The organism is Pseudomonas sp. CIP-10 (genome assembly GCF_020911845.1).
Classification (GTDB): Bacteria; Pseudomonadota; Gammaproteobacteria; order Pseudomonadales; family Pseudomonadaceae; genus Aquipseudomonas; species Aquipseudomonas alloputida.
Genome location: NZ_CP087160.1, coordinates 113558 through 195000 on the forward strand (window position 1 = coordinate 113558; position 81443 = coordinate 195000).

Annotated in this window: 71 protein-coding genes and 3 rRNA genes (2 of these 74 running past the window's edge); 39 read left to right on the top strand and 35 right to left on the bottom strand. The window is 60.7% G+C overall.

Annotated features, from left to right (window positions below; all coding sequences use genetic code 11):
- Nucleotides 1-703 carry the 3' portion of an aminopeptidase gene (locus LMH93_RS00555; RefSeq protein ID WP_230064763.1) on the top strand. It extends 371 nt beyond the left edge of the window, so the window shows 703 of its 1074 coding nt (coding positions 372-1074); its start codon lies off the left edge, out of view; the stop codon is at nucleotides 701-703.
- A gap of 104 nt (nucleotides 704-807) precedes the next feature.
- Here LMH93_RS00555 and LMH93_RS00560 read toward each other — a convergent pair whose 3' ends face one another.
- Nucleotides 808-1458, bottom strand: coding sequence for an HAD family hydrolase (locus LMH93_RS00560; RefSeq protein ID WP_004575264.1), 651 nt, complete (start codon nucleotides 1456-1458; stop codon nucleotides 808-810).
- Between the two features lie 59 nt (nucleotides 1459-1517).
- The gene (locus tag LMH93_RS00565; RefSeq protein WP_004575263.1) at nucleotides 1518-2066 is read right to left on the bottom strand and encodes a gamma carbonic anhydrase family protein; all 549 of its coding nucleotides are present in this window, start codon (nucleotides 2064-2066) and stop codon (nucleotides 1518-1520) included.
- Nucleotides 2067-2132: 66 nt separating this feature from the next.
- Between LMH93_RS00565 and prlC the strand changes: the two genes are divergently transcribed.
- From prlC to LMH93_RS00595, 6 genes are all read left to right on the top strand, one after another.
- Nucleotides 2133-4220 (top strand): oligopeptidase A, encoded by a 2088-nt coding sequence (gene prlC, locus LMH93_RS00570; protein ID WP_185279855.1) that lies wholly within the window; start codon nucleotides 2133-2135, stop codon nucleotides 4218-4220.
- Entirely contained in the window at nucleotides 4217-4498 is a 282-nt protein-coding gene (locus LMH93_RS00575; RefSeq protein ID WP_003253053.1) for a YheV family putative zinc ribbon protein, read from the top strand. Before prlC ends, LMH93_RS00575 begins: the two co-directional genes overlap by 4 nt.
- Before the next feature lie 124 nt (nucleotides 4499-4622).
- Nucleotides 4623-6617, top strand: coding sequence for a M3 family metallopeptidase (locus LMH93_RS00580; protein WP_185279856.1), 1995 nt, complete (start codon nucleotides 4623-4625; stop codon nucleotides 6615-6617).
- A gap of 70 nt (nucleotides 6618-6687) precedes the next feature.
- A complete protein-coding gene (locus tag LMH93_RS00585) occupies nucleotides 6688-7746 on the top strand; it encodes a PA0069 family radical SAM protein (protein ID WP_185279857.1) in 1059 nt (352 codons plus the stop codon).
- A gap of 303 nt (nucleotides 7747-8049) precedes the next feature.
- Nucleotides 8050-8769, top strand: coding sequence for a carbonic anhydrase (locus tag LMH93_RS00590; protein WP_003253046.1), 720 nt, complete (start codon nucleotides 8050-8052; stop codon nucleotides 8767-8769).
- Nucleotides 8770-8961: 192 nt separating this feature from the next.
- The gene (locus LMH93_RS00595; RefSeq protein ID WP_004575261.1) at nucleotides 8962-10494 is read left to right on the top strand and encodes a SulP family inorganic anion transporter; all 1533 of its coding nucleotides are present in this window, start codon (nucleotides 8962-8964) and stop codon (nucleotides 10492-10494) included.
- 415 nt (nucleotides 10495-10909) lie between these two features.
- Here LMH93_RS00595 and LMH93_RS00600 read toward each other — a convergent pair whose 3' ends face one another.
- Entirely contained in the window at nucleotides 10910-11551 is a 642-nt protein-coding gene (locus LMH93_RS00600; RefSeq protein ID WP_064615135.1) for a hypothetical protein, read from the bottom strand.
- Nucleotides 11552-11920: 369 nt separating this feature from the next.
- On the opposite strand from LMH93_RS00600, the gene coxB reads away from it, so the two are divergent.
- The 4 genes from coxB to LMH93_RS00620 are packed head-to-tail and all read left to right on the top strand — an operon-like array spanning nucleotide 11921 to nucleotide 16161.
- On the top strand, nucleotides 11921-13048 hold the full coding sequence (coxB, locus tag LMH93_RS00605; protein WP_003253039.1) for a cytochrome c oxidase subunit II: 1128 nt from the start codon (nucleotides 11921-11923) through the stop codon (nucleotides 13046-13048).
- Nucleotides 13049-13091: 43 nt separating this feature from the next.
- Nucleotides 13092-14681 carry a cytochrome c oxidase subunit I gene (gene ctaD / locus LMH93_RS00610; protein ID WP_003253037.1) on the top strand — a complete coding sequence of 530 codons (1590 nt, stop codon included), beginning with the start codon at nucleotides 13092-13094 and terminating at the stop codon, nucleotides 14679-14681.
- Nucleotides 14682-14690: 9 nt separating this feature from the next.
- On the top strand, nucleotides 14691-15257 hold the full coding sequence (locus LMH93_RS00615) for a cytochrome c oxidase assembly protein (protein WP_003253035.1): 567 nt from the start codon (nucleotides 14691-14693) through the stop codon (nucleotides 15255-15257).
- 16 nt (nucleotides 15258-15273) lie between these two features.
- Entirely contained in the window at nucleotides 15274-16161 is an 888-nt protein-coding gene (locus LMH93_RS00620) for a cytochrome c oxidase subunit 3 (protein ID WP_003253033.1), read from the top strand.
- A gap of 32 nt (nucleotides 16162-16193) precedes the next feature.
- On the opposite strand, the gene LMH93_RS00625 is transcribed toward LMH93_RS00620, so the two are convergent.
- On the bottom strand, nucleotides 16194-16397 hold the full coding sequence (locus LMH93_RS00625) for a twin transmembrane helix small protein (RefSeq protein WP_003253030.1): 204 nt from the start codon (nucleotides 16395-16397) through the stop codon (nucleotides 16194-16196).
- 51 nt (nucleotides 16398-16448) lie between these two features.
- Here LMH93_RS00625 and LMH93_RS00630 point away from each other — a divergent pair, with 51 nt between their 5' ends.
- The 5 genes from LMH93_RS00630 to LMH93_RS00650 are packed head-to-tail and all read left to right on the top strand — an operon-like array spanning nucleotide 16449 to nucleotide 20332.
- Nucleotides 16449-17186, top strand: coding sequence for an SURF1 family protein (locus tag LMH93_RS00630; protein ID WP_098089579.1), 738 nt, complete (start codon nucleotides 16449-16451; stop codon nucleotides 17184-17186).
- Nucleotides 17155-17736: a hypothetical protein gene (locus LMH93_RS00635; protein ID WP_003253026.1), complete on the top strand. Its 582-nt coding sequence runs from the start codon at nucleotides 17155-17157 to the stop codon at nucleotides 17734-17736. Before LMH93_RS00630 ends, LMH93_RS00635 begins: the two co-directional genes overlap by 32 nt.
- Nucleotides 17737-17745: 9 nt before the next feature.
- Nucleotides 17746-18825 carry a COX15/CtaA family protein gene (locus LMH93_RS00640; protein ID WP_004575260.1) on the top strand — a complete coding sequence of 360 codons (1080 nt, stop codon included), beginning with the start codon at nucleotides 17746-17748 and terminating at the stop codon, nucleotides 18823-18825.
- Nucleotides 18810-19703: a heme o synthase gene (gene cyoE, locus LMH93_RS00645; protein WP_004575259.1), complete on the top strand. Its 894-nt coding sequence runs from the start codon at nucleotides 18810-18812 to the stop codon at nucleotides 19701-19703. The genes LMH93_RS00640 and cyoE overlap by 16 nt, the downstream gene beginning before the upstream one ends.
- Complete coding sequence (locus tag LMH93_RS00650; RefSeq protein ID WP_004575258.1) at nucleotides 19700-20332, top strand: SCO family protein; 633 nt, start codon at nucleotides 19700-19702, stop codon at nucleotides 20330-20332. Before cyoE ends, LMH93_RS00650 begins: the two co-directional genes overlap by 4 nt.
- A 121-nt stretch (nucleotides 20333-20453) precedes the next feature.
- Here the strand turns inward: LMH93_RS00650 and LMH93_RS00655 are convergent, their stop codons facing one another.
- The 3 genes from LMH93_RS00655 to LMH93_RS00665 all read right to left on the bottom strand — a co-directional run bounded on the left by LMH93_RS00655 (nucleotide 20454) and on the right by LMH93_RS00665 (nucleotide 22967).
- Nucleotides 20454-21224 (bottom strand): MetQ/NlpA family ABC transporter substrate-binding protein, encoded by a 771-nt coding sequence (locus tag LMH93_RS00655; protein WP_003253017.1) that lies wholly within the window; start codon nucleotides 21222-21224, stop codon nucleotides 20454-20456.
- 64 nt (nucleotides 21225-21288) lie between these two features.
- Nucleotides 21289-21960 (bottom strand): methionine ABC transporter permease, encoded by a 672-nt coding sequence (locus LMH93_RS00660; RefSeq protein ID WP_003253016.1) that lies wholly within the window; start codon nucleotides 21958-21960, stop codon nucleotides 21289-21291.
- Complete coding sequence (locus tag LMH93_RS00665) at nucleotides 21960-22967, bottom strand: methionine ABC transporter ATP-binding protein (protein WP_003253013.1); 1008 nt, start codon at nucleotides 22965-22967, stop codon at nucleotides 21960-21962. Before LMH93_RS00665 ends, LMH93_RS00660 begins: the two co-directional genes overlap by 1 nt.
- Nucleotides 22968-23194: 227 nt before the next feature.
- Here LMH93_RS00665 and katE point away from each other — a divergent pair, with 227 nt between their 5' ends.
- On the top strand, nucleotides 23195-25330 hold the full coding sequence (gene katE / locus LMH93_RS00670; RefSeq protein WP_003253011.1) for a catalase HPII: 2136 nt from the start codon (nucleotides 23195-23197) through the stop codon (nucleotides 25328-25330).
- A gap of 60 nt (nucleotides 25331-25390) precedes the next feature.
- On the opposite strand, the gene LMH93_RS00675 is transcribed toward katE, so the two are convergent.
- The 4 genes from LMH93_RS00675 to zur form a co-directional block, all read right to left on the bottom strand.
- Nucleotides 25391-26098, bottom strand: a complete 708-nt coding sequence (locus tag LMH93_RS00675) for a PA5502 family lipoprotein (protein WP_011953148.1) — start codon at nucleotides 26096-26098, stop codon at nucleotides 25391-25393.
- Nucleotides 26099-26224: 126 nt separating this feature from the next.
- Nucleotides 26225-27007 carry a zinc ABC transporter permease subunit ZnuB gene (znuB, locus tag LMH93_RS00680; protein WP_004575255.1) on the bottom strand — a complete coding sequence of 261 codons (783 nt, stop codon included), beginning with the start codon at nucleotides 27005-27007 and terminating at the stop codon, nucleotides 26225-26227.
- Nucleotides 27000-27773: a zinc ABC transporter ATP-binding protein ZnuC gene (gene znuC, locus LMH93_RS00685; RefSeq protein WP_003253004.1), complete on the bottom strand. Its 774-nt coding sequence runs from the start codon at nucleotides 27771-27773 to the stop codon at nucleotides 27000-27002. Before znuC ends, znuB begins: the two co-directional genes overlap by 8 nt.
- The gene (zur, locus tag LMH93_RS00690) at nucleotides 27770-28255 is read right to left on the bottom strand and encodes a zinc uptake transcriptional repressor Zur (protein ID WP_004575253.1); all 486 of its coding nucleotides are present in this window, start codon (nucleotides 28253-28255) and stop codon (nucleotides 27770-27772) included. The genes znuC and zur overlap by 4 nt, the downstream gene beginning before the upstream one ends.
- Nucleotides 28256-28321: 66 nt before the next feature.
- Between zur and LMH93_RS00695 the strand changes: the two genes are divergently transcribed.
- Nucleotides 28322-29230, top strand: a complete 909-nt coding sequence (locus LMH93_RS00695) for a zinc ABC transporter substrate-binding protein (protein WP_003253000.1) — start codon at nucleotides 28322-28324, stop codon at nucleotides 29228-29230.
- A gap of 111 nt (nucleotides 29231-29341) precedes the next feature.
- On the opposite strand, the gene LMH93_RS00700 is transcribed toward LMH93_RS00695, so the two are convergent.
- Nucleotides 29342-30292, bottom strand: coding sequence for a homoserine kinase (locus LMH93_RS00700; protein ID WP_003252998.1), 951 nt, complete (start codon nucleotides 30290-30292; stop codon nucleotides 29342-29344).
- Nucleotides 30293-30361: 69 nt separating this feature from the next.
- On the bottom strand, nucleotides 30362-30649 hold the full coding sequence (locus LMH93_RS00705; RefSeq protein ID WP_003252997.1) for a DUF2782 domain-containing protein: 288 nt from the start codon (nucleotides 30647-30649) through the stop codon (nucleotides 30362-30364).
- Between the two features lie 75 nt (nucleotides 30650-30724).
- Between LMH93_RS00705 and polA the strand changes: the two genes are divergently transcribed.
- Nucleotides 30725-33472 carry a DNA polymerase I gene (gene polA / locus LMH93_RS00710; RefSeq protein ID WP_070095341.1) on the top strand — a complete coding sequence of 916 codons (2748 nt, stop codon included), beginning with the start codon at nucleotides 30725-30727 and terminating at the stop codon, nucleotides 33470-33472.
- Between the two features lie 545 nt (nucleotides 33473-34017).
- Here the strand turns inward: polA and yihA are convergent.
- Nucleotides 34018-34650, bottom strand: coding sequence for a ribosome biogenesis GTP-binding protein YihA/YsxC (yihA, locus tag LMH93_RS00715; RefSeq protein ID WP_003252993.1), 633 nt, complete (start codon nucleotides 34648-34650; stop codon nucleotides 34018-34020).
- A 201-nt stretch (nucleotides 34651-34851) separates the two neighbouring features.
- Here yihA and LMH93_RS00720 point away from each other — a divergent pair, with 201 nt between their 5' ends.
- From LMH93_RS00720 to LMH93_RS00750, 7 genes are all read left to right on the top strand, one after another.
- Nucleotides 34852-35154: a c-type cytochrome gene (locus LMH93_RS00720; RefSeq protein ID WP_003252992.1), complete on the top strand. Its 303-nt coding sequence runs from the start codon at nucleotides 34852-34854 to the stop codon at nucleotides 35152-35154.
- Nucleotides 35155-35185: 31 nt separating this feature from the next.
- Nucleotides 35186-35803: a c-type cytochrome gene (locus LMH93_RS00725; RefSeq protein ID WP_003252989.1), complete on the top strand. Its 618-nt coding sequence runs from the start codon at nucleotides 35186-35188 to the stop codon at nucleotides 35801-35803.
- A gap of 151 nt (nucleotides 35804-35954) precedes the next feature.
- Complete coding sequence (gene dsbA / locus LMH93_RS00730; RefSeq protein ID WP_003252987.1) at nucleotides 35955-36587, top strand: thiol:disulfide interchange protein DsbA; 633 nt, start codon at nucleotides 35955-35957, stop codon at nucleotides 36585-36587.
- A gap of 12 nt (nucleotides 36588-36599) precedes the next feature.
- Nucleotides 36600-37454 (top strand): endonuclease/exonuclease/phosphatase family protein, encoded by an 855-nt coding sequence (locus LMH93_RS00735; protein WP_003252985.1) that lies wholly within the window; start codon nucleotides 36600-36602, stop codon nucleotides 37452-37454.
- Between the two features lie 27 nt (nucleotides 37455-37481).
- The gene (locus LMH93_RS00740; RefSeq protein WP_230064764.1) at nucleotides 37482-39419 is read left to right on the top strand and encodes a GGDEF domain-containing protein; all 1938 of its coding nucleotides are present in this window, start codon (nucleotides 37482-37484) and stop codon (nucleotides 39417-39419) included.
- A gap of 77 nt (nucleotides 39420-39496) precedes the next feature.
- Nucleotides 39497-40285, top strand: a complete 789-nt coding sequence (locus tag LMH93_RS00745; protein WP_230064765.1) for an N-acetylmuramoyl-L-alanine amidase — start codon at nucleotides 39497-39499, stop codon at nucleotides 40283-40285.
- A gap of 199 nt (nucleotides 40286-40484) precedes the next feature.
- Nucleotides 40485-42083, top strand: a complete 1599-nt coding sequence (locus LMH93_RS00750; RefSeq protein ID WP_014861522.1) for an EAL domain-containing protein — start codon at nucleotides 40485-40487, stop codon at nucleotides 42081-42083.
- 14 nt (nucleotides 42084-42097) lie between these two features.
- Here LMH93_RS00750 and LMH93_RS00755 read toward each other — a convergent pair whose 3' ends face one another.
- Together LMH93_RS00755 and algB are read right to left on the bottom strand one after the other, a co-directional pair.
- Complete coding sequence (locus tag LMH93_RS00755; protein WP_003252975.1) at nucleotides 42098-43879, bottom strand: KinB sensor domain-containing domain; 1782 nt, start codon at nucleotides 43877-43879, stop codon at nucleotides 42098-42100.
- Nucleotides 43876-45222, bottom strand: coding sequence for a sigma-54-dependent response regulator transcription factor AlgB (algB, locus tag LMH93_RS00760; protein ID WP_003252973.1), 1347 nt, complete (start codon nucleotides 45220-45222; stop codon nucleotides 43876-43878). The genes LMH93_RS00755 and algB overlap by 4 nt, the downstream gene beginning before the upstream one ends.
- A 210-nt stretch (nucleotides 45223-45432) precedes the next feature.
- Between algB and LMH93_RS00765 the strand changes: the two genes are divergently transcribed.
- The 6 genes from LMH93_RS00765 to LMH93_RS00790 all read left to right on the top strand — a co-directional run bounded on the left by LMH93_RS00765 (nucleotide 45433) and on the right by LMH93_RS00790 (nucleotide 50844).
- The gene (locus tag LMH93_RS00765) at nucleotides 45433-46254 is read left to right on the top strand and encodes a BON domain-containing protein (RefSeq protein ID WP_070095338.1); all 822 of its coding nucleotides are present in this window, start codon (nucleotides 45433-45435) and stop codon (nucleotides 46252-46254) included.
- A 172-nt stretch (nucleotides 46255-46426) separates the two neighbouring features.
- Complete coding sequence (locus tag LMH93_RS00770; protein WP_003252968.1) at nucleotides 46427-46717, top strand: hypothetical protein; 291 nt, start codon at nucleotides 46427-46429, stop codon at nucleotides 46715-46717.
- Nucleotides 46718-46760: 43 nt separating this feature from the next.
- Nucleotides 46761-46922, top strand: coding sequence for a DUF1328 domain-containing protein (locus LMH93_RS00775; protein ID WP_003252966.1), 162 nt, complete (start codon nucleotides 46761-46763; stop codon nucleotides 46920-46922).
- A gap of 2 nt (nucleotides 46923-46924) precedes the next feature.
- Nucleotides 46925-47395: an inhibitor of vertebrate lysozyme family protein gene (locus LMH93_RS00780; protein WP_004575249.1), complete on the top strand. Its 471-nt coding sequence runs from the start codon at nucleotides 46925-46927 to the stop codon at nucleotides 47393-47395.
- A 743-nt stretch (nucleotides 47396-48138) separates the two neighbouring features.
- Nucleotides 48139-49467, top strand: coding sequence for a glutamate/aspartate:proton symporter GltP (gltP, locus tag LMH93_RS00785; protein ID WP_011953158.1), 1329 nt, complete (start codon nucleotides 48139-48141; stop codon nucleotides 49465-49467).
- 147 nt (nucleotides 49468-49614) lie between these two features.
- A complete protein-coding gene (locus LMH93_RS00790) occupies nucleotides 49615-50844 on the top strand; it encodes a nucleoside recognition domain-containing protein (protein WP_003252955.1) in 1230 nt (409 codons plus the stop codon).
- On the opposite strand, the gene LMH93_RS00795 is transcribed toward LMH93_RS00790, so the two are convergent.
- From LMH93_RS00795 to LMH93_RS00835, 9 genes are all read right to left on the bottom strand, one after another.
- On the bottom strand, nucleotides 50826-51461 hold the full coding sequence (locus LMH93_RS00795; RefSeq protein ID WP_003252953.1) for an ABC-type transport auxiliary lipoprotein family protein: 636 nt from the start codon (nucleotides 51459-51461) through the stop codon (nucleotides 50826-50828). The two genes, LMH93_RS00790 and LMH93_RS00795, sit on opposite strands and share 19 nt — an antisense overlap.
- Nucleotides 51458-52396 (bottom strand): MlaD family protein, encoded by a 939-nt coding sequence (locus LMH93_RS00800; protein WP_003252951.1) that lies wholly within the window; start codon nucleotides 52394-52396, stop codon nucleotides 51458-51460. The genes LMH93_RS00795 and LMH93_RS00800 overlap by 4 nt, the downstream gene beginning before the upstream one ends.
- A gap of 3 nt (nucleotides 52397-52399) precedes the next feature.
- Nucleotides 52400-53191, bottom strand: coding sequence for an ABC transporter ATP-binding protein (locus tag LMH93_RS00805; RefSeq protein ID WP_003252949.1), 792 nt, complete (start codon nucleotides 53189-53191; stop codon nucleotides 52400-52402).
- The gene (locus LMH93_RS00810; RefSeq protein ID WP_070095336.1) at nucleotides 53188-54321 is read right to left on the bottom strand and encodes an ABC transporter permease; all 1134 of its coding nucleotides are present in this window, start codon (nucleotides 54319-54321) and stop codon (nucleotides 53188-53190) included. The genes LMH93_RS00805 and LMH93_RS00810 overlap by 4 nt, the downstream gene beginning before the upstream one ends.
- A 201-nt stretch (nucleotides 54322-54522) precedes the next feature.
- The gene (locus LMH93_RS00815) at nucleotides 54523-55548 is read right to left on the bottom strand and encodes a DUF5924 family protein (protein ID WP_003252945.1); all 1026 of its coding nucleotides are present in this window, start codon (nucleotides 55546-55548) and stop codon (nucleotides 54523-54525) included.
- A 93-nt stretch (nucleotides 55549-55641) separates the two neighbouring features.
- Nucleotides 55642-57048, bottom strand: a complete 1407-nt coding sequence (locus LMH93_RS00820; RefSeq protein ID WP_003252943.1) for a M16 family metallopeptidase — start codon at nucleotides 57046-57048, stop codon at nucleotides 55642-55644.
- 30 nt (nucleotides 57049-57078) lie between these two features.
- A complete protein-coding gene (locus LMH93_RS00825) occupies nucleotides 57079-58737 on the bottom strand; it encodes a Na/Pi cotransporter family protein (RefSeq protein WP_029380487.1) in 1659 nt (552 codons plus the stop codon).
- 283 nt (nucleotides 58738-59020) lie between these two features.
- Nucleotides 59021-59791: a TerC family protein gene (locus LMH93_RS00830; RefSeq protein ID WP_003252940.1), complete on the bottom strand. Its 771-nt coding sequence runs from the start codon at nucleotides 59789-59791 to the stop codon at nucleotides 59021-59023.
- Nucleotides 59792-59860: 69 nt separating this feature from the next.
- Nucleotides 59861-61168, bottom strand: a complete 1308-nt coding sequence (locus LMH93_RS00835) for a CitMHS family transporter (RefSeq protein ID WP_003252938.1) — start codon at nucleotides 61166-61168, stop codon at nucleotides 59861-59863.
- Between the two features lie 267 nt (nucleotides 61169-61435).
- On the opposite strand from LMH93_RS00835, the gene LMH93_RS00840 reads away from it, so the two are divergent.
- The gene (locus tag LMH93_RS00840; RefSeq protein ID WP_004575247.1) at nucleotides 61436-61837 is read left to right on the top strand and encodes a GFA family protein; all 402 of its coding nucleotides are present in this window, start codon (nucleotides 61436-61438) and stop codon (nucleotides 61835-61837) included.
- A gap of 43 nt (nucleotides 61838-61880) precedes the next feature.
- Here LMH93_RS00840 and LMH93_RS00845 read toward each other — a convergent pair whose 3' ends face one another.
- The 5 genes from LMH93_RS00845 to LMH93_RS00865 form a co-directional block, all read right to left on the bottom strand.
- Nucleotides 61881-63836, bottom strand: a complete 1956-nt coding sequence (locus tag LMH93_RS00845; protein WP_185279864.1) for a DUF7844 domain-containing protein — start codon at nucleotides 63834-63836, stop codon at nucleotides 61881-61883.
- On the bottom strand, nucleotides 63833-64153 hold the full coding sequence (locus tag LMH93_RS00850) for a DUF2388 domain-containing protein (RefSeq protein ID WP_003252932.1): 321 nt from the start codon (nucleotides 64151-64153) through the stop codon (nucleotides 63833-63835). Before LMH93_RS00850 ends, LMH93_RS00845 begins: the two co-directional genes overlap by 4 nt.
- A 36-nt stretch (nucleotides 64154-64189) precedes the next feature.
- Nucleotides 64190-64483: a DUF2388 domain-containing protein gene (locus tag LMH93_RS00855; protein ID WP_003252930.1), complete on the bottom strand. Its 294-nt coding sequence runs from the start codon at nucleotides 64481-64483 to the stop codon at nucleotides 64190-64192.
- 89 nt (nucleotides 64484-64572) lie between these two features.
- Complete coding sequence (locus tag LMH93_RS00860; protein ID WP_185279865.1) at nucleotides 64573-64890, bottom strand: DUF2388 domain-containing protein; 318 nt, start codon at nucleotides 64888-64890, stop codon at nucleotides 64573-64575.
- 312 nt (nucleotides 64891-65202) lie between these two features.
- The gene (locus LMH93_RS00865) at nucleotides 65203-65418 is read right to left on the bottom strand and encodes a DUF1127 domain-containing protein (protein ID WP_003252924.1); all 216 of its coding nucleotides are present in this window, start codon (nucleotides 65416-65418) and stop codon (nucleotides 65203-65205) included.
- A gap of 699 nt (nucleotides 65419-66117) precedes the next feature.
- Here LMH93_RS00865 and LMH93_RS00870 point away from each other — a divergent pair.
- Complete coding sequence (locus LMH93_RS00870) at nucleotides 66118-67446, top strand: IS110-like element ISPpu9 family transposase (protein WP_230064507.1); 1329 nt, start codon at nucleotides 66118-66120, stop codon at nucleotides 67444-67446.
- 104 nt (nucleotides 67447-67550) lie between these two features.
- On the opposite strand, the gene LMH93_RS00875 is transcribed toward LMH93_RS00870, so the two are convergent.
- The 5 genes from LMH93_RS00875 to LMH93_RS00895 all read right to left on the bottom strand — a co-directional run bounded on the left by LMH93_RS00875 (nucleotide 67551) and on the right by LMH93_RS00895 (nucleotide 73454).
- Entirely contained in the window at nucleotides 67551-69044 is a 1494-nt protein-coding gene (locus LMH93_RS00875) for an acetyl-CoA hydrolase/transferase family protein (RefSeq protein WP_003252922.1), read from the bottom strand.
- A 186-nt stretch (nucleotides 69045-69230) separates the two neighbouring features.
- On the bottom strand, nucleotides 69231-70667 hold the full coding sequence (locus tag LMH93_RS00880) for an NAD(P)(+) transhydrogenase (Re/Si-specific) subunit beta (protein ID WP_003252919.1): 1437 nt from the start codon (nucleotides 70665-70667) through the stop codon (nucleotides 69231-69233).
- Between the two features lie 2 nt (nucleotides 70668-70669).
- Nucleotides 70670-70984: an NAD(P) transhydrogenase subunit alpha gene (locus tag LMH93_RS00885; protein ID WP_003252914.1), complete on the bottom strand. Its 315-nt coding sequence runs from the start codon at nucleotides 70982-70984 to the stop codon at nucleotides 70670-70672.
- 11 nt (nucleotides 70985-70995) lie between these two features.
- Nucleotides 70996-72117 carry a Re/Si-specific NAD(P)(+) transhydrogenase subunit alpha gene (locus LMH93_RS00890; RefSeq protein WP_003252911.1) on the bottom strand — a complete coding sequence of 374 codons (1122 nt, stop codon included), beginning with the start codon at nucleotides 72115-72117 and terminating at the stop codon, nucleotides 70996-70998.
- A gap of 419 nt (nucleotides 72118-72536) precedes the next feature.
- Nucleotides 72537-73454, bottom strand: coding sequence for a LysR family transcriptional regulator (locus LMH93_RS00895; protein WP_004575245.1), 918 nt, complete (start codon nucleotides 73452-73454; stop codon nucleotides 72537-72539).
- Nucleotides 73455-73614: 160 nt separating this feature from the next.
- On the opposite strand from LMH93_RS00895, the gene LMH93_RS00900 reads away from it, so the two are divergent.
- The 5 genes from LMH93_RS00900 to rrf all read left to right on the top strand — a co-directional run.
- A complete protein-coding gene (locus LMH93_RS00900) occupies nucleotides 73615-74796 on the top strand; it encodes an acyl-CoA dehydrogenase (protein ID WP_003252907.1) in 1182 nt (393 codons plus the stop codon).
- A gap of 13 nt (nucleotides 74797-74809) precedes the next feature.
- Nucleotides 74810-76030, top strand: coding sequence for a CaiB/BaiF CoA transferase family protein (locus LMH93_RS00905; RefSeq protein WP_003252904.1), 1221 nt, complete (start codon nucleotides 74810-74812; stop codon nucleotides 76028-76030).
- A 554-nt stretch (nucleotides 76031-76584) separates the two neighbouring features.
- Nucleotides 76585-78121 (top strand): 16S ribosomal RNA (locus tag LMH93_RS00910).
- A 292-nt stretch (nucleotides 78122-78413) separates the two neighbouring features.
- Nucleotides 78414-81306 (top strand): 23S ribosomal RNA (locus tag LMH93_RS00915).
- Between the two features lie 131 nt (nucleotides 81307-81437).
- Nucleotides 81438-81443, top strand: a 5S ribosomal RNA gene (gene rrf / locus LMH93_RS00920); it runs 110 nt beyond the window's last position.
- Together the 16S, 23S and 5S rRNA genes form the textbook arrangement of a ribosomal RNA operon.

Sequence of the window (81443 nt, forward strand, 5' to 3'; positions counted from 1 at the left end):
GTGCGTGGCGTACCGCGGCTACTACCAGCAAGGCGCGGCGCGAGGCGCGGCGGCGTTGATGCGTCAGGATGGCCTGGATGTGTACGTGGGCGGCGTGGAAGCTTATTCGACCCTGGGTTGGTTCGATGACCCGATTTTGTCGTCGATGGTGGGCTGGGGCGATGAGCGCCTGGCTACGTTGATCTTTCATGAATTGGCCCACCAGCGCTTCTATGTGCAGGACGATACCGAGTTCAATGAGTCGTTTGCCTCGTTCGTCGAGCAGGAAGGCACGCGGCAATGGCGTGCGGCGCGTGGGCTGGCGGCGGTTGGCGGGGATCAGGGAAAGCAGCGCGACCAGTTTATCCGCCTGGTGTTGGCCAGCCGTGAGCGATTGCAGGCGATTTATGCGGGGCCGTTGGATGATGCACACAAGCGCCGGGCCAAGCAGGCCGAGTTTGAGCGTTTGAGGCGTGAATACCGGCAGGTGCGTGATGGCCAGTGGGGCGGTGACAAGCGCTATGACGCCTGGATGTATGGGCCGATGAGTAATGCCAAGTTGTTGCCGTTCGGGCTATATGACCAGTGGGTGCCGGCGTTTGCGGCGTTGTTTCGTGAGGTGGGTGGAAATTGGGTTCGGTTCTACGCGCGGGTCGAGCATTTGGGGCGGTTGCCGATTGAAGCAAGGAAAGCGGCGCTGCAGCGTCTGATGGTTAGCCGTTGAGATTTTGGGGCCGCTTTTGCGGCCCCTCGCGCCACTAGGCCCACAAAGGCCCTGCGGACGCCGATCGATGTGGAGGGCCGGCTGCAAAGCAGCCCTGCTGGCCCTCAAGCCTTGCTAAAAGCCTGGTGCAAATCGGCTACCGTGGCGAAGTGGAAAGCGGGTTCTTCTGCCATCAGCTCTTCCCGGCTGCCAAACCCGTACCCCACCGCGACGGCCTGCAGCCCGTTGCTGCGCGCGCCGATCAGGTCATGCTTGCGGTCCCCGATCATCAGGGTGTGCGCCGGGTCCAGCCCTTCTTCATCCAGCAAATGGCGAATCAGCTCGACCTTGTTGGTGCGCGTGCCGTCCAGCTCACTGCCGTAGATCACCTTGAAGTGATGATCGAAAGCAAAGTGCCGAGCGATTTCGCGGGCGAACTCCCACGGTTTGGAGGTGGCAATGTACAGCGTGCGGCCCTGCCCGTTCAGGGCCTCAAGCAACTCCGGCACACCTTCGAACACGAGGTTTTCGTAAAGACCGGTCACGCGGAAGCGCTCGCGGTAGAAGTTCACCGCATCCCAGGCCTTGGCTTCATCGAAGCTGTAGAACTGCATGAAAGCCTGCAGCAGGGGTGGGCCGATGAAGTGTTCGAGGCGGGCCAGGTCCGGTTCGTCGATGCCCAGCTTGGCCAGGGCGTACTGGATCGAGCGAGTGATGCCCAGGCGTGGGTCGGTCAGGGTGCCGTCGAGGTCGAAGAGGATGTTTTGCTGGTGCATGTACAGGGTTCCACTTGAGTGCTGCGTGGCCTTCTTCGCGGGCATGCCCGCGAATGCGGTCATTCAGGTTGATCGTAGCCTTCGGCCAGGTGCTGGTCCTTGAGCTTCACGTAGTTGCCGGCGCTGTAGGAGAAAAATGCGCGCTCCTTGTCGTTCAGCAGCCGGGCCTGTTTTACCGGGCTGCCCATGTACAGGTAGCCACTGACCAGGCGTTTGCCCGGCGGCACCAGGCTGCCGGCGCCAATGATCACTTCGTCCTCGACGATGGCACCATCCATGATGGTGCTGCCCATACCCACCAGGATACGGTTGCCCAGGGTGCAGCCATGCAGCATCACTTTGTGCCCGATGGTCACTTCGTCGCCGATGATCAGCGGGAAACCGTCCGGGTTGAAAGGCCCGGCGTGGGTAATGTGCAGCACGCTGCCGTCCTGCACGCTGGTGCGCGCGCCAATGCGGATGCGGTGCATGTCGCCGCGCACCACGGTCAACGGCCAGACCGAACTGTCTTCACCGATCTCCACGTCGCCCAGCACCACCGCCGAACGGTCGACGAAGGCCCTGGGCCCAACTTTCGGAGTGTGTTGCTGGAAGCTGCGAATGGCCATGATAGCGTCTCTCATCTGTGCCGATAGGCAGGCTGCCTGCTGCGGTCGGCGTCGATTGTAATTAAGATGGGGCAGTGTTTCTTCTGCCAAGGTATCCAAACCGTGACTGCGAACAACCCGCTTCTGCAATCCCACGATCTGCCGCCCTTCTCGCAAATTCGTGCCGAACACGTGTTGCCGGCGATCGAAGCGATCCTGGCCGACAACCGTAAAGCCATTGCCGAGATCCTCGAAAAGCAGGGCAAGAACCCTACATGGGCCGGCCTGGTGCTGGCCATGGACGAACTGAACGACCGCCTGGGCGCCGCCTGGAGCCCGGTCAGCCACCTCAATGCGGTGTGCAACAGCGCCGAGCTGCGCGAGGCTTACGAGTCTTGCCTGCCAGCCCTGAGCGCCTACTCTACCGAACTGGGCCAGAACCGCGCGCTGTTCGAAGCCTACCAGGCGCTGATCAACAGCCCTGAGGCTGCCGGCTTCGACGTGGCGCAAAAGACTATCCTCGAGCACGCCTTGCGTGACTTCCGCTTGTCGGGTATCGACCTGCCGGCGGACAAGCAGCAGCGTTACGCCGAAGTGCAGAGCAAGCTCAGCGAGCTGGGCAGCCGTTTCTCCAATCAGCTGCTCGACGCCACCCAGGCCTGGACCAAGCATGTTACCGACGAAGCTGCGCTGGCCGGCCTGACCGAATCGGCCAAGGCGCAGATGGCCGCTGCAGCCCAGGCCAAGGGCCTGGACGGCTGGCTGATCACCCTCGAGTTCCCCAGCTACTATGCGGTGATGACCTACGCCAGCGACCGCGCCCTGCGCGAAGAGCTATACGCCGCCTACTGCACCCGCGCCTCCGACCAGGGCCCGAATGCCGGCCAGTTCGACAATGGCCCGGTGATGCGCGAAATCCTCGACCTGCGCCAGGAGCTGGCCGAACTGCTGGGCTACAAGAACTACGCCGAGCTGAGCCTGGCCACCAAGATGGCCGAGTCCAGCGACCAGGTGCTGAGCTTCCTGCGTGACTTGGCCAAGCGTTCCAAGCCGTTCGCCGCCCAGGACCTGCAACAGCTCAAGGCCTACGCTGCCGAACAAGGCTGCCCCGAGCTGGCCAGCTGGGATGCCGGCTACTTTGGCGAGAAGCTGCGCGAGCAGCGCTACAGTGTGTCGCAGGAAGCCCTGCGCGCCTACTTCCCGATCGACAAGGTGCTGGGCGGCCTGTTCAGCATCGTGCAGCGCCTGTACGGCATCGAAATCGCCGAGCTCAAGGGCTTCGACAGCTGGCACCCGGACGTACGCCTGTTCGAGATCAAGGAAAATGGTCAGCACGTTGGCCGTTTCTTCTTCGACCTGTACGCCCGCGCCAACAAGCGTGGCGGCGCCTGGATGGACGGCGCCCGTGACCGTCGCCGCACTGCCGGTGACCAGCTGCAGAGCCCGGTGGCCAACCTGGTGTGCAACTTCACCCCGGCCGCGCCCGGCAAACCCGCCTTGCTGACCCATGATGAAGTCACCACCCTGTTCCACGAATTCGGTCACGGCCTGCACCACATGCTGACCCGCATCGAGCATGCCGGCGTGTCCGGCATCAACGGCGTGGCCTGGGATGCGGTCGAGCTGCCAAGCCAGTTCATGGAAAACTGGTGCTGGGAGCCGGAAGGCCTGGCACTGATTTCTGGTCACTACGAAACCGGCGCCGCCCTGCCCCAGGACCTGCTGGACAAGATGCTGGCCGCGAAAAACTTCCAGTCGGGCATGATGATGGTGCGCCAGCTGGAGTTCTCGCTGTTCGATTTCGAGCTGCACGCCAGCCATGGCGACGGCCGCAGCGTATTGCAGGTGCTCGAAGGTGTGCGTGACGAGGTGTCGGTCATGCGCCCGCCGGCTTACAACCGCTTCCCCAACAGCTTTGCGCACATTTTCGCGGGCGGTTACGCGGCGGGCTACTACAGCTACAAGTGGGCCGAAGTGCTGTCCGCTGACGCCTTCTCGCGCTTCGAGGAGGAAGGCGTGCTGAACGCCGAGACCGGCCGCGCCTTCCGCGAGGCGATCCTGGCCCGTGGTGGTTCGCGCGAGCCGATGGAGCTGTTCGTCGACTTCCGTGGCCGTGAGCCTTCCATCGATGCATTGCTGCGCCACAGTGGTCTCACCGAGGACGCTGCAGCATGAGTGAGGTAGCTGTGAACAAGACCAAGAAGCGCTTCATTGCCGGTGCCGTGTGCCCGGCGTGCAGCGAGCCCGACAAGCTGATGATGTGGAACGACGACGGCGTACCGCACCGCGAGTGCGTGGCTTGCGGCTTTACCGACACCCTCAACGAGCAGGGCTTGTCGGTGCCGAAGGAACTCGGCACCCGGGTCAACCACCTGGCGCCGAAAGCGGCGCCGGCCAAGGTGCAGACCGTGCAGTTCTTCCCAAATCCGAAGCTGAAAAAGCCGGCTGAGTGATCCTGTCGTGCCGCCCGGGTGCAATGCCCGGGCAGGCATGGACAGGTGTTAGATAGTCAGGCCACCTGGCGCACGCGGGCCATGCAAGCTCTCTTGCTCATATCTATCAGCAAGGTGATGCACCATGGCCAACCCTCTTCTGCAAGATAGCCATATCCCCGTCGATTACTCTTCCATCACCCTCGAAAACATGCAGGCGGCGTTCGCTGCCGTGCTGTTGGCGCACGAGCAAGGTGTCGAACGCATCATCCTGGACCAGCGGGCCATGCCCACCTGGGATGACATGGTGCTGGCGTTGGATGGGCTGGATAGCCGGCTGCTGGCAGTGTTGTATGCCGCCTCACCACTGGTCGGCCGGGATACGGCGTGGGCCAACGCCATCATTGATTTCTACGGGAAAGTGACGGCGCGCTTCGAGCAAAAATTCGCCAACACGGTTTTGCATGATCTGTATGCACGCTTGGCCGGCAGTGACATCGGCAAGCAACTGGATGTCGGGAAGCGTGCCACTTTGCGTTGGCACCTGGACAAGTTCGTCGCTAGCGGGGCGTTACTCGACACCGCAGGCAAAGCGCATCTGGCAGACCTTCAAACGCAGATTGGCACTGCACGCGAGGCGTTCCGCAGCAACATCGACCGGCCTGGGTTGAACATCACCGATGAAGCGGAGCTGAGCGGCATCCCGCAGCGGGTACGTGACGAACTGGCTGCAAGCGCACAGCAAGCAGGTAAGCAGGGGTGGTTGATTGCGTGTGACACGGTGACTACGCGTGAGGTGCTCAAACATGCTGCCAACCGCCAGCTCCGTGAGCGTGTGTACCGGGCTTTTCACGCCCGTGGCGTCAGCCATGATCGGCAACAGGACAACCGCATGTATCTGCAGCAACAGGCGCAATTGCTTGAGGAGAAGGCCCTCCTGCTCGGTTATTCCGGCCATCTGGAGCAGAGCCTGCAGGTGAAGAGTGCGGGTTCGGTAGCCCAGGTGCGCGGCTTTCTCCACGATCTGGCCGATCATGTGCGACCTGCCATGTTGCGGTGGCGTTCGCAGGTGGAGTGTTGGGCTGCCGAGCAGGGCCTGGGCAAACCCCAACCCTGGGATTTCGAGTACCTGCAGTGTGCTTCGCGCAGCGAGTTTCCTGCCGAAGCGCTGCGCGATTATTTCCCGCTGAATACCGTTGTCAGTGCGTTGCAGCAATTGGCGCAGACGTTGTTTGGTGCAGTGCTGCAGCCCAAAGCGCTGCCTGTCTGGGATGACAGCGTGCAGCCGTTCGAGGTGTGGCAGGACAGCGCTTTCATTGGCTTTCTGTATCTGGATGCCGTGCAACACGCAGGCAAGCAGCCAGACGCGGTGTTCACCACCTATGTAAGGAATCGCCGGGTCGATGCAGAGGGTATCTGCCAGGCAGCCTCGGTGGTGGTGTTCAGTGATGTGCCGCAAGCGCTGTCAGGTTCGCAGCCGTTGCTCGATCATTTGTCACTGCGCAAGCTGTTCCATGAATTCGGCCATGCCCTGCACCACCTGCTGGTACGTACGACGAACCACGTCATGTCCAATGTGACCGAGCTGGGCACCGATGGTGTGGAGTTGTTCGGCAAGCTGTTCGAACGTTGGGTCTGGGACGCGGACTACCTGGTGGCGATCTCGGCGCGCACGCACGACGGCCACCAACTATCCCGCGAGCAAGCCGATGAGTGCCTGCGGCAGCTACGGCAGCAGGGCGTGGAGGAGATCGCGGGTGATCTGTGCCTGGCGCTGTTCGACATGGACCTGCATGGCACACCAAACGATGGCAGGACCTTTGAACAGCGACTGGGTGATGCCCGCGCGCGTTGCGGTTACTGGCCACTCGCTGACTTTGAACATCCGGCGCATGCCTTCGACCACCTTGTGAACGGCTACGATGCGGGTTACTACGCCTATCTGTGGTCGGATGTGCATGCCTTCGATGTATTCACCCGCTTCGAAGCCGAGGGCCTGTTGAACGGAGCCACGGGGCGGGCACTGCAGGAAGCACTGTTCGCCCCAGGGGCATCGCGCCCATTGCGTGAAGGCATCGAGGCGTTTCTCGGGCGGCAATCGAGCCAGGCAGCGTATCTCAGCTGGCATGGCCTGAAGTAGTCAGACCAGAGGTGCTGGAAAGATCCCGGCATGCGCGATACTGTATATGAATACAGTATTCAGGTGAGCCATGATTCCTCCAGCACCGCAAAAGGGCCGTGGCACGGCGCACAACCCACACAACCGCTTTGCCCCTGGTCATTCGGTGGCGGAAGATGATGGCTGGTACCAGGAAGTGCCGCAAACCCAGGGTACCGAGGTGCGGATCGAGACAGCCAAGTCGGTGATCAGCCGCAACACTTCACCCGACCTCCCTTTCGATCGCTCCATCAACCCCTACCGTGGCTGCGAACATGGATGTATCTACTGCTATGCCCGCCCCTCACACGCCTACTGGGACCTTTCTCCCGGCCTGGATTTCGAGACCAAACTGATTGCCAAGACCAACGCCGCAGAGGTGCTGGCACAGCAATTGAGCAAACCGGGCTACGTGTGCGCGCCAATCAATCTGGGCTCCAACACCGACCCGTACCAGCCGATTGAGCGGGAACAGTTACTGACCCGGCGCTTGCTCGAAGTGTTACTGCGTTTTCGGCACCCGGTGACCATTGTCACCAAGGGTTCACTGGTGCTGCGCGACCTCGACCTGCTGGCCCAGATGGCCCGCCAGCGCCTGGCACGAGTGATGATCAGCCTGACCACGCTGGACGACGGCCTCAAGCGCGTGCTCGAACCCCGAGCGGCCTCACCCGGTGCGAGGTTGAGGGCCATCCGGGTATTGCGTGAAGCGGGCGTACCGGTGGGTGTTTTGTGTTCGCCGATGATTCCGATGATCAACGACAGTGAGCTGGAACGCCTGTTGGAGGCGGCGAAGGAGGCCGGTGCGCAAAGTGCGGCGTACATGATGCTGCGCCTGCCGCTGGAGGTGGCGCCGTTGTTTGAGCAGTGGTTGCAGGATCATTACCCGCAGCGGGCAGCGCATGTGTTGAGCCTGATCCGCCAGAGCCGTGGTGGCGAGCTGTATGACAGCCGGTTCGGTGTGCGCATGCGTGGTGAAGGGGTGTTTGCCGAGTTGCTGGCGCAGCGCTTTGCCAAGGCAATGAAACGGCTGGACTTCGAAGGGCGCGAGGCGCAGGCGCTGGATTGCTCGGCGTTCTGCCCGCCGGGTGGGCAGATGGCGCTGTTCTGACATGAACCCGCCCCACCAAGGGCTGCGCATTGCTCACAACGCAACTAATAACAACCAATAATTGCGCTAATACATATTGGCAGCTGATGTTTTTTTGCTATTATCCAGTTCCCGCCTTTTTCATCTGGAACGCCCGTTCTAGAGCCTTCGAATTAAGTTTCAGTTAAGTTTTCCCCGCTAGCGTAGGTAATAAGTCCACAGCGACTGTGATCTATGGCCCGTGCGTGTCATCTAAAACCCTGCATAGCCTGAATCTTTCACCGGTAAAATGGATTTACCTACACACCGTCAAGAGGATGAATCATGCCCGTCAAGGACCCATCCAAGGTCGTACCGCAGGTCCCCGCGGAAAGCGCCGATGCTGCCCTTAAGCACATCGTCGACGGCTTCCTGCGCTTTCACCATGATGTTTTCCCAGATCAGCAAGAGCTGTTCAAGAAGCTCGCCACCGCGCAAACACCACGCGCCATGTTCATCACCTGTGCCGATTCGCGCATTGTTCCCGAGCTGATCACCCAGAGCTCGCCAGGCGACCTGTTCGTGACCCGTAACGTGGGTAACGTGGTACCGCCTTATGGCCAGATGAACGGCGGCGTTTCCAGCGCCATCGAGTACGCCGTAATGGCGCTTAAAGTTCACCACATCATCATCTGTGGCCACTCTGACTGTGGCGCCATGCGTGCGGTACTCAACCCGCAGTCGCTGACCAAGATGCCTACCGTTGGCGCCTGGTTGCGCCACGCTGAAGTGGCCCGCACCGTGGTCGAGAACAACTGCTCCTGCGGCAGCGAACACGAGACGATGCAAGTGCTGACCAAAGAGAACGTCATCGCCCAGCTGCATCACTTGCGCACCCATCCTTCGGTAGCTTCGCGCCTGGCAGCCGGTGAGCTGTTCATTCATGGTTGGGTGTACGACATCGAGACCAGCAAGATCGAAGCCTACGACGCCGCCAGCGACAGCTTCCTGCCCTTGGCCGCGGGTGAACCCGTTCCCTGCGCCACTCCGAGAGGCCGCTACTAAGCGACCCGTCCGCCGCTAGAACCTTGATAGCCGGCTGCACCCTGCAGGGGTGTGGCACGGCATTCGGCTGCCTTGAATTCCCTGACTGCCCTGCCGGCGTGCTCGCTGGCGGCCCGCGCCTGCGCGCTTGTCAGGGGCAAACGTGCCCACGGCCAGGGGAATGGCCGTGCGACTAGAGAAAGGAGAAACACGGTGAACATTACACAGTTGAAAGCGGCCCTGCCGCGTGAGTTGCTGGCGTCGGTGGTGGTCTTCCTGGTGGCCCTGCCGTTGTGCATGGGCATTGCGATCGCTTCTGGCATGCCGCCGGCAAAAGGCCTGATTACTGGGATTATCGGCGGCATTGTCGTCGGTTTCCTTGCTGGGTCGCCGCTACAGGTCAGCGGCCCCGCTGCCGGTCTGGCGGTACTGGTGTTCGAGCTGGTACGCCAGCACGGCATGGCCATGCTCGGGCCAATCCTGTTGCTGGCCGGCCTGTTGCAGTTGCTGGCCGGTCGCTTGCGCCTGGGCTGCTGGTTCCGCGTGACCGCGCCGGCGGTGGTTTACGGCATGCTCGCCGGGATTGGCGTGTTGATCGTGCTTTCGCAGGTGCATGTGATGTTCGACACCGCGCCGCAACCGTCGGGCCTGCAGAACCTGCTGGCGTTCCCGGCAACGTTGTCGGCAGCCCTGCCACAGGAGAGCACCGGCGCCGGCTGGATGGCCGGTGCGCTGGGCCTGGGGACCATCGCCATCATGTGGGGCTGGGAGCGCTTGCGGCCGCAGCGGCTGCGTTTCGTGCCGGGTGCATTACTCGGCGTGGCCAGCATGACCGCTATCAGCCTGTGGCTGGCCTTGCCGGTGAACCGCGTGCAAGTCCCGGCCGACCTGTCCGAGGCCATCGACTGGCTTCGTCCGGCGGACCTGATGCAGCTGGCCGACCCTGCTCTGTTGGTCGCCGCTTTTGCCCTGGCGTTCATTGCCAGCGCCGAAACCTTGCTGTCGGCCGCAGCAGTGGACCGCATGCACAGCGGCCAGCGTTCGGACTTCGACCGCGAACTGTCGGCTCAGGGCATCGGCAACATGCTGTGCGGGGTGCTGGGTGCCCTGCCGATGACCGGGGTAATCGTGCGCAGCTCGGCCAACGTCCAGGCCGGGGCGCAAACCCGGGCCTCGGCAATCTTCCATGGCTTGTGGTTGCTGGCCTTCGTGGTGGCGCTGAGCAGCGTGCTGCAGCAGATCCCGGTGGCGAGCTTGGCGGGGGTGTTGGTGTTTACCGGGGTCAAACTGGTCGACTTCAAGGCGTTTCGCGGGCTGGGCCGTTATGGGCGCATGCCGATGTTCACCTACGCGGCGACTGCGCTGGCGATCATCTTTACCGACCTGCTGACCGGTGTGCTGCTGGGCTTTGCCCTGACCTTGCTGAAGCTGGCGTTCAAGGCGGCGCGGCTGAAGATCAACCTGGTGAGCCTGGCCAAGGATGGGCACATGGAACTGCGCCTCAGTGGCGCGGCGACCTTCCTGAAGGTGCCGGCGCTGACCCAGGTGCTGGATACCGTACCGGCGGGCACCACGCTGCATGTGCCGCTGGGGAACCTGAGCTATATCGACCACTCGTGCCTTGAGTTGCTGGAGGACTGGAGCCGCAGCAATTCTGCCAATGGGTCACGGTTGCTGATAGAGCAGCGGCGCCTGAAGCGTCGGATCGAGGGGCGGTTGCGGACTACGGCGGGGGTTGGGGCGTAGGAGCGGGTTTACCCGCGAATACGGTAGCGGCGGCAACGGTGATCCGCGGATGGAGATTGGCCAGCAGGGCCGGCCCTTTCGCGGGTGAACCCGCTCCTACGACGGCCTGTGGCGAACCACCGATGCATGTTTAGGGGCGGGTTTAGCCGCGAATACGGTAGCGGCGGCAACGGTGATCGGCGGGTGGAGATAGGCCAGCAGGGCCGGCCCTTTCGCGGGTGAACCCGCTCCTACGACGGCCTGTGGCGAACCACCGATGCATGTTTAGGGGCGGGTTTAGCCGCGAATACGGTAACGGCGGCAACGGTGATCGGCGGGTGGAGATAGGCCAGCAGGGCCGGCCCTTTCGCGGGTGAACCCGCTCCTACGACGGCCTGCGCCGAACCACCGATGCACCTAGGCCGTTACAGGTCTATCAGGCCGGCTGACCCAGCTCGACACCCAGTTGGCGCGACAGGCACGGCCAGCGCTTCCACGCCTCGCCAGTTGCCGGGCTGCTCAGCTTCTCTCGATAAGCCTCCACCGATTCAACCGCAAAGCTCTCGTCATTGAGCATTTCGTCGACCGAGTGGTGCACCACTTCATCCAGCTGGTTGGCAAAGCTTTCGCCAATCAACTGGTGGGCAATCAGGTTGGCGACCGTGGTGTCGACCGGAATCAACGGCTGCTGGAAGTAGCGAATGTACAAGTCATTCACCTCTTCCACCAGGCGGTGCGCCAGGTAGGCTTCATCCAGCAGGCAGTCCAGGCCTACATGCCCTTGCATCACGCTGGGCGGCTGCAGGAAGTAGGCTTCGGCAATTTTCAGTACAGGTTTGATCTGCGATTCGATCCCGGCTTCGCGGGCGACCTCGTGGGCGGCCTCCAGCAGTTCCGGAACCTGATCGATGTAGGCGCTGACGAAGCGCGCCAAAGTACCCTGGGCGTCCTGCTCAGGCAGTTGGATCGAGGGGTGCAGATGGGGCAGTTGCAGCTCGAGACGCTGTTTCAATTGGCCGGTCTGGCCTTCATGTTGATGGGCTTGGCTTACCTGCTCGCGTACAGCAGCGATGTTCATGACAACTCCAGGGACATTACGTTTCAAACGGAAGACACTAAATTAGCTCGGTATACAGAATACCTAAGACGTATTTGTTATAAACCGCGCAAACGTGTGCTATGTCTGGCATAACCAGATGCCATTATTTAGCCATGACCTCTCAAGCGCGCGGTTTTCAGGCTATCTGGCTATTTCGTGAAGTTCATTTCACAGGCTTCATTGCGTGCCATTGGTCGCTGTCTATACTCCCGGTGAACGTGATTCGTTGATGAGGCCCGACTGCTTTTAGCAGGGGCTCGGTCGTCGAAGCCATGCAGTCTTGACCGCCGTTCCCTCTTGCCGCAGGCCACGCCTCCGGGACAACAAGAATTAGAAGGGGAACCCGCAATGATGCGACATCCACATGTCTGGATGGGCCTCCTGTTGTGGTCGGTTTTTGGCCAGGCAAACGCCGCCTGGACCGTGAACATGCACCCAGGGGCGACGGAAGTCTCCAACGCCGTCTTCGACCTGCACATGACCATCTTCTGGATCTGCGTGATCATTGGCATCGTGGTGTTTGGCGCGATGTTCTGGTCAATGGTCATCCACCGCCGCTCCACCGGCCAGCAGGCTGCGCATTTCCACGAGCACACCTGGGTGGAAATCCTCTGGACGGTAGTTCCCTTCCTGATCCTGGTGGCCATGGCCATCCCGGCCACCAAGACGCTGATCGACATCTACGATGCCAGCGATTCGGACATCGACATCCAGGTCACGGGGTACCAGTGGAAATGGCACTACAAGTACCTGGGCCAGGACGTGGAGTTCTTCAGCAATCTGGCCACCCCCACCGACCAGATCCACAACAAGGCGCCCAAGGATGAGCATTACCTGCTGGAAGTCGACCAGCCGCTGGTGCTGCCGGTGGGCGCGAAAGTGCGCTTTCTGGTCACTGCTGCCGACGTGATCCACTCCTGGTGGGTGCCAGCCTTCGCGGTCAAGCGCGACGCCATCCCAGGCTTTGTCAACGAAGCCTGGACCCGGATCGAAAAGCCAGGCATCTACCGCGGCCAGTGTACCGAGCTGTGCGGCAAAGACCACGGCTTCATGCCGGTGGTGGTCGAGGTCAAGTCCAAGGCCGATTACGACACCTGGCTTGGCGAGCGCAAGGCTGAAGCCGCCAAGCTCAAGGAGCTGACCAGCAAGGAATGGACCCTGGAAGAGCTGGTGGCGCGAGGCGACAAGGTCTACCACACCACCTGCGTGGCCTGTCACCAGGCCGAAGGCCAGGGCCTGCCGCCAATGTTCCCGGCGCTCAAAGGCTCGAAGATTGCCACCGGGCCGAAGGAAGGCCACCTGAGCATTGTCTTCCATGGCAAGCCCGGCACGGCCATGGCCGCTTTCGGCAAGCAGCTGTCGGAAGTCGACATCGCTGCTGTGGTCACCTACGAGCGCAATGCCTGGGGCAACAACAAAGGCGACATGGTGACGCCGAAGGACGTGCTGGCGCTGAAGCAGGCAGAAGCCAAGTGAACCGGGTTACTCGCGGCAATCAATGGATTGCAGGAGACAGGACATGAGTGCAGTGATCGACGACCACGCCCACGGCCACGACCATGCGCACGGCCCGGCCAAGGGCCTGATGCGCTGGGTGCTGACCACCAACCATAAAGACATCGGCACGATGTACCTGTGGTTCAGTTTCATCATGTTCCTGCTGGGTGGCTCGTTCGCCATGGTGATCCGCGCTGAGCTGTTCCAGCCGGGTTTGCAGATCGTGGAACCGGCGTTCTTCAACCAGATGACCACCATGCATGGCCTGATCATGGTGTTTGGCGCGGTGATGCCGGCCTTCGTCGGCCTGGCCAACTGGATGATTCCGCTGATGATCGGCGCGCCCGACATGGCACTGCCACGGATGAACAACTTCAGCTTCTGGCTGCTGCCGGCGGCCTTCCTGCTGCTGGTCTCGACGCTGTTCAGCCCGGGCGGAGGGCCGAACTTTGGCTGGACGTTCTACGCACCGCTTTCCACCACCTATGCGCCAGCCAGTGTCACCTTCTTCATCTTCGCCATCCACCTGATGGGTATCAGCTCGATCATGGGGGCGATCAACGTGATTGCCACCATCCTCAACCTGCGTGCCCCCGGCATGACGCTGATGAAAATGCCGCTGTTCGTCTGGACCTGGCTGATTACCGCGTTCCTGCTGATTGCGGTGATGCCAGTACTGGCCGGCGTGGTAACCATGATGCTGATGGATATCCACTTCGGTACCAGCTTTTTCAGTGCCGCAGGTGGCGGTGACCCGGTGCTGTTCCAGCATGTGTTCTGGTTCTTCGGTCACCCTGAGGTGTACATCATGATCCTGCCCGCCTTCGGTGCGGTCAGCTCGATCATTCCGGCGTTCTCGCGCAAGCCGCTGTTCGGTTATACCTCGATGGTGTATGCCACCGGCGCCATTGCCTTCCTGTCATTCATCGTCTGGGCCCACCATATGTTCGTGGTCGGCATCCCGGTGGTCGGTGAGTTGTTCTTCATGTACGCCACCATGTTGATTGCCGTGCCCACCGGGGTGAAGGTATTCAACTGGGTCAGCACCATGTGGGAAGGTTCGCTCACCTTCGAAACGCCGATGCTGTTCGCCATCGCCTTTGTCATCCTGTTCACCATCGGTGGTTTCTCCGGGTTGATGCTGGCGATCGCCCCGGCGGACTTCCAGTACCACGACACTTACTTCGTGGTGGCGCATTTCCATTACGTACTGGTGCCTGGTGCAATTTTCGGCATCTTTGCCTCGGCCTACTACTGGCTGCCGAAATGGACCGGCCACATGTACGACGAAACCCTCGGCAAACTGCACTTCTGGCTGTCGTTCATCGGCATGAACATGGCCTTCTTCCCCATGCACTTCGTAGGCTTGGCCGGCATGCCACGGCGCATCCCCGACTACAACCTGCAGTTCGCCGATTTCAACATGGTGTCGTCGATCGGCGCGTTCATGTTCGGCGCCACGCAGATCTTCTTCCTGTTCATTGTCATCAAGTGCATCCGCGGTGGCGCGCCGGCACCGGCCAAACCCTGGGATGGCGCCGAGGGCCTTGAGTGGTCGATACCCTCGCCTGCGCCCTACCACACCTTCCAGACACCCCCGGAAGTGAAATAGGAACCCGCCATGAACGGCCTGTCGGTGAAACGCCTGGTAACGCGCCTGTTGATGCTGACGGTGGTGATGTTCGCCTTCGGCTTCGCGCTGGTGCCGATCTACGACGTCATGTGCAAAGCGTTCGGTATCAACGGCAAGACCGGCGGCCAATACGAAGGTAGCCAGGTCAGTGACCCGACGCGTGCTGTGCGGGTGCAGTTCATGTCGACCAATGCCAGCGACATGGTCTGGGACTTCTACTCCACTGCCGACCAGCTGGAGGTCAACCCGGGGGCGGTGAACCAGATGATCTTCATTGCCCACAACCCGACCGACCGGCCGATGAGTGCGCAGGCAATACCCAGCATTACCCCGGCCGAGGCCGCGGCCTACTTCCACAAGACCGAGTGCTTCTGCTTTACCCAGCAGGTGCTGCAGCCCGGCGAACGCATCGAGATGCCGGTGCGCTTCATCGTCGACCGCGACCTGCCGGCCAGCGTGAAGCACCTGACACTGGCCTACACCTTGTTCGACATCACCGCTCGCCACCCGCCGGTCGCGCACGTTGCGGCGCAGGACGTCCAGGGCGCCCGTTAAGGGAAGGAGAACAGCAATGGCAAGTCATGAGCACTACTACGTTCCGGCGCAGAGCAAATGGCCGATCATCGCCACCATCGGCATGTTCATCACGGTATTCGGCCTGGGCACCTGGTTCAACGACATGAAGGCGGGCCACCCGGATTCGCACGGGCCGCTGATCTTCTTCGTGGGTGCGTTGTTTCTGGCCTACATGCTGTTCGGCTGGTTTGGGTCAGTGGTCAAGGAGAGCCGCGCCGGGTTGTACAGCCCGCAGCTGGATCGCTCGTTCCGCTGGGGCATGAGCTGGTTCATCTTCTCTGAAGTGATGTTCTTCCTGGCGTTCTTCGGCGCGCTGTTCTATGTCCGCGTACTGGCGGGGCCGTGGCTGGGAGGCGAAGGGGCCAAAGGTGTTGCGCACATGCTGTGGCCAACGTTCGAATTCACCTGGCCGCTACTGCACACCCCCGACCCCAAGCTGTTCCCGCCGCCCAAGGAAGTGATCGACCCGTGGCATCTGCCGCTGATCAACACCATCCTGCTGGTCAGTTCCAGTGTGACAATCACCATTGCCCACCACGCCTTGCGCCGTGACCACCGCGGGCCGCTGAAATTCTGGATGGCGCTGACCATTGTTCTGGGCATCAGCTTTATCGCGCTGCAGGCCTTCGAGTACCACGAGGCCTATACCAAGCTGGGGCTGACACTGGGCTCAGGGATCTACGGTGCGACGTTCTTCATGCTTACCGGGTTTCACGGTGCCCACGTGACATTGGGCACGATCATTCTGATTGTGATGTTCGTGCGTATTCTGCGCGGGCATTTCAACCCAGAAAAACACTTCGGCTTCGAGGCAGCCAGTTGGTACTGGCACTTCGTCGATGTGGTGTGGGTGGGGTTATTCATCTTTGTCTATGTGTTGTGAATACGAAAACCCTGTAGGGGTGGGTGAGCGCTTCAGAAAGGGGCGTGGGAGACCAGTTGACCGCTGATCAAGCCCCAGGCGACCAGGCCTATGGTCAAGGCTGCCAGGGTGACCCGTACGGTCAGGGCCTTGAGCAGGCGGGTCGAGTTTTCATCATCCTTGACCAGAAACACCAGGCCACTGAACAGACTGGCAATCGTGGCCAACAGCATCAGGACAATCGCGGCCTTGAGCATGGCGTTACTCCGGGGGGATGCGGTGATGTGGATAAGTATAGCGAGGCGCCCGTGAGGCCGTTTCGCCCAGGCTGGGTACCGACGCTGGTGGTGCTTGCACTGCTGCCAGGGTTGATTGCGCTTGGTTGCTGGCAACTCGGCCGCGCCGAGGAAAAGCGCGTGCTGCTGGCCACCTATGCGGAACGGCGGGTTGAAGCGCCGATCGCCACCGCCCAGCTCCTCTCGAAAGAAGACAACGCCTTCCGCCGTGTGCACCTGTATGGCCGCTTCGACGCCGAGCACAGCGTGCTGCTGGACAACCGCATGCGCGACGGAAAAGCCGGTGTCGAGCTGCTGCAGCCCTTCCACGACCAAGCCAGCGGCCTGTGGTTGCTGATCAATCGTGGCTGGCTGCCATGGCTGGACCGCCGGGTGCCGGTGCACTTCGAAACCCCTGCCCAGGCCTTGGCGCTGGATGCCTCTGTGTATGTCGCGCCCGGTAGCACCTTCCAGCTGCATCCGGACCCCATCGGTGGGCAATGGCCGCATCTGTTGACCGCTATCGATGCTGCGCTGCTATGGCAACAGCTTGATCGCGAAGGCTTCGCCCAGGAATTGCGCCTGGAGCCGGGCCCTGCGAGCTATCGCCTGGACTGGCCGGTTGTGGCCATGAGCCCCGAAAAACACGTGGGCTACGCCGTGCAGTGGTTTGCCCTGGCTACCGCTCTGGTTCTGCTCTACCTCTACTTCGGCTGGCACCAAAACAAGGAGAAACGCCATGGCCACCGCCACTCCACTGGACGTGCCTGAACGTAGCAAGCCCAGAGCCCGTGGGCGTTTGCAGCTGTTACTGATCCTGCTGGTGGTGCTTGGGCCGATGGTTCTGGCCACCAGTATGTACAAGCTCAAATTCTGGGTGCCGGAAGGCCGCAGCTACCATGGCGCCATGATTGGCAATGGGGAAAGCCGTGCCGATCTCGGCGTGGCGGGCCAGGACGAGCGCTGGCAGTTGCTGGTCAGCGCGCCCCAGGCCTGCACCGAAGACTGTCAGCGCCTGGTGTACCTGGCTCGGCAGATTCAGGTCGGGCTGGGGCGTGATGCCAGCCGCGCCAGCCATGCGCTGGCCGCCGCCCAGCCGCTGAGCGCCGACTATCAGGCACTGCTTGGCCGCGAGTACCCGCAGTTGCAGCGCTACCCGCTGGATGCGCAACGTTATCAGCAGAAGGTTGTCGAGCCCGGCCCGCAGCTGTGGATCGTCGACCCGCACGGCAACCTGGTGCTGCGCTACGACGGCAAGGTCAACGGCAAGCATGTGCTGGATGACCTGCGCCACCTGCTCAAGCTGTCCAACATCGGCTAGGAGCCTGCCATGGCCAGACCTGGATTTCGCCTTGCTGTGTTCGCCACCCTGCTGGCACTGCTGGTCGTCCTGCTTGGTGCCTATACCCGCCTGACCCACGCAGGCCTCGGTTGCCCCGACTGGCCGGGGTGCTATGGCTTTATCAGCGTGCCCAAGACTGACGCGCAGTTGGCCCATGCCGAGCTGCACTTTCCGGAGCACCCGGTGGAAGCTGCCAAGGGCTGGGCGGAGATGGTCCACCGGTACTTTGCCGGTAGCCTGGCCGTGGTGATCGCCCTGCTTGCGTTCGAGGCAATGCGCCGGCATGCCCGCGATGGGCAGCCTTATCGCCTGCCGATGCTGCTACTGGGTGTGGTGCTGGCCCAGGCAGCCTTCGGTATGTGGACGGTCACCCTGAAGCTATGGCCGCAGGTGGTCACGGCGCACTTGCTGGGTGGCTTTACCACGTTGAGCTTGCTGTTCCTGTTGTCTCTGCGTCTGTCCCGGGCCTTTGCGCCCTTGCCGAAACTGCCGCTGAGCCTGCGCCGGATCGCTGCGCTGGCGCTGCTGGTGGTAATCGGCCAGATCGCCCTGGGCGGTTGGGTCAGCGCCAACTACGCAGCCGTGGCCTGCATCGACCTGCCGACCTGCCATGGCCAGTGGTGGCCAGCGGCGGACTTCAGCAACGGCTTCCACCTGACCCAGCACGTCGGCCCCAATTACCTTGGCGGGCAGTTGGACAGTGATGCGCGCACGGCCATCCACATCAGCCACAGGTTGGGCGCGCTACTGGTGACCTGTGTGCTGTTGATGCTCAGCTGGAAGCTGCACCGCTGTGGTCTCCCCGGCCTGGCGCGGCTGGTGCTGCTGGCGCTGGCCTTGCAAGTGGGCCTGGGCATCAGCAACGTGGTGTTCCACCTGCCGCTGGCGGTGGCTGTTGCGCACAATGCCGGCGGGGCGATGCTGCTGCTGAGCATGGTGCTGGTGAACTACCGCATTCGAGTGGTCGACAAGGTTCGTATGGGTGTCGGCCATGGTTGGCGTCTGCGGCCGGTGGTCGGGGTGGGCATTTCCCATCACATGAGGAACGACTCGTGGCGACGCTTCTAAGCGTACGACGGGCCCGCTGGCGCGATTACCTTGAGCTGACCAAGCCCAAGGTGGTGGTGCTGATGCTGATCACTTCGCTGGCGGGCATGTTCCTGGCCACCCGGGCGGGCGTCAGCTGGAGCGTGCTGTTGTTCGGCAACCTGGGCATCGGCCTGTGCGCGGGTGGTGCAGCGGTGGTCAATCATGTGGTGGATCGGCGCATCGATGCGCTGATGGCACGCACCCACAAACGGCCTTTGGCCCAAGGCCGAGTCGAGCCCCTGCCGGCGCTGTTGTTCGCTTTGGCCCTGGCGCTGCTGGGCATGGTCCTGCTGCTGGTGTTCACCAACGCCCTCACCGCCTGGCTGACCCTGGCCTCATTACTCGGTTATGCGGTGCTCTACACCGGCTTTCTCAAGCGCGCCACGCCACAGAACATCGTCATCGGTGGCCTGGCCGGTGCCGCTCCGCCGTTGCTCGGCTGGGTGGCGGTAAGCGGCCATGTCAGCGCCGAACCCTTGCTGCTTGTGCTGATCATTTTCGCCTGGACCCCGCCGCATTTCTGGGCGCTGGCCATCCACCGCAAGGAGGAATACGCCAAGGCCGATATCCCGATGTTGCCGGTGACCCACGGCGAGCGCTACACCAAACTGCATATCCTGCTGTACACCCTGATCCTGCTGGCGGTGAGCCTGCTCCCGTATGCCATCCACATGAGTGGCCCGCTGTACCTGGCCTGTGCCCTGGGCTTGGGCCTGCGCTTCCTGCATTGGGCCTGGGTGTTGTACCGTAGCAGCCGGCCGCACGCGGCGATCGGCACCTTCAAGTACTCTATCGGCTACCTGTTCGCGCTGTTCATCGCGTTGCTCCTTGACCACTACCTGTTGCTGAGCCTATGACCCGAACCCAGAAAACCGTCTTCATCCTCGTTGCCCTGGTCGCGTTGATCCTGGGCCTGACCGTCAACAAGGTGCTTAATGGTCGTGACCAGCCCAACCCTGCCGAGCTGATTGATGCGGGCATCATCCTGCTGCCGCAGAGCCGTGCCGTGGCTGATGTCACCATGACCAATCAGGACGGCCAGCCGGTGCAGATGGATGACCTCAAGGGCAAATGGTCGCTGCTGTTCTTTGGCTACACCTACTGCCCGGACATCTGCCCGACCACCCTGGCCCAGTTGCGCCAGGTGAAGAGCGAGCTGCCCAAGGATGCCGTCGACCGGCTGCAGGTGGTGTTGGTGAGCGTGGACCCTCACCGCGACACGCCGAACCAGCTGAAGCAGTATCTGGGCTATTTCGACAAGGACTTTGTCGGCGTGGCGGGGTCGATCGAGGATACCCAGAAGCTGGCCAATGCCTTGAGCATTCCGTTCATTCCGGCGGATACCAGCAAGCCGGGGTATACCGTGGATCACAGCGGTAACCTGGCGATTGTCGGGCCGGATGGGCGACAGCGTGGGTTCATTCGGGCGCCGTTCAACAACCAGAAGCTGGGGGCGCAGTTGCCGGGGCTGGTCAAGCGGGATTGAGAGTGCTGGGCCTGCTGCGCAGGCCTTTCGCGACACAAGGCCACGGATCGGCGTACGCCTTACTTTGTGGGAGCGGCCTTGCGTCGCGAAAGGGCCGCAAAGCGGCCCCGGGGATGTTGGCTCAGAACGCCGGAACCACAGCGCCTTTGTACTTCTCGATGATGAACTGCTTCACCTCAGGCGAGTGCAGTGCAGCCGCCAGTTTCTTCATGTCGTCCGAGTCCTTGTTGTCCGGGCGGGCAACCAGGATGTTCACGTAAGGCGAGTCGCTGCCCTCGATGGCCAGCGCGTCTTTTTCCGGGTTCAGCTTGGCTTCCAGCGCGTAGTTGGTGTTGATCAGGGCGGCATCTACCTGGGTCAGCACACGCGGGATGGTGGCGGCTTCCAGCTCACGGAACTTCACGTTTTTCGGGTTCTCGGCAACATCCTTCACGGTCGACAGGATGTTCTTGTTGTCCTTGAGCTTGATTACGCCAGCCTTGTCCAGCAGCAGCAAGGCGCGGCCGCCGTTGGTGGCGTCGTTGGGGATGACCACGGTGGCGCCGGAGGACAGCTCGTCCAGCTTCTTGATCTTGGACGAATACACGCCCAGTGGCTCGATGTGCACGCCTGCCACGCTCACCAGCTGGGTACCCTTGGCCTTGTTGAACTCATCCAGGTAAGGCTGGTGCTGGAAGAAGTTGGCGTCCAGGCGCTTTTCGGCCACCTGCACGTTCGGCTGGATGTAGTCGGTGAATTCCTTGACCTTCAGCTCTACGCCTTCTTTCGCCAGTTGTGGTTTGACGAAGTTGAGGATCTCGGCGTGCGGCACCGGGGTGGCGGCGACGGTAAGGGTATCGGCCTGGGCCGAGAAGGCCGCGACAGCGGCAGCGACAGCAAGCAGCTTCTTCATTGATCACTCCTTGTGAGGGCCGCGACGGCCCCCGAACGGGTCGGCCTGGCCGACCCCATTGGGGTTATTTACGGGAAAAATGCACGACCAGTTTGTCGCCCACGCTCTGCAGTACTTGAACCAGTATCAGCAGCAGTACCACAGTCACTACCATCACATCGGTCTGGAAACGCTGGTAACCGAAGCGGATAGCCAGGTCACCAAGGCCACCGGCACCCACCACACCGGCCATGGCGGTGTAAGAAACCAGGGTGATGGCGGTTACGGTAATGGCCGCGAAGATGCCCGGACGGGCTTCCGGCAGCAGCGCACTGGTGATGATCTGGCGGGTGGTGGCGCCCATCGACTGGGTGGCTTCGATGATGCCGCGGTCCACTTCACGCAAGGCGGTTTCAACCAGGCGTGCAAAGAACGGCGTGGCACCCACTACCAGCGGCGGGATGGCGCCTGCAACGCCCAGCGAGGTACCGGTGATCAGCACGGTGAACGGGATCATCACGATCAGCAAAATGATGAATGGCAGCGAGCGCAGGATGTTGACCACCAGCGACAGCAGCGCATAGACGCCTTTCTGTTCGAACATCTGCTTTGGCCCGCAGAGGAACAGCAACACGCCCAGTGGCAGGCCCAGCAGCACGGTGAAGAACAGCGAGCCGAACAGCATGATCATGGTATCGACGGTGGCCAGCCAGATTTCGGCCCAGTCGACGTTGGCAAAGAAATTCAGGGCGTCCATCAACGCAGTACCTCCATATGTACGTCAGCTGCCTTGAAGCGGGCGAACGCCGCTTCCATGTCTCCGCCGATCAGGGCGAGAGTGAGCTGGCCATAGGGGACATCCTTGATGCGGTCGATACGCCCGGCGAGGATGCTGTAGTCGACACCGGTTTCGCGGGCCACGGTGCCCAGCAGCGGCGCGTAGGTGGCGTCGCCCTGGAAGGTCAGGCGTACGATGCGGCCTGGCACGTGGGCAAAGTCGTCGCGCTGCTCGCCTTCGTCGACCTGCTCGTCTTCCTGGACGAAGCGCTTGGTGGTGGGGTGCTGCGGGTGCAGAAACACCTCGGCCACCGAGCCTTGCTCGACGATCTGACCGGCGTCCATCACGGCCACGCGGTCGCAGACACGGCGGATCACGTCCATCTCGTGGGTAATCAGCACGATGGTCAGCTTCAGTTCACGGTTGATCTCGGCCAGCAGTTGCAGGACCGAGGCCGTGGTTTGCGGGTCGAGGGCACTGGTGGCCTCGTCGCATAGCAGAATCTTTGGGTTGGTGGACAGGGCGCGGGCGATGCCGACGCGCTGCTTCTGGCCGCCGGACAGCTGCGCCGGGTACTTCTTGGCGTGGTCCGACAGGCCAACGCGAGCCAGTAGCTCGGTGACACGCTTGTCGATTTCGCTGCGCGACAGCTCACCGGCCAGGGCCAGTGGCAGGGCGACGTTGTCGGCGACGGTCTTGGAAGCCAGCAGGTTGAAGTGCTGGAAAATCATCCCGACTTGCTGGCGGAAGCCGCGCAACTGGCTGGCGTTGAACGCGGTGACATCTTCGCCGTCGACGATGATCGTGCCGCCGGAGGGCTCCTCCAGGCGGTTGATCAGGCGCAGCATGGTGCTTTTGCCAGCGCCGGAATGGCCGATCAGGCCGAACACCTGGCCATCTTCGATGGTCAGGCTGGTCGGATTCAGTGCGGGGATTTCCCTACCGGCAACGCGGTAGGTTTTATGTACCTGTTGGAACTCGATCACGTAGCGAACCTTGTGGGGCGCATTGAAATTTGGGTCAGCGGTTAGCTGGGGTCGCGCATTTTAGCCTTTTCCCATAGCTGTTCTTAGCATTTATTTCGTCATGCACCAATCCATCGGGCATATCGCGACAACCGGTAATCCTGATTGAACGCTCGGCAACGCCCTCCAGTCACTACTTGCACAAGCCCTGAACGGGCACGCCTTAAGACTGATGAGGAGAGCCGATCATGCCCAGCAAGAAAACGGATGCGCCCAAGCACAGCGAGGCCGCCGGTACCCAGACCCCCGACAGGGCCAACACCAATGCCAAGCTGCAGAGCCTGGAGGCCGACCGTAGCGATGCGACCGGGCATGCGCTGCGAACCAACCAAGGCGTGCGCATTGCTGACAACCAGAACTCCCTCAAGGCGGGTGATCGCGGACCTTCGCTGCTTGAAGACTTCATCATGCGCGAGAAAATCACCCACTTCGACCATGAGCGTATCCCCGAGCGCATCGTGCACGCACGCGGTACCGGGGCACACGGGTTCTTCCAGAGCTACGGCAACCACGCTGAGCTGACCAAGGCCGGCTTCCTGCAAGATCCGGAAAAGATCACCCCGGTTTTTGTCCGCTTCTCGACGGTTCAGGGCCCACGCGGGTCTGGTGACACGGTGCGAGATGTACGGGGCTTTGCCGTCAAGTTCTATACAGATGAAGGCAATTTCGACTTGGTCGGCAACAACATGCCGGTGTTTTTCATCCAGGATGCCATCAAGTTCCCCGATTTTGTCCACGCGGTGAAGCCAGAGCCCCACAACGAGATACCGACCGGCGGTTCGGCTCACGACACCTTTTGGGATTTCGTCTCGCTGGTGCCGGAGTCGGCCCATATGGTCATGTGGGCCATGTCTGACCGCGCCATCCCGCGCAGCCTTCGAATGATGGAAGGCTTTGGCGTGCATACTTTCCGTCTGATCAATGCCAAGGGCGTGGCCAGCTTCGTCAAGTTTCATTGGAAACCACGCCAGGGCGTGCATTCCCTGCTGTGGGACGAAGCCCAGAAGCTGGCGGGCAAGGACACCGACTTCCAGCGCCGTGACCTATGGGAAGCCATCGAAACCGGTGACTACCCGGAATGGGAACTGGGCGTGCAAATTGTGCCTGAGGCTGACGAGCACAAATTCGACTTCGACCTGTTGGACCCGACCAAGATCATCCCGGAGGAACTGGTACCCGTCACGCCGCTGGGCAAGATGGTGCTCAACCGCAACCCGGACAATTTCTTTGCCGAGGTCGAACAGGTGGCGTTCTGCCCAGGCCATATCGTGCCAGGTATCGACTTTACCAACGACCCGCTGCTGCAGGGCCGGCTGTTCTCGTACACCGATACCCAGATCAGCCGCCTGGGTGGGCCGAACTTCCACCAGATCCCGATCAACCGGCCGGTAGCGCCGAACCACAACAACCAGCGTGATGCCCTGCACCAGCACGTCGTGCACAAGGGCCGGGCTTCCTACGAGCCCAACTCGATTGATGGCGGCTGGCCGAAGGAAACCCCGCCTGCGGCGCAGGACGGCGGCTTCGAGAGCTATCAGGAGCGTATCGATGCGCACAAGATTCGCCAGCGCAGTGAGTCGTTCGGCGATCACTTCTCGCAGGCTCGGCTGTTCTTCCAGAGCATGAGCCCGACCGAGCAACAGCACATCATCAAGGCTTACAGCTTCGAGTTGGGCAAAGTGGAGCGTGAACATATCCGCGCCCGGGAAGTGAATGAAATTCTCGCCAACATCGACCTGAAGCTGGCGGCGGCGGTTGCGGCCAACCTTGGCCTTCCTGCGCCGAAAGCGGGTACGGTGAAGGTGAAGGGTAGCCAGCTGACGCAATCGCCTGCGTTGAGCCAGATGAACCACCCAGGTTCGGTGGGTATCAAGGGGCGCAAGATTGCTGTGCTGGTGGCAGATGGCGTGGACGCTGCCAGCGTGGACAAACTGGTCAAGGCCCTGGAAGCGCACAGTGCCCGGCCGATGCTGCTGGGGCCGACCTCGGCGCCGGTGAAGGCGGCGGATGGCAAACAACTGCCGGTAGCGGCGTCGATGGAGGGGATGCCTTCGATCATGTTCGACGGGATTGTCGTGCCTGCGGGCAAGGCCTCTACGGATGCGCTGGCGGCTAGCGGATTGGCCAAGCACTTCGTGCTGGAGGGCTACAAGCACCTGAAGGCGCTGGTGCTGACCAAGGAATTGGCGAAAGCGTTGGGGCTCAAGGAGGACAAGGGGCTGCTGCTCGGGGATGAGCAGAAGGCAGTGGATGCCTTTGTCAAAGCGGTTGAAAGCCACCGGGTGTGGGAGCGGGAGGCGGCAGCTGAAGCTGTTCCTGCCTGATAAGGCCTTGTCGCGGGTAAACCCGCTCCTGATAGAGGAGCGGGTTTACCCGCGAAGCGTTTACTGCTGATGCGGGACCAGCACCACCTGTGCCGGCAGCGAGCGCTGGATCTGATGCTTCTGCTTCAGCTCAAACCCACTGTCAATCTTGCGCACGCGCTTTTCCAGCAAGGTCTTCAGCCAAGGTGCATCCTCGGTGCGCGGTACCTGGAATACCACTTCACACTGGTAACTCACCACATCGGCGGCAATGTCGTCCAGTTGGCGGCGCAGCGCGCGGCTGTCAGTGGTCTTCAAGGCCACCACGGTACTGGGCGCTGTCGGGTCGATGATGCGTGCCTTGGGCTTGGCTTCGGCGGCTTTCAGCGCAGCTTCAGCCTTTTCCAGTTCGGCCTTGCGGGCCTGGGTCACGGCATCCCCGCCGGTCACCGCTGGCGCCTGCGGCATCAGTGCCCGGGCACGGGCCAGCGCGGTAGCTGCCGCGTTTACATCGCCCTTCTGCAGAACGATCTGGCTACGTTGCAGGTAAGCTTCGGCCAGTTGGCGCTGGTATTGCTCCAGGCGTGCATCATCCGGCGACTGGGCCTGCAGTGCAGCAAGCTGGTCTTCGGCGGTAGCCAGCTCGTTGCTGGCGATGTTCTGTTGCAACTGCTGCCAGGCATCTGCTTGAGCAGGTGCGGTGGCCTGTTCGACCGGCGCATTGGAACAGGCAGCCAGGATCAGGGAAAACGCGGCAACAAGCAGATAACGGGAGGCGAACGGCTTCATTCCTGCGACTCTCTATTTGCGCAAAAAGCGAGCAAGTCTACACCCAGGTGCGCACGCTCGAAAATAGGCCTTACAGACCCTTTACGGGCCGAAGGTTGCAAGGCGTGCCTGCACACGCCTTGCTTTTCAGCGTTTTGGCAGAGCCAGGCTCAGCAAGAATAGCACCGCGGCGCAGACCACGATCGAGGGCCCGGCGGGGGTGTCCTTGAACCAGGACATGGCCAGGCCGCCGCAGACTGCGGTGACACCCAGCAGGCTGGCACCCAGGGCCATCTGCTCTGGTGAGCGGGCGTGACGCTGTGCCGCAGCGGCAGGAATGATCAGCAGTGAGGTAATCAGCAACACGCCAACGATTTTCATGGCAACCGCAATCACCACCGCGATCAGCAGCATCAGCGCCATGCGCAAGCCGGCCACGGGCAGGCCTTCTACCATGGCCAGTTCTTCGTGCACGGTAACCGCCAGCAGCGGCCGCCACAGCACAGCGAGCAGCAGCAGAACCAGTGCACTGCCGCCGAGGATCCAGGCCAGGTCGGTGGTGCTGATGGCCAGCAGATCGCCGAACAGGTAAGCCATCAGGTCAATGCGCACATCGTGCATGAAGCTCAGCACCACCAGGCCCAGCGACAAGGTGCTGGGGGCCAGGATACCCAGGAGGGTGTCGGAGGCCAGCGGCTGGCGTTGCTGCAATGTCACCAGCAGAATCGCCAGCAACAGGCAGCCCACGGTTACCGCCAGCGCCGGGCTGACATCCAGGGCAAAGCCCAGGGCCACACCGAGCAGCGCGGCGTGAGACAGGGTGTCGCCAAAATAGGCCATGCGCCGCCATACCACGAAGGAGCCCAGTGGGCCTGCAACCAGTGCCAGGGACAAGCCGGCAAGCAAGGCGTAGAGAAGAAAATCAGCCATGCTTGCAGTGCTCTCCGTGAACATGGGTGCCAGGGGCGACCACCGAGCCATGCAGGTCGTGGCTGTGGTCGTGATGGTGGTGGTAGATGGCCAGGCTCGGTGCGGTCTTGCCGAACAGCTCGACGAACGCCGGATCACCGCTGACTTGCTCAGGGTGACCCGAGCAGCACACGTGGCGGTTCAGGCACACCACCTGGTCGGTAGCGCTCATGACCAGGTGCAGGTCGTGGGACACCATCAGTACGCCGCAGCCGTGGCGGTCGCGCAGGCGGGTGATGAGGTTGTAAAGCTCGGTCTGGCCGACCACGTCCACACCTTGTACCGGTTCGTCGAGCACCAGCAACTGGGGTTCGCGCAGCAAGGCGCGGGCCAGCAGCACGCGTTGCATTTCGCCGCCGGAAATAGTCTGGATCGGGCTGTCGATGACTTGCTCGGCGCCCACTTCCTGCAGCGCCGACAAGGCTGCCGCGCGGTCTACGCCGGGCACCAGGCGCAAGAAGCGCAGCACCGACAGCGGCAGCGTGGCATCAACCTGAATTTTCTGCGGCATGTAGCCAATGCGCAGCTTGGGTTTGCGCCATACCTTGCCGCGATGTGGCTTGAGCAGGCCAAGTACGGCGCGCACCAGGGTCGTCTTGCCCGCCCCGTTAGGGCCAATCAGGGTGACGATCTGGCCTGGGGCGACCGACAGGTCGATGCTGTCGAGCACCGCCTCACCGCCAAAGGTGACGCCGACCTGCTCCAGGCGAATCAGGGCGTCGCTCATGCCGCGCTCCGGCAGTTACCGCACAGGCCGACCACTTCCACGGTCTGGGTCTCGACCGTGAAACTCACGCCTTTGGCGCTGTTGATGATGGCCTCGCTGATGCTGCTCTGCTCGAGCTCGATGGCCACATGGCAGGCCCGACAGATCAGGAACTGGCCTTGGTGCACGTGCTCGGGGTGGCTGCAGCCGATGAAGGCGTTGAGCGATGCGATGCGATGTACCAGGCCGTTTTCCAGCAGGAAGTCCAGCGCACGGTACACCGTGGGCGGCGCGGCGCGGCGGCCGTCCTGCTCACTGAGCACAGCGAGGATGTCGTAGGCGCCCAGTGGCTTGTGGCTCTGCCACACCAGCTCCAGCACACGGCGGCGCAGGGCTGTCAGGCGCAGGCCCTGGCGGGTGCACAAGGCGTCGGCTTCAGCCAGTGCGCTGTGTACGCAATGGGAGTGGTCGTGAGGACGGTTGGCCAGCGGTGTGATGGACATGGGCAGCGACGGTTCTGGACAGAGACGTTATTATGTTACCTGTTTCTGAAGATTCGAGTATCCACCGTGTCCCGATTCCTGGCTCTGTTTGTCGCTTTCATCGCATTATCCGCGCAGGCCGACGTGCGTGTGCTCACCAGTATCAAGCCCCTGCAGCAGATTGCCGCTGCCGTGCAGGAGGGTGTTGGCAGCCCTGACGTGCTGCTGCCGCCCGGCGCTTCACCCCACCACTATGCGCTGCGCCCCTCGGACGTGCGGCGGGTAGGCGATGCCGACCTGCTTTACTGGATCGGCCCTGACATGGAGAACTTCCTTCCGCGTGTGCTGGGAAGCCGCAGCAAGGCCACAGTGGCTGTGCAGTCGCTGCCGGGCATGAAGCTGCGCCACTTTGGCGAGGACAGCCACTCCCATGAGGAAGCAGACCATGACGATCATGACCACGATCACCGCCCAGGCAGCCTGGATGCGCATTTGTGGCTATCGTCGGTCAATGCGCGAGTAATCGCGGCAAAAATGGCAGCTGACCTGGCCCAGGTCGACCCGGCCAATGCGGCTCGCTATCAGAGCAACCTGAAGGCCTTCGATGAACGCCTGGATGCGTTGGATGGGCGTATCAAGGCGCGCGTGGCCGGTATTGCCGGCAAGCCGTACTTCGTCTTCCACGAAGCCTTCGACTATTTTGAAGCTGAATATGGCTTGAAGCACGCGGGCGTGTTCAGCGTGGCATCCGAGGTGCAGCCTGGGGCGCAACATGTGGCGGCCATGCGCAAGCGTCTTCAGGAAGTGGGCAAGACCTGCGTGTTCAGCGAGCCGCCACTGCGGCCGCGATTGGCCGAGACGCTGACTGCCGGGTTGCCGGTGCGCCTGGCCGAGCTGGATGCCTTGGGTGGCACCGATCCGGTGGATGGCAAAGGGTATGAGCGCTTGCTGGAGAAGCTGGGCGGTGACCTGGCAGGCTGCCTGGAACAGCTGTAAGCCTGTACCGGCCCCTTCGCGGGTGAATCCGTGCCCACAGGTACTGCGCAGGCCTCAAGGCCGTCGCTATCCCTGTGGGAGCGGGTTCACCCGCGAAGAAGCAGACGCGGTCTACAGCGCGAACGGCAGGTGCAAAGCCACCTGCTGGCGCTGCGCCAGACGTACTTCAAACTCGCTCGGATCGTGGATCATCACATCCATCCCGGCAAACGATTCGGCGGCAATCAGGCGCGACAGCCAGAAACGTACGCAGCCTACCCTCAACATTTCCGGCCACAGCTCGGCTTCGGCTGCAGTGAACGGCCGCAGCGCCGCATAGGCTGCCAGCAGTGCCTGGGCGCGTGGTACATCCACCGCTCCCTGCTCATCCAGGCACCAGTCGTTCACGGTGATGGCAATGTCATACAGCATCGGCCCGGAGCAGGCATTGTAGAAGTCGATCACACCGGTCAGGTGGGTGCCTTCGAACATCACGTTGTCGCGGAACAGGTCGGCATGCAGGTTGGCCCGCGGCAAGGCCAGGATCTGCGCCTTATGTGCGCTGATTTCGTCCAGCGCCGGCTGCAGCAATGCGGCTTGCTCCGCAGTCAGGCGTGGCAGTAGCTCGGCACCCGAGGCCAGCATCCAGTCCAGGCCGCGGTCGGTGCGGCGCTCGATGATGTGCTCTCGGGTGGCCAGGTGAATGTGTGCCAGTAGCTCGCCGACCTGGGCGCAGTGCTGGTTGTTGGGTGCCTTGATGTGTTTGCCCGACAGCCTGGGCTGCAGCAATGCCGGCTTGCCGCACAGCTCGCGCAGGCCGTTGCCGTCGCGATCACGAATGGCATAGGGCACCGGCATGTCGGCACCGTGCAGGGTATCGAGCAGCTCGATGAAGAACGGCATGTCCTCGCTGGGCCCACGCTCGATCAGCGTCAGGACGAACTCCCCCTGTTCGAGGCTGACGAAGAAATTGCTGTTCTCGGTACCGGCGGCAATGCCCTGGAAGTCGAGCAGACGGCCCAGCTCGTACGGCGCCAGAAAGGTTTCCAGCTCAGGCCGGGTCACGGGGGTGAAGACTGACATGATGAAAAAATGCCCATACGGGCACTTCCGCCGGGAAGTGCCGGGTTGATGTGAACGGTGCGCGTCAGCTTACCACTCGAAGATCTTCCAGGACGGAATCAGCATGTCCGGCTGGTCGGATCGAATGAAATTGGCATCAGTGCCATCAGCGCGTACCAGGAAGTAAGGCTTGCCGTTTTTCGGCGTGATCTTGATCGCATACAGGAAGCCGTTTTGCCGGTATTCCTGGATGGTTTTATCGCCTTCCGTGCGAATGGTCACCTCGGGATCGGCCGAGGGGGCGTCGTCCGCCGCCAGGGTGACGACAGGCGTGGTTGCCAACAGGCCGAGCAGTAACAGGCGATTGAGTGTGCGCATGATAACCTAGTCCCTTTGTCGTCAATGATTCTGGCTATTCTAGCGCCGGACCCGTCGAAAAGGTTGATTCTGCTCATGAGCCAAGCGCCCCTCGTCCTGGTGGACGGTTCCTCCTACCTTTATCGCGCCTTCCACGCGCTGCCACCGCTGACCACGTCCAAGGGCATGCCGACCGGTGCGGTGAAGGGTGTGCTGAACATGCTCAAGAGCCTGCGCAAGCAATATCCCGACAGCCTGTTCGCCGTGGTGTTCGACGCCAAGGGCGGCACTTTCCGCGATGCCATGTTCGCTGAGTACAAGGCCAACCGCCCCAGCATGCCGGATGACCTGCGGGTACAGATCGAGCCGCTGCACGCCAGCGTCAAGGCGCTGGGCTACCCGCTGCTGTGCGTGGAGGGTGTCGAGGCTGACGACGTGATCGGCACCTTGGCGCGCAGCAGCGCCGCCCTGGGTCGCCCGGTGATCATCTCGACCGGTGACAAGGACATGGCGCAGCTGGTGGACGGGCACATTACCTTGGTCAACACCATGACCGGAAGCGTGCTGGACGTGGCTGGCGTGCACGAGAAGTTCGGCGTCGGCCCGGAACACATCATCGACTTCCTGGCCCTGATGGGTGACAAGGTCGACAACATCCCGGGCGTGCCGGGCGTGGGCGAAAAAACGGCGGTGGGGCTGCTGACCGGCATCGGCGGCGGTCTCAGCGACCTTTACGCCAACCTGGACAAGGTACCAACGCTGGCCATTCGCGGCGCCAAGACCTTGCCGGCCAAGCTGGAGGAGCACCGCGACGCGGCATTCCTGTCCTACGAGCTGGCCACCATCAAGGTTGACGTGCCGCTGGATGTCGAGGTCGAGGCGCTGGTGTGCGGTGAACCTGACCGCGAGGCGTTGCTGGCGTTGTACACCGAGATGGAGTTCAAGAGCTGGGTCGCCGAAGTGCAGCGCGATGCCGCCAAGGCCGGTGATGATGTTGCCCCGGCCGTGGAGCCTGCGGCCAAGGTCGAGCCCAAATACGAAACCATCCTCGACCAGGCCCGTTTCGACGCCTGGCTGGAGAAGCTGCGCCAGGCACCGCTGTTCGCCTTCGACACCGAGACCACCGGCCTGGACGCCCAGCAGGCGCAGTTGGTCGGCCTGTCCTTCGCTGTCGAGCCGCACGAAGCGGCCTATGTGCCGCTGGCCCACGATTATGAAGGCGCGCCGGTCCAGCTGGATCGCGAGGCCGTGCTGTTGGCGCTGAAGCCCTTGCTGGAGGACCCGGCCAAGGCCAAGGTCGGGCAGAACGCCAAGTACGACATCAACATCCTCGCCAATGGCTCCCCCGCCATCGAGATGCGCGGCGTGGCCTATGACACCATGCTCGAGTCGTACGTGCTGAACTCCACGGCCACCCGTCATGACATGGACAGCCTGGCGCAGAAGTACCTCGACCACACCACGATCGCCTTCGAGGACATCGCCGGCAAGGGTGCCAAGCAGCTTACCTTCAACCAGATCACCCTGGACAAGGCCGGCCCGTACGCCGCCGAAGACGCCGACATCACGCTGCGCCTGCACCATGCATTGCAGGCCCGCCTGGCACAGACGCCGAGCGTGCAACCGGTGCTGACGGATATCGAGATGCCGCTGGTGCCGGTGCTGGCCAGGATCGAGCGCCAGGGTGCGCTGGTCGATGCCGAGCTGTTGAAGGTACAGAGCGGTGAGCTGGGCGTGAAGATGGCTGAGCTGGAGCTGCGTGCCTACGAGCTCGCCGGTGAGACGTTCAACCTCGGCTCGCCCAAGCAGCTGGGCACGATTCTTTACGACAAGCTGGGCATGCCGGTGCTGAGCAAGACCGCCAAGGGCCAGCCATCCACCGCCGAAGCAGTGCTCGACGAACTGGCCGAACAAGGCTACCCGCTGCCAGAGGTGCTGATGCAGTACCGCAGCCTGAGTAAGCTCAAGAGCACCTACACCGACAAGTTACCGGGGCAGATCAACCCGCGCACCGGGCGCATCCACACGTCCTACCAGCAGGCGGTGGCGGCCACCGGCCGGTTGTCGTCGAGCGACCCGAACCTGCAGAACATTCCGATCCGCACCGCTGAAGGGCGGCGTATTCGCCAGGCGTTCATCGCCAGTCCGGGCTACAAGCTTCTGGCGGCGGACTATTCACAGATCGAGCTGCGCATCATGGCCCACCTGGCCAAGGACGAAGGCTTGCTGCATGCCTTCCGCAATGACCTGGACGTGCACCGCGCCACGGCAGCCGAAGTGTTCGGTGTGGCTCTGGAAGACGTGACCACCGACCAGCGCCGCAGCGCCAAGGCCATCAACTTCGGCCTGATCTACGGCATGAGCGCCTTTGGCCTGGCCAAGCAGATCGGCGTCGACCGCAAGCAGTCACAGGACTACATCGATCGCTATTTTGCCCGCTACCCAGGCGTGCTGGCCTATATGGAGCGCACCCGCGCCCAGGCGGCCGAGCAAGGCTTTGTCGAAACCCTGTTTGGCCGCCGGCTGTACTTGCCAGACATCAATGCCAAGAACCCTGCCCTGCGCAAGGGCGCCGAGCGCACGGCGATCAACGCCCCGATGCAGGGTACTGCGGCCGACATCATCAAGCGGGCCATGGTCAAGGTAGATAACTGGTTGAGCGAGAGCGGGCTGGATGCCCGGGTGATCCTTCAGGTGCACGACGAACTGGTGCTTGAGGTACGCGAGGACCTGGTGGAGCAGGTGAAGGATGAAATTCGCCAGCACATGAGCCAGGCCGCGCAGCTGGATGTGCCGCTGCTTGTCGAAGCAGGCGTTGGTGCGAATTGGGACGAAGCTCACTGATTGAGCAGGTAAAACTGTGTAGGATCTGCGGCGTAGTGACGCGGATCCGAGCACCGCTCAGTGCTGTGGGTGCTTAAGTTTCATGAAACTATCGCAAATAGTTTTGTGGGCTTCGGAACTAAACCGGTGAAGCGGAACTCAGAGTAACTGAATGGCTGGTGAAGCCCTTCGATGCTCCTATGTTGTGTTAAGTGTTGGCAGATATCTGGACCCCGCCCTAGCGGTCCGGACTTGGACCCCGAACTTCCCCCTCCCCATACGAAGTCCGGGGTTTTTTTTGCCCGGAATTTGCCGGATGGCTTGTACTGAGCCTCCGTAGGCGCGGGTTTACCCGCGAATGCGATGTCGAATTCACCGCTGCATTCGCGGGTAAACCCGCGCCTACAAGGGCCTGCGCCCAATCACCAAAGCGTGTCCAACCCCGATCAGGTGTAGGAGCGGGTTTACCCGCGAATACAGTAGTGGCGGCAACGGTGAACGGCGGGTGGAGAGCAGGCCCGGCCCTTTTGCGGGCAAACCCGCTCCTACGGGTCAGGCGCAAAGCATTAAATGACCGGCTTGTCTTCCAGTTCCATCCAGTCTGCCAGCACTCGGTAGGCGTCTTCCACGCCCAGGCGCTTGGGTGCCGAGAACAGCTGGATGGTCACGCCATCCCCCCAGCCCTTGCGGATTTCCGACTGTACTTTCAGCAGTGTGTTCTTGCCCGCGCCGTGGGTCAGCTTGTCGGCCTTGGTCAGCAGGATGTGCATCGGCATGCTGCTGGCCTTGGCCCAGTCGAGCATCATCTTGTCGAAGTCGGTCATCGGGTGACGCACGTCCATCATCAGGATCACGCCACGCAGGCACTCACGGCTGCCCAGGTAGGCTTCCAGGTGTTTCTGCCAGTGCTGCTTGAGCGGAATCGGGACTTTTGCATAACCATAGCCCGGCAGGTCGACCAAACGCCGTTCATCGTCCAGACTGAAGAAATTCAACAGCTGGGTGCGTCCGGGAGTTTTCGAGGTACGCGCCAGGCTGGCATGAGTCAGGGTATTGAGGGCGCTGGATTTGCCGGCGTTGGAACGGCCGGCAAAAGCCACCTCGTAGCCCTGGTCGTCCGGGCATTGTTCGACCTTGGCTGCGCTGAGGGCGAATTTGGCTTTCTGGCAGAGGCCGAGGATGGGGTTCTTGACTTGCATGGGATATCCGATGTGGGTGTTGCCTGACTTTGTAGAGCCAAGCCTGGCAAGCGGTGTCGTTTCCGTTTGGATGGCGGAAGTATATAATGCCCCAGTTTTTGTGTGCTCATTCTCCCAGCGAAGGAGAACGGGCATGGGGTGTCGAACAATAGCTCGCGCAACAGAACGCAGCGCGGCCCCCAACCCTGAAGGTCGTTCCGCATGGCGAAATGGCTGCTTGCTGTCGGTATGTTCCTGCCGTTTTTCAGCGCACAGGCTACACAGGATCCCGAGGTGTTGTACAACCGCACGTGTGCGGCCTGCCACACCGGGCAGTTGCCACAGGCACCCAGACGGGGTGACCGGGCAGCATGGGAGCCAAGGCTGGCGCAAGGCATGGATGTACTGGTGAAGCACGTGACCCAGGGTTTCAAGGCTATGCCGCCGCGTGGATTGTGCATGGACTGCAGTGCCGAGGACTACCGTTTGGTCATCCTTTGGATGAGCGGCAGTCCCGATACATAACATTTCACCCTTAGCCGTGTTGGATTAGCTGATGAACAAACTAGTCGTGAGTCTGCTGTTGACCCTGGGTGTCGCTGGTGCGGCCACTGCTGCGCAACCTATCAAAGGCGATGCCGCCGCTGGCCAGGCCAAGACCGCCGTCTGTGGCGCCTGCCACAATCCTGACGGCAACAGCCTGGCACCGAACTTCCCGAAACTGGCCGGCCAAGGCCAGCGCTATCTCGAAAAACAACTGCACGATATCAAGTCGGGCAAGCGTACCGTGCTGGAAATGACCGGCATGCTGGCCGCATTCAGCGACCAGGATCTGGCCGATATCGCCGCCTACTTCTCCAGCCAGAAAGGCAGCGTGGGTGCCGCCGATCCCAAACTGGTCGAGCGCGGCCGTGCGCTGTTCAATGGTGGCGACCTGGAAAAGGGCATGCCGGCCTGCACTGGCTGCCACTCGCCTAACGGCGCGGGCATCGCCCTGGCCGGCTTCCCGCACCTGGGCGGGCAGCACTCGCAGTACGTGGCCAAGCAGCTCACTGATTTCCGCGAAGGCAACCGCACCAACGATGGCGATGCCATGACCATGCGCACCATCGCTGGCAAGCTGAGCAACCATGACATCGAAGCGTTGGCCAGCTACATCCAGGGCCTGCATTAACTTTCGGTTAATGTTGTAGGTCAATGATGAAAGGGCGGCCGGGCTGCCCTTTTTTCAGTCCGCAGCCGTTACACTACAGAACTCGAGCCCTTCCCGGCCTGTCTCAGTGCAGGTCGCGTCGTGGCGACCCATGACTGCTCAGGAGTAAAGCATGCGTAAACTGATTCTCAGCGCTGCGCTGGTCGCCGCCAGCGTATTCGGTATGACTGCCGTTCAGGCCGCCGAGCCTGTCGCCGGCAAGGAATACATCGAGCTGAGCAACCCTGTTCCGGTTTCCGTGCCTGGCAAGATCGAAGTCGTCGAGCTGTTCTGGTACGGCTGCCCACATTGCTACCACTTCGAGCCGACCATCAACCCTTGGGCTGAGAAGCTGCCCAAGGACGTCAACTTCAAGCGCGTACCGGCCATGTTCGGTGGCCCGTGGGATGCACACGGCCAGATGTTCCTGACCCTCGAAGCCATGGGCGTCGAGCACAAGGTGCACGCGGCGGTGTTCGATGCCATTCAGAACCAGCACAAGCGCCTGACCGACAAGAACGACATGGCCGACTTCCTCGCCACTCAAGGTGTGGACAAGGACAAGTTCCTCGCCACCTTCGACTCGTTCGCCATCAAGGGCCAGGTCAAACAGGCCAAGGAATTGGCGAAGAAGTATGAAATCACCGGCGTACCGAGCATGGTCGTCAACGGCAAGTACCGCTTCGACCTGGGGACTGCCGGCGGACCGGAAGGCGTGCTGAATGTCGCCGACCAGCTGATCGACAAGGAGCGCGCTGCCAAGTAGGCGGCGTCACCCATGCCCCGCTTCAGAGCTACGCGTGGCATTGGCCTGCACGAGCCGCAGGTCAACGAGCATCACCTGCAGGCCCCGGGCCTGCCCGAGGATGGTCGTCTGCGGCTGCTCAGTTTCAACATCCAGGTGGGCATAAGCACCGAGCGCTACCGCCATTACCTGACGCGTAGCTGGCAGCACCTGCTGCCGCATAACGGCCGTGCCGGTAACCTGCAGAAGATCGGCAGGTTGCTGGGCGACTTCGACCTGGTGGCCCTGCAGGAAGCCGATGGCGGCAGCCTGCGCTCGGGCTACGTCAACCAGGTCGAACACCTGGCCCACTTGGGGGCCTTCCCCTATTGGTACCAGCAGCTCAACCGCAACCTTGGGCGTTTTGCCCAGCACAGCAACGGTGTGCTCAGCCGCCTGAAGCCGCAACTGCTCGAAGACCATCCGTTGCCTGGCCCGGCCGGGCGAGGTGCGATTCTGGTGCGGTTTGGCGAAGGCGAAGATGCGCTGATAGTGGTGATGATGCACCTGGCATTGGGGGCCAAGACCCGCGCCCTGCAGCTGGGTTATATCCGCGAGCTAATAGGCGGTTACCGTCACCAGGTGCTGATGGGTGACATGAACACCCATGCCACCGACCTGCTGGAGCATTCGCCACTGCGCGACCTGGGCCTGGTCGCCCCGCAAGTCGAGGCCACCTTCCCCAGTTGGCGACCGCAGCGTTGCCTTGATCATATTTTGCTCAGTTCAAGCCTCACGCTGGAGCGTGTCGAGGTGCTGGCGCAGCCAATTTCGGACCACCTTCCCGTTGCTGTCGAGATTCGATTGCCTGATGCATTGACTGTGGATACGCTGCCGGTTTTGAGCTAATTGCCATCACCGTTTGCGGACCCGGGCATGACTGAAGACGCTGAGCGCTGGAAAGAAAAATACCTTAAAAGCATCGAGCAGCAAGAAAAGCTCGAACGCCGTTGGGATGCCCGTCTTGACCTGCTGCGTCGAGGCCTGGTGCGCAGCACCCTGGCTGCTGAAGGCAGTGACAAGGTGGTAGACGAGTGCATGAAGGAAATGCGCGATGTCATTCGCAGCGACAACATGGACGCCGGCCTCGCCGGCTTGATTCCGCGCCTTGAGAAAGCGGTACTGGATTCCGAACAGCGTCGCGAAACCCGCATGAACCAAGTCAGCGATGCGCTGACCGCACTGGTTGGCCAACTGCAAGGCCTGCCCCTGCCCAGTGATATCTCGCGGCCATTGAAAAAACTGGCGAAGAAGCTCGACGGCGGGGTTGCCCAGTCACGCGAGCTGCCGCCGCTGTTGGGCGAGTTGAGCGGCTTGCAGGGGCGCGCGCTGTCGGCCCTTGGTAAGCCGGGTGAAGAAGCCCGACCCGGGTTTCTGCAGCGGTTGTTCGGAAGCCGCGAGGAAGATGCACAGGCAGGAGCAGAGCTTGCGCCGGTGGCGTTGCCTGCTGCCGAGGTTGTGCCCCAGGCAGCCGGCAGTGCCGAGCCCTCGCGGCCCGATGACGTCGATGCGCTACAACCGTTGCCGGCCCCTGCTGCTCCGACTGCCGAGGTGGCCGAAGCGCCCGAGCTTGAGCTGGAGGCATTTGGCCCGGCGCTGATCGAAACGGCCGAAATGGCGCCAGCCCCGTTGCCAAGGGACAAGGCGCCATTGCCGGAAGCTGCAGTTTCCGTGAGCGAGCCATTGGCTGAGGCAGAACCCTTACAAGCCCTTGAAGAAACCTTTGGTGAAGACGGCCCCTATGCCCTGCCCTACGCAGTGGAGCCGCCTTACAGCCAGGTTGCCGCGCACATCGAGCAGACCCTGATCGGTCTGCTCGATGACCTTAGCCTGCCCGAGCGCCACAAGGCTCAGGCGTTGGAAATGCGCGAGCGGGTTGCGCGCGGCTTGAACTGGTATGAGCTGATCCCAGTGCTGGATGACTTGGCAGTCCTCATGCTGGCGATCACCGACAGCGGCCAGCACGAATTCGAAACCTACCTGCAGCAGCTCAATGAACGCCTGGAAGGTTTCCAGAGCCACCTGCACGAGGCCAGTGCCGGTCACGCGGACAACAGCACCGCTGCCCGCGAGCTGGATAGCCAACTGCGTGAGCACGTCGACGGCCTGCAAAGCAGCGTGCAAGGTGCCGCCGATGTAGACAGCCTCAAGCACATTCTGGAAAACCGCCTGGAAGGCTTGCTGCTGACCATGGACGAGCACAAGCACGAGCGTGATCGCCGCGAGCAGGAACTGGCCGGTCGCCTGCAGGGCTTGTCGGAGCGGGTGGCGAGCATGGAGCATGAGGCGCTTGGCTATCGCGAGCACCTGGAAGAACAGCGCCAGAAAGCGCTGCTGGACCCGCTCACCGGCCTGCCCAACCGTGCGGCCTGGAGCGAGCAAGTCGAACGCGAAATGCTTGACTGGCAGGAAAACGGCGGTCATCTGGCGATGGCGATTCTTGACCTGGACCATTTCAAACGCATCAACGACAACTATGGTCATCTGGCTGGGGACAAGGTCCTCAAGATCGTGGCCGACCAGTTGCGCAAGCGTCTGCGGGGCCGGGATTTCATCGCCCGTTTTGGCGGCGAGGAATTCGTCTTGCTGTTGCCGCAGACTACGCCCGCAGTCGCTGCGCAAATGGCCGAGGTGTTGCGCGCCACAGTCGAAGCCTGCCCATTCCACTTCAAGGGTGAGCGGGTAGTGATCACCACCTCCATCGGCCTGGGTGCATTCCGTTCTGGCGAACGCAGCGACCAGGTGCTCAAACGAGCCGATGCAGCGCTGTACCGGGCAAAGGAGCAGGGGCGTAATCGCGTCGAGCAAGGCTAGCCAGCCGCCGTTTCCTCGGCAGGCACAGCGCAGGTGAGCACGTTATACTGTAGCGCTCATACGCTGAGGCCACTGACGTGCTTTCCACGCTTAAAAAAACCCTGATTTCCTTTTTGCTGTTGTCTGTCGCCGGTTGCTCGACGGGCCTGCGCATCGACCGCAGTCACCCTTCGGCCAACCAGGACAACCGCATCCAGTTCGTTGTCCTGCATTACACCAATGCTTCGCTGGAGCGCTCCCTGGCGCTGCTTACCCAGGGAGAAGTCAGCAGCCATTACCTGATCGGCGATGGCCCGGCTACGGTGTATCAACTGGTGGATGAAAACCGTCGTGCCTGGCATGCCGGTGATAGCCAGTGGCAGGGGCGCACCTGGCTGAACTCCTCGTCCATTGGTATCGAGATCGTCAACCCGGGCTTTACCGACACCCCGACCGGCCGGGTCTGGCACCCTTACAGCGAGGCGCAGATCCAGTCGCTGATCGCGCTGCTCAAGGACATTGTCAAACGCAACAACATCGAACCACGCCATATCATCGGCCACAGTGACATCGCCCCGCTGCGCAAGCTGGACCCGGGGCCATTGTTCCCGTGGAAGCGTCTGGCCGATGCCGGGCTGGGTATCTGGCCGGATGCTAACGCCGTGGCACGGCAGCAAGCCTACTTCAGCGTCAACCCGCCAAGCGTTGGCTGGTACCAGCAGGAGCTGGCACGGTTTGGCTATCAGATCGAGCAGACCGGCGTGCTGGATGTCGCCACACGTCATGTGATTGCCGCCTTCCAGATGCGCTTCCGCCCGCAGCGCTTTGACGGCATGCCGGATGCGCAGACAGCAGCGATGCTGCAGGTACTTAACCGCATGCGTTGAGTCGTGGCGGGCGAGGTACTTGTTGCAGCAGCCTTGCGCTATGAAGAGGCGGGTTTGGTCGACGTGGTTTATTAACGTTCTCATCGCAGCCACAAGGCTGCCTCTACAGAGAGCGTGGGTGGATTGCAGCGAAGCGCCAAACGGTGAGGGTGATTATTGATTCCGTTGCTATACCTTGGTTATCAACTGGATGCCTTCGATGTCAGCCTTCATTGCCTTGCTGCGCCAAATTTTTTACCGCCCCTGGATGCTGGCCACTTTGGCAGCGCTGGCCAGCGCCGCGGTGTTGCTCTCTGCCAGCATTGGCATTGCCCTGCAACAAATGAAGCAAAGCGAAAGCGAACAGATGAATGCCCAGGGCGAGCGTTTTCTGGACCGGCTCGAACAGGTGTTCGGCCAGTTGCGCGAGGGGGTCGACCTGCTGCAGGCCCAACCCTTGCGCGGCTGCAGCCCGGCGATGCTGGCAGCTCTGCAACAGGTTGGCCTGAGCTCGCGGTTCATCTATGAAGCGGCTTATGTAGATGGCAATGTTGCCTGCTCCAACCGCGGTGATGAGCGAGCGTTCGTTCCCTTGCGGGCGCCAGATATCCAGGGGCCGACGTACAGCTACTGGCTTAACACAACCACCGAGCCGAACGAGAACCTGGCAGCACTGATGCTGGGCCGGGGCAAGTTTCTGGTGTCCACCTCCCGTGGGCATTTGACCGATGTGGTGGACCTGCCCCCGGGCGGCAGCCTGGTCGTGGTGCTGGATAACGGCGCCCGGGCCATTCCGGTGCTTGGCCCGCCACAGGTATGGCCTCCGCCCTCGGCCTGGTCGACCAGCCACAAGTCGCTGCTGGAACTCAGTGATCGGCTGATCTACCGAATGCCGACCAAGTCGCCGGATTACCAGTTGGTGCTGATTGCCCCGAGGGCCAGTCTGCCGCTGAGGATGAACGGCATGCTCTGGTTGCTGTTCCCCGGCAGCGTGCTGGCGGCCTGCTGCATCGGTTGGTTGGTACTGCAGTTGATTCTGCAACGACGGTCGATGAGTTCAGAGTTGCAGAATGCCTTGCGTCGTGGAGAGCTGCAGGTGCTCTACCAACCCATCATCGAGCTCGACAGCCGGCGCTGTGTGGGCGCCGAGGCCTTGGTGCGCTGGCGCCGCCCGGACGGCACCCTGACCAGCCCGGACCTTTTCATTCCGCTGGCGGAGAATACCGGGCAGATTCGCCAGATCACCGACTTTGTCCTGCAGCGTGTGCTTGAACAGCTAGGTCAGCTACTGCGCTCGCACCCCAAGCTATACATATCGATAAACCTGGCGGCCTGCGATGTGATGGTGCCACGTATTGGCCGGGTGGCGGCGCGTTTGTTGGCTTTGCATCGAGTGGCGCCCAGCCAGATTGCCTTCGAGGTGACCGAGCGCGGCCTGATCGACGTGGTGGTCGCCCGTGACAATCTGCAGGCGCTACGCGCCGTGGGGCACCAGGTGCTGATCGACGACTTTGGTACCGGTTATTGCAGCCTGGCCTACCTGCAAACCCTGCCAGTGGACTGCCTGAAGATCGACAAGGCATTCATCGACGCTCTGGGCCACGATGCCGCCAGTAGCGGCGTGGCCCCGCATATCATCCGCATGGCCCATGACTTGCACTTGCGGGTAATTGCCGAAGGTATCGAGTTCGAGGACCAGGCAGTGCTGCTGAACAGCGAGGGGGTCAATTATGGCCAGGGCTGGTTGTTCGCCCGCCCGCTGAACGCCCGGCAGTTTGCCGAGTTGGTGACTCGCGGGCACCTGCCGCGGCGGGTGTAGGCGCGTTTAAGCAATCAGACCGGCAACGCCATGTAGAACTGTGTCCCCTGCCCCGGCCGGGAAAACACGCCCATACGCCCTCCGTGCAGCTGCACAATCTCCTTGCACAGCGCGAGCCCCAGCCCAGCACCGCCTTTCTTGCGACCTACCTGCACGAAAGGCTCGAAGATGCGCGCTTGCTGCCCATAGGAAATGCCCTCTCCATTGTCCTCGACGCTGATGATCACCCGTTCCGCATGCCGTCGGGCATGCAGGCGAATGCGCCCGCCGTTGGCGGTATGGCGGATGGCGTTGTGCAGCAGGTTGTCCAGCACTCGATCCAACTGGGCGACGTCGGCCTGGATGCGCGGTAGCGGCGGGTCCAGTTCCTTGATCAACTCGATCTGCTTGTGCGCAGCGTGTTCGGCAAAGCGCAATTGCGCATGCTCCAGCAGGTCGTCGATGGCACAGGGGGCCAGCTCGAGCTTTTGCAAACCGCTCTGATAACGGGAGAAGTTGAGCAGGTCGTTGATCAGTTGGGTCAGACGCTGCATTTCTTCGCCGATGGTTTCCAGCAGGTCGTTCTCGCGGGCTTCGGGCGGGAACTTGACCCGCTCGCGCAGCAGGCCGAAGGCCATGTGCATGCCGGTCACCGGGGTGCGCAGTTCGTGGGAGGCGCGCAGCACGAATTCGCTGCGCACTCGCTCGAAGGCCCTTTGCTCGGTTACATCGTGCAGCACCATCACTGCGCCGAGGATTGGCCCCTGCGGGTGGCTGACCGGGGTCAGGCTGTAGGTGAGCAGACGTGATTCGTCATCGACCTCCATGTTCAGGTCGTCCGGTGGGCGGTCGAGGCTGCCCCCGCGCAGAACCTGGCGCAGTTGTTGCTCAAGCTCGGGTCGCTGCAGGGCTTCGACCAGGCTGCTGCCCACGCGGCTATCGTTCCAGCCCAGCTGGCGCTGCGCCACCGGGTTGAGGTGCTCGAGGCGGCCCTGGCGGTCGATGATCAGCAGGCCGTCGTCGATGCTGTCGAGTACGGCCTGTAAACGCTGCTGGCCGGCCAGCAGCTCGTCAACGTTGGTGGCCTGGTGCTTGCGCAAGGCATCGGCCATCAGACCAAAACGGCGGGTCAGCTGGTTAAGCTCGGCGGCCTGGGTAACCGGCAACGTAACGTCGAAATTGCCCTTGCCTAGCTGGTCGGCCGCCTTGGCCAAGGCTTCGATCGGCTGGCCGAAACGCCGGGCGATATTGTGAGCGGTGATAAACCCCAGTACCAACACCACCAACCCCATCAGGCCGAGTACACCACTGACCAGCAAGGCGCGGTCACGGGTGCGCTCCTCGCTATGGGTAATCAGGTCCAATGCCTGCTTGTGGGAATCGATCAGGTCGGTGCGCACCTGATTGAACGCGGCCCCAAGCGGCTGATCGGCACCCATGCTGCGAGCGGGTGTGGCGCTGTCGCGATAGGTCTGGAGGAAGGCCTGGTAGTTGCTGCTGGCCTTGCTGAAACCGGTGCGCTCACCGCCTTGCTCCAGCCCTTGGTTGAGCAAGTCCTGGAAGTTTTCCTGCAGCAGCCGCAGGCTTTCCGGGGCGGTGTCTTCATCGAGAATCAGCATCAGCTGTTCGCCCAGGTTCTGGCGCAACTTCAGCCCCACTTCCAGGACATGGGTGGTATCGCGCACCAGTTGCTGTTGCACTGTAGCCATCTGCAGCATGCTGACCAGACCCAGCAGCAGCCCCAGCAACGCCACCGTGACGAGCGTCGATATGCTGAGGAAAAGCCGCGTCCGCAGCTTCATGGGCGGCCATTTCATAGGTTGTACTGCTTGCGCTTGCGGTACAGGGTAGAAGCATCGATGCCCAAGGTCTTGGCGGCTTGATCAAGGGTATCGCTGGCGGCCAGTACGGCACCGATATGGGCACGCTCCAGCTCATCCAGGCTAAGCGCGGCACCTACGCGCGGGGCATTGCCGGCGGGTTGTTCACCCATGCCCAGGTGGCTGATTTCCACTCTTTCCTGCGGGCAGATGATGCTGGCCCGTTCCACTACGTTGCGCAGTTCGCGAATGTTGCCAGGCCAGCGGTAGTTGAGCAGGGCGGTGCGCGCCTCGTCACTGAAACCGCGGGCGGGGCGGGAGTATTCCTTGACGAAGCGGGCAAGGAAGCGGTCGGCCAGGATGAGGATGTCTTCACTGCGCTCGCGCAGCGGGGGCAGGTGCAGGGTAATCACGTTCAAGCGATACAGCAGGTCTTCGCGAAAGCGGCTTTCGCGCACCATCTCTTCAAGGTTGAGGTTGGTGGCAGCCAGGATACGTACATCGGCACGTCGGGTAACCGGGTCCCCGACGCGTTCATATTCCTTGTCCTGGATGAAACGCAGCAGTTTGGGCTGCAAGGTCAGCGGGAAATCGCCGATCTCGTCGAGGAACAATGTGCCCCCGTCAGCCTGGCTGACCCGCCCCAGGGTGCTTTCGCTGGCGCCGGTGAAGGCGCCGCGGGTGTGGCCGAATAGCTCGCTTTCCATCAGCTCGGCGTTAAGCGACGGGCAGTTGATGGTCACGCAGGCTTTGCGTGCACGCTTGCTCCAGCCATGGATGGCCCGTGCCAGTTCGCCCTTGCCGGTACCAGATTCGCCAAGGATGAGGATGTTGGCGTCCGTGATGGCGACTTGGCGGGCGGTTTCCAGCACCGCCATCATGGCCGGGCTATGGGAATCGAGGCCGTCCTTGGGTTTGCGTACTTCACCTTCCAGGGCTTCCAGGCGCGCAGAAAGCTGGCGCACCTCCAGTTGCTTGGCAGTGGCCAGGCGCAACTGGTCGGGGCTGCACGGCTTGACCAGGTAGTCGGCAGCGCCGGCCTGGATGGCATCCACTGCGGTGTCGATCGCTGAGTGCGCGGTGACGATCACCACCCGCATCCACGGGGCCTGGATACGCATCTGTGCCAGCACGTCGAGGCCGTTGTCTTCACCCAGGCGCAAATCGAGGAAGCATAGGTCGAACACCTGGCGCTGCAGTAGGGTTTCGGCCTGGGCGGCGCTGTTGGCCGTGGCCACGCTGTAGCCCTCGTCTTCCAGGCAGTAGCGGAACGTGCGCAGGATCGCGGACTCGTCATCCACCAGTAGAATGCGGCCTTGGTTGTCCTGGGCTGATTCCATTTCCTGTGCTCCTTAGGGAAAGATCTTTATTTAGTGTGGGAAAAATCGGGCAAGTTGCATGGTCAATTCTGAAGGATTCTGTCCTTTGCATGCTAGCCAGTGGCCGAACGATGTCTACAAGCCGTGATTCTTCAATGATTTGCTTAGAGACACGCGCTGGCACATTGGTTGCGATGTTTTTCAGATTTTGCCCACGAAGGAGGCACTGCCATGCCCTTTTCCCTGCGTACAGCCGTTTTGGCCGCCACCCTGCTACCCATGTTTACCCCGGCATTCGCCGACCCTGTGCAGGACGCGCGCCTGGAAGGCGCCCTGCAAACCGCTTTGTCACTGAACCGCATGCTTGATTCATTTCGTATCAAGGTTGAAGTGGACGGCAAGCAGGCGCGGCTTTCCGGTGAGGTGGAGAACGAGGTCGAGCGGCAGCTGGCCGAGGACGTGGCCCGCGCTACCCGGGGCATCGAACAGGTGGAGAACCTGCTGCAGGTCAATACCCAACTGGTGGAGCATCCACTGGAGTTGCGTGCCTACGCCCAGCGCCTGGAGGATGTGACCCTGGCGGCGGTGATCCGTGCTCGGCTGTTGTGGAGCCGTACCACCGAAAAGGCCCCTATAGAAGTACAAAGCAGTGAAGGTGTGGTGACGTTGCGTGGCAAGGTCGACAGTGCCGAAGCCAAGGAGTTGGCGGGCGTGGTAGCGCGTACCACCGACGGCGTGTACCTGGTCAACAACCTGGTCAGCCTCGATACCGCTGCCATGGCCAAAGCGCGGGAAACACCAGCGGGTGCGCCAACCGGGCCGCAGCCAAGCGACAGCTGGATCGTCGACAAGATCCAGAGCAGCTATCGCTTCAGTCGCAACCTCGATGGCCTGAACCTGAAGGTGGCCAGCGAAGCAGGCATGGTGCGGCTCTCGGGCGAAGTGGTTAGCGCGGAGCAGAAAACCATCGCCGTGGAGATCGCCCGGCAGATCATCGGCGTACGGGGCGTGGATGCTGACCTGCTGAAGGTGGCGACCAAGGTTGAAGGCTGATCGTGCAATTCGCACGACCGTACAGGCGCCATCGTGCAGGATACGTCCTCATGATGCATTCGTGTATTGGTTAACTCATTGATTTATAACGTTTTTATTTAAATCAAAAGGCTGGCATGCAGGCTGCAATTACCTGTTCAGGTTGAACAAAAATTACAGCAGGAGAGCCAGCATGAACCGCCAATCCGTCAACCGCTCGCAGAGCGCCGCACTGCCTTTGCGCCAGATGCTGACACTCGGCATGGCGATGCTGCTGACCTTGGCCGCTGGCCTCTTCTATTACAGCTTGCAGACGGCGCGTCTGGCTGAGCAGGTGGCAGCTCAGACTGCCCTGTTGACGCAGATTCAGGCAACCCGTGCCAACACCTTGGTCAAGGCCGCTGACTGGCAGCCAGCTGGCCAGGCCATTGCCTCACCGGCCACTGTGGAAAAAGTTGTTCCCCAGGAACGCTGGGTTTTCTGACCAAGCGGCCGGATCGATTCCGCAAAAAGAAAGGAGAACTACCATGCTGAGTTGGGCTATCACTTTCCTCATCATCGCCATTGTCGCCGCCGTATTGGGCTTCGGTGGTATCGCGGGCGCTGCTACAGGTATCGCCAAGATCCTGTTCATTGTCTTCCTGGTGTTGTTTGTAGCCTCCTTCTTCTTTGGACGCGGACGAGGTTGAAGATGAGCAGGAAGCTTCGTTCAGCCGTGGTCGCCGCCCTGTTGCTGGGCGGCAGCGCGGCGGCCATGGCGGCCAATGACGGCCAAGTTCGGGTCGACCAGCTGCTCGGCTCGGACCCGGAGTACCGGGAAACCTGGCAGGACACCCTCGAAGGCGAGGAACGCCTGCCCGATTGGGTGGTCAATCTGACCGGCAGTGCCCAGGAGCAGATGTCTGCCGTTACGGAAGACGGCGACAAATACCTGGTCGGCCCGCTGTGCGAAAAACAGGACAACTGTACCTACAAGCGGCTGATCGTGGCGTTCAGTTGGGACAAGGATGATGCCTACGGAATGCTCGTGGAGGTACCCGAAGGTTTGCCGAGCGACAAGTCGCCCACCCGTCATGCGCAGTACCGCTGGCTGGGCAAACCTGACGACGGCATGAAGGCAATGCTGCAGGAGCAGCTCAAACGTGACCCGAACTGGTACTGAGCATTATTGCCGGCACGGATGAAAGGTCACTCACTGTCACGTAATAGAAGCTGAAGCTTTCTATAGTTCAGCCTTCTATGATGCGCCGCCCCGAGGAGGGGTAGCACATGACCAAGGGGTCGGGCTGCTCTGATTGTTTCAGGATCGGAGTGGCCTAGGGGTACAGGGAGTGCCTCCAGTAATGGGCCGGGTCAGGAAAGGCGGAATCGGAAGTCTCAGGTCGGCGGCGTCACAGGGATGCCTTGCCAGACCTGACTTCCGAGGAGCCATGTAGGAAACGTCGCTTCCCTTGCGCGTTTTTTCCCCTGGGACACATTTTGTCTCGACCGTACATCAAATTTTTTTCGACCTTCTTGGTGCTGCTACAAGTGGCATTTACGCCATTCGGATTGTCGAACAGGCCATCTTTCATGTCCTGCCTGTCCCGCCAAATCTGCCGAAATATGGCGGTTTGGTCTTGTTCGGGATTCCGAATGTTATAAATCAAGCACTTGCGAAGCTGCCGGCTAGGTCGAAAACAGTATGCATAAACGGCATGGGTCATGCGTTTCAGGCATTAGCTTTCGCCCCTTGCCGTCGCAATAGTTGCCGCCTTTTTCGCTGGCCAGAGCGCCCGGTCGCTCGCCTGCGGTGTCCTTACATGACGTCGCCTGACGGAGCCCTTACTGCCCGTGACCTTGCCTATGGCGCTGTTACGCGTGTTTCCGCCAGGTGCCATGACCACTAAAACAAAGGGTAAAGACATGAAGAAGGCAAAACTGAGCCTCGCCTGGCAGATCGTCATCGGTCTGGTCCTGGGTGTTGCAATCGGCGCGCTACTGAATCATTTCAGTGCAGAAAAGGCATGGTGGATCAGCAACGTCCTTCAGCCCGCTGGTGACATCTTCATCCGCCTGATCAAGATGATCGTCGTCCCGATCGTGATTTCGTCGCTGATCGTGGGTATCGCCGGTGTTGGCGACGCGAAGAAACTGGGCAGCATCGGCCTGAAGACCATCATCTACTTCGAAGTGGTGACCACGATCGCCATCGTCGTAGGCCTGGTGCTGGCCAACCTGTTCCATCCAGGTGCCGGCATCGACATGAGCACCCTGGGCACGGTGGACATCTCCAAGTACCAAGCGACAGCGGCCGAAGTGCAGCATGAGCACGCGTTCATCGAAACCCTGCTCAACCTGATTCCGTCGAACATCTTCGCAGCGCTGATGCGTGGCGAAATGCTGCCGATCATCTTCTTCTCGGTGATGTTCGGCCTGGGTCTGTCGAGCCTGCAGGCAGAACTGCGTGACCCGTTGGTTCGTACCTTCCAGGCTGTTTCGGAAACCATGTTCAAGGTCACTCACATGATCATGAACTATGCCCCGATCGGCGTGTTCGCCCTGATTGCCGTGACCGTGGCCAACTTCGGTTTCAGCTCGCTGCTGCCGCTGGCCAAGCTGGTGCTGCTGGTGTACTTCGCCATCGCTTTCTTCGCCTTCATGGTACTGGGCCTGGTTGCCCGCCTGTTCGGCTTCTCGGTGATCAAGATCATGCGCATCATGAAAGATGAGCTGATCCTGGCCTACTCCACCTCCAGCTCGGAAACCGTGCTGCCGCGGGTGATCGAGAAGATGGAGAAGTACGGTGCGCCAAAGTCGATCTGCTCGTTCGTGGTACCGACCGGCTACTCGTTCAACCTCGACGGTTCGACCCTGTACCAGAGCATCGCGGCGATCTTCATTGCCCAGTTGTACGGTATCGACCTGTCGTGGAGCCAGCAGCTGCTGCTGGTACTGACCCTGATGGTCACTTCCAAAGGTATCGCGGGTGTGCCGGGCGTATCGTTCGTGGTACTGCTGGCCACCTTGGGCAGCGTGGGCATTCCGCTGGAAGGCCTGGCCTTCATCGCGGGCGTGGACCGCATCATGGACATGGCCCGAACTGCGCTGAACGTTGTGGGCAACGCCTTGGCTGCATTGGTCATTGCTCGCTGGGAAGGCATGTACGACGCGGTCAAGGGCGAGCAGTACTACGCCTCGCTGCTGGCCGAGAAGCAGGAAGCTGCAGTGGTTGGAGAAACCGCCAAGCGCTGAGCCTGATGGCTGTTTGACCAAGAGCCCCGACTTGTCGGGGCTTTTTGTTATCTGCGAGATCTTGAGCCGCGCCTACAAAGGCTCGCGATCGCCAGTCACAGGCTGCGATACGCTATTATTCGGGCACTTTTCAGGGGGAACATACGGATGCTCAACGGCCTTTGGCTCGGCTTTTTCCTGGTGGCGGCGGTGTCCGCCATGGCCCAATGGCTGGTGGGTGGCAACGCAGGCATCTTCGCGGCAATGGTCGAAAGCATCTTCGCCATGGCCAAGCTGTCGGTCGAGGTGATGGTGCTGCTGTTCGGCACACTGACCCTGTGGCTGGGCTTTCTCAAGATCGCCGAAAAGGCCGGCATCGTCGAATGGTTGGCCAGGGTGCTGGGCCCGTTGTTCGCCCGCCTGATGCCGGAGGTGCCGCCCGGCCATCCGGCCCTGGGCCTGATTACCATGAACTTCGCCGCCAACGGCCTGGGACTCGACAACGCCGCTACGCCGATTGGCCTGAAGGCCATGCGCGCGCTGCAGGAGCTGAACCCTGGCAGCACCACCGCGAGCAACGCGCAGATCCTGTTCCTGGTGCTCAACGCCTCGTCGCTGACCCTGCTGCCGGTAACCGTCTTCATGTACCGGGCGCAGCAAGGCGCACCAGACCCGACCATGGTGTTTCTGCCAATCCTGCTAGCGACCAGCGTCTCGACCCTGGTAGGTCTGCTGTCGGTGGCAGTGATGCAGCGTTTGCGTCTGTGGGACCCGGTGGTGCTTGCCTACTTCATCCCCGGCGCTTTGCTGCTGGGAGGCTTCATGGCTTTTCTTGGCACCCTGTCGGCCGCCGCGCTGGCCAGCCTGTCGTCGCTCATGGGCAACCTCACGCTGTTTGGCGTGATCATGCTGTTCCTGGTGGTGGGCGCCCTGAAACGGGTGAAGGTGTATGAAGCCTTTGTCGAAGGCGCCACGGAAGGCTTCGATGTGGCCAAGAGCCTGCTGCCCTACCTGGTGGCGATGCTGGTGGCGGTGGGTGTGCTGCGCGCCTCTGGTGCCCTGGAGCTGGCCCTGGACGGTATCCGCCATGCGGTGAACTGGATGGGCCTGGACACGCGCTTCGTCGAGGGCTTGCCCACCGCGCTGGTCAAGCCGTTCTCTGGCAGCGCAGCGCGGGCAATGCTGATCGAGACCATGCAGACGCAAGGCGTGGACAGTTTCCCTGCCTTGGTGGCGGCGACGATTCAGGGCAGCACCGAAACCACCTTCTACGTACTGGCCGTGTACTTTGGTGCCGTGGGCATCCAGCGCGTGCGCCATGCGGTCGGTTGCGCACTGCTGGCCGAGTTTTCAGGGGTGGTCGCGGCGATCTTCGTCTGCTACTGGTTCTTCGCCTGAACCTTCAGCTGTGCCTGGTTGGCCTGAGCAATGGTCCAGCTCACCACCTGCCCCACCAGCTGGTCGCTGGCCAGACCAAAGCCGGCGACTACCGCTGACACTTGCTTGTCGGCAAGCGGCTGGCGAATCTCGAAGCGCTTGCTGGCCTGGATGCGCTGGTCGCGCCCCTTAACCAGACGCGCATCGTAGCGGATCACCACCTCCACCGCCCCGCCCGGGCGGTACTCACTCTGAAACGCCTGCAGCTCGCCAGCCAGCTCGTAGTCGGCTTGCAGGTTACTGTCGTCAGCGCTCAGGCGCTGCACCTGGCCGTCACGCTGGAATCCATCAAGCAGGCGGTTGCGCAGCAGCACCGGAGCCGCATCGCTCCAGCGTGCGCCCTTGTAACTGCTTATCACATCGCCTTGGGGAATGACGGCAATGCGCGGCCCGGCCAACACTTCACTGGCCAGCGGCTTGTTCAGGCGCAATGACCACTCCAGCGGCGGCGCTGTGCGGCTGGGCTGGTTTACTGGCAGGCGATAAAGGTCCACAGGTTCGCTCTTCGGCAGGATCGAGCAGGCACTGACCAGACTCATCGAGGCCGTCAGGGTCAGCAGGCGCAGCGACAGATTCATGGCTGGAACTCCTTGTTGTTGTCGCGGCCAAGCAGGTAGCCGCTCGGGTCGGCCTCCAGTTGCCGGGAAATGCCTTTGAGCGCGTTAAGGGTTTCGCGCAGTTCACGAATGGCCGGGGCGAGCTGGTTCAGGCTCTGGGCGCCGTCACCGATAGCCTCGCTGTTGTTCTTGAGCAGGTTATTGATGGTTGCCGTGCTTTGGGCCAGTGACTGCATGGCCTGTTCGGCGCTACCGATCGCCTGTTTGCCTTCGCTACCCAGCAGGCCGTTGGCATTGCGCATCAGCGCCTGGGTTTCGGCCAGGGTGGCGCTGGCCTGATTACCCACCTTTACCAGCTGTTCGATGGCCTCGGCGATGCTGCCGTGCTGGCCGGCAAAGGCGCCGGTGGTCTTGTCGAGGTTGGCCAGCGTGTTGCTGAGGTGGCCTATGTTGTCCTCAGAGAACATCTGGTTGGCGTTATGGAGCAGCATGTTGATGTTGGTCACCAGGTCGCTGCTGTCGTTGAGCAGGCGCGAGATTGGCGATGGCGAAGCGATGATCACCGGCAGCTTGCCATCCTTGCCTTTAAGCTCGGGGCTTTGCGGCGTGCCGCCACTGAGCTGGATGAATGAGTTGCCGGTGACGCCGGCCAGGGTCAGCTTGGCCTGGGTGTCTTCCTTCACCGGGGTATCGGCGCTCAGGCGCACCCGTGCCAATACCCGGCGCGGGTCTTTCGGGTCCAGACGCAGGGTCGACACGTCGCCCACCTTGATGCCGTTGTACTGCACCGTGCTGCCTCGGGAAAGGCCAGACACGGCTTCGTTGAACACTACTTCGTAATCCTTGAAGGCGTCGTCGACACTGGACTTGGCCAGCCACAGGCCGAACAGCATGGCCCCGGCCACCACCAGAACGGTGACCAGGCCAATGAGGACGTGATGGGCTCGGGTTTCCATTGCTCAGCGCTCCTGCCCGGCACGGGTGGCAGCCTGTTCGGCGGCGCGCCCGCGAGGGCCGTGAAAGTATTCTTGGATCCAGGTGTCGTTGGTCTTCTCGACCTCGGCCAGCGGGCCGGCCACCAGGACTTTCTTTTGCGACAGCACCGCGATGCGGTCGGTGATGGTGTACAGGGTGTCGAGGTCGTGGGTGATCAGGAACACCGACAGCCCCAGAGCATCGCGCAGGGTAAGGATCAACTGGTCAAATGCCGCGGCACCGATCGGGTCCAGGCCAGCCGTGGGTTCGTCGAGGAACAGGATGTCCGGGTCCAGGGCCAGGGCGCGGGCCAGCGCTGCGCGCTTGATCATGCCCCCCGACAACGAGGCCGGGTACTTGTCGGCAGCCGAGATCGGCAACCCGGCAAGGGCCAATTTCACCCCGGCCAAGTGCTCGGCATCATTGCGCGACAGCCCGGCGTGCTCGATCAGCGGCAAGGCCACGTTTTCGGTCACCGTCAGCGAAGAGAACAGCGCCCCCTTCTGGAACAGCACGCCAAAGCGCCGCTCGACCAGTGAACGCTGTTCTTCGCGCAGGCCGGTCAGGTCCTGGCCGAACACCTTGATCTGCCCTTCATTGGGCCGGCGCAGGCCAATGATGCTGCGCAGAAGCACCGACTTGCCGCTGCCTGAGCCGCCTACCACGGCGAGGATTTCGCCGCGGTACAGGTCAAGGTCAAGGTTTTCATGTACCACCTGGCGGCCGAAGCGGTTGCAGATGCCGCGGGCTTCGATTACGCAATCCTGGCCACTCACCAGCCCATCTCCATGAAGAACAGCGCTGCCACCGCATCCAGCACGATGACCACAAAAATCGACTGCACCACTGCCGAGGTGGTGTGTGCCCCCACCGACTCGGCGCTGCCGCTGACCTTGAAGCCTTCCAGGCAGCCGATGGCGGCGATCAGGAAGGCGAAGAACGGTGCCTTGGCCAGGCCTACCAGGAAGTGCTGCACGCCAATGTCGCTTTGCAGCAGCGACAGGAACATGGCCGGCGAAATATCCAGCGTCAGGGCGCATACCACCGCACCGCCAACGATGCCGCAGATCATCGCGACAAAGGTGAGCAACGGTAGCGAAATCAGCAGGGCCAGTACCCGCGGCACCACCAGCAGTTCCATGGGGTTGAGGCCCAGCGTGCGGATGGCGTCAATTTCTTCGTTGGCCTTCATCGAGCCGATCTGCGCGGTGAACGCGCTGGCAGTGCGGCCGGCCATGAGAATGGCGGTCAGCAGCACGGCGAACTCGCGCAGGAACGAGAACGCAACCAGGTCGACGGTGAAAATGGTCGCGCCGAAGTCGGCCAGCACCGTGGCGCCGAGAAAAGCGACTACGGCGCCCACCAGAAAGGTCAGCAACGCAACGATGGGCGCGGCGTCCAGCCCGGTCTGCTCAATATGTGCCACCACAGGAGTGAAGCGCCAGCGATGTGGCTGGAAGGCGCGGCGCAGCAAGGTTTCCAGAATCACACCGACGAAACCAAGCAGTTGCATGCTGTCCTGCCACAGCGTGCCGACGGCGCGGCCGATACGCTCCAGCAGCAGCAACAGCACATTGCGCTCGGGCTCCTTGACCGGGATGCAGTAATCCTGGACTGAACAGTAGACATTCTTCAGCAGCGCCTGGCTGGCTTCAGGCAGCACGTGGGTGCAGCGCGACAGGCGCTCGGAGCCTAGCAGTTCGGCCAGCAGCGAAGCACCGGCGGTGTCCAGGCGGCCCAGCTGGCTGAGGTCGGCGATCGTGTTGGCAGCGCACTGCGTGCGCAGGCGCTCGCTCTCGCGCTTGAGGTTGGCGTAGTGTGCCAGGGTCCAGTCACCGGTAATACGCAGGCAGGCCGGTTGGCAGCTGGTGTCCAGGGTGGCGCTAGGGGTGGTCATAGGCTCCATGCAATTGACTCGGCGCTAAGGCTTAGGGGCTGATCATAGCGCAGGGGGCATGGGCTGTTTGGTGATTATGTGCTGTGTGTGCGCTTGGTAGCAGTGCCTTGGCGCAGGCTTGTGCTGCGAAGAGCTCGTAAACGCCCACGGAAGTGGTGTGCTGTACCGGCCCTTTCGCAGCACAAGGCTGCTCATGCGCAAGGCAGGGGGTCAACTACCCGCGGGTGCATCATTGACCACCTTGAAGCGCAGCACGCCAATCACTTGCCCATCCTCGGTCAGCACCCTCACCTGCCACTTGCCTACCGGGTTGGGTGGGAAGTTCTGCTTGTGGGTCCAGGCCCGATAGCCTTCCTTGCGCCCGCCGTGGATGTCCAGGGCAATGCGGTCGACCTCTTGGCCGTCCTTCTGCCACACGTGGTAGATCCGCTCGTTCAGGCCGCGTGGCGCGTTGATGGCGGTGTAGGCATACAGGCCACTGCTGCGAATGCGGCTGGCGGCAATTTCGTCCAGCGAGTCGCCCGGTTGGCGGTTCATGACTTCGGTACTCACCGCCACCTCGGTCATCCACAGGGTTGCCGGCGGTACCCAGGAGCGCAGCAGCCAGCCACCGGCACCGACCGACAGGGTAACCAGCACCAGAGCCACGGCGCGGCGCCAGTTGTTGATCGGGAAGCTGCTGGCCAGGCTGGGGAATGACAGGGCCATGGCTGCGATCAGGGCCAGCTTGAAGCTTTGTGCCGTGGTCAGGTGCAGGATGATCGGTAGCGCGGTCAGCAGAGCGGCAAACAACGTCAGGGTATGCAGCGCCAGGAACAGCCAGCGCCGTGGTGCCAGCCACTTGTAGTACAGCGGGTCGGTGATCGAAACCAGGCCGGCGGCGCCGAGCAAGCCGGTGAAGACCAGCTGACCGCTGTTCCAGGTGGTGGTGATGAAAAAGAACGGCAGCACGAAGAACAGCGTTTCCTGGTGGATCATCTGCGTTGCATAGCGCAGCAGCGGCTGAGGGATCTCGCGGTTGAACGTGCGCGCGAACAGCCCGGTGAGGGTGTTCTCCAGCATCAGCCAGACCCAGCTGACCAGCATGAGCACGGCGACCCAGCTGGCCAGGCCAGCCTGGCGGTCGACCAGGATGAAGCTGCCGATACCGGAGAGGAAACCGCCGAGCGCAATGATGCCGGGGTAGCGCTTGAGGAGTTCGATGACGCGCTGGACGATATGGGGGATTTGGGGCATTGGGGGCTACAACAGAAAAGTGAGGTGGCTGTGCCAGCCTCTTCGCGGGCAAGCCTGCGAAAGGGTCGGTACTGGCAAAAGGATACCGCCGATTTACCGCTGCCGTGTAGCACCACTGGGCCGTTCAGGCCCATGCCGCCGCCAGCGCAACAGCCCCGCCGCCAGGCACAGCCCCGCAAGCAAGGCCATCAGCCCGTAAAGCTCGTCATAGCCTAGCAACGGCTTTTCGATGCGCACATAGCCATCTTCCTTGAGCAGATCCTTCAGTGCCTCGTTGGCCTGTTCCAGGCTGACTTGGCGCAGCTTGCGCACCGGGCTGGCAAAGCGCCCGTCGGTATAGTCGTTCAGCGCCCCCCAGTAGTAGTCGGCCAAGGCGCTGTTGCCTTGGGTGCTCCAGCTTTCCTTGGCGATGCTGGCTTCCTTGATGCGGGCGAAGGTGTCCGGGTCCAGGCCTTCCTTGCGCAGGTGGTCGAACAGGGCCTGCATCACCTTGACAGCCTTGTCGATGTCATCGCGCTCAAGGTCCGCATTGAGGCTGAGCAGGCCGGTGTCGCCAAAGCTTTCACGTTGCACGGAGGGGCCGTAGGACAGCCCGTTGCGCAGACGTAGCTGGTCGTACAGCGCCCAGTCCAGGTAGCGCGAAAGCAGGTCGAGGGTGGCTTGATGGTCGTTGTCCAGCACCGGCTCGATGAACAGCCAGTGCAATTTGACGCTATCACCCAGCCAGCCGCGGGTCAGGTTGCGACGCTGTTCGGCCTGTTGGCTGATGCTTTCAAGGTTGCGGCGCTCTTCGGGTTCAGTGGCGGGCAGTTCGCCGAACGACCGCTCCAGATAAGCCGGAAGCAGGCGATCGAGGCCTCCGACCATGATCAGGGTCATGTTGTTGGCCGCGTACCAGCGGTCACGCAACGCCTGAACTTGCTCCAAGGTCATGTCGTCGAGGTTGGAGCGCTCCGGGCATTTCAGACCCAGCTCGGTGGCCAGCTGGTCGTTGGCGGGGTGGCCGATATCCTGGCGGTCGAGCCAGCGCTGCAGGTGGCCATAGTGGCCGCCATCCTCGCGCTCTATGATGCGCTTGGCGGTGGTCAAGGCCTTGGCGTCGATGGTGGTATCGCGGATGACTGCCAACAGCAGGTCGAGGACCTTGCGCTGGTTGCGCGCCGGGGCCTCGATGACAAAGGTGGTGTCGGCACTGCTGGTATAGGCGTTCCACTCGCCGCCGAGCGCTTGCAGGCGCTCTTCCAGCCCGCCTTCGCCTGTTTCGTCGATGCCACTGAACAACAGGTGCTCAAGCAGGTGTGGCAGCTCTTTCTGCTCGCAGTCGAAATCATCCAGGCCCACGCCGACCACTAGACGAATCGCCACATGGTCCCGTTCGTAGCCGTTTTTCAGGATGACCTGCAGACCATTAGGCAACAGGTAGCCTTCAACCCGCGAGCGGTCGAGGGCGAACGAGGGCAGGCTGCAGATCAGCAGGCAAACGAACATCAGGCAACGCATGGGCGAGCGAGGGTCCTCAGCTAGGAGAAATCACGGCTGGCGGGCTTCATCGGGCACACTGTCGAGCATCAGCCCTCCGGTGTCCGAGCCGCCCAGTACCACATAGGCACTGCTACAGAACAAAGAGTTCAACCGCTTCATGTCGGCGATCAGTTCCAAGTGTAGCGAACTGGTCTCGATACTTTGCACGACCTTGCGCTGCAGGCGGCTGACATGGGCGTGTGCGAGGCGCCGTTCCTGGGCACGGAACCGGCGTTTTTCCCGCAGCAGCAAGCGGGCGCTTTCCGGGTCGGCACTGAGGAACACCGACAGGCCCAGGCGCAGATTGGCCAGCAATTGCTCCTGCAGGCCGGTCAGCTCTTCCAGGCCTACCTGGGAAAATTCCCGACGCTGGCTGGTTTTCTGCTGCTGGACCTTGCGCAGCATGCGTTCGATCAGGTCACAGGCGAGTTTGAGGTTAATTGCCAGCTCGATGATTTCGGCCCAGCGGCGGTTGTCCTGTTCGCTGAGGTCTTCCCGTGACATCTGCGCCAGGTACAGCTTGATCGCACTGTACAGGGCTTCGGCGTCTTCGCCCAAGGCGCGAACTTGCTGTGGCAAGGCGGTCTGGGTGCCACGCAGGGCTCCAAGCATGGCTTCGAGCAGGCTGTCGACGATATCCCCCAGGCGCAAAGTCTCGCGGGCGGCGTTGGCCAGGGCCAGGCTGGGCGTTTCCAGGGCCGAGGCGTCAAGGTGACGGGGGCGCACCTGACCATTGCCGATTTCCCGTTCAGGCAGCAGGGCGTTGCACAGTCGACCCATCGGTTTGACCGTGGGCAGCATGATCAGACAGCGCAGCGTGTTGTAGAGCAGGTGAAAGCCAATGACCAGCTCCTGAGGGCTGAAACTCAGCGAGTCCATCCATGCCACCAGCGGGTGCAGCACAGGGATGATCAGCACCAGGCCGATCAGCTTGTACAGCAGGCTGCCCAAGGCCACCCGACGCCCGGCGGCGTTCTGCATGCTGGTACTGATGAAGGCTAGCAGCCCGCTGCCGATGTTGGCGCCGACCACCAGCCCGATGGCTACCGGCAAGCTGATCAGTTCGGCGCCGGCCAGTGTCGCTGTGAGCAGAACGGCGGCCAGGCTGGAATAGGAAATCATGGCGAACATTGCCCCGACCAGAGCGTCGAGCATGATGTCGCCGGTCAGTGAGGCAAACAGCACTTTCACGCCCTGGGCATGGGTGATCGGCGCAGCTGCCTGCACGATAAGCTCAAGTGCCAGGATGATCAGGCCAAGCCCGATGCCTACTCGGCCCAGTTGGCCGGCCCGTGTCTGCTTGCGCGAAAGGAAGAAGATCACGCCAAGGAAGATCAGCAGCGGCGACAGCCAGGACAGGTCGAAGGTCAGTACCCGGGCCATCAGTGCGGTGCCCACGTCGGCACCCAGCATGATTGCCAAGGCCGGGGTCATGGCCATCAGACCTTGGCCGACGAAAGAGGTGACCAGCATGGCCGTGGCGTTACTGCTTTGAACCATGGCCGTGACCAGAATACCGGCGATGAATGCCAGCGGGCGCTTGTCCATGTTCTGGCTGATGATGCGTCGCAGGTTCGAGCCGAATACCCGAAGGATGCCGGTACGCACAATGTGGGTACCCCAGACCAGAAGCGTCACGGCCGAGAGCAGGTTGAGCAGGGTCAGCATGGCGAAGGCCCCCTGTTGCATAGGCCCATCGGGCCAAGAAAAGAAACGTGAGCGTTTGAAGAATTTTCGGTGCTCACTCAAAGCTTTAGCTGTTTTGCCAAGCTGTCGCCAGCTTCGCATGGCAGTCATTTATTTGAAACAGATCTTGAAACGAATGACGGCCTGTCGGGGCTGCTTCGCGGGCAAGCCTCCACAGTGACAACGCGCAGGAAAAAACGCACAGAAAAAACGCATGAAAAAGGGCCCTGCGAAGGGCCCTTGTTGTGCAGCACTTTCCTTGGCCTTATTGACCCGGAATGTCCTTGCGCAGTTTCACCGGTTCATGATCTTTGCCTTCCTTGCGGGCCATGGCGGTGCGCATGCGTATGTTGATGGCTTCCACCCCCAGCGAGAAGGCCATGGCGAAGTAGACATAGCCCTTCGGTACATGCACATCGAACGCTTCAGCGATCAGTACAGTACCGACCACGATCAGGAACGACAGCGCGAGCATCTTCAGCGACGGGTGCTTGTCGATGAAATTGCTGATGGCGCCGGCGCACAGCATCATCACCAGCACGGCCACGACGATGGCGGCGATCATCACCGGTACGTGGGAAACCATGCCCACAGCGGTGATCACCGAGTCCAGCGAGAACACGATGTCGATGATGGCGATCTGGATGATGGTGTAGAAGAACTTGCCACCTGCGCCTTTGGGCTCCTCTGCATTCTCGTCCTCGCCTTCCAGGCCGTGGTAGATCTCTTGCGAGCTCTTCCATAGCAGGAACAGGCCACCGAAGAACAGGATCAGGTCACGCCCGGAGATGCCTTGGCCAAATACCACGAACAGGTCGGCGGTAAGGCGCATCACCCAGGTAATCGACAGCAGCAGCATGATACGGGTGACCATGGCCAGGGCCAGGCCGAAGATCCGGGTGCGTGGCTGCATGTGCTTGGGCATGCGGCTGACCAGAATCGAGATCATGATGATGTTGTCGATACCGAGGACGATCTCAAGCGCGGTAAGGGTGAAAAAGGCAACCCAGATTTCCGGGCTGGTCAGCCATTCCATGTATTTTCCTTCGAGCGGTAATGGCAACGCGCCCCGGTCAGGGCGCGTCGCGTACGTGATACGGATGTATTAAAGACTACTGAACAGCGGGAAAATCCCCATCAGCAGTGCGCCGAGCATTATGCACAGGCATACCAGCACTGCCCACTTGAGCGTGAAGCGCTGATGATCGCCGAACTCGATACCGGCCAGGGCCACCAGCAGGTAGGTGGAGGGTACCAGCGGGCTGAGCAGGTGTACCGGCTGCCCGACGATCGACGCACGGGCCATTTCCACCGGGGTGATGCCATAGTGGCTGGCGGCCTCGGCCAGCACCGGCAGCACGCCGTAGTAGAACGCGTCGTTGGACATGAAGAAGGTGAACGGCATGCTCACGATCGCGGTGATGACGGCCAGGTATGGGCCCAGTGCCTCGGGGATGACCGCCAGCAGGCTCTTGGACATGGCGTCGACCATGCCGGTGCCGGACAGGATGCCGGTGAAGATGCCGGCGGCGAAGATCAGCCCGGTCACGGCCAGTACACTGCCGGCGTGGGCGGCGATGCGGTCCTTCTGCTGTTGCAGGCACGGGTAGTTGACGATCATGGCGATACTGAAGGCAATCATGAACAGCACTGGCAGCGGCAGCACGCCGGCGATCAGCGCGACCATCAGGGTGGCGGTCAGGGCACCGTTGAAGTACAGCAGCTTGGGCCGGCGTGCGTCCGGGTACTGCGAGACGGTGATTTCGCTGTGGTCGATGTCGTCGGTAGGCAGATGCAGTTCGCCCAGGCGGGCGCGTTCACGCTTGCCATACATGTAGGCAATGGCCAGGATCGCCAACACACCGAACAGCATGGCCGGGATCATCGGCACGAAGATGTCTGACGGGTCTACGTGCAGGGCGCTGGCAGCACGCGCGGTCGGCCCACCCCAGGGGGTCATGTTCATCACGCCGCCGGCGAGGATGATCAGGCCGGCCATGATCCGCGGGCTCATGCCCAGGCGGCTGTACATCGGCAGCATGGCGGCGCAGCAGATCATGTAGGTGGTGGCTCCGTCACCGTCGAGCGAGACCACCAGGGCCAGTACAGCGGTACCGACCGAGACTTTCAGCGGATCGCCCTTGACCAGCTTGAGGATCTTGCGAACGGCCGGGTCGAACAGGCCGGAATCGATCATCAGGGCGAAATAGAGGATGGCGAACATCAGCATCACGCCGGTAGGTGCGAGCTTGCTGATGCCCTCTAGCATCATGGGGCCGATCTTGGCGGAAAAACCACCGAACAGGGCGAACAGGATCGGTACCAGAATAAGCGCGATCAAGGCCGAAAGGCGCTTGGTCATGATCAGGTACATGAACGTGATGACCATGGCAAAGCCGAGGAAGGTCAGCATGGCAATACTCCAGGCGGGGCGCGGCGAAAGGGCAGTCGATTCGGGCGTATCAGCGCGTAGGGCGCTGTGCGGGGAGCATGCGGAGGGGGACTACGAAAAGGCGGGCACAGGAATACATCAGAATCACCATTGTTGTTGTTGATTGGGCCGGGCGCGGTATTGACCGGGGGCCCTGGCTGACCGGTCTTGTGCCGGTAGTGGGCGCTATCCTAAAAGGGCAAGCTTTCAGCCAGCTTTCGCTGAGGCAAAGGTGACGAGAGGTAGGTGATGCAGGATGTAACCGAAGGTGGCTGCCATTGTGGCGCCCTGCGTTATCGGCTGGAGGGCAACTTGACGGACATTGCCCACTGTCATTGTTCGATCTGCAGGCGGGTCAGCGGTGGACTGGTGGTCACCTGGCTTACCCTACCCCGTTCTGGGTTCCAGTGGTTAACGGGCGAGCCGAACTGCTATGTGGCGCCTGCCAGTTGCAGCCGCTACTTCTGTGGGCAGTGTGGGGCGCATGTGGCGCTGGTGACCACGCATAGCCCGCAGACGATCGATGTGACGGTGGCCACGCTGGATCACCCTGAGTGGGTGCGAGCCAACCGGCATATCTGGGTGGGCAGCCGGTTGCCCTGGTTGCATCTGGACGAGGATTTGCCCTCGGAAGATGAGGAGCGCCTGTAGGCGCGGCGCGGGCTTGCCCGCGAAAGGGCCAGCCCGTCATCCATCACAACTGCAGGCCACCAGCAGCCTTGTGCAACGCCCGCAAATGTTCACCGATTTGCTTCACGTTGGCCTCGATCGCTGCAATTTCCTTGGCTCGCGACGGCTCCAGCAGCGCCCTCACCTCTTTGTCCAGGCTGGTGCTCAAGCGCAACAGCTGTGCCTGCCGCTCGCTGCTCACCTGCTCCAGGTGCTTGCGCTCTTCTGGCTGCGGCAGCCCGTAGCCTTTGGAATCGAGCAACTCTGCCGGGCGGCTGAGAAAACCGCTGTTGGCAAGCATTTGCTTGAGCGTGGCATCGGCTTTGTTGATGCTGCCATCCTTCAAGGCTGCGGCGTTCAGGTAACGCTGCTTGACCTCGTCCTGGGCCAGCAGAAGCTGCCGGCGCAGGCTGGCCTGCTCAAGCAGAAGCAGTGCCGCGCTGGTGCGCAGGTCAGCCTTGGCGAACCAGCTACGGCGCTGCTCGGCATTGAGGGCCAGCCAGTCTTCAACCAGAGCTTGCTTGATTGGCAACTGTTTTCTCAGCACCTCGAACATGGCCTGGTACCGGTCGCGGTAAGAATCGAAGCGGTAGCCCAGGCGTAACGCTTCGCGCGGGTTATCAAGCACGCTGGTATCTGCCAGCCCCCTGCCCTTGAGCACGGCCAGCAAACCGTTGGGCATGATGCTGTCCAGGTCGTTGAGGCGCGCATTGGCGGTGCCGCTGCGCAGCAGCTTCAATGACTCCACGGCACAGTTGTTGGACAGGAACCAGTAGTTGCCGTCATAGCTCCAGTGCATCTCGGCGGCCTGGCGCACCAGGCTCTCGATCTCGTCGCGGTTGAGTTTCAAGGGCACCGAGGCCAGGCTGCGCAGCTCGGTCTTGGTGTATTCGTCGATCACCTGGCCCAGCGGAAGCACGAATAGCCGCGACGGGTAGTTGCCGACCAGGCCGTCCCAGCTGGAGAGTTGCACGTCGTTGACGAAGGCGCGGTACGAAAGCACCAGGCTTTGATCAAGGTCCAGGCGGCAGTCTGGGCCGCGTGGTCGGCCCGGCTTGCAGATCACCAGGCGCAGCATGCTGTGCCCCCAGCGGCTGACCAGGTTCTGATTGGCTTCAGCCAGCAGATAGTCCACTTCGTAGACCCGCTCTGGGTCGATTTCACCTAGTGGTTGGCGGGCGAAGTCGCTGCCGGCATTGATGAATGGCAGGCCTTTGGCACAGGTGTCCTGTTGGGGTGCCCAGCCGAAGTGTTCGCGGAGGTACTGATACAGCGCCGGGCGACGGCAGCTGTAGCTCGGGTCGAGGAGGAAATACTCCATGTTGACCGCGATGTATTCCTTGGGGCTGCTCAACTCATAGCTGTCGGGGCTGCGCACGAATTGGCCATTGTGCTGCTCGCGCTCGCCGCGTCGGCCCACGTACTGCTGCCACCCGGCCAGGTCGAGCAGGCGTGGGTCGTCGCTCAGGGTGAAGCGGCGCTCTGCCTGCCCGCGGCATTCTTCCGGCAGGCCGACCTTGCCCAGCGTGCCTTGCTGGCGCTTGCAGCGTGCAATCAGCGAATTCTCGACGCTGGGCCACAAGCGGGCACGGTCGTAGAGATGGGTGAGCTCGTGCAGCACGGTGGCCAGCAGCTCTTCACGCACCGTGCCATGTGGGCGGTCGGTGCGCTCAGTGGCGGCGCTGCCATCGGTGAGGCTGGGCAGCAAGCGGCGGTTGAGCTCGAGGGTGGATATCAGTGAAGCCTGCCCATAGGCGTCGGCAGGCATGTTGTCGCTCCAGCTGACCCGCACGCGACGGTCCAGCTGTTGCTTGAAGCGCGGTGGCAGCTTGCCCATGGCCTCGTTGAGCAGGGCTTGGGAAGCTTGTGCTTGTTGCGGGTCCAGGCCGGACGACTGCAGCTCAAGCTGCAGGTCGGCCAAGGCGGGCGTGCCGAGCAGCGTCAGGGCGCAGCCGAGCAGCCAGGCGCGCACGCGCGTCACAGTGCGAGTATGGCTTCAGCCAGCACCTGGTCGCTGGCGCCTCGCGCTTCCGGTACGCGCTCGCGCAGGGTATTGAAGGCTGCCTCGAGTTGGACGCCGCGGATGTCACCGTTGCTGGCGACAAAGCTTGCAGCGTCGTCGTGGGCTTCGCGCACCACTTTGGAGTCGCGGATCGATGTGGTGGTGTCTGAGGTGAAGTCGATCGAACGGCCAAAGGCACGCACGATGATGTTGCTGGTGGCCACCAGGGTCTGTGCCTGGGCCAGGTCGGCCAGCAGCAGCATGCCGAGGGAAGCGGCAATCAGCGGTTTACGCATGGAGCATCTCCGAAAAATACAGGGAGTCAGATGTAGTTATTGGACGAGAATTGCCTGCGCCAGTTCCAGATCGCCGACGGCGTGCCGTGCGCAATTGTGGCGTAATGATTCAAGGGCGGCTTCCAGGCGTGCACCACGGATCAGCCCGTCGCTGGCAACGAATGCGGCGGCATCGTCGCGGGCCTGTGTGACCAATTTGCGATCGAATGGTGCGGCTGTAACCTGGCTGGTGACATAGCCGGTGATGACCAGGCTTTGTGTGGTCGTATCCATGGCATGGGCGCTGGCCATGCCTGCGGCGGCGAACAGCAACGGCAACAGATAACGCATGAGCTTTCTTGAAGGCTGGAAAAGTGAACGGCGAAGCCTACCTCAGGTGCGAGGGTCGAAGCCAACGCACCTGTTTTGCATGGCGTGTATCAGAGTGCCAGGATGGCCTGGGCCAGTTGTGCATCGCTGGCTTGCAGGGCAGGCATGTTCGAACGGATGTGTACAAAGGCGCTTTCCAGTCGGGCGCCGCGGATAGCGCCCTGAGTGCCGACGAAGGTGGCTGCGTCATCGCGGGCTGCCTGGACGATCTTGTCGTCGCGGAACGAAGAGCTCAGATCGGAAGTGGCGTCGGTGGAGGCGGCAACGGCGCGTACTACCGTATCGGTGGTGACAACGAAGCTGGTGGCGTTGGCAGTGCCAGTCAGGCCAAGCAGCAGGGCGGCGCCAAGCAGGTGTTTACGGGACATGATCGTGGACTCCTGGGGTAGGGTCAGGTTGGTTCTGCTTTATCGGACGTTTGCAGGGATCGTCACGGTACGTTTCAACAACGGGGTTCTAGCAGACGGTTATGCCAAGCGTATCACGCAGTGCTACGTAGCGATGATAACGAGTGCTGCGCCAGGCAACTGTTAAGGTGTTTTTTTGTTCCTATAAAACTGTACTGGTCGTGATCTCAAGTGCTCTACAGCGCGTCTCTCGGGCAATAAAAAACCCGCTGCAGTCACCTGCAACGGGTTTGGGGAATTCACGGTGCCGGTCAAAGCCGGCAAGCCGGGAGCTTAGCGCCAGAAAGGCTTGCTCAGCTCTTCGTAACGCTGCGACTCGCTGATACCGGCATCTGCCAGCAGGCGGGAGTCCAGGCGAGCCAGTTGACGACGGCTGGTCATACGGCGCTGCCACAGCAGCAGGGTCGACAATGCGCGCAGCGGCAGCGAGGTGTTGGATTGCTGGGCGTTGCTTTCAAAAACCAGACCGGAACTGAGGGTACGTTCCATGATGCTTCATCCTTCCGCTTATGGCGGCATTAGGTAGTGATTTAACTGATGCCAATGATCCTCCTCTGTCGTCCATAACAGTAGATACAGTTCAGTTGAAAGACGATGGCTCAGTTAACTGTGTAACCCTACTGTTGCACTCGAAATAGGCGTAACTGTACTGGTCTGCACTTCTTTGGTGCACTTTGATTCGAAGAAGGGGATTTTTCAGTCGGGAAGATCTGAAAACACCAGTACAGTAGAACAGATTATTCTGCTGATGGCGGAAAGGTGTATTGATAGAAGGGTTTGACTGTTATGGCCCATTCGCGAGCTTGCCCGCTCCCACAGGGAAAGTGCTGCCCTTGAGGGTTGCACATCACCTGTGGGAGATCACCCAGCCCTTCCGGGCTGCGCTGTCGCGCAGCAAACATGAGGTGTACGGCTTTAGATCCGCAGCGACGCTGACATTTTGAAAAAGAAAAGGCGGTTGGCCCGGTAGGGCCAGCCGCCTTTTGCTTTGTTAGGGTTCGTGTGCGCGGGACAGAGATCGTAGCCAGCACTGGTGTGTGTCCGCACACCCGCGTGGGAGAGTGATCCGCACGGTATCGGCGTGAAGTCCCTGTAGGCATCAGCTGATTCAGCTGTGACCACGTATGAGAGAGTGAACCCTTTCGCCACCGTGTGCCCCGCGCGCCCTTTATCCTGCGAGGATTCATCATGGCGCGCAAGCCTTCCAAGCAACGCTTTACCGTCGTCCATCCCGATTGCGCAGCGATCGATGTCGGTGGTCGAGAGCATTTCGTGGCGGTCGACCCCCGGCACGAAAATCCCGTCCAGTCGTTCACGTCCTTTACTGACGACCTGCTCAAGATGGCTAACTGGCTTGAAAGCCTGGGGATCAAGGTCGTTGCCATGGAATCCACGGGAGTTTATTGGATTCCAATTTACGAGATTCTCAGCGAGCGCGGTTTTGAGGTTTATCTCGTCAATGCCAGAGCAACTCGGCAAATCACGGGCCGTAAATCAGATGTGCTGGATTGCCAGTGGATTTGGCAGCTGATGACTCATGGACTGCTCAGAGGCGCATTCCGCCCCGATGATCTGACCTGCTGCGTCCGGTCATTGGTCAGGCAGCGTGCTTCCAAAGTGAAAGACCAGGCGCAGACGCTGAACCGGATGCAAAAGGCCATGAGCCAAATGAACATCCAGCTGGCCAATGTCATCAGTGATATTTCCGGCGTAACTGGCATGAAGATTTTGCGAGCCATCTGCGCAGGTGAACGGGACCCAGTGCAACTGGCTGAACTGACCGACCGCCGCATCAAGGCAGGCAAGGAGGCTGTCGCTCGGAGTCTTCATGGCAATTGGCGGCGCGAGCATTTGCATGCGCTAACTCAGGAATTGGCTGCCTATGACTTCCTGGAGCAGCAAATTGCTGATTGTGACGACGCCATAAAAGCCGCGTTAGAGCAGTTACCGGTGCTGCAAAACAAGCCAGAGCCATCCAATAAGCCTTTACGGAGCCCACACCGAAACGGTGCCCAACAGACTGAATTGCATCAGACATTATGGAAAGTTCTTGGCGTGGACCTAACCGCAATTCCAACCATTGGGGTGGACACTGCATTAGTGCTGGCAGGGGAGATCGGTACAGATCTATCACGCTTCCCGTCCTCACAGCACTTCTGCTCTTGGTTGGGACTGGCTCCCCCTACTCGAATTTCCGGCGGTCATCGACTGGCAGGTGGTGGGCCAAAAATAGTCAATCGAGCAGCTCAAGCACTCAAGCAGGCTGCATCCAATGCCCGTAACGACAAGGGTTTCATTGGTGCATCGCACCGAGCCAGACTGACTCGAATGGATACCAGCTGCGCCATCAAGGCCACTGCGCATCAGTTGGCACGTCTGGTGTACAACCTTTTAACCAAGAAGCAGGCTTATGTTGAAAAAGGTCTTGAGGAGTTCGAAACCAGAAGCCAGGACCGGCAGGTCCGGGCTTTGCTTCGCAAAGCCCGGAAACTGGGGTATCAGCTGGTGGCCGCTTGAGTGCTTAGAAAACAGTGGGTTGCATTTTGTTTGATGAGAGCGGGCAAGCCCGCGAAGAGGCCGGAACAGCGGAGGCAGGGCCGCCGTTCCGTACCACATCTGGATCAGCTAGCCAGCATGCGCCCGGTTTCTTCCAGGTTTTCGTGCCAGCTCAGGGCTTCACGCAGGATGTGCGGGGTATGGCCGCCACGCTGGCAGGCACGGTCGAAGTAGTCGTTCAGCGCAGCGCGATAGTCTGGGTGCACGCAGTTGTCGATAATCGCTCGCGCCCGTTCGCGCGGCGCCAGGCCACGCAGGTCCGCCAGGCCCTGCTCGGTGACCAGGATGTCCACGTCGTGCTCGGTGTGGTCGACATGGCTGACCATTGGCACCACGCTGGAAATCGCCCCGCCTTTGGCAATCGACTTGGTGACGAACACGGCCAGGTGGGCGTTACGGGCGAAGTCGCCGGAGCCACCGATGCCGTTCATCATCCTGGTGCCACAGACGTGAGTGGAGTTGACGTTGCCGTAGATATCGAACTCCAGTGCCGTGTTGATACCGATGATGCCCAGGCGACGTACCACTTCCGGGTGGTTGGAGATTTCCTGCGGGCGTAGCACCAACTTGTCCTTGTAGCGCTCCAGGTTGCCGAACACATCGGCATTGCGGCGCGTTGACAGGGTGATCGAGCTGCCCGATGCGAAGCTAAGCTTGCCGGCGTCGATCAGATCGAAGGTGGAGTCCTGCAGCACTTCGGAGTACATGGTCAGGTCTTCGAACGGCGACTCGATCAGGCCGCACATCACCGCATTGGCAATGCTGCCAATGCCGGCTTGCAGCGGGCCGAGCTTGTTGGTCATACGGCCTGCATCCACTTCCTTCTTGAGGAAGTTGATCAGGTGGTCGGCGATGCCCTGTGTTTCATCATCTGGCGGCAGCACAGTGGACGGCGAGTCTGGCTGGTCACTGATGACGATACCGACAATCTTGGCCGGGTCGATCGGGATCGCGGTGCTGCCGATACGGTCGTCTACCTTGACCAGCGGGATTGGCGTGCGAGTCGGACGGTAGGTTGGGATATAAATGTCGTGCAGGCCTTCGAGGTTGGTGTTGTGCGAGAGGTTGATCTCCACAATCACCTGCTTGGCGAAGATCGCGAAGCTGGCCGAGTTGCCCACCGACGTGGTTGGCACGATGTGGCCTTGCTCGGTGATGGCCACGGCTTCGATGACCGCGATGTCCGGCAGCTTCAACTGCTGGTTGCGCAGTTGCTCGACGGTTTCCGACAGGTGCTGGTCAATGAACATCACCTGGCCGTCATTGATGGCTTTGCGCAGGGTGCTGTCGACCTGGAACGGCATGCGGCGGGCCAACACACCGGCCTCGGTCAGTTGTTTGTCCAGGTCATTGCCCAGGCTGGCGCCGGTCATCAGGCTGATTTTCAGTGGCGATTGCTTGGCACGTTCGGCCAGTGCATGCGGTACGGCCTTGGCTTCGCCGGCGCGGGTGAAGCCGCTCATGCCGACAGTCATGCCGTCCTCGATCAGACCAGCGGCATCAGCCGCACTCATTACCTTGCTGTGCAGGGAGGACAAGCGGATACGATCACGGTACATGGATTGTTATCTCGGGCTACTGAAACTACTGCAGCGCAGTCTAGAGATTTCGCCCATTGCCGTCCCACGACCATGGTCGTATGAGAAGCCTTGTATTTGAGCCGTTGATCCGGATCAATAAAAGAAAAGCCCCGGCAGATTCTGACCGGGGCTTCCTTTATATCAGCTGGTTTGCAGCGGCTGGTGTCACTCCACTGCCTTGACCATGTCCTCAATGACCTTCTTGGCGTCACCGAACACCATCATGGTCTTGTCCAGATAGAACAGTTCGTTGTCCAGGCCGGCATAGCCGCTGGCCATCGAGCGTTTGTTGACGATGATGGTCTTGGCTTTGAACGCCTCGAGGATCGGCATGCCGGCGATTGGCGACTTGGGATCGTTCTTCGCCGCCGGGTTGACCACGTCGTTGGCGCCCAGCACCAGCACCACGTCGGCCTGGCCGAACTCGGCGTTGATGTCTTCCATCTCGAATACCTGATCGTACGGCACTTCAGCCTCGGCCAGCAGTACGTTCATGTGCCCGGGCATGCGGCCCGCCACCGGGTGAATCGCATACTTCACGGTCACGCCGTTGTGGGTCAGCTTCTCGGTCAGCTCTTTCAGTGCGTGTTGTGCGCGGGCCACCGCCAGGCCGTAGCCCGGAACGATGATCACGCTGTCGGCATTGCTGAGCAGGAAGGTGGCATCGTCAGCCGAACCGGACTTCACCGGCCGCTGTTCTTGCGAACCTTGCGCCGCGCCAGTGTCGGTATCGCCACCGAAGCCGCCAAGGATGACGTTGAAGAACGAGCGGTTCATCGCCTTACACATGATGTACGAGAGGATGGCACCGGACGAACCTACCAGGGAACCGGCGATGATCAGCATCGAGTTGTTCAGCGAGAAGCCGATGCCGGCCGCTGCCCACCCCGAGTAGCTGTTGAGCATCGACACCACCACTGGCATGTCGGCGCCGCCGATCGGAATAATGATCAGCACACCCATGATGAAGGCCAGGACCAGCATCAGGGTGAAGGCACTGTAGTGGCCAGTGAAAGTGAACAGCAGGCCAAGGGCGATGGTGGTCAGGCCAAGGATCAGGTTCAGTTTGTGCTGGCCAGCGAACTGTACCGGTGCGCCTTGGAAGAGGCGAAACTTGTACTTGCCCGACAATTTGCCAAAGGCGATCACCGAACCGGAGAAGGTAATGGCACCGATGGCAGCACCGAGGAACAGCTCCAGGCGGTTGCCGGTGGGGATCGGATCGCTGATGGCAGCCACAATGCCCATCGACTGTGGCTCCAGCACGGCGGCGATGGCAATGAACACCGCGGCCAGGCCGATCATGCTGTGCATGAAAGCGACCAGTTCGGGCATTTTGGTCATTTCGACGCGCTTGGCCATGATCGAACCGGCGGTGCCGCCGACCAGCAGGCCGACGATGACATAGCCGATACCGGCAGTGGCAAGTTCAGCCCCAAGCTTATATATGAGGCCGACCGTCGTGAGGATGGCGAGACCCATGCCGATCATGCCGAACAGATTGCCGCGCCGCGAGGTAGTCGGGTGCGACAGGCCCTTGAGCGCCTGGATGAAGCACACCGAGGCGACGAGGTAGAGGAGCGTTACCAGATTCATGCTCATGCTTACTTCTTCGCCTCGTTCTTGGTTTTCTTCTTGAACATTTCAAGCATGCGGCGGGTGACCAGGAAGCCACCGAACACGTTGACTGCGGCAAGGGCCACGGCCAGGGTGCCCATCAGCTTGCCGGCCGGGGTCACGGTCAGGGCCGCGGCCAGCATGGCGCCGACGATGACGATTGCCGAGATGGCATTGGTGACCGCCATCAGTGGGGTGTGCAGCGCCGGGGTGACGTTCCACACCACGTGGTAGCCCACATAGATGGCCAGCACGAAAATGATCAGGTTGTAGATGCCGTGGGAAATCAGCATGTCTTCCATTGTCGTGCTCCTTAGCCGTTCTTGCGGACGATCTGACCATCACGGCACATCAGGCAGGCCGCGACGATGTCGTCTTCGAGGTTGATGATCAGCGCGCCATCCTTGTCGAACAGCAGCTTCATGAAGTCCAGCAGGTTGCGCGCATAAAGTGCCGAGGCATCGGCACTCACCTGGGCCGGCAGGTTGGTCGGGCCGACGATGGTCACGCCGTTCTCCTGCACCACCTGGTCTGCGACGGTCAGCGGGCAGTTGCCGCCTTGGGCTGCAGCCAGGTCGATGACCACCGAGCCAGGCTTCATCTGCGCCACGGTTTCGGCGCTTAGCAGGGTCGGCGCCTTGCGCCCGGGGATCAGCGCGGTGGTGATGACGATATCGGCCTGCTTGGCACGCTCGTGCACCGCCTGGGCCTGGCGCTGCATCCAACTGGCCGGCATTGGCCGGGCATAGCCGCCAACGCCTTCGGCGCACTCTCGCTCCTCGTCGGTCTCGTAGGGTACGTCGATGAATTTTGCACCCAGTGATTCGATCTGCTCTTTCACCGCCGGGCGAACGTCGGATGCTTCGATCACCGCACCCAGGCGCTTGGCGGTGGCGATGGCCTGCAAGCCGGCAACGCCAGCGCCCAGTACCAGGACGCGTGCGGCCTTAACGGTACCGGCAGCGGTCATCAGCATTGGCATGAAGCGTGGGTAGTGATGGGCTGCCAGCAACACGGCCTTGTAGCCGGCGATGTTGGCCTGCGACGACAGCACGTCCAGGCTCTGCGCCCGCGAGGTTCGCGGCGCGGCTTCCAGGGCGAAGGCGGTAATACCGCGTTCGGCCATCTTGCCGATCAGTTCACCGTTGAAGGGGTTGAGCATGCCCACCAGAAGGCTGCCGCTGTTGATCAGGGCCAGTTCCTGGTCGTTGGGGGCGACCACTTTGAGTACCAATTGGGCGCCGTAGGCATCGGCGGCGCTCCCAAGGGAAGCACCCACGGCTTCATAGGCACTGTCCGGAATGGCGGCGTTGAGCCCTGCCCCCCGTTGAACGGTGACCTGATGGCCCTGGCCAATCAGTTTCTTGATGGTTTCGGGGGTCGCAGCGACCCTTGTCTCACCGGTCTGCGTCTCGAGAGGAACACCAATGTGCACGACTATTTCTCCTGCGGTGACCTTTTGTCTTTGTAGAAGCCAGCACACTTCGGATGGTGTGCTGGGGCGGCTGTGGAGCGCCAACCCGCCGGATCCCGGGCGGGGCGAAGCATTTTGCAGACGAACCCGAAGGCCTTCAACCGGTTCTGGAGCGAAACGAAGTCAAAACTACAAGTCACCCTGTGACCGCTTGTCGCAGCAATAGGGTTGCAGCCCGTCAAACATGCGCCATTGGCAGATTAGGAGAAAAAATCAAAAAAAAAGCGGCCAATTCGCTTACGACTAGTTGGATGTCGCAAAATAACCCGCAAAGCCGCGTACTGAGCACGGTTAAAGGGTGTTTTTATGCTTGCGTTACAGTTTGCGAATATGCGACATATACATATATCTGTAGGTGTTTAAAATAATTGACTACAGGGTCAATTTGTCGCGCTTGCCCCTGATCTATTCAGGTAGGCCTGAGCCTGGCTTACCAGCCAGTCGCGAAAGGCGCGTAGCGACGCCGACTCCACCTTGCGCTCTGGAATCATCAGATAGTAGGCCTTGTCGCTACTCAGGGCATGCCTGTTAGCGACCACCAGCCTTCCCTCCTCCAACTCCCGCTGGATCAGGAACGGTGGTATCAGGGCAATGCCCATGTCGTGCATGGCCGCCTGGGCGAGCATCGAGAATAGTTCATAGCGCGGGCCTGTCATGTCGCGCTCCACATTCATGCCCACACTGCCGAACCATTGCCGCCAGGCGTACGGGCGCGTGCTCTGCTGCAGCAGTGGTAGCTGCGCGATGTGGCGTGCCTCGAGCATGCCCTGGCCGTTCAGCAGTGCCGGGCTGCACACGGGTACTGGGTTTTCACCCATCAGTTGGTGCGACTGGGTGCCTGACCAGTCCGCATCACCAAAATAGATGGCGGCATCGAAGGTAGTGTCGGCGAACAGGAATGGCCGGGTGCGGTTGGTGAGGTTGACTGTGACCTCCGGGTGGCGCTGCTGGAAGTCCTTGAGCCGTGGCAGGAGCCATTGAGTGCCAAACGTCGGCACTACCGCCAGCTCGATCACATTGGCGCCTTGCTGGCGCATGACCGACAAGGTATCGCGCTCCACGGCGTCCAGTTGGGCCGCCACCTGGCGACTGTAGGACAGGCCGGCTTCGGTCAGCCTTACGCCGCGGCGCGAGCGACGGAACAGTTCCACATTAAGGAAGGCTTCCAGGCCACCAATCTGCCGACAGACGGCACCCTGGGTCAGCGCGAGTTCCTGGGCAGCCTTGGTAAAGCTCTCGTTACGGGCTGCCGCCTCGAAGCAAATCAGGGCGGCGGTACTGGGGATCTTACGGCGCATGTACGTCAACCTCACTTGTAAGGCTGTCAATAAGGCGTTTTGCCGATTTACGGAGTGACAAAATATCACTAATTGGTGCGCAATCCTCGTTTGTCCCGGCGGACGATCAGGCCTAGGCTCAAAGGCACAAGAAACTGACCCCTATTTCGAGGATTCGCTCATGGCCGGTAAAGCAAGCTTCAACTGGATCGACCCGTTGCTGCTGGATCAGCAGCTCACTGAAGAAGAGCGCATGGTGCGTGACAGCGCTTATCAGTTCGCCCAGGACAAGCTGGCCCCGCGTGTGCTTGAGGCCTTCCGCCATGAGCAGACCGATCCGGCGATCTTCCGCGAGATGGGTGAAGTAGGCCTGTTGGGTGCAACCATTCCCGAGCAATACGGTGGCAGTGGCCTGAATTATGTGTGCTATGGCCTTATTGCTCGCGAAGTGGAACGTATCGACTCAGGTTACCGCTCGATGATGAGTGTGCAGTCGTCGCTGGTGATGGTGCCGATCAACGAATTTGGCACCGAAGCTCAAAAGCAGAAGTACCTCCCCAAGTTGGCCAGTGGCGAGTGGATCGGTTGCTTCGGTCTGACCGAGCCTAACCATGGCTCCGATCCTGGTTCGATGATTACGCGCGCGAGGAAGGTCGACGGCGGCTACCGACTGACCGGCAGTAAAATGTGGATCACCAACAGTCCCATCGCCGATGTGTTCGTGGTGTGGGCCAAGGATGATGCGGGCGATATTCGTGGCTTCGTACTGGAAAAAGGCTGGCAAGGCCTCAGTGCCCCGGCAATCCATGGCAAGGTTGGCCTGCGCGCGTCGATCACTGGTGAAATCGTCATGGACAATGTGTTCGTGCCAGAAGAGAACATCTTCCCGGACGTGCGTGGCCTCAAGGGCCCGTTCACCTGCCTGAACTCGGCTCGCTATGGTATTTCGTGGGGTGCGCTGGGTGCCGCTGAAGCCTGCTGGCATACCGCTCGCCAGTACACCCTGGACCGTCAGCAGTTTGGTCGTCCACTGGCCGCCAACCAGTTGATTCAGAAGAAGCTTGCCGACATGCAGACAGAAATCACCCTGGCGCTGCAGGGCTGCCTGCGTCTGGGTCGCATGAAGGATGAAGGGACGGCTGCGGTGGAAATCACCTCCATCATGAAGCGCAATTCCTGCGGCAAGGCGCTGGATATCGCCCGTATGGCGCGTGACATGCTGGGCGGCAACGGCATCTCCGACGAGTTTGGTGTGGCTCGCCATCTGGTTAACCTGGAGGTGGTCAACACCTATGAAGGTACCCATGATGTGCATGCACTTATCCTGGGTCGTGCGCAGACCGGTATCCAGGCGTTCTATTGATAAGGAGCAAGCCATGGGCGCGCTATCACATCTGCGGGTGCTAGACCTTTCGCGCGTGTTGGCCGGCCCGTGGTCTGGTCAGATTTTGGCTGACCTTGGCGCCGACGTGATCAAGGTCGAGCGCCCTGGCAGTGGCGACGATACCCGCTCATGGGGGCCGCCTTTTCTCAAGGATGCCGAAGGTGAGGACACCAGTGAGGCGGCCTATTACCTGTCGGCCAACCGCAACAAGCGCTCAGTGACCATCGACTTTACCCAGCCGGAGGGACAGCGGCTGGTGCGTGAACTGGCGGCGAAGTGCGATATCGTCATAGAGAACTTCAAGGTAGGTGGGCTGGCAGCGTATGGCCTGGACTACCAGAGCCTGAAGGCGATAAACCCGCAGCTCATCTATTGCTCCATTACCGGCTTCGGTCAGACCGGGCCCTATGCCAAGCGCGCTGGCTATGACTTCATGATCCAGGGGTTGGGTGGGCTGATGAGCCTGACTGGTCGTCCGGAGGGTGAAGAGGGCGCCGGGCCGGTCAAGGTGGGGGTGGCGCTTACCGACATTCTGACCGGGTTGTATTCCACGGTCGCCATGCTGGCTGCCCTCGCCCACCGGGATCAGGCCGGGGTCGGTCAGCATATCGACATGGCATTGCTCGATGTGCAGGTGGCCTGCCTGGCGAACCAGGCAATGAACTACCTGACCACGGGCAGCCCTCCTCGTCGGCTGGGTAATGCGCATCCTAATATAGTCCCTTACCAGGACTTTCCGACGGCAGATGGCGATTTCATTCTTACCGTCGGTAATGACAGCCAGTTCCGTAAATTCGCTGAGGTGGCCGGGCAGCCGCAATGGGCGGAGGACCCTCGGTTCGTTACCAATAAGCTGCGGGTGGCCAACCGGGCTGAGCTGATACCACTAATTCGCCAGGCTACGGTGTTCAAGACCACAGCTGAGTGGGTGGCCCAGTTGGAGGCTGCAGGAGTGCCGTGTGGGCCTATCAATAACCTGGCGCAGATGTTCCAGGATCCCCAGGTGCTGGCGCGCGGGTTGGCGTTGAGTATTCCGCATCCATTGGCGGGTAGTGTGCCGCAAGTTGCGAGCCCGATACGGTTGTCGGAGACGCCAGTGGAGTATCGCCGGGCGCCACCCTTGTTAGGCGAGCATACCGAAGCGGTGCTGGGGGAGGTGTTGGGGCTGGATGTCGGCGAGGTGCAGCGCCTTCGTGGTGCTGGTGTGCTCTAGATGAATAGCGGGGAGGCCGTCAGGCCTCCCCGCTTTGTTTTTTTTGCACTATCAACGGTTATTGAAATTAAAGGTTGACGCCCTCTCGAATCCCCTTATAATGCGCCCCACTTCCAGCGACAACGAAACGACAAACTCCTTGAGATTCAATAAGTTAGGCGATTCAAGAGGTGTTGGAAGGGCTACGATCGAATGATCGAAAGCGGTTGAAATGGTGGTTGACAGCGCTTTCAAGTGCTGTATGATTCGCCTCCCGCTACGAGAGATCGCAGCGAGCCAAGTGTTTGAAGCTAAACGAGTTTCTCGCAAAAAACTTCAAAATAAACGCTTGACAGGCTCTGAGGAAAGCGTAGAATGCGCGCCTCGGTTGAGACGAAAAGCTCTTAACCAAACGCTCTTTAACAAATTGAATCAAGCAATTCGTGTGGGTGCTTGTGAGTACGGACTGATAGTCAAAAAGATTATCAGCATCACAAGTGACCATGCGAGAAATCACATAGTCATTTGAGATTGCTGAGCCAAGTTTAGGGTTTCTTAAAAACCCAAGCAGTATTGAACTGAAGAGTTTGATCATGGCTCAGATTGAACGCTGGCGGCAGGCCTAACACATGCAAGTCGAGCGGATGACGGGAGCTTGCTCCTTGATTCAGCGGCGGACGGGTGAGTAATGCCTAGGAATCTGCCTGGTAGTGGGGGACAACGTTTCGAAAGGAACGCTAATACCGCATACGTCCTACGGGAGAAAGCAGGGGACCTTCGGGCCTTGCGCTATCAGATGAGCCTAGGTCGGATTAGCTAGTTGGTGGGGTAATGGCTCACCAAGGCGACGATCCGTAACTGGTCTGAGAGGATGATCAGTCACACTGGAACTGAGACACGGTCCAGACTCCTACGGGAGGCAGCAGTGGGGAATATTGGACAATGGGCGAAAGCCTGATCCAGCCATGCCGCGTGTGTGAAGAAGGTCTTCGGATTGTAAAGCACTTTAAGTTGGGAGGAAGGGCAGTAAGCTAATACCTTGCTGTTTTGACGTTACCGACAGAATAAGCACCGGCTAACTCTGTGCCAGCAGCCGCGGTAATACAGAGGGTGCAAGCGTTAATCGGAATTACTGGGCGTAAAGCGCGCGTAGGTGGTTTGTTAAGTTGGATGTGAAAGCCCCGGGCTCAACCTGGGAACTGCATCCAAAACTGGCAAGCTAGAGTACGGTAGAGGGTGGTGGAATTTCCTGTGTAGCGGTGAAATGCGTAGATATAGGAAGGAACACCAGTGGCGAAGGCGACCACCTGGACTGATACTGACACTGAGGTGCGAAAGCGTGGGGAGCAAACAGGATTAGATACCCTGGTAGTCCACGCCGTAAACGATGTCAACTAGCCGTTGGAATCCTTGAGATTTTAGTGGCGCAGCTAACGCATTAAGTTGACCGCCTGGGGAGTACGGCCGCAAGGTTAAAACTCAAATGAATTGACGGGGGCCCGCACAAGCGGTGGAGCATGTGGTTTAATTCGAAGCAACGCGAAGAACCTTACCAGGCCTTGACATGCAGAGAACTTTCCAGAGATGGATTGGTGCCTTCGGGAACTCTGACACAGGTGCTGCATGGCTGTCGTCAGCTCGTGTCGTGAGATGTTGGGTTAAGTCCCGTAACGAGCGCAACCCTTGTCCTTAGTTACCAGCACGTTATGGTGGGCACTCTAAGGAGACTGCCGGTGACAAACCGGAGGAAGGTGGGGATGACGTCAAGTCATCATGGCCCTTACGGCCTGGGCTACACACGTGCTACAATGGTCGGTACAGAGGGTTGCCAAGCCGCGAGGTGGAGCTAATCTCACAAAACCGATCGTAGTCCGGATCGCAGTCTGCAACTCGACTGCGTGAAGTCGGAATCGCTAGTAATCGCGAATCAGAATGTCGCGGTGAATACGTTCCCGGGCCTTGTACACACCGCCCGTCACACCATGGGAGTGGGTTGCACCAGAAGTAGCTAGTCTAACCTTCGGGGGGACGGTTACCACGGTGTGATTCATGACTGGGGTGAAGTCGTAACAAGGTAGCCGTAGGGGAACCTGCGGCTGGATCACCTCCTTAATCGACGACATCAGCCTACTGATGAGCTCCCACACGAATTGCTTGATTCATTGTCGAAGACGTTTTTCCTGGTCAGAACCTGGAAATGAGCATTCGTATCGAATGTTGATTTCTGGCTTTTGTCAGATCGTTCTTTAAAAATTCGGATATGTGATAGATATAGACTGAACACCAGTTTCACTGCTGGTGGATCAGGCTAAGGTAAAATTTGTGAGTTCTGCTCGAAAGAGCAACGTACGAATTTTCGGCGAATGTCGTCTTCACAGTATAACCAGATTGCTTGGGGTTATATGGTCAAGTGAAGAAGCGCATACGGTGGATGCCTTGGCAGTCAGAGGCGATGAAAGACGTGGTAGCCTGCGATAAGCTTTGGGGAGTCGGCAAACAGACTGTGATCCAGAGATCTCTGAATGGGGGAACCCAGCCAGCATAAGCTGGTTATCTTGTACTGAATACATAGGTGCAAGAGGCGAACCAGGGGAACTGAAACATCTAAGTACCCTGAGGAAAAGAAATCAACCGAGATTCCCTTAGTAGTGGCGAGCGAACGGGGACCAGCCCTTAAGTTGGTTTGAGATTAGTGGAACGCTCTGGAAAGTGCGGCCATAGTGGGTGATAGCCCCGTACACGAAAATCTCTTATCAATGAAATCGAGTAGGACGGAGCACGAGAAACTTTGTCTGAATATGGGGGGACCATCCTCCAAGGCTAAATACTACTGACTGACCGATAGTGAACCAGTACCGTGAGGGAAAGGCGAAAAGAACCCCGGAGAGGGGAGTGAAATAGAACCTGAAACCGTATGCGTACAAGCAGTGGGAGCCTACTTTGTTAGGTGACTGCGTACCTTTTGTATAATGGGTCAGCGACTTATATTCAGTGGCGAGCTTAACCGAATAGGGGAGGCGTAGCGAAAGCGAGTCTTAATAGGGCGTTTAGTCGCTGGGTATAGACCCGAAACCGGGCGATCTATCCATGGGCAGGTTGAAGGTTAGGTAACACTGACTGGAGGACCGAACCGACTACCGTTGAAAAGTTAGCGGATGACCTGTGGATCGGAGTGAAAGGCTAATCAAGCTCGGAGATAGCTGGTTCTCCTCGAAAGCTATTTAGGTAGCGCCTCATGTATCACTGTAGGGGGTAGAGCACTGTTTCGGCTAGGGGGTCATCCCGACTTACCAAACCGATGCAAACTCCGAATACCTACAAGTGCCGAGCATGGGAGACACACGGCGGGTGCTAACGTCCGTCGTGAAAAGGGAAACAACCCAGACCGTCAGCTAAGGTCCCAAAGTCATGGTTAAGTGGGAAACGATGTGGGAAGGCTTAGACAGCTAGGAGGTTGGCTTAGAAGCAGCCACCCTTTAAAGAAAGCGTAATAGCTCACTAGTCGAGTCGGCCTGCGCGGAAGATGTAACGGGGCTCAAACCATGCACCGAAGCTACGGGTATCATCGTATGATGATGCGGTAGAGGAGCGTTCTGTAAGCCTGTGAAGGTGAGTTGAGAAGCTTGCTGGAGGTATCAGAAGTGCGAATGCTGACATGAGTAACGACAATGCGAGTGAAAAACTCGCACGCCGAAAGACCAAGGTTTCCTGCGCAACGTTAATCGACGCAGGGTTAGTCGGTCCCTAAGGCGAGGCTGAAAAGCGTAGTCGATGGAAAACAGGTTAATATTCCTGTACTTCCAGTTATTGCGATGGAGGGACGGAGAAGGTTAGGCCAGCCTGGCGTTGGTTGTCCAGGTTTAAGGTGGTAGGCTGAAATCTTAGGCAAATCCGGGATTTCAAGGCCGAGAGCTGATGACGAGTTGCCTTTAGGCGACGAAGTGGTTGATACCATGCTTCCAAGAAAAGCTCCTAAGCTTCAGATAACTGGGAACCGTACCCCAAACCGACACAGGTGGTTAGGTAGAGAATACCAAGGCGCTTGAGAGAACTCGGGTGAAGGAACTAGGCAAAATGGCACCGTAACTTCGGGAGAAGGTGCGCCGGCGAGGGTTAAGGACTTGCTCCGTAAGCCCATGCCGGTCGAAGATACCAGGCCGCTGCGACTGTTTATTAAAAACACAGCACTCTGCAAACACGAAAGTGGACGTATAGGGTGTGACGCCTGCCCGGTGCCGGAAGGTTAATTGATGGGGTTAGCGCAAGCGAAGCTCTTGATCGAAGCCCCGGTAAACGGCGGCCGTAACTATAACGGTCCTAAGGTAGCGAAATTCCTTGTCGGGTAAGTTCCGACCTGCACGAATGGCGTAACGATGGCGGCGCTGTCTCCACCCGAGACTCAGTGAAATTGAAATCGCTGTGAAGATGCAGTGTATCCGCGGCTAGACGGAAAGACCCCGTGAACCTTTACTATAGCTTTGCACTGGACTTTGAATTTGCTTGTGTAGGATAGGTGGGAGGCTTTGAAGTGGGGACGCCAGTTCTCATGGAGCCATCCTTGAAATACCACCCTGGCAACTTTGAGGTTCTAACTCAGGTCCGTTATCCGGATCGAGGACAGTGTATGGTGGGTAGTTTGACTGGGGCGGTCTCCTCCCAAAGAGTAACGGAGGAGTACGAAGGTGCGCTCAGACCGGTCGGAAATCGGTCGTAGAGTATAAAGGCAAAAGCGCGCTTGACTGCGAGACAAACACGTCGAGCAGGTACGAAAGTAGGTCTTAGTGATCCGGTGGTTCTGTATGGAAGGGCCATCGCTCAACGGATAAAAGGTACTCCGGGGATAACAGGCTGATACCGCCCAAGAGTTCATATCGACGGCGGTGTTTGGCACCTCGATGTCGGCTCATCACATCCTGGGGCTGAAGCCGGTCCCAAGGGTATGGCTGTTCGCCATTTAAAGTGGTACGCGAGCTGGGTTTAGAACGTCGTGAGACAGTTCGGTCCCTATCTGCCGTGGACGTTTGAGATTTGAGAGGGGCTGCTCCTAGTACGAGAGGACCGGAGTGGACGAACCTCTGGTGTTCCGGTTGTCACGCCAGTGGCATTGCCGGGTAGCTATGTTCGGAAGAGATAACCGCTGAAAGCATCTAAGCGGGAAACTTGCCTCAAGATGAGATCTCACTGGGATCTTGAATCCCCTAAAGGGCCGTCGAAGACTACGACGTTGATAGGTTGGGTGTGTAAGCGCTGTGAGGCGTTGAGCTAACCAATACTAATTGCCCGTGAGGCTTGACCATATAACACCCAAGCAATTTGCTGACGCAGATTGCGGTGGTGAAGACGAAAGACCCGAAAATTCGTAAGACCACAAATATCGCATATCCGGATTCGCTGGGCTGTCCATCTGGACATTCTGGCAACAGAATTTCTTGAC

What these genes read in the sequence shown, in the direction of transcription:
- LMH93_RS00810 (WP_070095336.1), bottom strand. Translation starts at nt 54,321, where the DNA reads ATGGAGCCTATGACCACCCCTAGCGCCACCCTGGACACCAGCTGCCAA.
- LMH93_RS00870 (WP_230064507.1), top strand. Translation starts at nt 66,118, where the DNA reads ATGGCGCGCAAGCCTTCCAAGCAACGCTTTACCGTCGTCCATCCCGAT.
- LMH93_RS00720 (WP_003252992.1), top strand. Translation starts at nt 34,852, where the DNA reads ATGGCGAAATGGCTGCTTGCTGTCGGTATGTTCCTGCCGTTTTTCAGC.
- LMH93_RS00780 (WP_004575249.1), top strand. Translation starts at nt 46,925, where the DNA reads ATGAGCAGGAAGCTTCGTTCAGCCGTGGTCGCCGCCCTGTTGCTGGGC.
- LMH93_RS00880 (WP_003252919.1), bottom strand. Translation starts at nt 70,667, where the DNA reads ATGAGCATGAATCTGGTAACGCTCCTCTACCTCGTCGCCTCGGTGTGC.
- coxB (WP_003253039.1), top strand. Translation starts at nt 11,921, where the DNA reads ATGATGCGACATCCACATGTCTGGATGGGCCTCCTGTTGTGGTCGGTT.
- ctaD (WP_003253037.1), top strand. Translation starts at nt 13,092, where the DNA reads ATGAGTGCAGTGATCGACGACCACGCCCACGGCCACGACCATGCGCAC.
- LMH93_RS00860 (WP_185279865.1), bottom strand. Translation starts at nt 64,890, where the DNA reads ATGTCCCGTAAACACCTGCTTGGCGCCGCCCTGCTGCTTGGCCTGACT.
- LMH93_RS00800 (WP_003252951.1), bottom strand. Translation starts at nt 52,396, where the DNA reads ATGGAAACCCGAGCCCATCACGTCCTCATTGGCCTGGTCACCGTTCTG.
- LMH93_RS00755 (WP_003252975.1), bottom strand. Translation starts at nt 43,879, where the DNA reads ATGAAATGGCCGCCCATGAAGCTGCGGACGCGGCTTTTCCTCAGCATA.
- LMH93_RS00660 (WP_003253016.1), bottom strand. Translation starts at nt 21,960, where the DNA reads ATGGACGCCCTGAATTTCTTTGCCAACGTCGACTGGGCCGAAATCTGG.
- znuC (WP_003253004.1), bottom strand. Translation starts at nt 27,773, where the DNA reads ATGAGCGACGCCCTGATTCGCCTGGAGCAGGTCGGCGTCACCTTTGGC.
- LMH93_RS00675 (WP_011953148.1), bottom strand. Translation starts at nt 26,098, where the DNA reads ATGAAGCCGTTCGCCTCCCGTTATCTGCTTGTTGCCGCGTTTTCCCTG.
- LMH93_RS00615 (WP_003253035.1), top strand. Translation starts at nt 14,691, where the DNA reads ATGAACGGCCTGTCGGTGAAACGCCTGGTAACGCGCCTGTTGATGCTG.
- polA (WP_070095341.1), top strand. Translation starts at nt 30,725, where the DNA reads ATGAGCCAAGCGCCCCTCGTCCTGGTGGACGGTTCCTCCTACCTTTAT.
- zur (WP_004575253.1), bottom strand. Translation starts at nt 28,255, where the DNA reads ATGTCCATCACACCGCTGGCCAACCGTCCTCACGACCACTCCCATTGC.
- LMH93_RS00820 (WP_003252943.1), bottom strand. Translation starts at nt 57,048, where the DNA reads ATGCGTTGCCTGATGTTCGTTTGCCTGCTGATCTGCAGCCTGCCCTCG.
- LMH93_RS00700 (WP_003252998.1), bottom strand. Translation starts at nt 30,292, where the DNA reads ATGTCAGTCTTCACCCCCGTGACCCGGCCTGAGCTGGAAACCTTTCTG.
- LMH93_RS00575 (WP_003253053.1), top strand. Translation starts at nt 4,217, where the DNA reads ATGAGTGAGGTAGCTGTGAACAAGACCAAGAAGCGCTTCATTGCCGGT.
- LMH93_RS00600 (WP_064615135.1), bottom strand. Translation starts at nt 11,551, where the DNA reads ATGAACATCGCTGCTGTACGCGAGCAGGTAAGCCAAGCCCATCAACAT.
- znuB (WP_004575255.1), bottom strand. Translation starts at nt 27,007, where the DNA reads ATGGCTGATTTTCTTCTCTACGCCTTGCTTGCCGGCTTGTCCCTGGCA.
- LMH93_RS00815 (WP_003252945.1), bottom strand. Translation starts at nt 55,548, where the DNA reads ATGCCCCAAATCCCCCATATCGTCCAGCGCGTCATCGAACTCCTCAAG.
- LMH93_RS00625 (WP_003253030.1), bottom strand. Translation starts at nt 16,397, where the DNA reads ATGCTCAAGGCCGCGATTGTCCTGATGCTGTTGGCCACGATTGCCAGT.
- LMH93_RS00835 (WP_003252938.1), bottom strand. Translation starts at nt 61,168, where the DNA reads ATGCTGACCTTCCTCGGCTTTGCCATGGTCATCACGTTCATGTACCTG.
- LMH93_RS00865 (WP_003252924.1), bottom strand. Translation starts at nt 65,418, where the DNA reads ATGGAACGTACCCTCAGTTCCGGTCTGGTTTTTGAAAGCAACGCCCAG.
- LMH93_RS00640 (WP_004575260.1), top strand. Translation starts at nt 17,746, where the DNA reads ATGGCCAGACCTGGATTTCGCCTTGCTGTGTTCGCCACCCTGCTGGCA.
- LMH93_RS00855 (WP_003252930.1), bottom strand. Translation starts at nt 64,483, where the DNA reads ATGCGTTATCTGTTGCCGTTGCTGTTCGCCGCCGCAGGCATGGCCAGC.
- LMH93_RS00740 (WP_230064764.1), top strand. Translation starts at nt 37,482, where the DNA reads ATGACTGAAGACGCTGAGCGCTGGAAAGAAAAATACCTTAAAAGCATC.
- LMH93_RS00885 (WP_003252914.1), bottom strand. Translation starts at nt 70,984, where the DNA reads ATGGAAGACATGCTGATTTCCCACGGCATCTACAACCTGATCATTTTC.
- LMH93_RS00765 (WP_070095338.1), top strand. Translation starts at nt 45,433, where the DNA reads ATGCCCTTTTCCCTGCGTACAGCCGTTTTGGCCGCCACCCTGCTACCC.
- LMH93_RS00560 (WP_004575264.1), bottom strand. Translation starts at nt 1,458, where the DNA reads ATGCACCAGCAAAACATCCTCTTCGACCTCGACGGCACCCTGACCGAC.
- LMH93_RS00770 (WP_003252968.1), top strand. Translation starts at nt 46,427, where the DNA reads ATGAACCGCCAATCCGTCAACCGCTCGCAGAGCGCCGCACTGCCTTTG.
- LMH93_RS00825 (WP_029380487.1), bottom strand. Translation starts at nt 58,737, where the DNA reads ATGCTGACCCTGCTCAACCTGCTCTCGGCCGTGACGCTTCTGGTCTGG.
- LMH93_RS00905 (WP_003252904.1), top strand. Translation starts at nt 74,810, where the DNA reads ATGGGCGCGCTATCACATCTGCGGGTGCTAGACCTTTCGCGCGTGTTG.
- LMH93_RS00775 (WP_003252966.1), top strand. Translation starts at nt 46,761, where the DNA reads ATGCTGAGTTGGGCTATCACTTTCCTCATCATCGCCATTGTCGCCGCC.
- LMH93_RS00895 (WP_004575245.1), bottom strand. Translation starts at nt 73,454, where the DNA reads ATGCGCCGTAAGATCCCCAGTACCGCCGCCCTGATTTGCTTCGAGGCG.
- LMH93_RS00565 (WP_004575263.1), bottom strand. Translation starts at nt 2,066, where the DNA reads ATGGCCATTCGCAGCTTCCAGCAACACACTCCGAAAGTTGGGCCCAGG.
- LMH93_RS00655 (WP_003253017.1), bottom strand. Translation starts at nt 21,224, where the DNA reads ATGAAGAAGCTGCTTGCTGTCGCTGCCGCTGTCGCGGCCTTCTCGGCC.
- LMH93_RS00840 (WP_004575247.1), top strand. Translation starts at nt 61,436, where the DNA reads ATGCAGGATGTAACCGAAGGTGGCTGCCATTGTGGCGCCCTGCGTTAT.
- LMH93_RS00735 (WP_003252985.1), top strand. Translation starts at nt 36,600, where the DNA reads ATGCCCCGCTTCAGAGCTACGCGTGGCATTGGCCTGCACGAGCCGCAG.
- LMH93_RS00790 (WP_003252955.1), top strand. Translation starts at nt 49,615, where the DNA reads ATGCTCAACGGCCTTTGGCTCGGCTTTTTCCTGGTGGCGGCGGTGTCC.
- LMH93_RS00705 (WP_003252997.1), bottom strand. Translation starts at nt 30,649, where the DNA reads ATGCGCACACTCAATCGCCTGTTACTGCTCGGCCTGTTGGCAACCACG.
- algB (WP_003252973.1), bottom strand. Translation starts at nt 45,222, where the DNA reads ATGGAATCAGCCCAGGACAACCAAGGCCGCATTCTACTGGTGGATGAC.
- LMH93_RS00620 (WP_003253033.1), top strand. Translation starts at nt 15,274, where the DNA reads ATGGCAAGTCATGAGCACTACTACGTTCCGGCGCAGAGCAAATGGCCG.
- yihA (WP_003252993.1), bottom strand. Translation starts at nt 34,650, where the DNA reads ATGCAAGTCAAGAACCCCATCCTCGGCCTCTGCCAGAAAGCCAAATTC.
- LMH93_RS00850 (WP_003252932.1), bottom strand. Translation starts at nt 64,153, where the DNA reads ATGCGTAAACCGCTGATTGCCGCTTCCCTCGGCATGCTGCTGCTGGCC.
- katE (WP_003253011.1), top strand. Translation starts at nt 23,195, where the DNA reads ATGCCCAGCAAGAAAACGGATGCGCCCAAGCACAGCGAGGCCGCCGGT.
- LMH93_RS00635 (WP_003253026.1), top strand. Translation starts at nt 17,155, where the DNA reads ATGGCCACCGCCACTCCACTGGACGTGCCTGAACGTAGCAAGCCCAGA.
- LMH93_RS00590 (WP_003253046.1), top strand. Translation starts at nt 8,050, where the DNA reads ATGCCCGTCAAGGACCCATCCAAGGTCGTACCGCAGGTCCCCGCGGAA.
- LMH93_RS00725 (WP_003252989.1), top strand. Translation starts at nt 35,186, where the DNA reads ATGAACAAACTAGTCGTGAGTCTGCTGTTGACCCTGGGTGTCGCTGGT.
- gltP (WP_011953158.1), top strand. Translation starts at nt 48,139, where the DNA reads ATGAAGAAGGCAAAACTGAGCCTCGCCTGGCAGATCGTCATCGGTCTG.
- LMH93_RS00900 (WP_003252907.1), top strand. Translation starts at nt 73,615, where the DNA reads ATGGCCGGTAAAGCAAGCTTCAACTGGATCGACCCGTTGCTGCTGGAT.
- LMH93_RS00750 (WP_014861522.1), top strand. Translation starts at nt 40,485, where the DNA reads ATGTCAGCCTTCATTGCCTTGCTGCGCCAAATTTTTTACCGCCCCTGG.
- LMH93_RS00580 (WP_185279856.1), top strand. Translation starts at nt 4,623, where the DNA reads ATGGCCAACCCTCTTCTGCAAGATAGCCATATCCCCGTCGATTACTCT.
- prlC (WP_185279855.1), top strand. Translation starts at nt 2,133, where the DNA reads ATGGGGCAGTGTTTCTTCTGCCAAGGTATCCAAACCGTGACTGCGAAC.
- LMH93_RS00650 (WP_004575258.1), top strand. Translation starts at nt 19,700, where the DNA reads ATGACCCGAACCCAGAAAACCGTCTTCATCCTCGTTGCCCTGGTCGCG.
- dsbA (WP_003252987.1), top strand. Translation starts at nt 35,955, where the DNA reads ATGCGTAAACTGATTCTCAGCGCTGCGCTGGTCGCCGCCAGCGTATTC.
- LMH93_RS00830 (WP_003252940.1), bottom strand. Translation starts at nt 59,791, where the DNA reads ATGGAATGGCTGACCAGCCCGGAAATCTGGGTTGCCTTTTTCACCCTT.
- LMH93_RS00585 (WP_185279857.1), top strand. Translation starts at nt 6,688, where the DNA reads ATGATTCCTCCAGCACCGCAAAAGGGCCGTGGCACGGCGCACAACCCA.
- LMH93_RS00795 (WP_003252953.1), bottom strand. Translation starts at nt 51,461, where the DNA reads ATGAATCTGTCGCTGCGCCTGCTGACCCTGACGGCCTCGATGAGTCTG.
- LMH93_RS00875 (WP_003252922.1), bottom strand. Translation starts at nt 69,044, where the DNA reads ATGTACCGTGATCGTATCCGCTTGTCCTCCCTGCACAGCAAGGTAATG.